We start from the raw sequence: 113,443 nt of genomic DNA, 5'->3' as shown, positions 1-113,443 counted from the left end.
AGGCCTCGATGGCGAAACCTTCGGCCAGCCGTTTCACCGCCTGGTGATGGATGCTGTTCACGCGCCCGCGCAAGACACCGCGATAGAGGTGGGAGAGGCGCGAACCTTGCACGATCTCGACTTCGTGGTAGTTGCGGTCGTAGGTTTCGGCATCGCGGTGCCGCAGCGTTTCCGGATGGCCGTGCTGCTCCTCGATGTCCTGGTACAGCGTGCCGCCGAACGCCACGTTGATGAGTTGCATGCCCCGGCAGACGCCGAAGATCGGCTTGCCCGCCTGCACGAAGGCCTCGACCACCGCCAGGTCGTACAGGTCGCGCACGCGGTCGCCGATCCAGGCGTCCCTCAGCGGCTCCTCGCCGTAGCTGCCTGGCCAGACGTCGGCACCGCCATGCATCACGACGCCATCCAGCCATTCCGCGTAGTGCGAGAGTTTGACGTCGCCGCGTGCCGTCTCGCCGGTCGGGCACGGCACCATCACGACCATGGCACCGGCCGACATCAGCCAGTGGGCGATCGATTGCTCGACGTATTGCAGGGTCTTGTTGGTGAACAGCGGGCGGGTGGGGTCGGCGTGCGAGAAACACGCCGACAGGCCGATCTTGAGGCGGTGAGCCGGCATGCGAGGCGGGAGAACTTCTCCGGGATGGCGGGATCATTCAGTCTATGAGCCGCGACGCATGCCGCGTGTCGGCCGGGAACCCGTTCTCAACTGGTGGAGATCCGTCGAATGCAATGTCCCGTGTGTACCAATGTCCAGCTGGTGATGTCCGAACGCAGCGGCATCGAGATCGATTACTGCCCGCAGTGCCGCGGCGTCTGGCTGGACCGGGGCGAACTGGACAAGATCATCGACCGTGCGGGGCCGGCGGCGGCCGCCATGCCGGCGGCTGCCGCGGTCCCGGCACCGCCGGTTCACCGGGACGAACGCTATCGCGATGACCGGCAGTCCTATCCGCCCCAGTACCCCCCGCAGGGCGGTTACTACCGAAAGAAGAAGCGGGAGGGCTTCCTGGGCGAGCTGTTCGACTTCGACTGAGGCGCCGGCGCCCTCATCGCAGCGAGAGCACCCGCCAGCCGCGCTCGCCCGCGATCGCCGCCAGCCGCGGATCGGGATCCACCGCCACCGGCACATCCACCGCCTGCAGCAGCGGCAGGTCGTTGATCGAGTCGCTGTAGGCCGTGCTGTGCAGGCCCGCCAGTGACAACGAGCGCCCGGCCAGCCAGTCGTGCAGCCGCTGGACCTTGCCCTCGCGCATGTTGAGCGTGCCGTGCGTGCTGCCGGTGAAGCGGCCGCTTTCGATCAGCGGCTCGGTGGCCAGCAGGTGCTCGATGCCCAGGTGCTGCGCCGTCAGCTCGGTGATGAAGCGGTTGGTGGCCGTGGTCATCGCGACCAGCGCACCTGACTCGCGGTGGTCCTGCACCAGCCGGCGCGCCGCGTTCGGGATGCGCGGCAGCACCATCTCGCGCAGGAAGCGCTGGCGCAGGGGTTCCCAATCGGCGGCCGTGCGCCCGGCCAGCGTGCCCACGTAGAAGTCGGCGAACTCCGCCACGCCCACGGTGCCGGCCTTGTAGCGCGCCTCCATGTCGGCGTTGCGCGCGGCGAACGCGGCGCGCTCCAGGACGCCTTCGGCCATCAGGAACTCGCACCACAGCACGTCGCTGTCGCCGTGCAGCAGCGTGTGGTCGAGGTCGAACAGCACGATCGCGTCGCGTGTCGCATCGGTGGAGGATGCGCGCGAAGGCAGGCGATGGACGGACGCGGTCATCCGGTCAGGCGGGCTGGCGCAGGTGCCAGGCCTTGGGCCGGGTGAACGTCTGGATGCCGTACCTGGACAGGGTGAGGCCGACGCCCGAATCGCCGACACCGCTCCACGGCAGGCGCGGGCTCACGCGGTCGCAGCAGTTCCAGTAGACGCTGCCCGCCTTCACCTGCGAGAGCACACGCTTGGCCCGCGCCTCGTCCCGTGTGTAGACACCGGCCGTCAACCCGTAGCGCGTGTCGTTCATCAGACGCACGGCCTCGTCGTCGTCGCGCACTTTCTGGATGCCGATCAAGGGGCCGAAGCTCTCCTCTCGCATCAGCTCCATGCTGTGGTTCACGTCGCTGAACACCGTGGCCTCGAACCAGTTGCCCGGACCCTCGCCCCGGTGGCCGCCCAGCAGCAGTTTGGCGCCCTGGGCCTTGGCGTCGGCGACTTGCGCCGCGAGCACATCGAGCTGCGGCGCGCGGGTGATGGCGCCGATGTAGGTGTCCTCGCTCGCCGGGTCTCCCATGCGGTAGCTCTTGACCGTCTGCACGAAGGCGTCCACGAACGCGTCGTAGCTGCGCTCATGCACGTAGATGCGTTCGACCGAGCAGCAGCTCTGGCCGGTGTTGTACATCGCGCCGTCTGCCAGCGATTCGGCCGCCGCCTTCGGGTCGGCATCGTCGGCGACGTAGGTCGGGTCCTTGCCGCCCAGCTCCAGCTGCAGCTTGACGAAGCGCTGGCCCACCGCCTGCGCGATCCGCTGGCCCGTGGCGTGGGAGCCGGTGAAGAAGACACCGTCCACCTCCTGCTCCAGCAGCGCCTGGCCCACTTCGCCGCCGCCGACCAGGCCCACCAGGATGTCGCGCGGCACGCCGGCCTCGTGCAGCAGGCGGCAGATCTCCAGGCCGGTCAGGGTCGCGTACTCGGAGGGCTTGTAGAGCACCGCGTTGCCGGTCAGCAGCGCCGGCAGGATGACGTTGCAGCCGACGAACCAGGGGTAGTTCCAGGCCGAGATGTTGGCGACCACGCCCAGCGGTTCGTGCTGGATCTGCTCGCGCATGCCGCCTTCATCGAACACGGTCTCGCCCGCGATGCTGCGCTCGGTCTCCTGCAGGAAGAAATCGATGCGCGGCAGCAGGCCGTTCAGCTCGTTGCGCGACATCTTGATCGGCTTGCCGGTTTCGCGCGTCATGGTCGCGGCGAGAAGCTCGAGGTCGCGCACGACACCGGTGCGGAAGCCTTCGATGCAGGCCTTGCGCCTTGCCAGGGGAAAGGCCGCCCAGAGCGGCTGGGCCGCGCGCGCCGCTGCCGCCTTGGCGGCGACCGACGCCGCGTCGTCCGCGGGCAGCGCGATGATCAGTTCCCCGGTGGCCGGGTTGTGGATGGAAAGAGTGGTCATGGTTCGGTGCGGGCCGTGCGCGCGGCCTCGAGAAAGTCGCGCAGCAGCGGCGAGTCGTCCACCACGCCGTGCCTGGGAAAGTGAAATTCGGGATGCCATTGCACGGCCGCGATCCAGGCGCCGCCGGTGTGGCGGATGGCCTCGATGACGCCGTCGTCGGGCGACAGGGCTTCCGCCTGGAAGCCCGGCGCCAGGTCCTTGATGCCCTGGTGGTGCACGCTGTTGATCTTGTGGCGGCGCTCGCCTGGCAGCAGCTGCGCGAGGCGGGTGTCCGGCAGGATGTCGACCTCGTGGAAGTTCAGGTCGTAGGCCGCCGGATCGCGATGCACGCGCGCGCCGGGCTTCTGCGTGGTGATGTCCTGGTACAGCGTGCCGCCGTGCGCGACGTTGATCAGCTGCAAGCCGCGGCAGATGCCGAACACGGGCTTGCCGGCCTGCTCGAACGCCTTCACCAGCGCGATCTCGTATTCGTCGCGGGCGCGGTCGCCGCTCCATTCCGGCTTGAGAGGCTCTTCGCCGTAGCTGCCCGGCCAGACATCGGCGCCGCCGTGCAGCACCAGGCCGTCGAGCGAGGCCGCGTAGTCCGCCAGCGTGACGTCGCCGCGATAGGTCTCGCCGGCAGGTGCCGGCACCATGAAGGGCAGTGCGCCTTGCGACATCACCCAGTGGGCGGTCGACTGCTCGATCCATTGCAGCGTCTTCGACGGCGCGGCTTTGCGACCTTCGTCCGGATGGAAGAAGCAGGCGCTGATGCCGATCTTCAGGCGTTGCTTCACGGGCGCGAGCCCCCCTCCCAGCCTCCCCCCAGAGGGGGGAGGAGCAACTCAAGCTCCCTCCCCCTCTGGGGGAGGAGCAACTCAAACGCCCTCCCCCTCTGGGGGAGGGTTGGGGTGGGGGCACGCGCGTCCCGGTTCACATCGCCCCCAGAAACAGCCGCTCGAAATCACCCGCAGTCACCGGCCTGGGATTCGTCTGGTGGCAGATGTCGGCCACGGCGATCTCCACCAGGCGCGGGATCTGCTCCTTCTTCACCCCATGCGTGGAGAGCGTCCCGGTGATTCCCACCTGCGCCTTGAGGTTCTTCAGGTACGGCACGAAGGCCGCGCCGCCACCCGGAACGCCGCACACATGCGCGAGCTCATCGAATTTTTCCGGCACCTTCTCGCGGTTCCACTCCAGCACGGAATCGATCATCAGTGCATTGGCCAAGCCGTGGTGCAGGTCGCACACGGCGCCCAATGCGTGCGCGCAGGAATGCACGGCGCCCAGGTCCTTCTGGAAAGCGATGGCGCCCATCATCGAAGCCATCATCATGTCGGTGCGGGCCGCCAGGTCGGCCGGGTTCTGCACTGCTTTCAGCAACGACCGGGCGGCGATCCGCGTGCCCTCCAGCGCGATGCCATCGCACAGCGGGTGGTAAGCCGGGGAGAGATAGCTCTCGATGTTGTGCGTGAGCGCGTCCATGCCGGTGGCAGCGGTCACGTGCGGCGGCAGGGCCAGCGTCAGTTCCGGGTCGGCGAAGACCTTGCGCGCCAGGATCTTGGCGCTGAAGATCACGCGCTTCAGGTGCGTGTCGTTCTCGCTCACCACCGAGGAGCGGCCGACTTCCGAGCCGGTGCCCGACGTGGTGGGCAGCGCCACGAAGTAGGGCAAGGGCTGGTCGATGGGACGCACCTTGGGGTGGTCCCAGGCGTATTCGATGATGTCGCCCTCGTGCGTGGCCGCGATGCCGACGACCTTGGCGACGTCGAGCGCGGCGCCGCCGCCGAAGCCGATGACGCAGTCGGCGTTGTGCGCCTTGAACGCCGCACCGCCTTCCATCACCTGGCTGGCGGTCGGGTTCCCGAACACGCCGGAGAAGACGGCGACGTCCAGGCCTGCCAGGTGCGTGCGGAACTCGGCCAGCACGGGGAGTGCGGCCAACGCCTTGTCGGTGACGATCAGCGGCCGCTTCAGGCCCTGCTCGCGCAGGTGCCCGGCGACTTCCTTGCGGGCACCGGGGCCGAACTGGATGGGGGTGGGAAAGGCGAAGTTGGTGAGGCTCATGAGTGGCTCAGGTCCAGGTGCATGTGGTTCTTGGCGTAGGCGGTGCCGCCCACCTTGATGGCGCGGGGCTCGACGCCGAAGGAGCGGAAGCCGGCCTTCTCGTAAAGCGCGCGCGGCTTGTCGTTGCCGTCGGTCACGGTCAGCACGAGCGATTCGATGCCTTCGGCGCGGCATTCGGCGATCAGCGCCGCCAGCAAGCTGGCGCCGATCCCGTGGCCTGCGGCTTCCGGCGCGACGTACATCGCAACCACCGTGGCCTTGTGGCGGTTCTTGGCGCGCGTCTCACGCTCCAGGCCCACCATGCCGCACAGTTCGCTGCGCAGGAACGCGCCCCAAAAGGTGATGCGGCTCGATGCCAGGCGCTCGGCCGAGGTGGAAAGCGGCAGGCGCTCGTCTTCGTCGTGGCTCGACGTGAATGCATCCGGGTGCTCGCGCAGCGCACGCAGCCGCAACGCGCGGTAGGCCGCGGCATCGGGCGGGGCGAGCAAGCGGATCTCCACGCCGGCCATCAGATGATCTCGAAGTAGCGCTTCAATTCCCAGTCGGTGACGGCGTCCTGCCACTGCCGGTATTCCCACTCGCGGGTGGCCGCGAAATGCTCGACGAAGGTGTCGCCCAGCCAGTCGCGCGCGATCTTCGAGTCGCGGAAGATCTTCGTCGTTTCCAGCAGGCTGCGCGGTGCGCGGGGGATGTTCTCCGCGCCCTGGTTGGTTCCCGTGATGGGCGGCGCGGTGAGCTTCAGCCCTTTTTCCACACCGTACATGCCGGCGGCGATGACCGCGGCCATCGCCAGGTAAGGGTTCACGTCGGCGCCGGGGCAGCGTGTTTCCAGTCGCGTGCCCTTTGGAGAACCGGCGATCACGCGGAAGCTGGCCGTGCGGTTGTCGATGCCCCAGGTCGGCTTGACGGGCGCCCAGAAGCCATCGACCAGGCGCTTGTAGCTGTTGATGGTGGGCCAGATCATCGGCCCGAACTCCATCATGCAAGCCACCTGCCCGGCGAGGTAGCTCTCGAACAGCTTGCTCATCTTGCGCGGGCTCTTGGCGTCGTAGAACAGGTTGCTCTTGCCGTCCGACAGGCTCTGGTGGATGTGGCCGCTGCAGCCCGGGTAGCTCTGGCTCCACTTGGCCATGAAGCTGGGCATGATGCCGAAGCGCTTGCCGATTTCGCGCGCGCCGGTCTTGAACAGGATGGCGCGGTCGGCCTGCTCCAGCGCGGAAGAGAAGCCGATCGCGACTTCGTAGACGCCCGGCCCGGTCTCGGTGTGCAGGCCTTCGATCGGCACATTGAAGGCCAGCATCTCGTCCATCAGCGCATTGAAGAAGCCGGGGTTGTCCGCCATGCGCAGCAGCGAGTAGCCGAACATGCCGGGCGTCAGCGGCTCCGGCCCCACGCCCTTTTTCGCGGCCCAGGTGTAGGGCGTCTCTCGGAAGTTGAACCACTCGAACTCCATGCCCGTCATGGGCGCGAAGCCGAGCTTCTCCGCGCGCGCCAGCACCCGCTTGAGCGTCTGGCGCGGGCACACCGGGAAGGGCGAACCGTCGGCGTTGATGAAGTCGCCGAGGAAGAACGGCACCTCGTTGTCCCAGGGCACGCGGCGCGCCGTTCCAAGGTCCACCTGTGCCAGCGCGTCCGGGAAGCCGTGCTGCCAGCCCGTGACCTCGGTGTTGTCGTAGCAGACGTCCTGCGAATCCCAGCCGAACACCACGTCGCAGAAGCCGAAACCGCCGGTGGTGGCGCCCTCGAACTTGTCGATGTGCAGGTACTTGCCGCGCAGCACGCCGTCGATGTCGCTGACGGCGACCTTGACCTTGGTGGCGCCGGCCTTCTTGAGCGCCGCGAGGGCGGGGTGGATCTTGTTCGTCGCCAACTTGGTGTCTCCAGTTCGGGCTCAGGCGTGGGCCACCGCGGAACCGGCTTTGCCGGGCCGCTGGTGGCGCCCCCTTGAGGGGGAGGCGCCGCAGGCGCTTCGGGGGTGGGTCATATTGCCGGTTCGCCTGAGGCGATGCCCATGTCCTGCAACGCGAGTTCGACGGCGTGCACCGCCTGCTCCATTTCGTTGCGGCCGATGGCGCCGATGCAGCCGACGCGGAACGTCTCCATCTGCGTCAGCTTGCCGGGGTAGAGGATGAAGCCGTGCTTCTTGGCGGCTTCGTAGAACGCCCTGAATTCGTAGCACGGGTCGCCGGGCGCATGGAAGGTGACGATGATGGGCGCCTGGATCGCCGGTTCGAGGAAGGGGATGAAGCCCATCCGGCCCATGCCGTCGATCAGCGTACGGTAGTTGTCGGTGTAGCGCGCCAGGCGCGCGGGCTGGCCACCTTCGGCTTCGAACTGATCGATGGCTTCGGCCAGCGCCACCACCACGTGGGTCGGCGGCGTGAAGCGCCACTGGCCCGTCTTCTCCATGTAGACGTGCTGGTCGTGCAGGTCCATCGCCAGCGACTGGCTGCGGCCGGCGCAGCTTTCCACGATGGCCTTGCGCAGGAACACGAAGCCCATGCCGGGCACGCCTTCCAGGCACTTGCCACTGGCAGCGACCAAGGCATCGAACCGGAGCTCGCGCGCATCGATGGGCAACGCGCCGAAGGAGCTCATGGCATCCACGATCAGCCCGACGCCGCGGCGCGCGCAGACTTCCGCCACCTCGGCCAGCGGGTTCAGCACGCCGGCCCCGGTCTCGCAATGGATGAGCACGACGTGGGAGATGCTGGAATCCTCCACCAGCTTGGCTTCGACCGCCTCGGCGGACACCGGCGCGGACTCGTCGAACGGCAGCACCGTGCAGCGGCGCCCCATCAGGTTGGTCAGCCGCGCCGCGCGCTTGCAATAGGCGCCGTTGTCGGCCACCAGCACGTGGCCGTCGCGCGGGACCACCGTGGCCACGGCCGCCTCCACGCTGAAGGTGCCGCTGCCCTGCAAGGGCACGACCACGTGCGAGTCCTCGCCATGGATGACCTTCAGCAGGCTCTGCCGCACCTTGGCCGTGACGGCGATGAAGTCGCTGTCCCACGAACCCCAGTCGCGCAGCATCGCGAGCTTGGTGCGCAGGGTCGTGGTGAGCGGGCCGGGGGTCAGGAGGATGGGGTCGCGGTCCATGCTGTTTCGATCCTATGTCAGTTGGCCGTTCTCGTGGTGTTCCGAACGGGTCTGGTCGAGGGACACCGCGGAACCGGCTTTGCCGGGCCGCTGGTGTCGCCCCCCGGGGGGAGGCGGCCGTAGGCCGCTTCGGGGGGAGTCATGTTCTTCGCCAGGCTTGTGTGCGGCGGTTCACCCACCAGGCCAGTGCCATGAACAAAAGCGTGGCAATCGTGGAAGCGATACCGATGAGCACGGCCATGGCCGCTGCGGCGCCCATTTCGCCGGCTTCGTCCAGGTTCAGGATGGCGATGGATGCCACCTTGGTCTCGGGCGAGTAAAGGAACACCACGGCGGAAATCGTCGTCATCGCGTTGATGAAGAAATAGCGGGCGATGTCCACCAGCGCCGGCGTGCAGATCGGCAGGGTCACCCGCCAGAAGGTCTTGAAGAACGGCACCTTCAGCGAGGCGCTCACCGCCTCGAACTCGCCGTCCAGCGACTTGAGCGCCGTCACCGCCGTCAGGTGACCCGTGGTGTAGAAGTGCACGATGGTGCAAAGCGTGAGCAGCGTGACCGTGTGGTACAGGCCGTTCAGCGGGTTGTCCGGCTCGTTGAAGAAGAAGATGTAGCCCAGGCCCAGCACCAGCCCGGGCACGGCCATCGGCAGCATGGCGAGCAAGCGGACGATGCCACGCAGGCCGTCCATGCCCTTGGTCTTTTCCAGCAGATACGCGCCGCAGAAGACCAGGATGGTCCCGAAGAAGGCCGTGCCCGCCGCCATCTTCAGGCTGTTGACGAAACCGACGCCCACCTCGGCATCCACCAAACCCATGGTGTAGTGACGCAGGCTGGGCTTCAGGTCATAGGGCCAGAAGCTGGCGAAGGAGGCGAACACGGCCATGCCCAGCATCGCCAGCACCAGGAACGCGATGAAGGCGCAGTACAGCGTCATCGCGAGGTCGTAGCCGCGCGAGGGCTTGGGCGCGTAAGGCACGGCGCGCGCAGTCAGCATGGCCGTCTGCCGGCGACTCACGTAGCTGTCGACGCCAAAGGTCAAAACGGCCGGCGCGAGCAGCAGGATGGCGACGACCGCGCCCTTGGCGAAGTCCTGCTGGCCGATCACCAGCTTGAAGACGTCGGTGGCCAGCACGTTGAAGCTGCCGCCGATCACCTTGGGAATGCCGAAGTCGGTGATGACGAGCGTGAAGGTCACCAGTGCCGCGGAGATCAGGCCGTACTTGGCGCCGGGCAACGTGATGGTGAAGAACTTTCGCGCAGCCGTGGTGCCCATCGCGTCGGCGGCTTCATACAAGCGCGCGTCGGCCAGGCTCAACGCGGTCACCAGGATCATCAGCGCATGGGGGAACACCGCGAAGCACTCCGCGATGACGATGCCGGCCGGACCGTAGATCTCCTTGAAGCCCAGCGCCGCCATCCAGCCCTTGAGCACCCCCTGGTTGCCGAACCAGTAGATCAGCGAGATCGCCGACAGCAGCGAAGGCGCCAGCAGCGGCACCAGCGTGATGCCGCGGAACAGCGCCTTGTACGGCATGCAGGAGCGGGTCAGGGCGTAGGCGAAGCCGAAGGCCAGCGGCACGGTGATGGCGGTGACCAGCGCCGAGACCCAGAGGCTGTTCCACAGGCTGTCCAGCAGCGCGGGGGTCTTCGCATACGCGATGAAGTTGTCCAGCCAGACGAACTCTTCGCTCTTGCCCTGCAGCGCCTTCAGCAGGATGGACAGCAGCGGCAGCGCCAGAAAGGCGACGAGCAGCAGCGCGACCACCAGCAACGCGACATGCGCCGTGCGGTCGGTCCAGTGGGAACGCAGGCGGATCGCGGCGCCGGCCTGCTTCAAGACGGCTGCCACGTCAGAACACCTTGATGCGTTCGGGCACGAGCCGCAGCTTGAGCGGCGAGCCGACCGCCAGCGCCTGCTCGGACAGGAAATTCAGCGACAGATACACCGTGAGCTTGTTGGTGTCCAGCGCGGGCGAGGCCACGTGCACGTGGCAATAGGAGCCCAGGAAGTCGATCTTTTCGATGCTGGCATCGAACACATGGGCGTCACCGTCCGCGATGGGGCGCGCCAGCACGTCTTCGGGCCGCAGGTAGATGCGCGCCTGGCGGTCATCGCCCGTGCACGGGATGCGCAGGCTGCCCACATGGATGTGCCCGCCCGCCACCTGCACCGGCAGCACGTTCACCTTGCCGACGAAATCGGCGACGAAGGGCGAGGCGGGCTCGCGGTAGATGTCCATGGGCGTGCCGACCTGCTCGATCACGCCGTGGTTCATGACCACGATGCGGTCAGCCACCGACAGCGCCTCTTCCTGGTCATGCGTCACCATGATGGTGGTCACGCCCAGCGTCTGCTGCAGCGCGCGGATTTCCGAACGCAGGCGCACCCGCTCCAGCGCGTCCAGCGCCGACAGCGGCTCGTCCAGCAGCAGCAGGCCGGGGCGGGTCGCCAGGGCCCGCGCCAGCGCGATGCGTTGCTGCTGCCCGCCGGACAACTGCGACGGGTACTTCGATTCGCTGCCGGGCAGGCCCACCAGCTTCACCAGTTCGGTCACCCGCTGCTTGATCTCCGCCTTCGGCGTCTTGCGGTTGACCAGGCCATAGGCCACGTTGTCCGCGACGCTCAGGTTGGGGAACAGCGCGTAGCTCTGGAAGACGATGCCGTAGTCACGCTGCGCGGGCGGCAACAGCGAGATGTCGCGCCCGCCCTGCCAGATCTCGCCGGCCGTCTGCGTTTCCAGGCCGGCGATGATCCGCAGGAGCGTTGTCTTGCCGCAGCCCGAAGGGCCGAGGAAGCAGACGAACTCGCCCTTGCGGATGCCGAGGTCGATGCCGTGCAGCGCGGTGAAGCTGCCGAACTCCTTGCGAATGCCCCGCAGATCAAGAAACAGCTCCGGATTCACCGCGGTCGGACCTCAGCGCTTTTCAGATTTGCTGTTGTAGCGCTTCGTCCACTCGTCGAGGATGCGCTCGCGGTTGTCGGCGGCCCACTTGAAGTCCATCTTCACCAGGCGCGCTTCATAGTCCTTCGGCACGTTGGCGAGCGGCGGCGCGAGGCCCGGCTGCGCGGTGATCGCGAAGTTCTTGCCGTACAGCATCATCGCGTCCTTGCTCGAAGCCCAGTCGGCGAGCTTCTTCGCGGCGTCCAGCTTCTTGGTGCCCTTGTGGATGGCGAACGCCTCCAGGTCCCAGCCCAGGCCTTCCTTCGGGAACACCAGGTCGATCGGCGCACCCTTGGCCTTGTTGGTGTTGCCGCGGTATTCGAACGAGATGCCCGCCACGAACTCACCGGCCGCCGCCATGTTGCAGGGCTTGGAGCCCGAGTGCGTGTACTGCGCGATGTTCTCGTGCAGCGCGTCCATGTACTTCCAGCCGCCGCCTTTGCCCTTGTCGTCACCGAACAGGGTGAGCCAGGCCGTCACGTCGAAGTAGCCGGTGCCGCTCGATGCCGGGTTGGGCATCACGATCTGGCCCTTGTAGATGGGCTTGGTCAGGTCCTTCCAGGTCTCCGGCTTGGGGATGCCTTTCTTCTGCGCTTCCACCGTGTTGAAGCAGATGGTGGCGCCCCACACGTCCATGCCGAACCAGGCGGGAGGATTCTTCTTGTCCTTGTACTGGCTCATGATGCCGTCGAGATTGAGCGGCGCGTACGGGATCAGCATGCCGTTGCTATCGAGCAGGGCGAGGCTGGAGGCGGCGACGCCCATCACGGCATCGGCCTGCGGGTTGCCCTTCTCCGCCAGCAGCTTGGCCGTGATCACGCCCGTGGAGTCGCGCACCCACTTGATCTCGATGTCCGGGTAGGACTTGTTGAAGCCCTCCTGGTAGGCCTTCAGCTGATCGGTCTCCAACGCGGTGTACACCAGCAGCTGGGTCTTCTGCGCGAAGGCCGTCGCCGCGAACGCGGCCAGGCCGGCCAGCAGCAGGGACCGGAAAATCTTCTTCGGGTGCATGGGGAGCTCCTCAAGGACAAATGGTTTTCGATGCTCGACGCTGCCGGTGACCGCGTGATGACGCCATCCCACGCACCTTGCGATTCATTGGACGACGCGACTGCCGGGCTTGTCAATTGTTTTTTGCAGATTGTTGACAATCCCCTAAAGGGTGCTCTAATCGCGCCCATGAACGCCCTCCTCCACCCCACGATCGCCCTGCTCCAAAGCAGTTCGCTCGCCAATGTGGTGCAGCAGGAGATCGAGCGCGCCATCCTGGCCGGGGAATACGCCCCGGGCAGCAAGCTGATCGAAGCCACGCTGGCGACCAAGATGGGCGTCTCCCGCGGCCCCGTGCGCGAAGCCTTCCGCATGCTGGAGGAAGCCGGCCTGGTGCGCACCGAGAAGAACCGCGGCGTCTTCGTGCGCGACATCCCGATGGACGAGGCGGTGGAGATCTTCGACCTGCGCGCCGCCATGGACGAACTGGTGGGGCGCCAGCTGGCGGCCAACATCAAGCCGGCGGAGCTGAAGGAAATCCGCGGCCTGGTCGATGCGATGGAGAAGGCCGTGAAGGCCGAGGACGCCTACAACTACCACCTGCTGAACCTGAAGTTCCACGACCGGCTGGTGGAAATGGCCGGCAACCGCAAGCTCACCGCCATCTACCGCAAGCTGATCAAGGAACTCTCGCTGTTCCGCCGGCTGAACCTGGCCGACGGCTGGCTGCTGCCCATCTCCGCCAGCGAACACCGCGCCATCCTGAAGGCCATCGCGGCGGGCGACCCCGAAGCGGCGGGCCAGGCGATGTTCCAGCATGTGATGGACAGCAAGGAACGCACCATCGCCAACGATTTGCGGCGGCAGGCGCGCCAGCCCGCCGTATGAGACACAGGACCGCCATGCTCACCGTCAACCAAAGACAGTACAAGCCGCCCCGCCAACCCACCGTGGTGGTCTGCGTGGACGGTTGCGAACCCGACTACCTGGGCCAGGCCGTGGCCGCCGGCCAGATGCCCTGGCTGAAGCGCACGCTCGCCGAAGGCACCGGCCTCATCGCCGATTGCGTGGTGCCCAGTTTCACGAACCCGAACAACCTCTCCATCGTGACCGGCGCCCCACCCAGCGTGCACGGCATCTGCGGCAACTACCTGTACGACACCGCGACCGGCACCGAGGTCATGATGAACGACCCCAAGTGGCTGCGCGCGCCGTCGCTGCTGGCAGCGCTGGCGGACAGCGGGCACTCGGTGGCGGTCGTCACGGCCAAGGACAAACTGCGCCGCCTGCTCGGGCATGGCATGAAGGGCATCTGCTTCTCCTCCGAGAAGTCGAACGAGGTCACGCAGGAGGAGCACGGCATCACCGGTGCGGTCGACATGGTCGGCATGCCGGTGCCCAGCGTCTACAGCGCGGAGCTGTCGGAGTTCGTCTTCGCGGCCGGCGTGCAGCTGATGCGGCGCAAGAAGCCGCAGGTGATGTACCTCTCCACCACCGACTACGTGCAGCACAAGCACGCGCCCGGCACGGCGGGCGCCAACGCCTTCTACTCGATGATGGACCGCTACCTGGCGCAGCTGGACGACCTGGGTTGCATCATCGCGCTGACCGCCGACCACGGCATGAACGCCAAGGTGGGCCTGGACGGCAAGCCGGACGTGATCTACCTGCAGGACTGGTTCGATGCCGCGCTCGGGCCGGCCGTGGCCCGCGTGATCCTGCCCATCACCGATCCCTATGTCGTCCACCATGGCGCGCTGGGTTCCTTTGCCACGGTGTACCTGCCGGCCGGCACGGCGGCGGGCCCGCTGGTGAGCCAGCTGCAGGCGCTGCCCGGCATGGAAGTCGTGCTGGACCGCGAAGCCGCGGCCGCCCGCTTCGAACTGCCAGCCGACCGCATCGGCGACATCGTGGCCGTATCCGAGCGCTTCACCGTGATCGGTACCTCCGCCGAACGCCACGACCTGAGCGGCCTGGACGCGCCCTTGCGCTCGCACGGCGGCATCAGCGAGCAACGGGTGCCGCTGGTCATCAACCGCAAGCTGCCGGGGCTGGACACCAACCGGCGCTTCCGCAACTTCGACGCGTTCGACCTGGCGCTGAATTATGCACAGTAGCGCCGTCATTCCCGCGAAGGCGGGAATCCAGGGCTCCCCGGCGGATTTCATCCGCGCGCACGCGCTCGACCGCATGCGCATCGCAGGCCGGCAAGTGGGCGAAGGCCGCGGCGGCGAACGCACCATCGCGGTCCAAAACCCCTACACCGGCGAGCAGATCGGCACCGTGCCGAAGGCCACGCTGGAAGAAGTACGCGAAGCCTTCGAGATCGCGCACGGCTACCAGGCGAAGCTGACCCGCTCCGAGCGCGCCGGCATCCTGCAAAAGACGGCCGCCCTGGTGCGCGAACGCCTGGACGACATCGCCTCGCTCATCACCGCCGAAGCGGGCCTCTGCCGCAAGGACGCCATTTATGAGGCGGGCCGCGTGAGCGACGTGCTGCTGTTCGGCGCCACCGAGGTGCTGAAGGATGACGGCCAGATCTTCAGCTGCGACCTCACGCCGCACGGCAAGAAGCGGCGCGTCTACACCCAGCGCTCGCCGCTGCTGGGCGTGATCAGCGCCATCACGCCGTTCAACCACCCGATGAACCAGGTGGCGCACAAGGTCGTGCCCAGCGTCGCCACCAACAACCGCATGGTGCTGAAGCCTTCGGAGAAGGTGCCGTTCTCGGCGATCTTCTTCGCCGACCTGCTGTATCAAGCCGGCTTGCCGCCGGAGATGCTGAGCGTGGTCACCGGCGACCCGCGCGAGATCGCCGACGAGCTACTCACCAATCCCCACGTCGACCTGATCACCTTCACTGGCGGCGTCGCCATCGGCAAGTACATCGCGTCCAAAGCCGGCTACCGACGCGTGGTGCTGGAACTGGGCGGCAACGACCCCATCATCGTGATGGAAGACGCCGACCTGGACGAAGCCTCGACGCTCGCGGTCCAGGGCTCGTACAAGAACTCGGGCCAGCGCTGCACCGCGGTCAAGCGGATGCTGGTGCAGGAGTCGGTGGCCGGCAAATTCACCGACCTCGTCGTGGACAAGACGCGCGCCTGGAAGCACGGCGACCCGGCGGATGCCTCGGTCGACATGGGGACGGTCATCGACGAGCCGGCAGCGCAACTGTTCGAATCGCGGGTGAACGAGGCGGTGGCGCAGGGCGCGCGGCTGCTGGTGGGCAACCAGCGGCGCGGCGCGCTCTACGCACCGACCGTGCTCGACAACGTGAGTCCGGCCATGACCGTCGCGCGTGAGGAAACCTTCGGCCCGGTGTCGCCCATCATCCGCTTCCGCGACATCGACGAAGCCATCCGCATTTCCAATGGCACGGCCTACGGCCTGTCGAGCGCCGTCTGCACCAACCGGCTCGACTACATCACCCGCTTCATCAACGAGCTGCACGTCGGCACGGTGAACGTGCGCGAGGTGCCGGGCTACCGTCTGGAGCTCACCCCTTTCGGCGGCATCAAGGATTCAGGACTCGGCTACAAGGAAGGCGTGCAGGAAGCCATGAAAAGCTTCACGAACTTGAAGACTTATTCACTGCCCTGGGTGTGAGAAGGCGAACACAATAGCCGCGGAGGTGCGGACATGGCACTGAGCATCGAAGACATCGCGACCCTGTTCGAGCAAAAAGGCGGGGAACAGTACAGCGGCGAGCCCGTGACGCAACTGGAGCACGCGCTGCAATGCGCCAAGCTGGCGGAAGACTACGGCGGCGACGACGAACTGGTCACGGCCGCCCTGCTGCACGACCTGGGGCACCTGCTGCACGACCTCGGCGGTACGCCATCGCTGCAGGGCGTGGACGACCTGCACCAGTACCGCGCCGTTCCCTTCCTGCGCGGCGTCTTCAGCGACAGCGTGATCGGCGCCATCCAGGGCCATGTGGACGCCAAGCGCTACCTGTGCGCGACGCAGCCGCACTATTACGAATCGCTCTCGGCGGATTCCAAGCGCTCGCTGGTGCTGCAAGGCGGTGTCTTCAACCCTGAGGAGTCGGCGAGATTCATCGCGGCACCGGGCGCCGAGCGCGCCGTGCGGTTGCGGGTGTGGGACGACATGGCCAAAGCCGAAGGCCTGCCGACGCCCAAGCTGGGGCATTACCTCGATCGGGCGAGGCGTTGCACGAACTGACGGCGCGCGGCGCCACGCCGCCATGACCTGGCCCGTCCTCGCGGCCGTCCTCTTCGGCGCCCTGCTGCATGCCAGCTGGAACGCCATGGTCAAGTCCAGCAGCGACAAGGCGATGGATGCGGCGGTGATGCACATGGTCGGCTCGGTGGTGGCGCTGCCGCTGGTCCTCGTCGTCGGGCTGCCACCGATCTCGGCCTGGCCCTACATCGGCGCTTCGCTCGTCATCCACATCGGCTACTACATCGCGCTCACGGGGGCCTACAAGCATGGCGACCTGGGGCTCACCTATCCCTTGATGCGCGGGACCGCGCCGCTGCTGGTCGCGCTGTCGTCCACGCTGGCGTTCGGCGAGGCGCTGTCGCCGCTGGCCTGGGCCGGGGTCATCGGTGTCAGCTGCGGCGTGCTGGCGCTCGGGTTGTCCCGCCACGCCATGGAGTCACCCCGCGCCGTCGGGTTCGCGCTCGCCAACGCCGTGATCATCGCGATGTACACGATCGTCGACGGGCTGGGCGTGCGCGTGTCCGGCAATGCGTTGCAGTACGTGGCCCTGCTGTTCGTGCTGGACGGCTGGCCCTTCGGCCTGATGGTGCTGTGGCGGCGCAAGCCCGCCGTCTTCTGGGCCTACACGCGGGCCCGCGCCCCACTTGCCGTGGTTGGCGCGTCGGCCTCGCTGGGCTCGTACGGCATCGCGCTGTGGGCGATGACGCGGGCGCCTGTCGCTACCGTGGCCGCGCTGCGTGAAACCTCGGTGCTGTTCGCGGCCCTGTTGGGCACGTGGTTCCTCAAGGAAGTCTTCACCATCCGCCGTGCAATGGGCACGGCCGCCATCGTGGCCGGCGTCATGTGCCTGAGGTTGGGGTGATCGAATGACCTTGCCGTCGCATGCCGAAATCGTGATCGTGGGCGGCGGCATCGCCGGCTGCTCCACCGCCTACCACCTGGCGAAGCTGGGCAAGACCGATGTGCTGCTGCTGGAGCAGGGCAAGCTGACCAGCGGCACCACCTGGCACGCGGCGGGGCTGGTCGGACAGATGCGGCCCAACCGGACGATGACGCAGATGTCCAAATTCGGCATCGAGCTGTACGCCACGCTGGAAGCCGAGACGGGTCTCGCGACCGGCTGGAAGCAGTGCGGCAGCGTCAACGTGGCGAAGACGCCGGACCGCATGAAGGTGCTGCGCAAGCAGTTGGCCATGGCGCGCAGCTTCGGCGTCGAATGCCACGAGATCTCGCCGGCCGAAGCGGGCGAAAAATACCCCGTGTTGCGCACCGACGACCTGCAGGGCGCGCTCTGGCTGCCGGGCGACGGCAAGGCCAACCCGGCCGACCTGTGCATGTCGCTCGCCAAGGGCGCGCGCAACCGCGGTGTGAAGATCGTGGAGGACGTCGAAGTGACCGGCGTCACGACGGAACGTGGCCGCGTCACCGGCGTCACCACAGCGCAAGGTGGAGTGCGCTGCGACACCGTCATCAATTGCGGCGGCCAGTGGGCGCGCCAGTTCGGGCGGCTGGCCGGGGTCAACGTGCCGCTCTATCCGGCGGAACATTTCTACGTGGTCACCGGCAGGATCCCCGGCGTGCATCCGATGCTGCCCGTGATGCGCGACCCCGACGGCTTCATCTACTACAAGGAGGAAGTGGGTGGCCTGGTGATGGGCGGTTTCGAGCCCGTGGCGAAACCGTGGCGCGTGGACCCGATCCCATCGACCTTCCAGTTCCAGCTGCTGGACGAGGACTGGGACCAGTTCGAGCTGTTGATGCAGAACGCCATCCATCGCACGCCCTGCCTGGAGACGGCGGAGATCAAGATGCTGCTGAACGGGCCGGAGAGCTTCACGCCCGACGGCAACTTCATCCTGGGCGAGGCGCCCGAGCTGCGCAACTACTTCGTCTGCGCCGGATTCAATTCCGCCGGCATCGCCAACAGCGGCGGCGCTGGCCGGCTGATCGCCGAATGGGTGGTGGGCGGCGAACCCAGCACCGATGTCTGGGACGTCGACATCCGCCGCTTCGGTGCCTTCACGGGCAACCGCAAGGCCCTGGCGGAGCGCACCGGCGAAACGCTGGGCCTGCACTACGCGATGCGCTGGCCGCGGCAGGAGCTGGAGACCGCGCGGCCGCTGCGGACCTCGCCGCTGTACGACTTGCTGGCGGCGAAGGGCGCGGAGTTCGGCAGCAAGAATGGGTGGGAGCGGGCGAACTACTTCCGGCCCCGCATGCCGGAGGGCGCCCCCCTCCCAGCCTCCCCCCAGAGGGGGGAGGAGCAATACCAGGAACGTCCCGAGCACACACTCGGCACGCCCGGCTGGCTGCCCTGGATGATCGAAGAGCAGCGCGCCACGCGCGAAGCCGTCGCGCTGTACGACCAGAGCTCGTTTTCCAAGCTGCTGCTGCAGGGCCGCGACGCATTGCCTTTGCTGCAGCAGCTCTGCGCCAACGACATGGACGTGCCCATCGGCAAGATGGTCTACACGCCCATGCTCAACGCGCGCGGCGGCATCGAAAGCGACCTCACGGTGATGCGGCAGGCGGTGGACCGCTTCCTCATCGTCACCGGTTCGGCGCAGGCGACGCGGGACGCCGACTGGATCCAGCGCCACATCCCGGGCGACGCCCATGCCGTGCTCACCGACGTCTCGGCGATGTTCAGCGTGCTCTCGGTGATGGGCCCGAAGGCGCGCGAACTGCTGGCGCGCGTGGGTCCCGATGACCTCTCACCCGAAGCGCTGAAATTCTCCTGGACCAAGGAAATCGACCTGGGCCATGCCCGCGTGCGCGCCGCCCGCATGAGCTACGTCGGCGGCCCCGGCTTCGAGCTCTACGTGCCGGTCGAGATGACGCGCCATGTCTATCTCGCGCTGACGCAGGCCGGCGTCGACCTCGGGCTGCGCGACGCCGGCTACTACGCGCTCGACGCCTTGCGCATCGAGCAGGGCCGGCGCGCGTGGGGCGCCGAGCTCGGGCCCGACGAGACGCCGTGGGAGGCCGGCCTGGCGTTCAGCGTGAAGCTCGACAAGGCCGGCGGCTTCATCGGGCACGACGCGTTGCTGGCCGCGCGCGGGAAGCCGCTGCGCAAGAAGCTCGTCACGCTGGTGTTGCAAGATGCGGCGGCCTACGCCTGGGGCGGCGAGACCATCCTGCTGGACGGTGAACCAGCCGGCGAACTCAGCTCGGCCGGCTACAGCCCGCTGGCGCAGGCCTGCGTGGCGCTGGGCTACCTGCGTGGCGCGGCGGCCCAGCAGTTGCATGCGGGAACGCCGGCAGAGATCCTGCTCTGGGGCGAGCGCATCGCGGTGACCCTGCACGACCAATGGCCGCCCCGCGCGGCCGCGTGAAGAGCTCGGCGGGGCCCCTGCAACTACCGTCGCGCTGCGCAGCGGCGCGCCGAGATTCCCCCGGTTGCGGCGGACCCCGCACAGGTCTAGGATGGTTTTCCCATTCGGTCGAGGAAGCATCCCATGGCAACCCATCGAGACATCGCCGCCCGGCGCACCCTGGCCCTCGTCGGCCCGAGCGCCGCCGGCAAGACCAGCCTGGCGGAGGCCTTGCTCTGGAAGGCCGGAGCGATCGGCACCCCCGGCAGTGTAGAAAGGGGGAGCACGGTCTCCGACCACGACCCCCTGGAAAAACGAGCGCTGCGGTCCCTGAACGCGGCGCTCGTTCATTTTGAGCACCAGGGAATCCGCACCCACCTGATCGACACGCCCGGCGCCGGCGACTTGCTGGGCCAGTCGCTGCCGGCATTGGAAGCGGTGGAAACGGCCGCCATCGTCATCAACGCCAGCGCCGGGATCGAACCCATGGCGGTGCGCATGATGGAGTGGGCGAAGGAACGCGGGCGCGACCGCATCATCGTGGTCAACCGCATCGACGCGCAGGGCGTGAACCTCGAGGCGCTGGTGGCACAGATCCAGGCGGCCTTCGGCAAGGAATGCCTGCCGGTCAACCTGCCCTCGCAGCGCGGCGAGCGCGTGATCGACTGCTTCTACCACCTGACGGACGACGGGCCGCCACCGGACTTCTCATCGATCGAGGCCGCGCACCGCGCGCTGGTCGAGCAGGTGGTGGAAGTCGATGCCGCATTCACCGAGCGCTACTTGAACGAGGGCGACGTAGCCCCGCAGGAACTGCACGCGCCGCTGGAGCAGGCGATGCGCGAGGGCCACCTGATTCCGATCTGCTTCGTCTCCGCGCGCACCGGCGCCGGCGTGGTCGAACTGCTCGATGTGATCGAGAAGCTGCTGCCCGACCCGACCGAGAGCAACCCGCCCGAGTTCCTGGAGGGTGAGGGCGCAGCGGCGAAACCCATGCAGGCAGTGGTGGACCCGGCGAAGCACGTGCTGGCGCACGTGTTCAAGATCACGCAGGACCCGTACGTGGGCAAGATGGGCGTGATGCGCGTGCACCAGGGCACGATCACGCGCGACAGCCAGCTCTACGTGGGCGACAGCCGCCGGCCGTTCAAGGTGGGCCACCTGTTCATGCTGCAGGGCAAGGAGCTGAAGGAAGTGCCCAAGGCGGTGCCGGGCGACCTCTGCGCCATCGCCAAGGTGGAGGAGCTGCACTTCGATGCCGTGCTGCACGACGCGCCCGAAGACGCGCACATCCACCTGAAGCCGCTCGACTTCCCGGTGCCGGTGCATGGCCTGGCGATCTCGCCGAAGCGGCGGGGCGACGAGCAGCGGCTGCACGACATCCTCCTGAAGCTGGTGAGCGAAGACCCGTGCCTGAAGGTGGAGCACGCGGCCCAGACCAACGAGACCGTGGTCTACGGCCTGGGTGAATTGCACCTGCGCACACTGCTGGAGCGGCTGACCGAGATCCACAACTGCCAGGTCGAGACTCGGCCGCCGCGCATCGCCTACCGCGAGACCATCACCGCGCCGGCCGAGGGCCACCACCGCCACAAGAAGCAGACCGGCGGCGCCGGCCAGTTCGGCGAGGTGTTCCTGCGCATCGAACCGCTGCCGCGCGGCAGCGGCTACGAGTTCGTCGACGAAGTGAAGGGCGGTGCCATTCCGCACAACTTCATGCCGGCCGTGGAGAAGGGCGTGCGGCTGGCCATGGAGCAGGGCGTGGTGGCCGGCTATCCGGTGGTCGACCTCAAAGTGGTGGTCTACGACGGCAAACACCATGCGGTGGACAGCAAGGAGATCGCCTTCGTCTCCGCGGCCAAGAAGGCACTGGCCGCCGCGGTGCAGTCCGCGCGGCCTTGCGTGCTGGAGCCGATCGTGCACGTGGAGATCGCCGCGCCCGAGCACAACATCGGCGACATCACCGGCGACCTCGCGTCACGGCGCGGCCAGGTGAGCGGCACGCAGTCGAGCAACGTCGGCGCGCTGACCGTGCTGGCGCAGGCGCCGCTGTCGGAGCTGGCCAGCTACCAGTCGCGCCTGAACTCGCTCACCGGCGGCCAGGGCCGCTACACCATCGCCTTCAGCCACTACGAGCCGGTGCCGCCGACCGTGCAGTCGCAGCTGGCTTCGCAGTACAAGGTGAAGGACGACGCTTAGGTTTCGCTTAGCGCGTCCCCGTCGCCTCGACTTCGACCCGCCGGTCCGGCTGCAGGCACGCCACCAGGGCCGGCGTCGGCTGGTTGCCCTTGCAGTCGGCGGGCGTGGTGACGGGTTGCGTTTCGCCCGCACCCCGGATGCTGATCGTCGCGGCCGCCACACCGGCCTGCACCAGGTGCGCCTGCACCGCGGCGGCGCGCCGCTCCGACAGGCGGAGGTTGTAGGCCGTGGAGCCGATCCGGTCGGAGTGGCCGGTCACCAGCACGCCGTCCACGCGCACGCCACGCAGGCGCTGCGCAAAGGCATCCAGCTGCCGCTGCCCTTCCGGGCGCAGCGTGGCCTGGTCGAAGTCGAACAGGGCGTCGGCCGAGAACTGCACGCGGGTGGTTGGAGCCGCCGGCGCCGCCGGGGCGGTGGAAGGTGACGGGGCCGTGCCGGCCGCAGCCGGAGACGGCGCCGTGCTTGCTGCCGCGCCCGGGGGCGGGCTCATGGTGCCGGCGGCGCCCGGCACGCCGGTCTGGGCACCGGGGCTCCCAGGAACCGCTCCGGGTGTCGTGGCGACGCGCTGCATCGAACCCGACGCCCCGAACCGGTAGACCAGGCTGATCGACGCCACGTCCACATTGCCCTTGTTGCCCACGGAGTCGCTGATGCGGTAGCGCTCGAGCTCGGCGCGCAGCTGCCAGGCCGGGCTCAGCTGCCAGCCGATGCCCGCGCCGAGCTTGAGGCCCCAGTCGCGTTCGCTGCGGCTGGTGACGCCATACGGGTTGCTCACCGCGCCCGCGGCGCCGAAGCTGCCGCGCGACTGCGCGTAAATCAGGCCGGCGCGTCCCAGCAGCGACAGGCGCTCGGTCAGCGGCCAGCTGCCCACCAGGTCGAGGTTGATCCCGCGCATGCGCACATCGCCCGTCAGCTGCCCCGCCGGGAAGGTGCTGGCGGCAAAGCCGAAGCGCCCCAGGTCGAACCAGCCGGCTTCCACGCCGAAGTGGCGGTTGAACTGGTAGCCGCCAAACAACCGGTATGCCGCTTCGCGCTCGTCTTCGGCCATGCTGACCGGGTCCAGGCCCTGGTTCAGCAAGCCGTTGCGGATCCGCTCGTCGTCGACGGTGGTGGCCGCGCTGCCGATGCCGGCGCCGGCGTACCACCCGGCGTCCTGCGCGAATGCCGCGGGCGTGGCCAGGCCCCCCAGGGCCAGGCAGGCCAGCGCGACGGAAGTTCTTGCGTGGGTCATCATGGTCTTGCTTTCCTGGAGGAGGCCGTTCATGGGGCCGGGACGTTGATGACCGTGTCCACCAGTGTGACGGCTGCACCGGTCGATAGCACCCGCCCGTTCAAGGTGGTGACGGCCGCGGCGCCCGCGCCCGAAAGCGCCGCGCCTGCCTGCGTGATGATGGTGCCGACCATGGTGCCGCCACCGACTGCATTCACCGTGGCGGTCGTGCCGACCTGCCAGTACACGTTCTTGGACTGCGCGCCATTGATCAGGATCACGTTCTGCGGCACGGCGGTGCCCACGGTCAGCGTCGTCGCCATCTGGAACACCCAGGTGGCGTTCGCGTTGCCCTGCGCGTCCAGCGTGAGGTCGCCGCCCTGGATGCGGAACGAACCGCCGGCGGCCGTGTAGGTGCCGGGGGTCAGCGTCAGGTTGGCCAGGTTGCCGGCGCCGGGGTCGGTACCGGCGGGGCGTGCCGCCAGGTTGTTGTACGCCGCCAGTGTGTCGGCCCGGGCCTGGGTCGCGGCGGCCAGCGTCGCCGGCGTCCCGTCGGTCGGGCAACCTGCGGTCGGCGGCGGTGGTGCCGTGTAGATGCGGCCGTTGACGGTGCCCATGTTCGCCCCCGTCTCGGTGTAGGTACAGCCCGCTCCCGCATGATGCAAGCCCGTGACCGTGGTGGAAGCCGCGGTCGTGCCGACGTCGCCGCTGATCACCGTCAGGGTGCCCTGGTTGACCGTGCCCCCCGTGCCGCCGAAGACGCCGAAGGTGGATGCGGTGCCCAGCAGGGAAATCGTGGGCGGCGCGTTGCCGGGGGTCGGGGCGCCTGAGCCGGTGGTGCAGGTGCCGACCACGAAGTTCCAGCTGTAGTCCGCCGCCAGCGTATTCCCAGGGACGGCCAGATCGCGAACGCCGCCGGGGCCGCCGCGGATGCGGGCGCGGTAGGTGGCGCCCTGCGACAGCGGAGCCTGCGGCGTGAAGGTGGCGATGCGGCCGCTGGCGTCCAGCACCACGGAGGCGGCAGGGACGTTCGCCCCGCCGGCCTCGGTCACGATGAAGTTCGATGCGCCGATCGTGGTCGGGTCGATCCGCGACCCCGAGGGAACGCTGAAGGTGGCGCTGATCGCGTTGCCGGTGCACGTGAATGCGCTCGAGTTGGCGGCGGGGTTGGTGCTGGCGACTGCCAGGTCCGATGACGCCGATGCCGCCGTCGCGGTGAAGGTCCAGACGTAGTTGCTGGCCGCGGGCAGCGCAGCCTGATTGCCGGCCAGCGCGTTGCCGGCCAGGTCGGCGGCCGCGGCCGTGATGACGGCCGTGTAGGTCGCGCCCGGCGTGAGCGCTGCGCCGGGCGTGAACACCGCCATGCGGTTGCCGACGACATAGGTCACGGTGCCCGCGGGCGAAACGCAGGGCAGCGCGCAGGTCACGGTGAAACTCGACGGCGAGATGGTGCTGGGCGCCATGTCTTCGCTGAACGTCGCGCTCACCGACGTGTTCGCGGGCACCCCCAGGGTCGGCCCCGGGCTGCTGGTGGCAGGAACGGTCGAAGTGACGCGCGGCCGCGTGCTGTCGGCCGACATCTGCGTCGTGAACCGCCAGCTGTAGGGGGCGACCATGCTGAGGCCGGTCCGGCTGCTGCTGGCCCCGGCGATGGTGGCGGTGTACTCGGTCAGGGGCGCGAGCGCGGAGCCGGGCGCCAGGGTGAAGGTGGCGATCCGCCGCGTGGCATCCAGGCCGACGGTGCCGGTGGGCGACACGCAGGGCGCCGCGCAGCTGACCACGAAGCTCGCGCCGCCGGTGATCGGCGCCATCGGCTCGCTGAAGTCGGCACTGACGACCACGTTGAGGGCGACCCCGGTCGCGCCGGCGACCGGCGACACGGCGGTCACGGTCGGCGGCCGTGGGGTCGAATCGAAGCCCAGGACCGGTTCGCGGCTGCCACCACCGCCGCCGCAGGCAGCGAGGCTGGCAGCCAAGAAAAGCGCCGCCAGCCACGGCCACGCACGCATGCATCTGTTCATGGAAACCTCACTGCTGAGGCCCAGAATGGTAAAGATGCAGTGTTGCAGACTAGCAACGCCCAGGCTGGCGTACGGCCAGCCTGAGTTGCCGGGTGCCCTGAACGCGCTCTAGCGCGTCCCGGTCACTTCGACTTCCACGCGGCGGTCCGGCTGCAGGCACTTCACCAGGGCTGCGGTGGGCTGGTTGCCCTTGCAGTCGCCCGGGATGGTGACGGGTTGCTCTTCCCCGGCACCGCGGCTGCTCATGCCAGCGACGGCCACGCCGGCCTGGCCCAGGTGCGTCTGCACGGCGGCGGCACGCTGCTGCGACAAGCGCAGGTTGTAGGCTTTGGACCCGATGCGGTCGGTGTGTCCGATCACCTGCACGCCATCATGGCGCACGCCGCGCAACTGCTGCGCGAAGGCGTCGAGCTGGCGCTGGCCTTCGGGCCGCAGCGTCGACCGGTCGAAATCGAACAGTGCATCGGCCGAGAATCGCACGCGCGCCGGAGCGGACGGCGGCGCGACCGGGTCCGCCGGCGGCAGCGCGGGCGGCACGCTGACCGGTGCCGGCGCCGGCGCCGGTGACGCGGCGATGACCGGCGCGGGTGCCGGCGCGGCGGCAGCACGCGGCGGAGGCGCCGCCGAAGCCCCGAAGCGGTAGACGACGCTGAGCGACACGACGTCGACGTTGCCCTTGTTGCCCACCGTGTCGTCGATTCGATAGCGCTCCGCTTCGGCGCGCAGCTGCCAGGCCGGGCTCATCTGCCAGGCGAAGCCGGCGCCGAGCTTGAAGCCGACGTCGCGCTCGCTGGTGCTGGTGGCACCGTAGGGATTGCTCACCGCACCGGTCGCGCCGAAGCTGCCGCGGGTTTGCGCATGGACCACGCCCGCGCGGCCCAGCAGCGCGAAGCGCTCCGTGAGGGGGAGCGTGCCCACCAGGTCGAGGTTGAAGCCGCGCATGCGGACATCGCCCGTCAGCCGGCCCGGCGGTGCCGTGTCGGCCGTGAAGCCGAACCGGCCCAGGTCGAACCAGCCCGCCTCCATGCCGAAATGCCGGTTGAACTGGTAACCGCCGAACAGGCGGTATGCCACGTCCCGCTCGTCGTGGGCCATGCCGCTCGTGGCCAGCCCCTGGTTCGCCAGGCCGGCGCGGATGCGTTCGTCATCGATGGAGCTGGTGGCGCGGCCGATGCCGCCGCCGGCGTACCAGCCCGAATCCTGGGCAGACGCGGCCGGGCTGGCCAGGCCCGCGAGGGCCAGGCAGCCCAGGGCCACGGAGTTTCTTGTGGTGTTCATGTCTTGCTTTCTTGTGGGACTGTGCGCGGCGCGGATCAGGGAGGCGGCACGTTGATGACCGTGTTCACCAGGGTCACGGAAGCGCCGAGCGAGAGCAGGCGCCCGTTGATGGTGGTCACACCCAGTGCGCCCGCCGTCGAGACCACGGCGCCCGCTTGCGTGATGACGGTGCCCACCATGGTGCCGCCGCCGCCCGGATTGATCGTCGCGGCCGAGCCCACCTGCCAGAACACGTTCTTGGGCTGCGCTCCGTTGCTCAGGATGATGCTGCGCGGGAAGCCAGGAGCGCCGACCGTGAGCGATGTGGGCATCTGGAACACCCAGACCGCGTTGGGATCTCCTTGCGCGTCCAGTGTCAGGTCGGCGCCGACGATCATGAAGGCCGGGGCCGCGGTGTAGACGCCGGGGGCCAGCGTGAGGCCGCCCAGGTTGCCGGCGCCGGCGTTCGGGCCGGGCGGGCGGGCCGCCAGGTTGTTGTACGCGGCGTTCGCATCGGCGAGCGCCTGCGTGGCCGCCGCGAGGGTGGCGGGTGTGCCCTCCGTCGGGCAGGCCGCGGTCGGGGGCGGCGGTGCCGTGTAGATCAGCCCGTTCACGGTCCCCACGTTCAGCGGCGTCTCCGTGTAGGTGCAGCCCGGGCCCGCGTCGTGGAAGCCCGTGACGGCCGTGGAAACCGCGGTGGTCCCGATGTCGCCGTTGATCACGGTCAGGATGCCTTGGTTGGTGGTTCCGGCCGAGCCGCCGAACGTGCCGAACGTCGAAGCGGTGCCGAGGATCGACGGGTTCGGGACCGGCGCGACGGGGCCCGGGCCGGGCCCGCCGGCGGTGCAGGTGCCCACCACGAAGTTCCAGCTGACATCCGCCGGCATGGTGTTGCCGGGGATGGCCAGGTCCCGCACGCCGCCTGCGCCGCCCCGCATGCGCGCGGTGTAGCTGGATCCCGGTGACAGGAGTCCCTGCGGCGTGAAGGTGGCGATCCGGCCGGTGGCGGTGTCCAGGACCACCGATGAAGCGATCACCCGGGTTCCACCAGGTTCCGTCACGGTGAAGTTGGCCGCGTTGATCGTGGTCGGGTCCATCCGCAGGCCCGAAGGCACATTGAACGTGGCATTGACCGTTCCGTTGGAGCAGAACGCGAAGTTGCTGGAGCTGGCCGAAGGGTTGGTGCTGGCGACCGACAGCGCTGCCGGCGCCAGCGGGGTCGTGGTGGTGAAAGTCCAGATGTAGTTGCTGGCGGCCGGCAGGGCGGCCTGGTTCCCGGCCAGCGCATTGCCGGTCAGGTCCGTGGCGCCGCTCGTGATCACCGCCGTGTACGTCGCGCCGGGTGTCAGCGGCACGGCCGGGGTGAACACCGCGGTGCGGTTGCCGACGACGTAGCTGACGGTGCCGACCGGGGAGATGCAAGGCAGCGCGCAGGTGAGCGTGAAGCTGGCCGAAGAGATGCTCAGGGGCGCCATGTCTTCGGTGAACGCGGCGGTGACCGCCGTGTTGGCGGGCACGCCAGGCGTCGGACCGGGGCTGCTGGTGGCAGGGACCGTCAGCGCGACGCGCGGCCGCGTGATGTCGGGGGTGAGTCCCGTGGTGAATCGCCACACGAACGGGACGGCGAGCGGCAGCCCTGTCGCGGCGCTGCGCGCGCCCGTGACCGTGACCGTGTAGGTGGTCAGGGGCGCGAGCGCGGTACCCGGAGCGAGCGTGAAGGTGCCGATGCGGCGCGTGGCATCGAGGCTGACGGTGCCAGCAGGCGAGGTGCACGGCGCGGCGCAGCTCACCACGAAGCTCGCGGACCCGGTGATCGGCGCCATGGGTTCACTGAAGTCGGCGCTGATGACGGCGTTGTTCACGGCGACACCGGCGGCGCCGTTGACCGGCGCCACCGCGCTCACGGTCGGTGGTCTGGCGGCCCAGTCGAAGCCCAGGATGGGTTCGCTGCCCCCGCCACAGCCTGCGACGGTGGCGGCCCACAAAAGTGCGGCCAGCCACGGCCAGCCGGCACGCGTATTCAAGTATCTGTTCATGGGAATCCTCGTTGACTGAGCCGCAGCATGGGCGCACGCCGCGGCGGCGTCTGTGCGGCATCGCACACAGCCGCGCGGCGCTGCCGAGCCGCTCCCAGCTCATGTGTGGGAGACGGTGGCAACGCGGGTGCCGACGGGTGCGCGCGGTCGAGGAGGAACAACCGGCGCGTGCCGGCCGGGGTTGGCCTAGTGGCCGGCTGGTCCGGGCGGATCAGCTGTCGGTTGGCTGGGCTCCGCCGCCGCCATGTCACCGCCAGCGCGGGGCGTCACGGCCTCCAGCGGCCGCAGCGGCAGGCCGGACCTCGCCACCTCGTGCGACTGCCAGGGGCTGAGCGGGTCCGCCGCGTGGCGGCGCCGGCCCAGCCAGCCAAAGGCGTGGCTGCTCAACCGCCGCGCCCCCGGCCACGGCCATCGTCATCGCCGCGGTGGCCGCCCCGGTCACCCCGGCCGCCGCCGTCACCACCGCGGCCGCGGTCATGGTCGGCGCGTTGCGGATGGTGGCGCTCGACGCGATCGGCGCGGCCGCTGTGGATCGGCATCGCCGGCTGCGGCGGCGCGGCGCGCATCTGCGGCGCCCCGAAAACGGCACCGCCCTGCGGCATCGGCGGCGCCGCGCGCGCCTCGACGGCCCGCACCGAGCGCTCGTCACCGCGCTGGCGCTGCCAGCCTTCGCGCTGTTCGCGCACTGGTTCGCGCTGCTGGCGCTCCTGCCATGGGCGGCCCGCCTGCTCTTGCTGCTGGCGCTGCATGAGCTGCTGGCGCATCTGGTCCCGCGCGGCGCGCTCTGCATCGCCTTGCAGGCGCTGTTGCTCGCGCAGGGCCCGATGTTGCTCGCGCAGCGCGTTGTCGCGGTCGCGGTCGCCATCGCGGCCGGCCCAGGGCTGCTGCGGGCTCACCGGCTGCGCCGCGCGCAACTGCACTTGCGGCTGCTGGGGCTGCTGCGCCTGCTGTGGCCAACCGCCGCGCCGGCCGTCGAAGCGGTCATTGCGGTCGCCGCGGTCGTTGCCGTCATGGCGGTCATCGCGCTGGCGTGCCTGCCCGCGGCCCCCGCCATCGCGGAAGCCCCATTGCCGGCTGGGCATGGCCGGCACGGCGGCAGGCGGCGGGGCCGTGTTCAGGCGCGGCATCGTGTGGGCGTAGCGCTCGCCGCGTTCGCGGCGGTCCGGCCGCACCGGCATGGCACCGAAATGCGCCTGGCCGATGGCGGACGGGTTCACCGGGCGCCAGTGGCTGCGCACCGGCCGGCCATGGCGGAAATCGTCCTCGCGCACCGCCGTCACCGCATGGTGCCGCTGCCGGTGCATGTGGCCGTGGAAGTTGCGGTGGTAGCGATGCAGGTCGATGTGGGCGTTGGCGTAGGTGATGTAGCGCGAGCTGTGGCGATAGCTGGGCCACCACGCTTCGCCGGGACCCAGCGGGTACCAGCCGACGCCGGGGCCGGAGGAGATCGTCAGGCCGCCGCCCGCACCGCCGAAGAATGCCACGAGCGCGGGCGAATAGACGGGGCGCGGCGCGAGGCGGCCGGGCACCCAGGCCCAGCGCGGGCCGATCTGCGCCCAGCGGCCGTAGTGGAACGGCGCGAACCCCCAGGGCGCGTCGTCGATCCAGGTCCAGCCCCAGGGCTGGATGTGTTCCCAGCGGCCATAGCGGTAGGGCGCCCAGTCCTGCACGGTCACCTGCGGGTACCAGACTTCGCCGTACGTCGCGTCCTGCGACCACGTGCCGTGCTGGTCGAGCTGCTGGTAGCCGACCACGCCGCGGGGCACGTGGCGCGCGGCGACCGAAAGGTCTTCCGCGCGCTTGCGCTCCGCGGCCCATTGGCCGAAGGCGTCCTGCTGCACCGCGGCTTGCTGCTGCACGGGCGCGAGGAAGCGGCCGGCAAAAGTGGCCTGCTGGCCCGCGCCGAGGTTGACGGACTGGCCGCCCTCGCCGAACACCACGGCCGTCCCGCTGTGCACGGTCACGCGCGTTTCGCGGCCGCCGGCATCCACGTCGATGCGGAAGTCGCCCGGCTGCTGCGCACGGAACGCCAGGTTGGGCGTGTCGATCTCGAAGTTCTCGCCGGCCGCCAGTTCACGCACGCGGGCGTTGACCGAACCCTGCATCAGGATGAACTGCGCCGCGTTGTCGTCGAGCGTGCTCAAGCCGAGATGGCTTTCGCCGTCGACGTGCACCGTCGCCGAACCCAGGTGCAGCTCGGCGCGGGCCGCCTTGTCGCTCCACAGACGGTCGCCCTGGGTGAGCGGCCGGTTGACCGGCAGGTCGACCCACTCTTCCTCGCCTTCCGGCGCGAAGACCACGCCACCTTGCCGATAGCTCAGGCTGGCGACCCGCCCCGGCGGGTCCGCCTCCTGCTGGGCCTGCGCCAACACCGCGGAGGCCGACCAGAGGAACAGCGCCGCCAGCCATGGCACATGGCGCCGCACCAGCGAAGTGAAATGGGTACTCATGGCATGCAAGTGTGGGACGTGGATGTATCCACAACGTGCCAGACTCGGGCCTCGCCGTAAAGAGGACGTAAATTGCGCAACGCCGCGCCCACCCGCGACCCCGTGTCCCGTGACTTATTCACGGCCCGCGCGGCCGATGCCGAAGTGTGGCAGCTCGCCGCTGAAGAACTCCAGCGCGCCTACCGCTCCGGACAGCTCACGCCACTCACCGCCGCGCACGCCTGCCTGCAGCGGCTGGATGCGGTGAACCCCCGCATCAACGCCGTCGTCGCGCGGCGCGACGAGGCCTTCCTGCGCGAGGCCGCGGCCTCGGCGCGGCGGCACGCGGCCGGCCGCCCGCTGTCCCCGCTGGACGGCGTGCCGTTCACGGCCAAGGACAACCTGCCCACACACGACCTGCCCACGACCTGGGGCACCCCCGCGCTGCATGACTTCCGCCCGGAGCACGACGAGACGGCGGTCGCGCGGCTGCGCGCGGCCGGCGCGCTGCTGCTCGGCAAGACCAACGTGCCGGAGTTCACGCTCGAGGGCACCACCAGCAACGCGCTGTTCGGCACGACGCGCAACCCCTGGGACCTGCGGCTCACGCCGGGCGGCTCCAGCGGCGGCGCGGTGGCCGCGGTGGCAGCGGGCATCGCCCCGCTCGCCCTGGGCACCGACGGCGGCGGCTCCACGCGGCGCCCGGCGGCGCACACGGGTCTGGTCGGCTTCAAGCCATCGATCGGGGTCATCGCCCGCGCGCACGGGCTGCCGCCGCTGCTGCTGGATTTCGAAGTCGTCGGCCTGATCGCGCGAACGGTCGCGGACACGGCGATGCTGCTGAACGTGCTGCGCGCGGCGCCGGGGACGGACGCCCGCGATGCGCGCCGCCTGCGCATCCTGCACGTCGGGCGCATGGGCAGCTTGCCCATCGCCCCGGAGATCGCCGATGCCGTGCACGCCGCCACTCGGCTTCTGGCCGGCGCGGGTCACGTCGTCGAAAGCGGTCCGCTGCCGCTCGACCTCTCCGGCTTCGACCGCGCCTGGCCGCAGGTGGCGCAGCTCGGGCTGGCCCGGTTGTTCGAAGCACGGCCCGCGTGGGGCGCGGGCGCGTCCGCGAAGTACCGCGAGATGGCGGCGCAGGGCGCCGCGCTGCCGGCCGCACGGCCAGCGGAGATCGACTCGCACGTGCAGGCCTTGCGCCGTGAGGCCGCGTTGCTGTTCGAACGCATCGACGTCATCGTCACGCCGGCCACCGCGGCGCTGCCGTGGCCGGTGGAGGACGCGTATCCCGCGCGGATCGGCGGCGAGCCTGCCGGCCCGCGTGACCATGCGGCATTCACCTGGTGGGCCAACGCGGCCGGCCTGCCCGCGATTGCGCTGCCGTGCCGGCCCTCGCGCGCGGGCCTGCCGATCGGCCTGCAACTGGTGGGCGCCGCGGGCAGCGACGACCTGCTGCTGGCGCTGGCCGCACAATTGGAGCAACTGCAACCCTGGAGCGGCCGCTGGCCGGACATCGCATGAACGGAACCGAACAAGTCACCGCCGCTTTGCTGCGGGCCCGGCGCGAGCGGCAACCGGTGTCGGCAGCTTCGCTGGGCGATCTCCTGCCGGACGCGAGGGCGGCCTATGCGGTGCAGTCGGCCGTCGCGGCGCAAGGCCGGCTGGACGCGCATCGCCACTGGAAAAGCGGTGGCCCGACGCTCGCCACCGTGACCCACGCCGCCCTGCCCGCGGCCGGGGTGCGCATCAGCCCCGCCGACCTGCGCGACCTGCACTTCAACTGGCGCGGCATCGAGGCGGAGATCGCGCTGCGGCTCGCGCGCGACATCGGTCACGCGGAGGCCGAGATGCTGGGAGACGACGCCGCGGCGTCACTGATCGATGCCATGGCCGTCTCCATCGAGGTCGTCGATTCGCGCTGGGCCGAAGGGCGGCAGGCGCCGGCGCTGTTCAAGCTCGCCGACCTGCAGTCGCACGGCGCGCTGGTGCTCGGCGCCTGGGTGCCGTATGCGGGGCGCGATTGGGCGCGGCAGACATGCGTGGTCCGCATCGGTGCCGCGCCGGCGCAAAGCTTCCAGGGCTCGCACGCGCTGGTCGACCCCGGCTCGCACCTGGCGTCGTGGTTGCGCCATGCGACGCGCGACGGGACGGTCGTGCCGGCCGGCACGGTCGTGACCACGGGCACCTGGTGCGGCCTGCTGATGGCGCAGCCCGGCGACCTGGTGCACGCCGTGTTCGAGGGGATCGGCGAAGCGTCCGCCCAGTTCTAGCCTGCACTCAGGCGGCCAGCAGCATCGCGCGCAGCTGCCGGGTGCGCGGCCGCAGCGCCAGGCGCTCGATGTGCAGCCCGGCCGCCAGCTTGTCCATGCCGCCACGGCGTGCGGCCTCGTGCAGCGTCAGATCGAGCACGTCACGCTGGGCATGACTGCCGCCGAACCGATGCGCGTTGCTGCGGATCGCGCGCAGCGCCTGCACGCTGCGCGAGAAATCCCCCGCGCCGAAGGCCTGCACCGCGCGCGTCGCCGAATAGCCGACCGCCTGCGTGAAGAAGGCATTGTCGTCATCGCGTTCCATCGCCTGGCGCTGCGCTTCCAGCACGCCCAGCTGGGCGTCCTGGCGGCCGCTGCCGACGAACGCCATCATCATGTGCAGGTCGTTGAAGGCCATCTGGCCCGGCACCCCGGCGGCCTGCCAGCGGTCCGCCACGGCCTCCCAGCGCTCGCCGATGTCGACGCCGCGCAGCTGCAGCCGCCAGAGCATGGCGGAAGCATCGACGAGGTCCAGCATCATGCTGGAGCCGGGTCCGCCGATCGACTCGTCATAGAGCCGCAGCACTTCGTCGTGGCGCCCGAGTTCCAGCTGGAACAGCGCCAGGTGCCACCAGTTGTGCACGGCGAGGAAGCTGCCTTCGGACCAGGTGTCCGTGTTCCGGCCCAGCCACTCGGCGCCCGCCACCGGGTCGTTGCGCATCTCCAGCACGTGCGCCACCGCATGCCAGCCCCAGCCGTCACGCGGCTCCAGCTCGACCGCGAGCCGGCCCTGCTTTTCCGCGTTGCCGTAGTCGCCCGTCTCTTCGAGGCCGAAGGCATGCATGGACAACACGGCGTGGTAGCCCGACAGGCCGCGGCGCCAGGCCGGCAGGGCCCGCGCGATGCGGTCGCGCAGCATGCGCGCGTCGCCCGTGAAGAAGTCCACTTGCTGGCCGGCCTGCAGCGCCAGCAGGTCGAGCGGCCACGCGAGCGACAGGTCCTCGAGCACGCGCCCGGCCTCCACCCAGTGGCCGTGCGCCAGCAGCGTGGCGGCCTGCAGGTGCATCTGCTCGCGCCCGTTGGCCGGGAGTGCCGCGGCGGCGGCGCAGGCGGCGCGTGCAACGGCCACGCCGCCGGGCTCCGTGCCCAGCAGGTGCAGCCAGGCCTGGAGCACGTGCGCCATCGTCATCGTGGGGCTCGCGGTGATGGCTTCTTGCGCCAAGGCCGCCGGGTCGCCGGTGAAGCACTTGAATTGGTCGAGCGCGGCTTGGTAAGCGCGCAGGCTGGCGTCGTTGGCGCCGGACAGGGCGAGGCCCAGGGAATCGTTCATGGGGAAACCTTTCGTCATTGTTGGATGCGATGAAACGGCGCCCTCTTGGTGACGCCGGGGGAGCTACGACCCCGGCCGCCGGATCGGATGCATGCCAACGCACGCGGACCGCGCCGGCGTGACATGCTGCACACTCGACGCCGAACCGTTTCGCGATGCAGTCCGTCCTCTCCTCCCCCCGCTCCCCCTGGCTGATGCTGCTGGTGCTGACCACCGGCTTCGCCCTCAGCCAGGCGTTCCGCACCGTGGCCGCGCTGATGGCGCCACCGCTGCAGCAGGCCTTCGGCCTGTCGCCGCAGCAGCTGGGCCTGTTCGCCGGCGTCTTCCATTTCGCCTTCGGCGCGCTGCAGCTGTTCATGGGCATGGGCATCGACGTGTTCGGCGTGCGCCGCACGGTGCTGGCGGTGTTCCCGCTGGCGATCGTCGGTGCCCTGCTGACCGCCAGCGCGACCAGCTACGGCTGGCTGCTGGTGGGGCAGGCGCTCACCGGCATCGGGTGTGCGCCCGCCTTCCTGGTCTGCACCGTCTTCATCGCGCGGCAGTTCCCGCCCGACCGCTTCGCCTCCGTGTCTGGCGCGACGCTGGGCATCGGCTCCGCCGGCCTGCTGCTGACGGGCACGCCGCTCGCGTGGATCATCGAAGGCTGGTCATGGCGCGCCGGCTTCCTGGCGCTCGCGGCCTGCGCCACCGTGGCGTGGCTGGCCATCTGGCTGCTGGTGCGTGAGCAGGCGCCCGATGCGGTGGCCGAGCGGCCCGGTGTCTGGGCGGCCTTGCGCGGCTACGGCGAGCTGTTCCGGCTGCCGCACACGCTGGGCATCATCGGACTGGCGGTTTTCACCTATGCCTCGTTCCTCTCGCTGCGCGGCCTCTGGCTGGGGCCGCTGCTGATCGACCGCTACGGCTTCAGCCTGGTGCAGACCGGCAACGCAGCGTTGGCTGTGTCGCTGGTGGGCATGCTGGGGCCGCCGCTGTTCGGCCGGCTCGACCCCGGTGACGCGCGGCGGCGCCGCTGGATCATCGGCTTCACGCTGCTCGTGGCGGGCATCTTCGCGCTGATGGCCCTGCGGCTGGGCGCGGCTGTCGAGGTGGGCCTGGCCGTTGCCATCGGCCTGATCAGCGGCTACATGGTGATGCAGTACGCCGACGTGAAAGCCGCCTACCCGGCGCGCATGACCGGGCGCGCGATGGCGGTCTTCACCATGGCGATGTTCCTGGGGGTCGCGCTGATGCAGTGGCTGACGGGCTTGGTCGCGTCCGCGGCGGGCGCGATGAACGTCGAGCCCTATGCGGCGGTGCTGGCGAGCATCGCGGGCTTCCTGGTGCTGGGAGCCGCCGCGTTCCGCTGGCTGCCGGCGCCTGCGAAGCCGCTGGAACGCTAGATCGTCGCGGCCGCCGGTTTGGCGGTCTCGACCGCCCGCCGCACGTCCGCGGGCTGCATGCCGTACATGTCGGCGAATTCCTCGACGCTGCGGCCGCTGGCCTGGAACGCGCGCACCAGCGCCTCGCGCCGCGCCGAGCGCTCGGCAACGGCGGCGAACGCCTCGTCGAGCGCGGCCACCGCCGCCGGGTCGTGTGCGCGGACCTGCGCTTCGTAAGCCGCCCGGTCGAGACCGGCCGCCTCGATGGCAGCCACGAGGCGCTCTTGCAGCCAGGCCGCCGTGCCCGCGTGGCCGCGGGTCTGGCGGCGGCGGTGGATCTCCATGATGGCCTGGTAGACGTGCTCGGGCGCAACGTCTTCCACGGGCGCACCCTGCAGGTCATGCCGCTGGCGGATGTCCGCCACGGCTTCCAGGTAGCGCGTCGACCGGGTGTGCTGCGACAGCGCCAGCTTCAGCTCTTCCGCCGCGAAGTCCGGGTGCAAGCCCGCCAGGTCGTGGTAGATGCCGCGCTTGAGCGGCAGGAAGCGCGCCCCGAACAGCTTGGGATAGTGCTGGAACAGGCGTTCCAGCAGTGGATGCGGGGTGCGTGGTTGCGGCCGCTTGCGGGGCGCGGCAGGCGCCGGCGGGGCGATCACGGAAGAGTTGTCGGTTTCGGTCGCGGTCATGGCTTCAGGGGAATCGTCAGACCGGACTGTACCGGCTGCGGCGCCACGGCAGAATCGGGGCATGAAAATCTCCAAAGACACCGTCGTCACCCTGCGCTACAAGGTGAGCGAACCCACCGGCCGGCTGATCGAGGAAAGCAAGACCCCCATGGTCTACCTGCATGGCGGCTACCAGAACACGCTGCCGAAGATCGAGGAGGCGCTGGAAGGCCAGGAGGCGGGCCACCAGGTCACGCTGAACCTGGCGCCGGAAGACGCCTTCGGCCAGCGTGACGAGTCGCTGGTCCGCGTGATCCCCAAGAGCGAATTCCCGCCCGGCGTGAAGGTCGGCGGCCAGCTCGAAGGCCGCACCGAGGCGGGCGAGCCGCACGTGTTCCACGTCATGAAGATCAAGGGCGCGGAGGTGCACCTGGACGGGAATCACCCGCTGGCGGGCAAGGCGCTGAAGTTCCACCTGACCGTGACCGGGGTCCGCACCGCGAGTGCGGAAGAAGTCCAACACGGCCACGTCCACGGCGAGCACGGCCACCACCATTGAAAGCGCGGCGGTTCGCCCGCATCTGGGAAGCATGTCCACTTCACCCATCCTCGCCGTCAAGCCCCTCGGCTTCCCCTGGGAAACCGCTGACCCGTTCCTGTTCTGTGCCTACCACGACGACGCCTACCCGCGCGGCAACGGCGCGATGGCGCCGGCGGCTTCGCTGGCTGGCCGGGCCATCGGCCAGGACTTCAGCCGCAAGGACGGCTGGAGCATGTACCACGGCGAGACGGTGCCGGGCTTCCCCGCGCACCCGCACCGCGGCTTCGAGACGGTGACGATCGTGCGCAAGGGCCTGATCGACCACAGCGACTCGCTGGGCGCGACCGCGCGCTTCGGGGGCGGCGACGTGCAATGGGTGACGGCCGGCAAGGGCATTGTGCATTCGGAGATGTTCCCGCTGCTGAAGGCCGACGCGGACAACCCGCTGGAGCTGTTCCAGATCTGGCTGAACCTGCCCGCGAAGAACAAGATGGCGGAGCCGAACTTCACCATGCTGTGGTCGGAGCAGATCCCGCGCCGGGTCGAGGCAGACGGCGGCGGCCGCAAGACGGAAGTGGCGGTCGTCGCTGGCAGCTACCGGGAACTCGGCGCACTGGCGCCACCGCCCGACTCCTGGGCGGCGCAGCCGGAGGCCGACGTGGCCATCTGGACGCTGCGGCAGGAAGCTGGCGCGCGCTGGACCCTGCCGGCCGCGGCTGGCGGAGGGACGACGCGCACCCTGTACTTTTTCAAGGGCGCCCAGGCGACGGTCGGCGGCCAGGAAGTGCAGGGCCCCGTGCTGATCCAGCTGCGGGCCGACGTGGCGGTGGAGATCGCCGCCGGCGACAGCGTGTGCGAGTTCCTGCTGCTGCAGGGCAAGCCGATCGCCGAGCCGGTGGCGCAGTACGGCCCCTTCGTGATGAACACGCAGGCCGAGATCATGCAGGCGATGCAGGATTACCGGCGTACGCAATTCGGCGGCTGGCCGTTCGGCGACAGCGCGCCGGTGCACGGCGCCGACCCGAAGCGCTTCGCGAAGCACCCCGACGGGCGGCACGAGCTGCCCCAGCCGTAACGGCCCCACGTGTCGGACTCGTCCGAGGCAGGCCTGCCTGCCCTCGGACAGACGGCGGCCGCGAAGCGGCGCATGCTGGGGGCGTCGCCCTTGGGGAGTGCCCCTGATGAAACGCTTCGCTCTTTGTGCGCTGGCCAGCGCATTCGCCCTGCCGCTGCCGGCCGCGGACTCGAACCCCATGTTCCGCAAGATGGACGCCAACCAGGACGGGCGCGTCAGCGCGCGCGAGCATGCGCGCGGGGCGGGTGCCATGTTCAGGGCCATGGATGCCGACCGCAACGGCCGCGTCACGGCCGCCGAGATGACGGCCGCGCAGGCCAAGGTCGGCAACCAGCGGGCCGACGGCATGGATTCCGCCGGGAAGATCCGCGCCGTGGACCGCAACGGCGACGGCGTGCTCACCCCGCGCGAACATGCGGCCGGCTCACGCGCCATGTTCACGCGCATGGACCGCGACGGGAACGGCGCGCTGGACGAGCGGGAGTTTGCGGCTGGCCACGCGGTGCTCGCGGCGCGCAGCCCGATGGGGCTGCGCTAGCGCCTCCTAGCGCCCGTCAATGTAGACGCGCCGGACGGGGTCGTCCGGCTTCTCCCCGCCGATCAGGAAATAGCCTTCATCGCTCTTCACGACGTGGTGGCACCAGTTTTCCGGCTCGCGGGCCAGCCAGTCCATCGAAAAGCAGTAGCGCCCTGCGTCATCGATGCGCCAGCGACCCGTCTCGATCAGGGGCAGGCCCTGGCGGGTGAAGGCGCCGGCCTCGACGATTCCGTCCTTGCGCTGCCGCCAGCGCTGGCGGCCGCCGGCAGGGAGCGCCAGCTCGATGGTCACTTCCGTCAACAGCACCTGCATGAGTGCCGGTGACAGCTTGAGCGGCAGCGACAGATCGCCGTACTGGGCGTCGGTGTCCGAGATGGCGCGGCGCGGGCGCGGCGGCGGCGGAGCAGGCGTGGGTGCGGGCGGCAGGGCCACCGGGGCTGAAGCGGGAGCCGGCGCCGCCTCCACGGGTGCGGTTGCCGGAGCAGGCGCCACTTCCACCGGCGCAGCGGCCGGAACAGGCGCCACTTCCACCGCGGCCGGGGCCACTTCCACCTCGGCCGGCGCTGGGGCGGGCACGGGTGCCGCCTCCTGCGGCCAAGCTCCCGTGTGGACGCCGAGCATCAGGGCAACGGCCAGCCGCGCATGGCGGGTGCGTGCCTGCTTGCCACCGGATTCGATCCCCATCCCGCGACTCTACGACAGACCACGGACGGTTCAAAAGGGCGAAGTCAACCGCCTGATCACCTTGCACGGGTTGCCCACGGCCAGGACGTCGTCCGGCACGTCACGCGTGACGACGCTGCCCGCGCCGATCACGGCGCGGTCGCCGATGCGCACGCCGGGCAGGATGATCGCGCCGCCGCCGATCCAGGCGTCGCAGCCGATCTCGACCGGCTTGCCGTACTCCTGCGTCCGGCGCAGCACGGCATCCATGGGATGCAGGGGCGTGTAGATCTGCACGGCGGGGCCGACCAGCGTGCGCGCGCCGATCCGGATGCGGCACACGTCGAGCAGGACGCAGTTGAAGTTGAAGAAAACGTTCTCGCCGAGTTCGATCTGGCTGCCGTAGTCGCAGAAGAAGGGCGGTGTGATCGTGGCGCTGTCACCGCCCGAGCCCAGCAATCGCATCAGCACCGCGCGTTGCTCGGCTTCGCTGCATCCGGGCGCATTGATCCGTGCACAAAGGGCGCGTGCCGCAGCCCTGGCCGCGACCAGCTCCGCGTCCAAGGCGTTGTAGAGCTCGCCGTCGAGCATCTTCTGCCGTTCGCTCTTCATGCTGTCATGTTGACAGCATTCCACTATGCTGGGCGCACAGCAGGAGCAGCGCATGCACAGTTTCGACACCACCGCCCGCGGCGTCTACCTCATCACCGTCACGCCCTTCACGGATGCCGGCGCGCTGGACCTGGCCAGCACCGACCGCATGGTGGATTTCTGCCTCGAGCGCGGGGTCACCGGCCTCACCATCCTCGGCATCCTGGGCGAGGCGACGAAACTGACCGCGGAGGAAGCCAAGGCGTACACGCGGCAAGTCGTGCGACGCGTGGGCGGCCGGGTGCCGGTGATCGTGGGCGTCTCCTCGCCCGGCTTCGCCGCCATGGGCGAACTCACGCGGGCCGTGATGGACCTGGGCGCCGCCGGCGTGATGGTGGCGCCGCCCGGCAGCGTGCGCACCGACGACCAGATCGCCGGCTACTTCGACATGGTCAACGAGACGCTGGGCGCGGTGCCCTGGTGCCTGCAGGACCACCCCGTGTCGACCGGCGTGCAGATGGCGCCCGGCGTGATCCTGCGCATCCTGAAGAATGCGCCGCACTGCGTGATGCTCAAGCATGAGGATTGGCCCGGGCTGGCCAAGCTCTCGGCCATTCGAGCCGCCAGCGACAAGGGTGACGTTCGCCGCGTCTCCGTCCTCACCGGCAACGGCGGCGGCCTGTTCCTGCCCGAGGAACTGTCGCGCGGCGCCGATGGCGCCATGACCGGCTTCGCCTGGCCGGAGATGATGGTCGATGTGGTGGCGGCGCACGGTCGCGGCGACGTCGAACGCGCCCACGACCTGTTCGATGCCTACCTGCCGCTGGCGCGCTACGAGCAGCAGGCCGGCATCGGGCTGGCGGTACGCAAGCACTTGTTGCAGCAGCGCGGCGCCATCGCCTCGTCGTTCGTGCGCAAGCCCGGACCGAAGCTGTCCGCGCAGGACCTGGCGGACATCGACCGGCTGGTGCGCCGGCAGCAACAGCGGTTGCAGCAGCTCGGCTGAACCGGCGGGTCGCGGCTGCTCGGCCGTTCGTCCGGTCCAAAAGCCGCATCGCGGGCCTTGACTGAGCCCGCGTGCGCCCTCATCTCCCTTCGCATCCATCATTTCTTGGAGGTCACACATGCACCGCTCCTGGATGCTGGCGGCGATTGCCGCCTCCCTGTCGATGGCCGGCTGCGGCAAGAAGGATGAGCCCGCGCCCGCCCCCACGCCGGCCACGAGCGCGACAGCGCCGGCGCCGACTGCCGCTGCGCCGGCGCCCGCGCCCGCCGGCGCCGAAGTCGTCCGGATCGGCCACGTCGCGCCGATGTCGGGGCCGCAGGCGCACTACGGCAAGGACAACGAGAACGGCGTGCGCATGGCCATCGAAGAGCTCAACACGCAGAACATCAGCATCGGCGGCAAGCCGGTGCGCTTCGAGATCCAGGCCGAGGACGATGCGGCCGATCCGAAGCAGGGCACCGCCGCGGCCCAGAAGCTCTGCGATGCGAAGGTCGCCGGCGTGGTGGGCCACCTCAACTCGGGCACCACCATCCCTGCCGCCAAGGTCTACAACGACTGCGGCATCCCCCACATCACCGGCGCGGCCACCAACCCGGAGCTGACCAAGCCGGGCTACAAGACGACCTACCGCCTGATCGCCAACGACAACGCGCTCGGCGCCGCGCTCGCGCTGCATGCGGCGGACCAGCTGAAGCTGAAGAAGGTCGCGGTGATCGACGACCGCACCGCCTACGGCCAGGGCGTGGCGGACATCTTCTCCAAGACCGCGGAAGGCAAGGGCGTGCAGGTGGTCGACCGCCAGTTCACCAACGACAAGGCCACCGACTTCATGGCCATCCTCACCGCGATCAAGGCCAAGAAGCCCGACGCCATCTTCTACGGCGGCATGGACGCGCAGGGTGGCCCGATGCTGCGGCAGCTCGAGCAGCTGGGCCTGACGGACGTGAAGTTCTTCGGCGGGGACGGCATCTGCACCGCCGAGATCGCCAAGCTGGCGGCCGGCGCCAAAACGCTGAACAACGTGGTCTGCGCCGAAGGCGGCGCTTCCATCGCCAAGATGCCCGGCGGCGCCGCCTGGAAGCAGAGGTACGACCAGAAGTTCCCGGGGCAGTTCCAGATCTACAGCCCCTACACCTACGACGCCACCTTCGTGCTGGTGGACGCGATGAAGCGGGCCAACTCGACCGACCCGAAAGCCTACCTGCCCAAGCTGGCCGAGACCGATTACCAGGGCGTCACCGCGCGCATCCAGTTCGAACCCGGCGGTGAGCTGAAGAACGCGGCCACCACCTTGTACACCTACAAGGACGGCAAGAAGCAAGCGATCGAGTGACGGCGGGGCTGCCACTTTTCAAACAGGAGATTCGACCATGGACTTGCGACTCAGCCTGCTGGACTCCTTCCAGGCGACCGGTTCGGACGGCGCCAGCTACAAGGTGCGTGCCTACGACCGGCTGGCACCCGACCCCTCGCTTGGCGGCGAGCATTGGGAATCGACCGGAGAGATCGAGTACCGCCTCGACGACGGGCGGCGCCTGGAAGTCGAGCGCGGGGGCAAGGCGCGGATCGTCGGCGGCAACGTGGAGCTGACGCTGCCGCGAGCCGCGGCGGTGTAGACCTGCTTTCCAGACTTTCAGGATCGCGGCAAAGCTGGCTGACGCGGGCCCGGCTTCCCGCCGCTGCGCGCGGCTTGCGCAGGGTGATCTCCAAGTGGGCATGGAGGCACAAGAACGGCCGTCTTTGGGTTTGAGGCAATATGCGCCGAATGCGACGAGCCTGCTGGCACGCGCCCCCGGCCTTGCACCCGGTACCCGGTTCCTGCATCCTCTCAGCCTCGGCCGTTCGGCCATGACCCCACATCCTCGGAGACTTGCGCATGATCGAGACCCGCCCGCTGTTCGAAATCCGGCTGCAGGTGCCGCAGATCGTCGACCTCGGCGACACGCCGCTGGGCCGGCGGCGCATCGCGACCGTCACCGGCGGCGAATTCGAGGGAGAGCGGCTGCGGGGCAGCGTGGCCGGCACGCCTGCCGGCGACTGGCTGCTCCAGCGCAACGACGGCGTCACCGTGCTGGACGTACGCCTGCTGCTGCGCACCGATGACGGGGAACACATCTACATGTCGTACCGTGGTGTCCGGCACGGGCCGGCGGAAGTCATGGCGCGGCTGGCCGCGGGGGAACTCGTGGACCCGAAGGACTACTACTTCCGCATCGTCCCGATCTTCGAGACGGCGGCGAAGAAGTACGAATGGCTGAACAAGATGGTGGCCGTCGGCACCGGCCGGCGCGAGCCGACGGGTCCGATCTACACCATCGAAGAAGTCCTGTAGCGCCGGAGCACAGAAGCAAATGCAGTTCCACCTGGATGGCTTCCGGCCCGGCGACCCGCACCTCGCCGACGCGTCGCCGCACGCGCTGCCGCACGCGGAGGCCGTGCCCGCCCAGGTCGATGTGCTGATCGTCGGCTGCGGCCCGGCCGGCCTGACACTGGCGGCGCAGCTCGCCTCTTTCCCCGACATCCGCACCTGCATCGTTGAACAGAAGGAAGGCCCGCTCCAGCTGGGCCAGGCCGACGGCATCGCCTGCCGCACGATGGAGATGTTCGAGGCCTTCAACTTCAGCGAGAAAGTGCTGAAGGAGGCCTGCTGGATCAACGAAGTGACGTTCTGGAAGCCCGACGCCCAGGCGCCGGGCCGCATCGTGCGGCATGGCCGCGTGCAGGACACCGAAGATGGCCTCTCGGAGTTCCCGCACGTGGTGCTGAACCAGGCGCGGGTGCACGACTTCTACCTGGAGGCCATGCGCAACAGCCCCAGCCGCCTGGAGCCGCACTATGCGCGGCGGCTGGTGGACGTGCAAGTGGACGGCGCCGCCGCCGACGCCCCGGTGACCGTGCGGCTGGAGCGCACCGATGCCGCCCACGCCGGCCAGCAGGAAACCGTGCAAGCCCGCTATGTGGTCGGCTGCGACGGCGCCCGCAGCGCCGTGCGCAAGGCGATCGGCAGGCAGCTGGTGGGCGACTCCGCCAACCACGCCTGGGGCGTGATGGACCTGCTGATGGTCACCGACTTCCCGGACATCCGCTACAAGGTGGCTGTGCAATCCGCCGCCGGCAACCTGCTGGTGATCCCGCGTGAAGGCGGCTACCTGGTGCGCCTCTACGTGGAGATGGACAAGCTCGCGGACGAGGAGCGCGTGGCCAGCCGCGGCATCACGGTGGACCACCTCATCGCGCGGGCGCGCAGCATCCTGCACCCGTACACGCTGGACGTGAAGGAGGTGCCGTGGTGGTCGGTGTACGAGATCGGCCAGCGCATCTGCGACCAGTACGACGATGTCCCTGCCAGTCCACGCGTCTTCATCGCCGGCGATGCCTGCCACACGCACAGCCCCAAGGCCGGGCAGGGCATGAACTTCTCCATGCAGGACACCTTCAACCTGGGCTGGAAGCTCGCCGCCGTGCTGCGCCGGCAATGTGCGCCCGCGTTGCTGCGCACCTACTCGGAGGAGCGCCAGCCGGCGGCGCAGGAGCTGATCGACTTCGACCGCGAGTGGGCGAAGATGTTCAGCGACCGCGCGGCCGGAGGACAAGGCGGCGATGCGCAGGGCGTGGATCCGAAGGAATTCCAGAAGTATTTCGAGCGGCATGCGCGCTTCACCGCCGGTGTCGGAACGCACTACCGGCCGTCGATCATTTGCGGTGAAGCGAAGCACCAGCACCTGGCCACCGGCTTGGTGATCGGCACCCGCTTCCACTCCGCGCCGGTGGTGCGGGTCACCGATGCGCGGCCGTTCCATCTGGGACATGCGGGGCGGGCGGACGGACGATGGCGGCTGTATGCGTTCGCCGGGAAGAACGATGGGATCCCCGCGCTCTGCGATTTCCTGCAGGACTCGCCGGATTCGCCGGTGCGCAGGCACACGCCTGCAGGCCAGGACATCGATGCGGTGTTCGACGTGCGCGCCGTCTACCAGCAGAACCATCGCGACCTGGCCATCGAATCACTGCCGGCCCTGTTGTTGCCGCTGAAAGGCCGGCACGGCCTGCGCGATTACGAGAAGGTGTTCTGCGCCGATCCCAAGGCGGACATCTTCGAACTGCGGGGCATCGATCGTGCGGCGGGTGCGTTGGTCATCGTGCGTCCCGACCAGTACGTCGCGCATGTGCTGCCGCTGGACGCGCACCAGGCCCTGGCGGATTTCTTTGCCGGCTTCATGTTGGCGGGCTAGCCGGCCCACCAGGAGAACGACGATGCAACTGCGCGAAAAGTTCGGCCGGCCGCTGCGCCTGGCCGTCATCGGTGGCGGGCCCGACTCCTGGATCGGCCGCATGCACCGCGGGGCGGCGGAAATGGACGGCTGGTTCCGCGTCACGGCGGGTGTGTTGTCGAGCGACCCGGGGCGCTCGCGCGCGGCCGGCGTGGCGATGGGCCTGGATCCGCAGCGCTGCTACGGCACCGTGCCTGAGTTGCTGGCCGGGGAGCGCCTCCGCCAGGACGGCGTGGACGCGGTGGCGATCATGACGCCCAACGACACGCACTACGCGTATGCGGCGGCCGCATTGGACGCCGGGCTCGACGTCGTCGGCGACAAGCCGGTGGCCCATGACTTCGCGCAGGCGCAAGACCTGGTGCGGCGCACGCGCGCGCAGCAAAGGCTGTTCGCCATCGCCCATGGCTATTCGGCGTATCCGATGATTCGGCACGCGCGGCAACTGGTGCGCGACGGCGCCATCGGGCCCGTGCGGCTGGTCCAGGTGGAGTACATCCAGTCGGGGTTGGCCACGCGGGTCGAGGACGGTCCGCTCACGAGCCGGCTGCGCTGGATCTTCGACCCCGCGCGCAGCGGGCTGGCGCTGGTCATGAGCGCGATCGGCTGCCACACGCAGCACCTGGCGTGCTTTGCGGCCGGCGCAAACGTCACGCGTGTCATGGCGGATGTCGGCACGCTGCGGCCAGGACGCCAGGTGATCGACCATGTCTCCGCGCTGCTCGAATTCGAGGGCGGCGCGCGCGGCACCTTCACCGTGACCCAGGCGGCGGCCGGCGGCGAGAACGACATCCGCCTGCGCGTGTACGGCGAGGCCGGCATGATGGACTGGTCGCATCGCGAAGCGAGTTACCTGAAGCTGGCGATGCAAGGCGAGCCGGTCCGCACGATCGGCCGCGGCGACCCCGACCTGCCGACCGGAATCCTCGCGCTGGGCCGCACGCCCCGCGGTCATCCGGAAGGGCTGCGGGAAGCTTTCGCCAACATCTACGCCGAGATGGCCCAGGAGCGCATGGCGCGCCAACTGGGCGAGCCGGTGCCGGACTTTCCTTATCCGCGCATCGAGGACGGCGCGCACACGATGGCGTTCATCGAGGCCTGCCTGGCGTCGCAGGCGTGCGGTGGGTGGGTCGATGTCGAACGTTGAGGCCAGCGGGCAAGCAGGCAATCGGGACGCTTGTTGAACGTCACTTTGCTCAAGCTCCGAAAGAGTATGCCGCGACTCCGTGAGCCACCGGGCGCCCTTTCGCAAACGCGGCCGCGAGCGTATCGTCCTGCGCTGAAGGAGAGTCCATGACCCGCCACATCATTCACACGCCAAACGCGGCCAGGCCGCCGCCCACGTACAGCCAGGCCGTGAAAGCGGCCGGGCTCGTCTTCGTCTCGGGCACGGCGCCGGCGGACCCGGAGACGGGCGCCATCCGGGGCGTCACCATCCAGGAGCAGACCAGGCAATGCCTGACCAACATCCAGGCCATCCTCGAATCCGCGGGGAGCTCGCTCGACAAGATCGTCAGCGTGACCATCGTCCTCGCGGACGAAGACGATTTTGCCGGCATGAACGAGGAATGGCTCCGGTGGTTCCCTGCCGACCCACCCGCGCGCCAGGGAGCCAAATTGCCTGCACGCATCCCCGGTTTGAAAGTCTCCATTGCTGCGATCGCCGAAGCCTAGGAGCCTGGGCGGCACTGGGCCGCGCCCGAAAGCCACCCCGCCCCGGCGCCATCAGCTGCCGACAAGGTTGCCTCGTTGACGCGTGAGGCATGACACGGAACCCGATGCCGATCCGGCTCTTGCTCGCCCTCACCCTCACCGTCGGCGCGGCCCCCGCGCTGAGGGCGCAGCCCGCCGTCGTCCCCTTGTCGACGCCGGTCGAAACGCTGGCGCGCGACGCACTGGGTTCGCAGCCCGGCGTGGCCGCCGCGGCCGCGTGGCGGGAGGGGCGCGCGTCTTATGCCGTCGCCGCCAGCGGCACGGTGACCGGGCCGCCCGTGGCGACCGGCCCACAAGCCACGCTGTTCGAGATCGGTTCCATCAGCAAGGTGTTCACCGGGCTGTTGCTGGCGCAGGCGGTCGAGGCCGGTGAGCTGTCACTGGACGACACCGTCGGCCGCGTGCTGCAAGGCAAGGTCGATTTCTCGCAGGAAGGCACCGCGCAGATCACGCTGCGCCAGCTCGTGACGCACACCTCTTGCCTGCCGCGCCTGCCCCCTGACTTCCGGCAGCAGGGCTATGTGCGCCAGGACCCCTACCGCGCCTATGACCGCGCCCGCCTCTGGAAGATGCTGGGCCAGCTGAAGCTGGCGGACCGTGCGCCTTGCGACGCGTCGTACAGCAACCTCGGGTTCGCGGTGCTCGGCGAGGCCCTTTCGGAACGCTACGGCAAGCCCTGGGCGGAGCTGGTGCGCGAGCGGATCACCGCGCCCCTGGGCATGCGCAACACGCTTCAGTCGCTGGGCCCGCACGCGCACCGGCTCGCCCAGGGCTTCGACGGCGAATTCGTGGCGTTGCCCTGGGACATGCTGGCTTTCGCCGGCGCCGGCGCGCTGCGCTCGACGGCGGAGGACCTGCTGATCTTCGGCCGTGCGATCCTCGCGGGCCGCGACGGCCCCCTGGGCGCCGCAGGGGCGCGGCTGGTGACGCCGCTCGCCCGCTTCGACGGACAGGTCGCTTACGGGCTCTTCGTCAACGGCCCGCCCTCCCGGCTGACCTATGGGCACACCGGCGGCACCGGCGCGTTCCGCTCGGTGCTGACGATCGCGCCGGACACCCAGGAGGTGGTGGTGCTCATGGCCAGCAACGCGCAATCGGCCGTGTGGCGGATCGCGAACGACATGCTGGTGGGGCGCTATCCGGTGGACAACGCCAGCTTCGATTTGCCCGCCGAGCGGATCACCGATTACCAGGGCGTGTTCCGCGAGACGCGCCACAACGCGTTCACGCTGGTCGCGCAGGACGGGCGGCTCTATCTGCGCAGCACGGGAGCCCCGTACGTGGCCCTGACCCCGTCGGGGCCCGACAGCTTCAACTACGGGACGCGCGCGAAGGCGATCTTCGAACGCAAGGATGGCCGGGTGGCTTCGCTGCGCTGGCAGGTGCGGGGCGACGACCGCGTGGCGAGCCGCAGCGACGAGGCGCTCCCCGCCGCCGCGCTGCTGCCACAGCAGGCCCTGGACGCCTACGTGGGCCGCTATCGCGCGCCACGCTTCGACTTCCACGTGCGGGCCAGTGGCGGCCAGCTCTCGGTGCAGCTCACCGACCAGGACCGGATGCTCGTCTATCCGGTCGCGGGCAGGCCCGATCGTTTCGCCTGGGATCTCATCCGGGCCGAGATCCAGTTCGAGCGTTGGCCGAACGGCGCAGTGCGCGGCCTGGTGCTGCACCAGAACGGCATGACCCGCGCGGAACGGCTGGACTGAGACCCTTCAGGGCGGCACGACCTTCAGGATGGCGCCGCCGGAGCGCAGAACAAGGCTGCGGTTCGGGCCGGCCTGCAGCGCGTCGGGGAACGCGATCGTCCCCGGCAGCGGCCCGGGACTGTTCCAGAAAGCGTCGGGGCGCCCCACCACGGTCCCCACGTGGCCGTCTTCGCTCACGGTCCGCAAGGTGTTGCGATCGGCGAACCAGAACTGGCCCGCGCTGTCGAACGCCAGCGACGTCATGCGGGAAATGCGCGCGGCCGTGGCCGGGCCATCCGTCACTTCGTCGGTCTGGAAGCCTTGGCCCGTCCAGAGCCGCAGGATGCCGTCAGCGTCCAGGCGGTGCAGCCGCAAGGCTTGCCGGTCCCAGAGCGCGACGCGGCCGGAGGGCGCCACGGCCATGAGGGCCGGATTGTTGACCTGGGTGAAGAGGCCCGGCCCGATCCGCTCGGAGCTCCCGTCCGCACGCAGCCAGCGCACCGTGTTGGTCACCGCGTCGCCGACGATCATGCGGCCCTGCGCGTCGATGCCGAAACCCACGACCGAAACGAAGTCCGCCTCGTTCGCGTCGCGGCGATACAGACGGCTGATCGCGCCGTTGGGCGCGACCCGGTAGATCTCGGTGTTCAGCGGCGCGCCCCGCGCGACGATCGGCAAGCCGGTGCTGACCGGCACGAAGCGCGCGAACACCAGGACCAGGTTGCCTTCGTTGTCCATGGCCGTGGACGTCGGCCGCTCCGAGATCACCAGGCCCTGCCCGTCCGCACCGAAGGGCACGCGGTGGCCGGCCGCATCGAGCTTGCGCAGGCGCGGCTGCGGCTGGGCCGGATTGTCGGAGGACAGGTAGGGGGCGAGGTCGGACAGCGTCCAGGTGACGCCGGAGGCATCCGTGCCCACCGGCGTCTCGGCCAGTGGCGCGTGAGGGCCGGCCAAGCCGTGCCCGGCGACGGCGGTGTGCGTTCCGTCGGACGCCAGCCGGCCGACGCCTTGCCCGCTGGTATAGAGGATGTTGCCCTGCCGGTCCACCGCGACGTCGACGCTGGTGCCCCAGCGGAAGAGGTTGTCGGCACCCGCGACGGGGCTGACCTGTCCGGCCGGGGTGATCCGCCGCAGGACGGGCGGGCGGCTCGTCCCGGGGGTCGTGTTTTCCGCCACCGCGATGAGGTTGCCGGCCGGCTCGACCGTCATCCGGTGCATGAACTCGGTGGGCGTACGCTGCACCAGCAGGCGCCGCTCGCCGCGCGCGTTGACCGCGTGGACGCCGCCGTAGTCGGCCACGTAGATGGTTCCCGCCGCGTCGACCGCGATCGACACGATGGGCTGGAAGCCGCCCGCGATGACCTCGGGTCCCTGGGCCCCAAGGCGATAGAGGCTCCCGGTGCCGTTGGCCACGTAGACCTCGCCGGCGGGCCCCGTGGCGACCGCGGCTGGCCAGTCGGGCACCTGTGCCGTGAGCGACGCGGTGCCATCGGGACTTCGCTTGCACAAGCCGGCCTGCGCAAGGAAGTAGAGCGAACCGTCCGCGGCCACCGCGAGATCGTCGGCGCCGCCGCTGCAGGCGCTGGGCCCGTTCACCGGCGGGGTGCTGACCACGCCCGCGGGGCTCACGCGCCGCAGCGGGCCACCGAGAAAAGTGCCACCGCCAACCCACGCGTGGCCGTCGGCATCGAGCGCGATCGCACGCGCGACCAGCCCCGCGGCCCGGCCCGTACCGTCGGTGGTGGTGGCGTTGCCGGGCGGGCCTTCCTCGCCGGCGATCACCGACAAGCCGACCTGGCGCACGGGCACGGGTGCAGGAGCGGGTGCTGGGACAGGCACAGGTGCGGGTACGGGCGCGGGAGCGGGAGCGGGGACCGGTGCTGGAGACGGTGCCCCGCCATCACTCCCACCGCCGCACGAGGCCAGCAACAGCGTGGCCGCGGTCCACCAGATCCAGCTTCGGTTGCGCATCATGGTTTTCTCTCCCGGTCGCGGCATTCTGGGCGAACCGGGTGAACGGCCGGTGAACCTCTTGTCTGGAAAGTTGAAGCTCGACAAGCCCGGATCAGGCGATCACTTCGTAGAAGGATCTCAGCAACGCCGGCGGCTCGAACGCTTTCCATGCCGCCTCCTGCTGCGCCAGCCGGTCTGCCAGCAGGTACAGCGTCGCCGGGTGACACACCATCCCCATGTGGCTGGAGACGATCCCGACGTTCTCCTGCTGGCGGCCCGCCGGCTGGACACACGGCCGCCAGCTGGAAAAACCTTCCACGCGGCTGAACACCGAGGTACTCGGCACCGGCATCGGCGACGGCACGTGCATCGTGCGCTCAGGCTGGCCCGTGAGCGCCTCGTACCAGGGCCAGACGTGGTTGGAGCGATGCGGCGGGTGCGCGGCACTGCCCAGGGTCACGATGCATCGCACGAGTTCGGGGCGCTGGCGCGCAAGGGCTCGCGCGTACAGCCCACCCATGCTGGCCCCCACCAGGCTCACCTTGCGGCCCGCCTGGTTCGCCAACGCTTCGGTGCGGGCGATGACGAGGTCCAATGCGTCCCACCGGCCCCAGTTCACGCCCGCATGCCAGCCGTGCGGGGCGAAGCCCTGCCGGCGCAGGAAGCGGCGCGCCAGGCTCGTGAGTTCGTCGCCGGCCAGGAAACCCGGCAGCAGCAAGACGGGATGGCCGTCGCCCCTGCGCGCCGTGGCCCGCAGCCAGGGCCAGGCCAGCAGGCTCAGGCCGGCCTCGGCGGCGGCACGCGGCCCGTCGAGCAGCAGGAGCGCAGGCGATGGAGGAAAACCGGCTTCGGCACGGCTCCGGTCGGGCGGTGGGGCAGTGGACGGCGAACGCATTTCCGGCCATGTTCTGCGGCATCCTGGATTCAGGCTGTAGGACGCCTCCCCCGGTACGTGGCGGCCGGCCCATCCGCCGCGCCTCGACCGCGATGCCTCACTTGCGGCGGTAGAGCCTCAGCGTCACGGGCGCGAGCAGCAGCGTGAGCACGGCAGGCGCCACGAGTGCCAGCAGGACCTGCTGCGCCGTCGCGCTGCCGGCCATCAGCCCGCGCGCGGCCGTCGTCATCAGCGAGACGGGGTTCACCTGAACCACCGCCTGCAGCCAGCCAGGCATGGTGGACGGGTCGACCATGATGTTCGATGCGAAGACCAGCGGGAACATGAAGCTGAAGCCGAGCGTCATCACCGTCATCGGCGTGCGCACCGTGAGGCCGATCACGATGAAGATCCAGCCCATGCCGAAGCCGATGGCAATCAGCAGCGCGAAGCCCGCGAGCACGCCCGGCACGCCGGCGCCGGGCCGGTAGCCCAGGATCAGCCCGATCGTGAGGATGATGCTGCCGGCGATGAGGTGGCGCAGGACGTCGCCCACCATCAGCCCGGCGAATGGTGCCAGGGGCCAGATCGGCAGGGAACGGAAGCGGTCGAACAGGCCCTTGTCCATGTCGGTCGCCAGGCCCATGCCCGAGTACACCGAATTGAACACCACGGTCTGCACCAGGATGCCGGGCAGGAAGACCTGCAGGTACTCGCGCGGGGAACCGGCGAGCGCCCCGCCGAACACGAACGTGAACAGCAGCGTGAACATGATCGGCGTCATGACCAGGTCGAACATCTGCTCGGGCAGGTGCTTGAACTTGAGCATGGCGCGCCAGCCGAACACCAGTGCGTTCGATGCGGCCGAGGGCCGCGCGGGTGCGGCAACCTGCCTGAGCCGCGGCACGGGCGTGCCCGCGTTGTCTGTCATGTGGGGTCTCCCTTGGCGGGGGCGCCGCCGGCCCGCCCCGTGAGCGCGAAGAAGACTTCGTCGAGACTGGGGCTGCCCAGCGCGAAGTCCACGGGCTCGATCCCGGCCGCGAGCAGCGCCGACAGCGCATCGTTCGCGTCCTGCGCGGTCCGTGCGGCCACCGAGAGGCGGGCCCCTTCGGCACCGCGCTGCACGTTCGCGCCGCAGCGCTCCTGCAGCAGGCGCGCCGCTTCTTCGAGACGCGACGCGTCGGCCAGCGTGACGTGGACGAAGCCGGAACCGGTGGCCCGCTTCAGCTCGGTGCTGGTGCCTTCAGCGATCTTGCGGCCGTGGTCGATCACGGCGATGCGTTCGGCCAGCTGGTCGGCTTCGTCCATGTACTGTGTCGTGAGCAGCACGGTGACGCCGGACTTCGCGAGCGATCGGACGATCGCCCACACGCCCTGCCGCGCCTTCGGGTCCAGGCCCGTCGTCGGCTCGTCGAGGAACAGCACGCCGGGCGTGACCACCAGGGAAGCCGCGATGTCGAGCCGGCGGCGCATGCCGCCCGAGTAGGCCTTGACCTGCCGGGTCGCGGCATCGGCAAGGTCGAAAGCGGCGAGCAATTCGTCGGCCCGCTCCTTGGCGGCGCCACCACGGAAACCCCAGAGGCGCGCCAGCATCACCAGGTTTTCGCGCGCGGTCAGGTCCTCGTCGAGCGAGGCGAACTGCCCCGTCATCGAGATCACGGCACGGACTTCATGCGGCACCGATGCGAGGTCGTGGCCCATGACGCGCGCCGTGCCGGCGTCGGGCCTGGCCAGGGTCGCGAGCATGCGCATCAGGGTCGTTTTGCCCGCGCCATTGGGCCCGAGGATGGCGAAAATCATGCCGCGCGGCACGTCGAGGTCGATGCCGTCGACCGCGCGCACCTCGCCGAAATGCTTGGCGAGGCCGCGGGCCTGGATGGCCAGACTGGTCGGTTCGTTCATTGCGCGGGTGAAGTCGAAGTCCGCGATTGTGCATCGGCACGATGGAGCGAACGTGACAGGAGGAACGCAACCGCCTGCCTATGATCCCGCCCGGTGGATTGAACAAGGAGCACCATGCAGTTCGACGACGTCATCCTCGGACGCCGCAGCATCCGCGGCTACAAGCCGGACCCGGTGCCGCGGGCGCTGATCGAGGAGATCCTGGCGCTGGCCATGCGGGCACCGTCCTCCATGAACACGCAGCCGTGGAATTTCTACGTCGTCACGGGCGAGCCGCTCAACCGCATCCGCGCGGGCAACACGGAGCGGATGGCCGCCGGCGTGCCGCAGTCGCGCGAGTTCCGTACCGGCCAGGCCTTCGCGGGCCAGCACCGCGACCGGCAGGTCGGCGTGGCCAAGCAGCTGTTCGCCGCGATGGGCATCGCGCGCGACGACAAGGAGATGCGCCACGACTGGGTGATGCGCGGCTTTCGCCAGTTCGACGCGCCCGTCTGCATCATCGTCACCTACGACCGCGTGCTCGACGGCAGCGACGACACGCCGTTCGACTGCGGCGCGGTCACCACGGCGCTGGTCAACGCCGCGTGGTCGCGCGGCCTGGGCTGCGTGATCAACAGCCAGGGCATCATGCAGTCGCCGGTGGTGCGCGAGCACGCCGGCATCGCCGCCGACCAGGTGATCATGAAGAGCGTGGCGCTCGGGTGGCCCGACGAGACCTTTTCCGCCAATGCGGTGGTCTCGGAGCGCAAGAGCGTGGCGGAGGCCACCACGTTCGTTGGCTTTGGCGGGTAGCCGGCCGCCGACCGCCTAGCGGAAGAGCACCCCACGAAGACGGGCCCGCTCCGCCGACGCCTTCACCAGTCCGGAGCTCCGTGCTTCGTCCAGGAACTTTGCCAGGTAAGCGCCTCCAGCTTCCCGCCCCTTGGGGATCGCCAGGGTCTGGTTCTCGATGGCATAGCTGCCTTCCAGGATCCGCGAGGCCGGCACGCGATCGGAAAGGTCGAACAGGATTCCCTTGTTCGTCGCGAAGGCGCCGAGTTGGCCCGCCGCGAACATTTGCGGAACGTTCTGCAAGTTGGGCAAGGGCACGAGCGTCGCCGACTTCAAGGTGCGAGCCAGGAGGCCTTGCGAACTGCTGTTCTGCTGGACGCCTACGCGCACGCCGGGCTTGTCCACGTCCGCGATGGCCATGATGCTCGACGTTCCGGGCACGAGATAGCTCGCTTCCTGCGACAGCAACGTTGGAGCCAGCCAGACTTCGGAGGCGCGCGGGGAACTCGCGTTGAACATGCCGATGTCGGCCTGGCCGGACGCCAGGGCTGCCGCCACGTCGGCAAACGTCCCGAATTCAACCAGCTGGTGCGGAACGCCCAGCCGCGCGGCGAGCGCCGTCCCCAGCTCGTACGCCACGCCCAGCGTGCGGCCGCTTGCGGCATCGCGCACCATCGACATCGGAGACCCGGTGAAGACCGCGATGCGCAAGGTTCCCGTCGGCGCCAGTGAGCGGCGAACTTCCTCGTTTGCCTGCAAGACCGGGGGCGCGGTGGCGCAGCCGAGCAACAGGGCAGTGAGCACGAAGGTTCCCAGGGCAGCACGACGGCGCATGGCGACTACTTTGAAGTTGTTTGCGCCCCAGTCTGAACGCGCGCGGCGCCTGAGTCATCGCGCATTGCGACGATTGACAGAAGTGCACGAACCTGCAGGCGCTACTGGAAGAACTCCAGCAGGATCGGCGCGAGGACTTTCGCGTCGACGTCATGGGCCTGGCCCTCCACGACCTGCCGTTGCGCCCCGGGAATGGCCTTGGCGAGCGTGTCTGCCGTCGCACGCATGAACGGCATGGGTCCGGCGCTGGCGCTGCCGTCCATCACCAGCGTGGCGGCCTGGACCCTGGCTGCGATCGCAACTGGAACGGAGCGATCCTTCCCCAGGACGGCATTGTCATAGGCCAGGGTCGGCGCCATGGCCACCATCCCCGGCCAGGCGGGCGACGCCTTCATCTTCGCCAGGACTTCGTCCGGCGCGCCCACGAATCGCATGAACTGCGAGACCGCATCGTCATGGCGTTCGCCGGCCAGCAATGCGTCCAGCTTCGCGGTGAAGTCCGCCCACTCCTTGGCGGCACCGGGCGCGTCGTTGTAGGGCGCCTCGTAAAGGGCCAGCTTCTTCACCTTGTCCCCGAGTGCCGATGCCGCCTGCAAGGCAAGCGCCGCCCCGGACGACTTGCCGTACACGAAGGCCGTGCCGCCGGCATGATCGACGAGCGCTTGAAGATCCTCGATCTCACGCGCGACGGTGGATGGCCTGGTGTCGCCGCTGTCGCCGCGGCCGCGGCGGTCATAGGTGCAGACGGTCAGGTGCGGCGCGAGCAAGGCAGCCAGCTCCGCGCCGCCTGTGCGGTCCGACAGGGCGCCGCCCACCAGGATGACCGCCGGGCCGGTCCCTTGCTGGTCGAAGGCGATGCGGGTGCCGTCGCGTGAAGTGACTTGCATGGGTTTTCCATTCATTGCCGCGCCGGCGATTGTGCAATGCACGCTTCGGGACGCGTGTATCAGGAAGAACGGTCGAGCTTCGTGCTGATGAGGTGCTGCCCCTCGCCTGGTTGCTTGGTTAGACTGTCTCCGAGCCGGTATCCAATTGCCCACCGCCCCCTCCAATCGCTATCGAGGCGACTTCGTCGCCTGGGCCGGCGTGTGCGGCTTTCTGGGGGAGGGCGGCAGCGGAGCGCCCATCGCTGCGCATTCGCACTACGCGATCCAGCTGGCACTCGGTTTGCCGCGTGGCCTGCGCGTCCAGTTCGGCGTCCGTGGCGAGTGGCAGCCTTGCGCCGCGGCGCTGGTTCCCTCCAAGGCGACGCACACGATCGACATCAGCGGCTGCGACATCAGCATCGTTCTTTTCATCGAACCCGAGACGCCCGCAGGCAAGGCGTTGACCTCCCGGTTGCAGGGTCGCCTCGAGCTGCTCGACGCGGACCTGGTCGAAGCGGCCGCCGCCCGCCTGGACCGGGCCTGGCGTGTCGAACAAGACCATGAAGCCGTGCGGGAAGCGTGCATGCAGCTCGTGCAACAGGTTTCCCAGACGGCGCACCGGGAACCTTCCGACCCGCGGGTGCTGGCCGTCGTCGAATACCTCAGGCATAGCGTCGATCAGCCAGTTTCCCTGCCTGAGTTGGCGAAGCGCGTCCACCTGTCGCCCGAACGGTTCCGCCATCTTTTCGTCGAGGAAACCGGGATGCCGCTGCGCACCTATGTGCTGTGGCGCAGGCTCCTGCACGTGTTCACCCTCCTGATGCAGGGCGACACGCTGTCGGCGGCGGCGCATGCGGCGGGCTTCGCGGATTCCGCGCATCTGTCGCGGACGGCGCGGACGATGTTCGGATTGCCGCCCTCCGCCTTCCAGATGAGCGGCCCGCTCAGCGCGCGCATGCAGGAACAGCATCGTCACTTTGCTTGAATGACAGGCCCCGTGAGGGTTCCGAGGAAGGCGGCCACGTCCCGGATCTCCGAGGCCGACAAGCGAATGGCCTGCCGCTCGGCGTGGCGTTCTCCAGCCTGCGCCAACTCGCTGTGGCCGAGCACCGCGCGGGGAGAGGCCGCGTAGTGCTGCAGCACCTGTTCCAGCGTCGCGAACTGGCCCGCGTGCATATAGGGCGCGCGTGCTTCGACGTTGCGCAGGCTCGGCGTGCGAAAGGCGGCCAGCTGGGCCGGATCGTTCCCGGCCACGAACTGCAGTTCTCCGCATTGCTCGGGCCTGGCATCGCTGTAACGCCCGAGGCAGTTGAACTCGTCCTGCAGCAGCTTCTTCACGCCTTCGGCGCGGCCACGGTCCGGGCGCGTCCGGTCCAGGGGTGGCACGCCGGTGTTGTGGAATGCGTGGTCGGAGAGCAAGGGTCCGTTGTGGCAGGTCACGCATTGCCCCTTGGTAAGGAACAGCCGCAAGCCGCGGACTTCCTGCGACGAAAGGACCTCCTGCCCCCGGCCGTCGGCTTCGACCGTGGCCTGCGCATACCGGTCAAAGCGCGACTCGCCATAGGAAAGGGTTCGCTCGAAGGCGGCAATCGCCTTGCCCATGTTCGCGAACACACGGTTCACGCCATCGCGGCTGGCTGGCGCCATCGCGGCCCAGACTGCGCGCTCGGCCTCCGATCCGGCGGGCGAAGCGTCGTCCGGGAGCTTGCCCAGGGGAGGCAGCGGCCCGAAAACCACCTGGTACTGCGTCGAGTAGTGAGACTGCAGCAGCTTGACGAAGCGCACCCGGTTGCCCCCGTGTTCCTGCGCGTCCTCGAGCGGGCCGAGCGCCTGAGACCAGAGGCTGTCCTTGCGGCCGTCCCAGAACAGGAAAGGTGAATGCGCGGCGCCCATGACGGGCATGGTCCGCCGCTGCCCCGTGCCGATGCCCTGGCCCCGCGGCCTGCCATCCTGGAACTGTTGGTCGGCCGCGTGGCAACTGGCGCACGCGACCTGGCCGTCGCGGCTCAGGCGGGTGTCGTTGAAGAGCGCCCGGCCGAGCGCCACCGCTTCGGTCTTCTGCTCGTAGGCATTGGACGGGTCTGCGGGTTGCGAGCCCGCCTCCTTCAGCCGCATTGACGCGAGCACCGCAACTTGCTGCGGCGACCACGCGTCGCGCGGCGGCAACTTGTCGAGTGCGAGCGCGGCGAGCGTCGTCAGCAGGCTTGCCGCGAGGACGGCCACGAATTTGAGGGGGCCAGGGGTCCGGACCCGCAAGGCGGTGCGTTTCACGGCCGGCTCTTCGGCGTGTCGACCACCGTATTGAACGTGACCTGGTCGACGCCCGCCGGTCCCTGGATGTCCAGCTTCACTTCCCACCATCCGGTCATGCTGAACTTCATGCCTTCGAGCAAGTAGGTGCCTGGCGCGAGCTCACGCGTGACGCGAGGCTGCGTGGGAAGCCCGTGTCCATGCTGCGGCATGCCGCCGTCGACCTTGAAATGCGCGGCGCGGACCGGACTCCCGTCGGGCGCGGCCAGCTTGACCTGCCAGGCATGCATCTGGTTGATGGCGGGAGCCTGCGCGGGCGGTTGCAGCGCGACGCGGTAGATCCCGGCGGCGGTTCGCTTGTCCAGCGACAGGTCCAGGTTGGCGGGTGGTGTGCTGCAACCGGCGGCCAGGAGAGCGAGGCCGAAGACGGCAAGTGCGCGGTGGATCATCTGGTCCTCCCTTCAGGCGCGGGCCGCTTCGAGGAAGGCCGTGTAGAACTCGCCGCGGCGCTCGGCCTCGTGAGCCGCGTGGAGTTCGGCATCAACGTGGGGACGAATCTGAATCGAGAAGTTGGACATGTGCATCGCTCCGTGTGGTGACAGAACGAATTCTTCCCCTCGAAGGCCGGCGGGGCTTGAACAAAGCGGCTGCCCTCGCAGCCTTTTCGTTCAAGCCGCAAGCCCCATCGCGTTGCTACTCTGCGCACCCGAACTTCACCACCAGCACAAATGCTCCACTTCAACGTCAAGAGGGTCTTCGCCGCCGCTCTGGCCGCAATGGCGGTGGCGGCTCACGCAAGGGTCGGAATGGTCGAACTGCCGGCCAACGCGGTTTCAGGCCCCGTCACCGTCTTCTATCCAACGCGATCGGCCCCTGCAACCGCGCAGAGGGGCAGCTTCCAACTCGACGTCGCGATCGATGCGGTCCCGACGGCGGCCAGCGCACGCCTCGTCGTGATTTCGCATGGCTCGCCTGGGTCGCCCTGGGCCCACTACGACCTTGTACGTTCGCTGGTGGACGCCGGCTTCACCGTCGTTCTGCCGGAGCACCATGCCGACAACCACAAGGACGCGAGCGATCCCGGGCCCCCCGCCTGGCGCCGCCGTCCCCTGGAGGTTTCCCGCTCCATCGACAGACTGGCGCGGGAACGGGCGTTCGCTTCGCGCCTGGATTTCGACCGTGTCGGCATGTTCGGCATGTCCGCTGGTGGACACACGGCGCTCACTTTGGCCGGCGGACGCTGGTCGCCTTCCCGGCTGCGCGAACACTGTAGACTGAACATCGCCGAGGATTTCCACGCCTGCGCTGGCCCGTCGGTGGCATTGACCGGAGGCATGCTGGATGGCCTCAAGAAGACGATCGTCAACGCCATCAACGACCGGAAGTTCGATGATCCCGCCTGGTACGAGCACGTGGATCGCCGAATCGTCGCTGTGGCGGCAGGTGTGCCATTCGCTGCTGACTTCGATCCCGATTCGCTGCGGCAACCCAAAGTCGCTCTCGCACTGATCAGCGCACAAAATGATCGCTGGCTGGTCCCCCGGTTCCACAGCGACGTCGTTGTCGCCGCGTGCCGTTCCTGCGAGCATCTTCTGAATGTCGAGTCTGGCGGGCACGGCGCGCTGCTCGGTCCGCTCCCGGAAGTAGGCGGGTTTCCGGACCTCATCCAGGATCCGCCTGAATTCGACCGCAGTACGCAAGTGCCGCGGATCAACAAGGCCATCACGGGATTCTTTCAAAGGGCATTGGCAGAAACGGCCAGGTGAGCGCCAAGAAAAAGCGCGCCGGTGGCGCGCTTCCTGGGAGCTCTGGATTCCCGCCTCCGCGGGAATGACGAGGCTGGCTACTTCGCCACCACCCGCACCATCTCCAGGCACTTGTTCGAGTAGCCCCACTCGTTGTCATACCAGGACACGAGCTTGACGAAAGTGCCGTCCAACGCGATGCCGGCATCCGCATCGAAGATCGACGTGCGCGCATCGCCGCGGAAATCGGTGGCCACCACCTTGTGGTCGGTGTAGCCCAGGATGCCCTTCAGCGCGCCTTCGCTCTGCGCCTTCATCTCCGCGCAGATTTCCTTGTAGCTGGCTTCCTTGTTCAGTTCGACCGTGAGGTCGACCACGGAAACGTCGGACGTCGGCACGCGGAACGACATGCCGGTGAGCTTCTTGTTCAGCTCGGGGATCACCACGCCGACGGCCTTGGCCGCGCCCGTGGAAGACGGGATGATGTTTTCCAGGATGCCGCGGCCGCCGCGCCAGTCCTTGTTGCTGGGGCCGTCCACGGTCTTCTGCGTCGCGGTGGCGGCGTGCACAGTGGTCATCAGGCCGCGCTTGATGCCCCACTTGTCGTTGACCACCTTGGCCAGCGGGGCCAGGCAGTTGGTGGTGCACGAGGCGTTGGAGATGATGGCCTCGCCCTTGTACGTCTTGTCGTTCACGCCGAACACGAACATGGGCGTGTCGTCCTTGGACGGGGCGGAGATGATGACCTTCTTCGCGCCAGCGGCCAGGTGCTTGCCCGCGCCGTCCTTGTCGAGGAACAGGCCCGTCGATTCGATCACGACATCCGCGCCGACGTCGGCCCACTTCAGGTTGGCCGGGTCACGCTCCTGGGTCAGGCGGATCTTCTTGCCGTTGACGATCAGCGTGCCGCCCTCGACCGAGACGTCGCCCTTGAAGCGGCCGTGCACGCTGTCGTACTGCAGCATGTAGGCCAGGTAGTCCGGCTCCAGCAGGTCGTTGATGCCGACGATTTCGATGTCGGAGAAGTTCGCCACCGCGCTGCGCAGCACGTTGCGGCCGATGCGGCCGAAGCCGTTGATGCCTACCTTGATCGCCATGTCATTGCTCCTGAAAAACGAAACCCTTACCCGGCTGTCATTGCGGGCTTGACCCGCAATCCATGGCGGTGTGGTGCAGCGCCACGATGGATCCCGGATCAAGTCCGGGATGACAAGTCATTTTTTCAACACGGCGCGAACCGTGTCCGCGACATTCTCCGGCGTGAAACCGAAATACTTGAACAGCGCACTGGCCGGCGCCGACTCACCATAGGTGTCGAGGCCGACCACGGCCGCGCAGCCGTACTTCCACCAGCCATCGGTGACGCCGGCTTCCACCGCGATGCGCGGGACGCCCGCGGGCAGCACGGCGCTTTTGTACGCCACATCCTGCCGATCGAAGGTGCTGGTACTGGGCACAGACACGACACGCACGGCGACGCCGCCTTGCGCCAGCAGCTCCTGCGCCTTCAGCGCCAGCTGCACTTCGGAACCGGTGGCGATGATCACCGCCTGCGCCTTCTTGGCGAGGCCGACTTCCGCCGGCTCCGCCAGCACGTAGCCGCCACGGCTGATCTCGTCCAGCCCCGCTTTGGGCGCATAGGGGAGGTTCTGGCGCGACAGCAGCAGCGCCGTCGGCCGGTCGGTGTTCTGCAGCGCCACCGCCCAGGCCACCGCGGTCTCGGCCGTGTCACCGGGACGCCAGACGTCCAGGTTCGGGATCAGGCGCAGGCTGGCCGCGTGCTCCACCGACTGGTGCGTCGGGCCGTCTTCGCCCAGGCCGATGGAGTCGTGCGTGAACACGTGGATCACGCGCTGCTTCATCAGCGCCGCCATGCGGATGGCATTGCGGCTGTAGTCGCTGAAGGTGAGGAAGGTGCCGCCGTAGGGGATGTACCCGCCATGCAGCGCGATGCCGTTCATGATGGCGGCCATGCCGAACTCACGCACGCCGTAATTGATGTGGCGGCCGATCTTTCCGTCTTCGGTGCGCTTCACTTCACCGGCCTGGTCGAAACGCAGCGGCGGCGTGCTCTTGGTGTTGGTGAGGTTGGAGCCGGTGAGGTCGGCCGAGCCGCCCAGCATCTCGGGCAGGGCGGCCGTGAAGGCTTCCAGCGCGATCTGCGAGGCCTTGCGCGAAGCGACGGTCTCGGCCTTGGCGTGCGCCGCCACCGCGGCATCGACGGCGACTTGCGAGAAGTTCTTCGGCAACTCGCCGTTCATGCGGCGCAGGTACTCGGCGGCCAGCTCGGGGTGCGCGGCGCGGTAGGCGGCGAAGCGCTGGTCCCACTCTTCTTCGGCCACCTGGCCCTTGGCCTTGCCATCCCATTCGTCGTACACGGCCTGCGGCAGTTCGAACGGCGTGTGCGCCCAGCCGATGGCGGTGCGGGTCAGCGCAATCTCTTCCGCGCCCAACGGCTCGCCATGGGCTTTGGCGGTGTTGGCGCGGTTCGGCGAGCCCTTGCCGATGTGCGTCTTGGCGACGATGAGCGTCGGCTTCTCGGCGCTGCGGCGGGCGTCGGCGATGGCACGGCTCACGGCTTCCACGTCGTGGCCATCGACCGGGCCGATCACGTTCCAGCCGTACGCCTTGAAGCGTGCCGGCGTGTCGTCGATGAACCAGGGCGTGACCTGGCCGTCGATGGAGATGCCGTTGTCGTCATACACCGCGACCAGCTTGTTCAGCTTCCAGGCGCCGGCCAGCGCGCAGGCCTCGTGGCTGATGCCTTCCATGAGGCAACCGTCGCCCAGGAACACATAGGTCTGGTGGTCGACGACGGTGTGGCCGTCGCGGTTGAACTCGGCGGCCAGCAGCTTTTCGGCCAGCGCCATGCCCACGGCATTGGTGATGCCCTGTCCGAGCGGGCCAGTGGTGGTCTCGATGCCGGGCGTGACGCCCACTTCGGGGTGGCCGGGGGTCTTGCTGTGCAGCTGGCGGAAGCCCTTCAGCTCGCCGATGGGCAGGTCGTAGCCCGTCAGGTGCAACAGCGCATAGAGCAGCATCGATCCGTGGCCGTTGGACAGCACGAAACGGTCACGGTCGGGCCACTTCGGGTTCTTCGGGCTGTGCTTCAGGTGACGGTGCCACAGGGCCACGGCGATGTCCGCCATGCCCATGGGCGCGCCCGGATGGCCCGAGTTCGCTTGTTGCACGGCGTCCATGGCGAGCGCGCGAATCGCGTTCGCCATCAGGGAATCGTTGGCCATTTCGGGGGCAGCTCCGGGGTGGGGATCAGGGAAACCCCTGATTTTACTTGCTGGGCGCAGCCCGGCTTTGGACACCGGCCGGCCATCCTCCATCGCATACAGTGGAGGCATGAAAGGCCTGCACCTCACCGCCGACCTCTACCAATGCCGCTGCGAAGCCGCCTGGCTGACCGACGCGCAGAAGCTGGGCGCGTGGGTCGCGGCAGCGGTCGAGGCGACGGGACTGCAGGTCGTGAACCGACTGTTCCACACCTTTCCCGGCACGGACAAGGGCCCGGGCGGGGTGACGGCCACGGTGCTGCTGGCCGAATCCCATGTGTGCCTGCACACCTGGCCCGAACAGAAGGCCGTGACCTGCGACGTCTACGTGTGCAATTTCGGCGGCGACCACACCGTGAAGGCACGCAACCTGATGCTGGCCCTGGTGGAGCGCTTCCAGCCCGAGTGGACGGAGCAGCGCTCGCTGGACCGCGGGGAAGAAGACTAGTGGCCGGGCAGGCCATGATCCTGGCGGCGGGACGTGGGGAGCGGATGCGGCCCCTGACGGACAGCTGCCCCAAGCCACTGCTCGAAGTCCGTGGCAAGCCGCTGCTGCAATACCACCTCGAAGCGCTCGCGCGGGGCGGCGTCACCGAGGCCGTCGTCAACACCGCCTGGTTGGGCGAGCAGATCGAAGACCGGTTCGGCGCGGCGTCTGGCGGCGTGCGCATCGCCTATTCACATGAAGGCCGCGATTTCGGCGGCGCGCTCGAGACGGCAGGCGGCATCGTGCGCGCGTTGCCGCTGCTGGACGAAGTCTTCTGGCTGGTGGCGGGCGACGTCTACATGCCGGACTTCGAGTTCGCCCCCGCTGCGCTGGAGCGGTTCGCGCGCGGCGACAAGCTGGCCCACCTGTTCCTGGTGCCGAACCCGGAACACAACGCCAAGGGTGACTTCGGCCTGCGCGCCGATGGCATCGCACTGAGCCAGGCAGAGGAGCGCTTCACCTATTCGACGGCGGCGTTGCTCCGCCACGGGCTGTTCGCCCACTTGGCGGCCGGCAATCCGTCGGGCTTGAAGCTGCCCCTCGCGCCCATCCTGCGCCAGGCGATGGGCCGCGAGCAAGTGACGGCGGAGGTTTACACCGGCGAATGGGTCGACGTGGGAACCCCCGACCGGCTGGCGCTGCTCAATGCGGGCGCTTGAGCCACCGGGGCGCCGCCTCAGACCAGCACGAGTTCGACTTCCGGCGCCCGCTGCAGCTCGGCCCGCGGCTCCCGCACCGGCTTGATCGCCCGCAGCTCGACGACCATCTCGCGCACCTGGTTGCGCAGCGTCAGGATCTTCTGCATCACCGCCTGCGGCGAGAGGCCTACGTTTTCGTTCTGCGGCACCATCAGGTGGATCTTCTCCGGCTGCCAATCGCCCCGGAACCCATAGTCCGCGCGCCAGTAGAAAGGCTGCGAGAAATAGCCGAAGCTGCCGTGGAAATACTGGCGCACGTGCGTGGGGTCCTCGAACGCCTCGTCAGTCGAGCCGTAGGGCACTCGCACGATGGCCAACGCGTTCGGCTGCGCGATTCGGTGCAGCTCCTGCATCAACGGCAGCGGGTGACGCAGGTGCTCCAGCACATGCGACAGCAGGAATTCCTCGACCTCGTTGTCGCCCAAGGGGAGTGGCTTCTGCGCGCACTGGTCGAGGTCCGCGACGACATCCACGCCCGGCAGCGCCGCGGCGTCGAGATTGATCCAGCCCGCCTGGATGTTGCGGCCGCAGCCGACGTTCAGCTTCTTGCCCAATTGGTGCCTTCGTTGGTTCGCGCAGCATTTTAGGGTTCGGGGCTGCGGCGAACTCGGCCTCGGGCACCGGCCGGCCGGCCGGGTCAATACCCGATGGGCCCCTGGGGCGTGCCGGTCTGCGGGGTCCGGCACTCCGAGCCCGCCGGCAGCGAACCGAACGGGAACCGCTGCACCGGAATCGGTGCCATCCCGGGGAAGCCCAGCTGGCCGCTGCAGGCAGCACTGAACGAGAGGGCGAACCTGCCGCCCATGCTCGAGGTCGGCTTCTTGTAGGAGCCTGTCAAGGTCTGCCCGCCGGTGTAGCCGAACAGGTCGCCCGAGGCACCCACCGCCGAGCCCCCCGAGAGCTGCATCGCGGTGAGATTCCAGGTCGGCCGGCCGTCATCGGCGTAGTGGAAGATGGCGACCGTCGCGACGTTGCTGTTCACCTCGATGGTGAAGCCGCGTCCGCCTTCGGCCGGGTTCCAGTAGATGCCGGTCTCCGGTTGCTGCGCCGTGGGCGCCGTGCCCTGGCCGGTCCTGAAGAAGCGCTCGGCGGTGTAGGAGCGCCCGGCAAGCTGGACCTGGGCCTGGTCGCCTTCGAACACCACGGTGACGGTGCCGGCAGGCATGCTCGTGGGGGTCTTCGGCACGGTCGACGTGGCCGTCTGGCCGCCGCTGTTGCGCTGCAGGTTGCCACTGAAGTGGAACTTGGCCCCGCCGCCATCGGAGAAGAAGCCGTTGCCGGCCACCCAGTCGGGCCGGCCGTCGTCGGCGAAGGTGTAGAAGGTGATGACCCCGGTCGAGCCCTGGGCCTCGAAGAAGAACCCTGTCCCAGGCTCCGCCGGCACCCAGTAGGTGCCGGTGCCCTGGAAGGTGGAAACGGCCGCCTTCTGCGCGCTGCCCGCCGCTGACGGGGCTTCGCCCCCACCGCAGGCGGCCAACAGGAACGCCAGGAGTACTGCAAGAAAACGGGGTGCCATGGAGATGCTCCTCGGTTTGATTGCCGAGCAACATTCTGCGCTTCGCGTGCCGAAAAAACCCATTGGGCCGACAATCGGAGCCATGAACACCACCGTGCCCACCTCTGTCTACGCCCAGCGCCGCGCCCGCATGGCGGCCCAGCTTGGGGCCAACGGCATTGCTCTCATCCCGACCGCGCCGGAGCGTCCGCGCAACCGCGATTCCGATTTCCTGTTCCGCCACGACAGCTACTTCTATTACCTGACGGGCTTCACCGAGCCGAACGCCTGGCTGGTGGTCACCGGCGACGGCACCAGCACCCTGTTCTGCCAGCCCAAGGACCTGGAGCGCGAGATCTGGGACGGCTACCGGCTGGGCCCGGACGCCGCCGTTGGCGCGCTGGCGGTGAACGCCGCGCATTCCATCGCCGATCTCGACACGCAGCTGCCCAAGCTGCTGGAGAACAAGGCCACCGTCTGGTACCCGTTCGCCATCCACACCGGGCTGGAGCAGCGCGTGGCCGGCTGGCTGAACCAGGTGCGCGCGCGCGTGCGCTACGGCGCCCTGTGCCCTGAGAACCAGCGCGACCTGTGCTCGGTGCTCGACGAGATGCGCCTCGTGAAGGACGAACGCGAGCAGGACATCATGCGGCGCGCCTCGGCCATCAGCGCCCGCGCCCATGTGCGCACCATGCAGGCTTGCGCGCGGATGCTGCGCGAAGGCAAGGACGTGCGCGAATTCCACCTCGACGCCGAGCTGCTGCACGAGTTCCGCGCCGGCGGCTCCCAATACCCCGCCTACAGCTCGATCGTCGCCGCCGGCGCCAATGCCTGCGTGCTGCACTACCGTGCCGACGTCGCGCCCGTGCGCGCCGGCGAGCTGGTGCTGATCGATGCCGGCTGCGAGCTCGACGGCTACGCCAGCGACATCACGCGCACCTTCCCGGCCAACGGCAAGTTCACCGGCCCGCAACGCACGCTGTACGACATCGTGCTCGCCTCGCAGGAGGCGTCGGTCGCCGCCACCAAGGTCGGCGCCCGCTTCACCGATCCGCACGAGGCTGCGGTGAAGGTGCTGGCGCAAGGCATGCTGGACGTCGGCCTGCTGGACAGGAACAAGGTGGGCTCGCTCGAAGACGTGATCGAGCAGCGCGCCTACTTCCAGTTCTACATGCACCGCACCGGCCACTGGCTGGGCATGGACGTGCACGATTGCGGCAGCTACGTCGAGCCCGCGGAACTGGGCAGCGTGAGCGAACGCAAGGACCCGCTGTCCGGCGAGATCATCAAGAACCGGCCCAGCCGCATCCTGCAGGCGGGCATGGTGCTCACCATCGAGCCGGGCATCTACGTGCGCCCCGGCGAGGGCGTCCCGGAACAGTTCCACCACATCGGCATCCGCATCGAGGACGACGCGATCGTCAACGCGCAGGGCTGCGAGCTGATCACGCGCGGCGTGCCGGTGAAGGCCGACGAGATCGAAGCGCTGATGCGCGGGTGAGCGCCGCGATGCTGCTGCGCGACGGGCCGCACGCGGGCGTGCTGACCCTGCGGCTGAACCGGCCGGAACGGCTGAACGCGCTGACACTGGGCTTGGCCCGCGAGTTGCTGGCCGCGGTGCCCGCCGCCAGCCAGGACCCGGCCGTCCGGGTGATCGTGCTGCGTGGCGAGGGCCGCGCCTTTTGCGCCGGCAAGGACCGTGACGATCCCGCCACCGGCGAATTCGTCGAAGCACTGCAGAACCTGGCCGCTGCCTTGATGGCGTGTCCCAAGCCTGTCGTCGCGGCGGTGCACGGGTGGGCCGTTGGCGCCGGGCTCGAACTGCTGCTCAATTGCGACGTGGTGGTGGCGTCCGCCGACGCGCAGTTCATGCTGCCCGAAGTGACCGTGGGGCTGTTCGCGACCGGCGGCGCCCTGGCCTTGCTGCCCCGCAAGATCGGGCTGGCCAAGGCCAAGGGCGCCCTCCTGCTCGGGCAGCCGTTCGGTGCCGCCGAGGCCGACAACTGGGGCCTGCTCTGGGCGGTGGAACCGACCGCCGGCGCGCTCGAAGCGCGGGTGAGCGCGATCGCCGGCCAGCTCGCCGCGGCGGACTCGCGCATCCTGGCGGAGGCGAAGCGCGGGCTGCACCAGGAGGCCGTGGGCGACTTCGCCGCGGTCCTCGCGCGCGAGGCGCAGATCCACCGGCGGCTCAGCCCGTTGAGCGCGCCTCCGGCCAATCCCTCCAGGCTTGACGAGGTGCTTTGATGCATACCGGAAGCTGCCTTTGCGGCAACATCACCTTCCAGATCAGCGCGCCACTGTCGCCCATCGAGGTCTGCCATTGCACCCAGTGCCGCAAGGCCCAAGGCAGCGCCTTCGCGGCCATCACGCCGGTTGCTGTCTCCGCGTTCCGGCTGACCGATTCGCAAGGTCTGATGAAGACTTACGAGTCGTCGCCGGGCAAGGAGCGGGCGTTCTGCGGGCGCTGCGGCTCGCCGGTGTTCAGCCGGCGGGCAGCGCTGCCCGGTGTCTTGCGGGTCCGCGCAGGCTTGATCGACGAGCCGGCGCAGGTCGGTGTGGCCTGGCATGCCTATACGGCGTCCGGCAGCAGCTGGTGGACCGTCACGGATGGACTCCCGCAACATGCTGGCGCTTATGTGCCGCCCGGGGCCTGCGAGCTCTGAAGCCCGATCACGCACCGTCGGACTTGACCTCGCAAGTCATGGGCATCCGCGCCACAATCCGATACAAGGGCCGATGCGCCACCTGCCCGCCATCGCCCTTTTTCTCGTCGGCCTGATCCACCTGCTGCCGCTCGCCGGCGTGCTGGGCGCCGCCCGGCTTGCGTCGCTCTACGGCGTGGATGCGACCGAGCCCAACCTGCAGATCCTGTTGCGGCATCGCGCGGTGCTGTTCGGCCTGCTCGGCCTGTTCCTGTGCACGAGCGCTTTCCGGCCGGCGCTGCAGCCGCTGGCCTGGATCGGCGGCTTCATCAGCGTGGTTTCATTCATTGTCATCGCGTGGGCCGTCGGCGGCGCCAATGCTCAGGTCGGCCGCGTGTTCGCCATGGACTTGGCCGCGCTGGCGCTGTTGCTCGTGGCGGCCGCCGCGGCATGGCCCGCATGGTGGCCCAGCGTGAACGCCTCCTCGAAGATCGAATAGCCGGCCCAGTCGCTGTGCGCATAAGACATGCGTGGGCCGCGCGGCGCGGCCGGCAACTGCGCGAGTGCGCCCGGCACCGGAATCGCCATCGCGTGGCCGTAGCGCGCGACCTCCACGTGCGTCAGCTGTCCCGGCAAGTCCGGATGCACCTGCGCGAGTTCCGCCACCACCCGGTCGCGCCAGTGCGTCCACGGCTGGCGCAGGACCTCGGCGCGCGCCGCCTCGCCGGGTGCGCAATACCAGCTGAGCACCGTGGGGCCGGGTGCCGGGTTCAGGCTCTGGTGCGTCGCGACCACGTAGCCCAGGCCCTGCGGCGAGCCGTACACCACGTTGTCCCAGGCCAATGCGGCGCCAGGCGCGGATCTCATCGGTCCGCGCAGGTGCAGGTTGGCGACGATCCAGGGCGCGTAGCGCGTGCGGCCCGCCAGCGCCCGCAGCGGCGGCGGCGCGTTCACCACCACGCGCGCCGCCACGAAGGCCGGAAGTGCGACGATGCAATGCGCGGCCTGCCAGCGTTCGTGCCGGCGCGCCACGGCGTCGAACACATCGACCTCCACGCCATGGCGCTGTTCGGCGATGCGCGTGACCACGCGCGCCGTGCGCACGCGCTCGCCCAGCGGCTCCGTGAGCCGCCGCGTCAGCCAGCCATTGCCCTCGGGCCAGGTCAGGAGCGGCTCGTGCTCACCGTCATCGTCCTCGCCTCCCGGAACATGGAAGCCGTGCCGCGCGGCGAAGTAGTGCAGGCCGGCCCAGGCCGACACCGCGGCCGTGCCGGAGCCGTAGTCGTCGCGGCAGCAGTAGTCGAGGTGCCAGCGCAGCTGCGGGTCGGTCAAGGCGTGCCGGTCCAGCCAATCGGAAAAGCGCTCGCCGTCCAGCGCATGCAGCACGCGCTGGTTGCGCACCGGGATCGTGAAGTGGCCGCTCTCGCGCAGCCGTTCGACCTCCTGCGAGAACCGCGTGTACTGCGCGAGCGTGGTGGCACCGACGCCCAGCACCGGCAGCAGGCCGGGCTGCCATTGCCCCTGGAAGAACAAGCGCTCCTGCGGCGCATGGCACTGCATGCGCTCGTCGTAGGTCCAGCGGCCGGCGACCCGCCGGCGCACGCCCAGGTCTTCCAGCAGGTCCTGCACTTCGCGTGCGGGGTCGCCAGGGACCGGCAGGTAGTGCGCGCCCAGGGGACAGGCGACGCCCTGGACCTGCCCAGGACGGCTGTTGCCGCCGGCGGCGTCCTCCAGGTCCAGCACGACGAAGTCTTCGATGCCGCGCTGGCGCAAGGCGCGGGCGGCGGCGAGGCCGGCGATGCCTGCGCCGGCGATGACGACGCGCGTGCGGCGCTCGATGCGCGCGCCCTGGGGCGGCGGCGGGTTGCGCAGCAGGTGGCCGCGTTCCGCGCTGGCGCCGGCGAAGGCGCCGGTGATTTCGGTCTTGGCGGTACAGGCGGCGAGCGCGGCTGGCGCCAGCAGGAAGGCTCGGCGCGCGAGCCCCCCTCCCAACCTCCCCCCGGAGGGGGGAGGAGTTTCCTGCTCACTCACGGATGCACCTTGCCCCATTCGCGCTCGTAAGTCGTCACGAGCACCTGGTTGGCCAGCCGATTCACCTCGGCGGGCACACGCGCCATGTCGTTCGGGAACTGGAACAGCGGCGGCACGCCGGCGGGCGTGAGGAAGCGCAGGCCGCCCGGCAGAGCCGCGGGCGGCTGCCAGGGCCGCCGGCTGGCGATGATGAAACCCCACTCGCCGAAGCTGGGCACGTTGGCATGGTACGGATAGGTGCGCAAGCCCACGGACTCGATCGTCGTTGCCACGGTCCAGAAGCTCTGGCGCGCCACGAGCGGCGAGGTGGTCTGCACCACGGCGTAGCCGCTCGCGGCCAGGCGCTGCTCCAGCAGCGCATAGAAGGCGTTCGTGTACAGCTTGCCGATGGAGAAGTTGGTCGGGTCCGGGAAGTCCACGACGATCACGTCGTAGATTTCGGCCGTCTCCAGCAGCCACTTGAAGGCGTCCGCATGCACGATGCGCAGCTTCGGTGACTTCAATGCGCCCGCATTCAAGGCGGCCAGCGCCGGGTCCGCTGCGAAGATGCGCGTCATGTTCGGATCGAGTTCGACCAGCGTGACGCTCTCCACGTCCGGGTAGCGAAGGATTTCGCGCACGGCCAGTCCGTCGCCGCCGCCCAGCACCGCGACCTTGCGCGGGGCGCCGTGTCCCGCCATCGCCGGGTGCACCAGCGCCTCGTGGTAGCGGTACTCGTCGGACTGCGCGAACTGCAGGTTGCCGTTCAGGAACAACCGCAGCCCGCCACGGCCTTGCGTCAACACGATGCGCTGCCAGGGCGAGCTTTCCGCCAGCACGATGCGGTCCTGGTAGAACTTGTCCTCGGCCAGCGAGGTGATCTGCTGCGAGCCGGCGAAGGCGGCGCCCAGAACGCCCACCGTGAGGAAGCAGGCGACCGCATGGGCGCCGAAGCGCCGCAGTTCGTGCCGGAACAGCCAGAGCGCCCACACGGCGATCAGCGCATTCATCAGCCCGAACAGCAGGCCGGTGCGGATCAGGCCCAGCTGCGGCACCAGCAGCAGCGGGAAGGCCACCGACACCGCCAGCGCACCGAGATAGTCGAAGGTCAGCACCTGCGACACCAGCTCCTTCAGGGCCACGTCGCGCTTGAGGATGCGCATGACCAGCGGGATCTCCAGGCCCACCAGCATGCCGACCAGCAGCACCATGCCGTACAGCAGCACGCGGAACGCGCCCGGCTGCCAGGCGTGCGCCAGGAACAGCAGCGCCGGCAATCCGCCCCCGATGAGTGCCACCAGCAGCTCGATGCGCAGGAAGTGCGCCGGCAACTGGCGCTCGAAGAAGCGCGAAAGCCAGGAGCCCACGCCCATGGCGAACAGGTAGGTGCCGATGACGGTGGAGAACTGCAGCACCGAGTCGCCGAGCACGTACGAAGCGAGCGCGCCCGCCGCGAGTTCGTAGACCAGCCCGCAGGCGGCCACCACGAAAACCGAGGCCAGGAGCGCGACTTCCAGGGGGCGCGGGGAAGTCGCCGCGGCCGGCGGCGCCTCCCCGGGGACGGCAGCCACGTGCCTAGCCGTGCACTGCGGCGGCCACGATGATGGAGACGCCCAGCGCCAGCGACCCGACGACGATGCTCAGCGCGACGTTCTGCTTCTCCACGATCTCCTCCCACAGGTTGTAGGGGGTGATCTTGTCGATGACGATGAACGTCAGCAGGAACACGACGACGCCGACCAGCGCGTACAGGATGGAGCCGAAAAAGGCACTGGCTTTCAGCCACTCAAGATTCATGATGACCTCCGGAGAAATTCATTTGTGGGAACCGCCGCTGGACCAGCTGCCGCCGGAGCGGATGCCACTGCCCGTGCCCCGGTTCTCGTCGTCGCAGGCCTTGACCATCATCACCAGGACCAGGATGACGAACACGATGATGAACAGGGTGGCGCAGCCGCACCCCAGGCCGGCCTTGCCGCTGACCGGGCCGGCATCGCCGCGCTGCAGCAGGTCCTTCTTGGCTTCCAGGCCGAACGCCTTGGCGACGGCGTCGCTTTCGATCTTGTTGCCGACCGACCAGGTGCGCTCCTTCGGCGTCTCCTCCATCGAGAGCAGGCTCTTGCCCTTGGCGTAGTCGCGGTTGAAGGAGGTGTGGCCGCGCGCCACCGGCCAGTAGAACTCGCCGGCCACGTAGGTGGTCTCGGCCTTGTACGCATACTGCTGCTGGTACGTGGTGCCCAGGTAGCTGGCGGTCTGCTGGTTCTGCGACAGCGTGGGTGCGCCGGTGGCGGGCTTCACCAGGCTCCAGCCCTCGGTGGTGTCCACCAGGAAGACGAAGCCGCGCTTGCGGTTGTAGAGCAGGTACTCGTCCCAGCCGAAATGCTCGTCGGGGTCGTCCGGCTCGGTCCCCAGCCGGTGCTGGTATCCCACCACCTGCCAGTGCACGCCTTGCAACTGCCCCGCGGTGCCCAGGGGGATGACGGGCTGCACCGGTTCGTCCTGGATCGCGTGGGACAGCTGGCCGCCGATGCCTTGCTGCAGGTCGATCAGGCTGTTGCAGGCGCGGCAAGTGATGCTCTTGCTGTCGGCCAGCATCACTTCGACCGGCGCCCCGCAATTCGGGCAATTGAACTGGCGGGCCGCCGTCTCCTTGGTGCTCTCCTCGCGCAGCCCCGAGAGCTTCAGCTCCTCCAGCTCCACCGGCCGGCCTTTGGAAAGCGCCGGCGGCTCGGCCCCGTAGTCGATGGAGAGCACCTCGTTGTCGGCGCTGCGCAGCTCCACCATCGGGAAGGTCTTGCCCAGCGGCGGGAGCTTGGGCAGTTCGCCCTGGGCCGAGACCAGCGCCACTTCCTCGTTCAGCGCGACGCTGTAAGCCTTGCCGCCCACCGCCGTGGTGGCGCCCAGGCGCAGTTGTTGCGCCTGCGGCAATTCGCGTTCCAGCCTGGCCGGCAACGCCATCACGTAGGCGCCGTTGTCTTCGGCCAGCAAGGCCTGGCTGCCGTCGTCGAACAGCGCGATCCATTCCGCCCAGTTGCCGCTGCCGCTCCTGTATTGCAGGCGCCCAACGAGCGTGAACGCCTTGCCCTGGAAGCGCCCCTGGGCCATCAGCTGCAGCGGGCTGTGGTCGTCGAACAGCTCGGCCATCTTGCCGATGCGCGACAGCGTGTCGCCGTCGCGCACCACGGTGCTCTGGCAGAAGCTGCAGACGGCGTGGGTGGACTGCGCGCTGCGGAAGGCCACAGGCGCGCCGCAGCCCGGGCAGGGCGCGGTGTAGGTGCGTTGCGTGGAAGAGGTGGCCATCTTGGTTGTCATCCCGGGCTCGACCCGGGATCCATGGCGGCATGTCAGGACGCCACGATGGATTGCGGGTCAAGCCCGCAATGACAAGCCTCTCTACACCAGCTTCTTCAGAAGCTCGGCCTTCTTGGCGTCGAACTCTTCCTGCGTGAGGATGCCCTTGGTCTTCAGCTCGCCGAGTTTTTCCAGCGTGGCCATCACGTCTTCCGGCTTCACGGCGGAGGCCGCCGCGCCTTGCGCAGCGGCGGCAGCTGCCGCCGCCTGGTTCTGCGCACCCTGCAGACCCTGCTGCATGTTCTGCGCGAGCACCTGGCCCATCGCCATCCCGGCGCCCAGGCCCATGGCGTCGCCGGCGATGCTGCCGCCGCCCGAGCCGGCGGCTTTCGCCATCTCGGGGATCGCCTGGCCCGTCTGGTACTGCATGAACTTGCCCATGTCGTTGCCGATCATGCCCATGCCGATCTTCTGGTCCATGATCTTCTGGAGCTCTTCCGGCAGCGAGACGCTCTGCACCGTCATGCCTTCCAGCCGCAGGCCGATGGCCTCGAACGCCGGCGCCATCTCCTTGTGCAGGGCCGCGGCGAATTCCATCTGGTTGGCCGCGAGATCCAGGAAGGGGATGCCGCTCTGCGCGATGGCGTCCGAGATGTGCTGCAGGATCATCCCGCGCAGCTGGCCGTCGAGCTCGCCCACCGTGTACAGCTCGCGCGTGCCGGAGATCTTGGTGTGGAAGGCCCGCGGCTCGGCCAGGCTGTAGCTGTAGTTGCCGAAGGCCCGCAGGCGCACGGCGCCGAAGTCCTTGTCGCGGATGGTGATGGGCTGGGGCGTGCCCCAGCGCTGGTCGACCTGCTGGCGCGTGCTGAAGAAGTAGACGTCGCTCTTGAACGGGGACTCGAACAGCTTGTCCCAGTTCTTCAGGTAGGTGAGGACCGGGATGGTCTGGGTCGTCAGCTTGTACATGCCGGGCCCGAACACGTCGGCGATCTTGCCTTCGTTGACGAACACCGCCATCTGCGACTCGCGCACCGTGAGCGACGCGCCGTACTGGATTTCCATGTCGCGCATCGGGAAGCGCCAGGCGAGCGTGCCCTCGCCGTCCTCCGTCCACTGGATGATGTCGATGAACTGTTTCTTGATGAAATCCATCAGCGCCATGGTCCGCTCCTCCAGGTTGAGCGGGCCATGATAGCGGCTGGGGGCTGTGTTGCAAATGCGACGCCGGCCGCCCCTCGGACCGCGGCTCGCTTGACGTCACGGTAAAGACTATTTACAGTCCGTCCATCGAATCCCATTCGCCTTCGGAAACCATCGTGAAAACCGCTTTCGCCATTGCCAGCCACCTGACCCGCCACGCGGGCCAGGCCGGGTATGGGCGGCCGCTTTGCGGCAGCGAGGATCCGATCGGCAGTCCGGAAGCGGGAGACGCGTAGCAGCGCCTCCAGCACCCTCTCTTCACAGAGGCCCGGACTCCGCAAGGATCCGGGCCTTTTTGCTTTTTCCTTTCGCCCTTCGGGGCCGCGGCAGCCGCATCGCCGGCCGCAGCGCGCGCTCATTGACAACTTGCCGCGGGGCATGACGGCCGAACCTGGTCGGCCGCCAACCCCGCAGGAGAAACCACTCCGGGTGTGCCCACGCACCACCGTCCGCGCGCAGCCGCGGGAACGGCAGGACGGGATGTGCAAGGGGTCGCGCCCCTTGTGCAGCGAGAGCACCGGGCCAGCTTGCTGGCCACTCGCGCCTGGGCACAGCCGAAGTGGCTTCATCCACTCACCAATGAAACAGGAAAGGAAAACCGCGATGACGCTGATCAAGACCCTCCAGGCCTGGTGCCGCGCGGCTTTCCTGCTGCTGCGTCATCGGCCCGGCATGGCCCATGGCGCCGACGAAGCCGATCTCGCGCAACGCGTGCGGCTGTCCGGCGAGTGGTAGCCAACACCGACGAACGACAAGGAGAAACGACATGCACCGCACCGTCCTGCAACTCGACATCCAGGGCACGCCGCAAGCCTGGATCGGGCTGGAAGAGGCGGCGCTGCACTACGCCGGTGGCTCCGTGGCGTGGCAGGAAGGCGCCGGCCCCCTGGCGGTGCTGCGCGGCGGCTACAACGTGGCCGCCGGCCGCCAGTCGCTGCTGGAAATCCATCCCATCATCGCCCTGCGCGGCCATGCGAAGCTGAACCTGTTCGAGGTGACGCCCGGCCTCACCAGGTTGAAGCTGTTCCGCCGCGACCGGCACACGTGCGCCTACTGCGGCGAAGTGTTCGCCGAGCGCGACCTGCAGTGCGAGCACATCGTGCCCGCATCGCGCGGCGGTGCCGCGAGCTGGATGAACCTGGTCGCGGCGTGCGCGCCATGCAACGGCCGGAAGGCCGACCGCACGCCCGAGGAGGCGCGCATGCCGCTGCTGTTCCTGCCGTACGTACCCAGCCGCTTCGAGAGCTTCCTGCTCGAGGGCCGGCCGATCCGCGCGGACGTGCATGAATGGCTGGCGGCGCGCCTGCCGAAAGGATCGCGGCTGAGCTGAAGCCGCAGCGTGAGAAAAAGCACCATGTGGTGCGAGTTGGGCGGGGGCGCATTGGCGCTCCCGCCTGCGCCCGGAACCCTTGCGTCCGCGGGCAATCAAGAACAAGGACAACATCATGGAACAGACCCACTACATCCAGGAACACATTGCCGGGGGCGTCCCCGTCAAGATGTGGACGCGCGGCGTGCCTGTGGAAGACGAAGCGAAGCGCCAGCTGGCGAACGCCGCTCGCCTGCCCATCGTCTTCAAGCACATCGCTGCCATGCCCGACGTGCACTTCGGCATCGGCGCCACCGTCGGCTCGGTGATCCCCACCTTCAAGGCCATCATCCCGGCCGCCGTGGGCGTGGACATCGGCTGCGGCATGATCGCCTGCAAGACCACGCTGCGCGCGGAGGACCTGCCGGACAACCTGGCCCCGCTGCGCGCGGCCATCGAGCGCGCCGTGCCGCACGGGCGCCAGCCCGGCGCGCGCGATCCCGGCGCCTGGCAGAAGACGCCAGGCGCGGTGGACACTGCGTGGGCGCAGCTCGAACCGGAATTCGAAGCGCTGTGCCGCGACTATCCCAAGCTGGCCAAGACCAACAGCCACAAGCACCTGGGCACGCTGGGCGGCGGCAACCATTTCGTCGAGGTCTGCCTGGACGAGGAAGGCGCCGTCTGGTTCATGCTGCACTCCGGCTCGCGCGGCGTCGGCAATGCCATCGGCACGATGTTCATCGAGCTGGCCAAGCAGGACGCGATGCGCAACAACGTGAACCTGCCCGACCGCGACCTGGCCTATTTCGAGGAAGGCTCGCGCTACTTCGGGGACTACGTGCGCGCCGTGGGCTGGGCCCAGAAGTTCGCCAAGCTGAACCGCGAGGTGATGATGCGCCGCGTGATCGAAGCCGCGAAGACGGTGATCCGCAAGAGCTTCCAGGCGCACATCGAGGCGGTGAACTGCCACCACAACTACGTGCAGAAGGAAACCCACTTCGGCCAGGATGTGTTCGTCACCCGCAAGGGCGCGGTGAGCGCCAAGGCGGGCGAGCTGGGCATCATCCCCGGCAGCATGGGCGCGCGCAGCTACATCGTGCGCGGCAAGGGCAACCCGGAGAGCTTCTCCTCGTGCTCGCACGGTGCCGGCCGCACCATGAGCCGTGGCGAGGCCAAGCGCCGATTCACCCTGGCCGACCACCGTGCCGCCACGGAAGGCGTCGAATGCCGCAAGGACAAGGACGTGATCGACGAGACGCCCGCGGCCTACAAGGACATAGCTGCTGTCATGGAGGCGCAGAGCGACCTGGTGGAGGTGGTGCACACGCTGAAGCAGGTGGTGTGCGTGAAGGGCTAAGCGCCCAGCCGTTGCCAGAGCTGCTCGAACTCCCCCTGGAACTGCCGCACCAGCCCGGGGTCATTGCTCGCCACCAGGTTCTCTTCGTTGTAATCGCACGCACTGCGCGTCCAGTTGTAGCTGCCGTTCAGCAGCCACACACCATCGAAGATGGCGAACTTGTGGTGCATGTGGGCCTCGGTGCGGTCCACCACGACCGGCACGCCGGCCCGGCGCAACTGCGCCACGTCGCTGCCGGCATCGAATTCCTTGGTGTTGTCCGTGACGAAGCGCAAGGCAACGCCGCGCTGGTGGGCGGCCAGCACCTCGCGCGTGATGCGGTCGTCCGACAGGGTGAACACGCACAGGTCGACGCTACGCCTGGCTTCCCGGAAGTGCCGCAGGATGGTGTTCAGGCAGTCCATGCCGGGGCTGAAGCAGGCGGTGGTGCGGCCCACCACCGGCGGCGCCCGCACGCTGTCGACCGCGCGCAGCACCCCCTCCAGCCAGCGCAGCAGCACCTGCGCATCGCCACCGCCGGCGAGACGCTCGCGCGCCAGGCCGAACGCCTCGTTGCGCAACTGGCTCATGCCCTCGGGCGGCAGCGCGGTCTCGCGCAGCGCCTGGGCGAACGCGCGCTTTTCGTCATCGGCCAGGCGGTCGTCCGCCAGCGACTGCACGAGCAGCGCGAACGGCGTGCCGGCCGAAGCGCTCATTCCCCGAGCCCCTTCCTCAATGCGGCTGCGATGAGGGATTGTTCGGGGTACGGCGCATTCTTGTCGACGCCCGCCCTGCGCCACATCTCGTTGTAGAGGTGCAGGAAGGAGCAATCCGGCAAATTCCCGGGAGCGAGCAGGCTGTGAGGCGCCGTCCACCAGTCGCTCGAATTCGCGAAGTCGGGCGCCATGACTGCGTATCCGTGCCGCGGGTGCATGTTGACGAACCCGGTCAGCAAGGTCGGGCCAAGGTCGCCCCAGGTGAGCTGTTCTTTCGGGAACACACTGGCATACGCAAAGGCCAGGTCCATCAGGTCGCCGCTCTTCGGAGCGGGGCTGTGGATGACGTTGTTGTTGATCTTCAGCTTCCCGTCGCTGGTGCGTTCGGTGACGAGGAACGGGATGGCCGGCAGCAGTCCGGCGGGCTTGATGGCGATCACATCGGAATCTGCCCACATGCCCCCCAGTTTCCTGAGAACCCCATAGCGGAAGACATTGCTGAAGCCGGCATACGAGCCACCCTGGTTGACGAAGATGGCGGACTCCGGAAGGATGTCCCGGGCATCGCGCATGTCGGCGGCCGCGGGTGCGTTGTCAACGCCGGAATAGGTCCATAGCGCAAGCCGGTATCCCTGCTGGATGAAGCTGTCCATGCAGACTGTTTCCAGCCGGCTGAGCCGTCCCGTGACCCACAGCATGTGAACCAGCGGCGGTCGCGGGCTCACTCCCCGCCTTCCTTCTTCTTGGCCGGTGTCGGTTTCACGCGCGGGTCCATCTGCATCACCATCAGCTTGGAGATGCGGTCGCGCATGTCCTTGTCGAGGTCCAGCCGTTTCTCGGTGGCGGCGATCAGCGGCATGATGATCGTGCGGTAAGTCACCGCGAGTTGCAGCACCGCGTCGGCCATCAGCCGGCCTTCGCTTTGCACATCGCTTGGCGGCTTCAAGGCGTCGACCGCGCGGCTCACGTCCAGCAAGGCATTGGTGATGCGCGTGCTGCCGTCGGCGTCAGCGCCGCCGGCCTTGCGCTGCCGCACGAAATCGGCGCAGATGGTTTGCCAGCGCGCCTGCTCGTCCGGGGTCGGCGAGCCGATCAGGTGCGCCAGCTTCAGCAGGTTTTCCTCGGCCCCGGTCGTCAGCGTCTGGGCCTCGCCGCGGTAGTGGTCGCGCAGCAGCGCATCCAGCTCGGAATCGCTCATCTGCGCGGTGATGCGGCCGGCCAGCTTGGTCATGTTGCGGTAGCTGCCCTGCAGCTTGAACGGCGGCTCGGTGCGGTACAGATCGCGCTGCGCGGCCGAGGCGATGTAGCTCGCGTTCACCTTCAGCAGCAGGTCGCGCGCGCGGAACAGGCGCCGCATCAGCTGCGTCAGCTCGTCCAGTTCCGCGCCGCCATAGGCATGCGCGAATTCGCTCGCCGGCACGCTTTCGCCCTGCGCCAGGCGCACCAGCCGGTGCACGTCCTGCGGGTCACGCGAGGCCAGCGGTTGCAGCGCCGTGTTGCTGGTGAGGCAGTTCTCCAGGTACGACAGCGCGAACAGCGCCTCGCGCCCCGACAGCACGTCGCCCAGGTTGTAGATGTCCGAGCGGTTCGCCAGCATGTCCGGAATCTTGAAGACGTCGCCCGACTCGGTGTACGGGTTGCCTGCCATCGCGATGGCGAAGCGCTTGCCCCGCAGGTCCCAGGTCCGGGCCTGGCCGTTCCACACGCCTTCGATGCGCCGCGTGCCGTCCGCCAGGCCGATGAATTTCTGCAGGAATTCCGGGCTGGTGTGCTGGATGTCGTCCAGGCACATCAGCACGTTGCTGCCCATCGCCAGGCCCAGGGTCAGCTTCTCCAGCTCCTGCCGCGCCGCGCTGTTCGGCGCGGTGGCCGGGTCCAGCGACGTCACCTCGTGCCCGAGCGCCGGGCAGTTGATGCGCACAAAGATCAAGCCCAGGCGGTCCGCCACGTACTCCAGCAAGGTCGTCTTGCCATAACCGGGCGGCGAGATGAGCAGCAGCAGGCCCATGCGGTCGGTGCGCGTGGCGTCGCCGGCCGCGCCCAGCTGCTTGGCCAGGTTGTCGCCCAGGATCGGCAGGTAGACGTCGTTGATCAGCCGGTTGCGCACGAAGGTCGGCAGCGGCTTGGCCTGGAACTGGCCGAGGCCGAGGCGCGCCTTCTCCGCCGCCAGGATTTCGTGGCGCACGCGCTGCAGCTCGGCGAAGCCGGGCTCGGCGTGCAATTTGTGCGCGGCGAAGCGCCTGCGGAAGTCGTTGAGGTTGACGGCCAATTTGCCATCGACGATGCGCGCGTGTTCGCTGCGCAGGCCAGCCACCTCCGCGTCGAGCGTCGCGTTGATGCGGTGCCGGCGCACCGGCACGGCCAACAGGCTGGCCGCATCGTCGGCCCAGACCAGGGACTGCGGCTGCGCCGATTGCGCGAAACCGCGCACCCAGCTGCGCGCCAGCAGCCAGCGTTCGGCCGGCTCGCCCGCCTCGAGGTCACGCCGCCAATCGCCCAGGCGGGCCACGCGTTCAAGTTCGCGCAGCAGGGCCTGCGCCAGGTCTTCACCGGCCCCGCTGATGCACCACACCTCCGCACCGCTTTCGTTGGCGACTTCACGCACCAGGTAGGCGGCGGCCTGGCGGCAGAGCGTGGCATCGTCGCTTTCGTCTCCGGCGCCCTGGAAATCGATCGCATCGGCAAAGGTTTCCAACGCTTGCGCGCATTCGCCTTCCAGCTGCCCCAGGGCGCTCGCGTCGCCGAACAACTGCTGGACCTGCAAGGCGGCACGGGCGCGGCGCTGCAGCGATTCGCGCTCGCCACCGAATCGGCCGTCCTGCCAGTACAGCAGCGCCAGCGCGCGCTCCGCGGGCCCCCAGGCCAGCAGCCCGGCTTCGTCCCGCATGCGCAGCAGCTCGCGCAGGATGCGCGCGGCGTCTTCGTCGTGCACGCCCTTGTCGTAGCCGTGCTGGTAGTGGCGCGCGGCGAACTGGCGCACGGCCTCAAGCAGCGTGGCGTCGTCGGCCTGGGCCGTCAGCCCGCCGGCTTCCAGCAGGTTGCCGGCCAGGTATTCCGCGCGCGACAACTGTGCCGTCTCCGACGGCAGCGCCTGGTCCCAGTAAGCCTTCAGCGTCAGCAGGCGATCGTCGCGCACCGGCGCGCTGTAGTCGGTGCCGGTGAGGTGGAACGCCAGGCCTTCGCCGGCGGGCACCAAGGTCAGGTCCAGCGGCTGGCGCTGCACGGTGAATGCATGCTTGCCGAGCTGGATGGTGTCGCCGCCACCGGACATCAGCTCGCGCTGGTCGCGCACGGACCGCAGCGCCTGGTCGCGGCTGGTCTTCAGGCGCGTTTCCAGTTCGTCGGCCGCGACGCCGGCGCCGAGCGTGCGCGCGTCGGCGATCAGCTTGCGCAGCTTGGCGATGAGGATGTCGGCCGCGAAGTAGCTGTGCACCTGCTCGGCCGACTCGAACTGCGTCGCGCGCTTGGCCGCGCCATCGAGAATTCGCCCGGCGGCTTCCACCAGGCCGCGCACGCGCTGCTGCCGCGCCTGCGCCAGCGCCTGCTTGCGCGCCGACAGCGCCTCGTACACGGCTTCGCGCTTGGCCGCGATGTCGGCGACGAAAGCCTCCTGCTCGGCGAAGCGGCCTTCCAACTCCTCCAGTTGCGCCAGCAGGCGCGTCAGCGATTCGTCGCACTTCTCCGGCGAGTCCGCGAATTCGAGTGCGTTCTCCACCGCCTGGCCGAACAGCTTGAACTGCGCGCCGAATTCGGCCGCCGCTTCCGTCGCACCCAGCGACTTGCGCTTGTTGCGCGCATCGGCGCGCAGCTTGTTGATGTCGGTGTACAGCGTCGAGATGCGGTCCAGGATCTGCGTGCGCAGCACCGCGTCGCTGCCCGGCAGGCAGGCCAACTGCTCCGTCAGCAGGTCCAGGCCCGCCGCGGTTTCGTCGAGCTGGTCCAGGATCACCTGCAGGCCGCTGGTGGTGGCGGCATGAGGCACGTCGGCGTGCAGCTTGGCCAGCGCCTGCCGGTGCGTGTCGAAAGCCGTTTCCTGCGCCAGGAACTGCAGGGCGCGTTCGCCGACGCGCTGCTGCTCGGTGACCAGTTGCTCGTCGAGCTCGGCGATGCGCTTCAGGTCGGCGAAGCGCAGCTCCTTCAGCATCTCCAGCGCGCCGCGCCGCTCGCGCAACCGGCCGATGGCTTCGATGAAATGCTCAGGCTTGCGCCACAACGCTGCGGCCACTTCGCCGATCAGCGCCTTCTGCAGCGTCTCGGCCTCGGCCAGCGCCCGCCCGGTCTCACGGCGGATCTGGTCGACCTTCTCGAACTCGGCCAGGGTCGAACGTGCGCCGTCGGCGATGGCTTTCAGATCGTCCAGCGCCGCGCCGGCTTCCGGCTCGGCCAGCCAGAAGCACGCATCGGACAAGCGGACACATTGCCGGATCAGGTCTTCATAGGCCACGCGCGTGGGCGCCTGCTCGCGCACCGCGCGCGCCACGCCCATCAGCTCGGAGATGCCGCGCACCAGTTCGGCATTGCCGATGCGGCCGAAGAAACCGGTGGCGGCCGGCGTCGCCGACGCATGGTCGATGCTCGCGAAGGGCGTGCGCCACAACTGCATCGGATGCACGCGGGTCGGCTCGCCCTTGCCCGCCAGGAACACCAGCACCCGGCCGTCGGGGTACAGCGCATAGCCGTTGGCGACGATCGGCGTCGCCAGCGTCTTGTCGATCAGGTTGTAGGTGAAGAGGGCGTAGTGGCCGCCGACCGGCTGGTAGAAGACGTAGAGCACGTCCTCGCCATTGGGTGAACGCAGCATGCGCTTGAAGCGCAGGTCATCGAGCACCTCGGCCGGCAGGTCGAAATGCTTGAACTCGCCCGACTGCAGGTAGTAGCCGCCGGGAAAAATGATCCCGTGGTCCTCGGGCAGCTGCACGCACGAGACGCCGATGCCGTCAATCCGCTCGACCTTCTGCGTGCGCGCGTTGAACACCAGGTAGCGCGTCGCGTGCTCGCGGTACGGCCGCACCCGCAGCAGCACCAGCTGGCCGGCGCGGGCATAGGCGACTTCGGCGTCGGCCAGCGACTGGGTCTTGTCCTCCACCGGCTCGCTGTAGATGCCCAGGCCGGTTTCGGTGTTGTTCTCGATCTTGACGGTGAGGTCGCCGCCGACCGTCTCGACGAACACCGTGTCGAGGATGTTGATGTGCGGATGCTTGCCGCCGACGTGGTCCTCGCGGGTGGTCGGCGTCCACTCGAAGTCATGGCTGGGCGGCAGCGCGATGTCGCGCTCACCGCGGTTGTCGACGTAGTGCAGCCCACCGTCGGGTTGCAGGGCCCAGCGGAACACACGCAGGTCGTGCGCCTGCTGGCCGATGCGGAAGGAGGCCAGCAGCTTGTCGTGCGTGACGCGCAGCTGCACCAGTTGCGCCTGCTTGTAGTAGGCGTACAGCTCCTTGAAGTCGGCGGCGAAGCGCGCCTCCTCCAGGAAGCTGCCGGCCAGCGGCACCGCTTCCAGCTCCTCGGCGCCATCGTGCGCGGCCAGCCGGTACAGCCCGAACACGTCGCCGATGGCGGTTTCCTTGCGCAGGCCGATGAAGACGTTGTAGCCGAACAGCAGCAGGTCGCCGATGCGCACGATGTCGCGGGCGACGCAGTTGTTTTCGGTGCGGGCGCGGGTGCGCAGCAGCAGCGACTGCTCGGAGCGGCCGAAGGCGGCCAGCCGCGCTTCGTTCAGCGCCTGCGCCTTGCCCCGCAGCGTCTCGCCCTGTGCAGCCAGCCGCTGCTTCAGGACGTCGTAGCTTCCGCTTTCCGCAACCAGGGATTCGGTGGCGCCGTCGGGCGCGCCCGCTGCGTCCGCCATCGCCTACCAGCCCGCGCGCAGCAGCGCCAGCAGCTCGTCGCGGTGCGGCTGCGTGTCCAGCCACTCGCGCATGCGGGCCAGTTCCTCCATGCACTCCGCGCCGTGCTTCTCACGCAACTGCGCGATGCGGCGCGTGCGGACCTCTTGCGCCTGCAGGTCGCGCTGCCAGCGTTCGCTGAGGATCTCCTCCAGGCTGGTCGCCAGCCCGGCCGAGCGCAGCGCGTCCCATTCGCCGCGGTCCAGCCACAGCAGGGCGCAGGCCGCGCAACGGTCCAGGCGGAAGTCCGGCGTGGCGCCGACGCGCACGCGCTGCATCAGCCGGGCGCAGGAGGGACAGGGCCGCGCCGCCGGATGGTCTTCGACCACCAGCAGGCCAATGGCGGCCTGGGCTGCGGCCCCGGCCTGGTCGCGCCAATGCCGGTAGTCGCCCATCGCCAGCGCCGAACCGCCGCAGGCGTCGCACGCGCGAACCGGCAGGCCACCGGGCAGTTCCTGGGGCACGAGGACATTGCGCGCCTCGCAGGCGCAGCGCAAAACGGCTTGGGTCACGGAGGTCCTCATTCGGCCGCCTTGCGGCCTTCCTTGTCCTTGCCGTCCTTGCCCACCTTGCTGAGCAGGGAGGCCAGCGTCAGGTCCTTCAGTTCGCCGGCGGAGCCGCCGAGCGCGCCGACCATGCGCTGCAGGTCTTCCACGGCGTTGCGTTCGCCGTTCAGGTGGTCCTTCAGCGCGATCTTCAGCGTGTCGCTCTTGGCGATGGCGCCGTCGATGCCCTTGCCGACCGCCAGCGCGTTGACGAAGCGCTCGAAGTAGGCGCCGTCGCCGCCGACCATCTCGATCTTGGCGTTGCCCAGCGCGGCGCCCAGCACCTGCGCCTGCTCGCGCGCGATCTCCATCTGCGCGTCGATGCCCTTGAGCGTCTCGATGTGCAGCTTCTCGAGCCGCATGCGGAATTCCTCGTGGTCGCGCGTTTCCACGCTCATCGCCTTCATGGCCTCGAACTTCTCCTGCAGCCCCTTCGCTTCCGCGCTGAACCGTGCCTGCACCGTCTGCGCCTCCGCCTCGCCCGTCTTGGCCGTCGCGTCGGCCTGGGCCGTGCGCACCGCCACGTCGGCCAGGCCCAGCTTCTCCTTGCCCTGGGCTTCGGCTTCGAGTTTGGCCTGCAAGCCGGTGGCCTCCGCCTGCGCCTTGGCGCCGATCACCTGCGCTTCGGCCAGGCCCTGCTTCTGCGTCGCTTCCGCGGTGACCAGCATGACCCGTGCGGCGGCCAGGCCCGGCGCTGCGGTCGTGGCCTCGGTGCCTTCGGCCTCACGCTTCTTCGCCTCGGCCGTCTTCTCGGCCACCTTCAGGCGCGCATCGGCCAGGGTGGTTTCTTCCGTCGCCTTGTGGCGCGCGCGGCGCTCTTGCGCCTCGGCTTCCTTCACGGCGGTGACCAGCTTCTCTTCGGCATGGCCCTCGGCGCGGATGATGGTGGATTTCTTGGTGCGGTCGGCCTCGGCCACCAGGCGCAGTTCCTTGATGGCCTCTTCCTGCTCGGCCACCGTGCGCTCGACCACGATGCGCTCGCGGATCACGTCGGCGATCGCCTTTTTCTGCACTTCGATCGCGCGTTCCTTGTCGATGCGCTGCAGCGCGACCTCTTTCTCGCGGTCCACGATCTCCAGCTCGCGGGCGCGGGTCACCTTCTCTTCCTCGATGGCCACGGCCCGCTTGCGGTTGTTCTCCGCCACTTCCTTCTCGCGCTGCGAGTTCTCCTGCTGCACGGCCAGCGTCTGCTCGGTCTGCAGCTTGGCCATCTCGGACTTGGTGCGCTCCTCGGTCTGGATCTTGGCGGTCTCGGCCTCCTCGCGGGCGCGCACGGTCGCGACCTCGCGGTGTTGCCGCGCCGTGGCGTCGGCCTGCTGGCGCTCCAGCTCCAGCAGCGCTTCCTGGGTTTCCACGTTCTTCTTCTTGATTTGCATTTCCTCGTTGCGGCGCAACTCGTTGGTGCGGACGCTCTCCACCGCCGTCAGTTCGGTGATCTTCTTGATGCCCTGCGCGTCCAGGATGTTGTGCGCGTCCAGCTTGGAGAGCGGCGTCTGCTCCAGGAAATCGATGGCCGCGTCTTCCAGCACGTAGCCCGAGAGGTCGTCGCCGATCTGGCGGATGATCTCGTCGCGGAAGTTGTCGCGGGCCTGGTAGAGGTCGACGAAGTCCATGGACTTGCCCACCGTCTTCAGCGCCTCGGAGAACTTGGCCGAGAACAGGTCTTCCAGCGCCTCGTGGTGGGAGGCGCGCACGCAGCCGACGTTCTGCGCCACCTTCAGGACGTCTTCCGCCGTCTTGTTGACGCGCACGAAGAACTTCACCTTGATGTCGGCGCGGATGTTGTCGCGGCAGATCAGGCCTTCGTTGCCCGAACGGTCGATCTCGATGGTCTTCAACGAGATCTCCATCAGCTCCGCCTTGTGGATGATCGGGTAGACCATGCAGCCGGTGAAGGTGACCGTGGGCTCGGAACGCATGGTGTTCACGATGAGCGCGTGGCCCTGTTCGATCTTTCGATAGAACTTCGCGAACATCGCCAGCAGGACGAAGGCGAGAACGACGAGGACGCCGGCGGAAATGAGGATGGGCTGCATGCAGGCTCCGTGGGAGAAAGGTTCAGGCGAAAAAGAAAGGGACGGCCGATCAGGAGTCGGCCTCGATCCGGTAGCGGGCGGTGGCGTCTTCGTAGGCGACGATGCGGGCCGAGGCGCCGCGGGTCAGGCGGTTGGGCGAGGGCGCCCACACGCGGATGTTCAGGTTGGCGCCGCGCTGCGCCACCTCGGCGCGGCCCATCTTCTCGTCCACCGTCTGGGTCAGCACCTTGCAGGTCTGGCCCACCAGGGCGACGTTGTGGATGGCGGCGTGCGTGAAGAACAGCGGGCGCAGCGGGCGCACCGCGCGGCCGGCGGCGGCCACCGCGGCCGACAGGCTCGCCAGGCCAAGGATGCCGCCGCCCACCAGCCGCAGGCTGTCCGCAGGCACCAGGGGCAGCAGCCACATCGCGCCCAGGCAGCTCAGGGTCCAGGCGAACAGCACGACCAGCGTGGCCGCGATGGAGAGGGGCACGCCGTTCAGGCCCAGGGCCGTGGCGACGCCGGCCAGCGTGCCGAGATCGGGCGCGTCGGCGGCGCCATCGACGTGCAGGTGCAGGTGGCCGTGGTCCGCGTCGACGACGCCCAGCAGGGCCAGCAGCCAGTACGCCAGCACGGCCACCAGCAACACGCTGAAGATGGCCGTGGGAAATGCGGAGGCCGCATCGACGAAGCTGCTCAAACGCCCTCCTGACTAACAGTGCTTTGGTACTGCTCGCTCGGATATTAGCCGAGCAGCCACGAAACGTTATCACTGTTACGAGGTAGGTCGCCGGCGCCGCCGCGCTGCCCATCCGTGGCGCGTGGAAGGCGGGAAAATTCCCGCCGTTCAGACCAGGTTGCGCAGCTCCCGCAAGGCCACCGACAGCATCGCAAGGTCGCCACCGGGCGAGTCGCGCAGTTCGGCCAGCAACCGTTGCGCGCGCTCCAGCGCCTGCCGGTTGTCGTGTTCCCACTGGTCCAGCACCTGCGCCGCCGGCCCGTCGTGGTGCCCCACCGCTTCCAGTGCGATCGAGCGTTGCAGGTCCGTCAGGTCGTCGCCCAGCGCCAGCTTGGCCAGGTTGGCCCAGAAGCTTTCGGCCGGCAGCAGTTCGATCTGCTGGCGCATGCGGTCCAGCCCCAGGCGGTCGCCCACACCCGTGTGAACTTCGGCGGTGTGTTCCAGTGGCCGCTTGGCGCTTTCGGAGATGTCCGCGATGTCCAGCGCATTGAACAGGCCCTCGGCCGCATCCACTTGCGCCGCCAGGGCCTCAGGCACCCCGGCCTGCACCCAGCTCGCCGTGCGTGGCGACTGCGCCGACTGGGCTTCCAGCCGCGGGCGCAAGGCCTCGACCGCCGGGGCGAAGCGCTTCACCTGCAGCTCGGTCGATTCGAACAGCCGGCGCGAGCGCAGGAACCAGGTGGTGGCCCGCGACACCAGGCCGCGCAGCGCGATCACCATCTCGGCCTGGGTCGCGTCGGGCACCTGGCTGTCCAGCGCCTCGATCTTCTGCCACAGGCCGACCAGCCCGAACACCTCGCGTGCCGCCAGATAAGCACGCACGATCTGCGACGGCGTCGTGCCGGTGATCTCCATCAGCCGGTGCGTGAAGGTGGGCCCCACGCGGTTGACCATGCTGTTGAGCACGTGCGTGGCGATGATCTCGCGCTTGAGCGGGTGGCGCGGGATGTAGGCCGCGAACTTCTCCTTCAGCTTGGAAGGAAAGTAGCGTTCCAGCGCCGTCGCCACCCATGGATCTTCCGGCAGGTCGGAGTCGATCAGCTCGTCGTTCAGCCACATCTTGCTGTACGCCAGGAGCACCGCGCGCTCGGGATTCGTCAGGCCCAGGCCCTTGGCCTTGCGCTCGGCGATGGTCTCCTCCGACGGCAGGTACTCGATCTCGCGATTGAGCTGCCCCTGCTTTTCCAGGTAGCGCATGAAGCGCGCCTGCTCGTCCAGCTGGCGCACGGCCAGCCGGCCGCCGATCGACAGCGCCTGCGTCTGGAAGTAGTTGTCACGCAGCACCAGCGCGGCCACGTCGTCGGTCATCTGCGGCAGCAGCGTGTTGCGCTGTTTCTGCGTCATCTCGCCGTCGGAGACCGCGATGTTCAGCAGGATCTTGATGTTGACCTCGTGGTCCGAAGTGTCGACACCGGCGGAGTTGTCGATGGCGTCGGTGTTCACCTTGACCCCGGCGAGCGCCGCCTCGATGCGGCCGCGCTGCGTGAAGCCCAGGTTGCCGCCCTCGGCGATCACTTTGCAGCGCAGCTCGCTGCCGTTGACCCGCAGCGCGTCGTTGGCGCGGTCGCCGACGTCGGCATGCGTTTCGGTGGAAGCCTTGACGTAAGTGCCGATGCCGCCGTTGTAGAGCAGGTCCACCGGCGCCTTCAGGATGGCGGAGACCAGCTCGGTGGGCGTCAGCTGCTCGGCCTCGATGCCCAGCGCGGCGCGCGCCTGCGCCGACAGCGGCACCGACTTCTCGGAGCGCGCCCAGATGCCGCCGCCTTCGGAGATGAGCCTGGCCTCGTAGTCGGCCCAGGAGGAACGCGGCAGCTTGAACAGGCGCTCGCGCTCGTCGTACGAGGCGGCAGGGTCCGGTGAGGGGTCGATGAAGATGTGCCGATGGTCGAACGCGGCCAGCAGCTTGATGTGCGGCGACAGCAGCATGCCGTTGCCGAAGACGTCGCCCGACATGTCGCCGATGCCGACGACCGTGAAGTCGGTCGTCTGCGTGTCGTGGCCCATCTCGCGGAAGTGCCGCTTCACGCTTTCCCAGGCGCCGCGGGCCGTGATGCCCATGACCTTGTGGTCGTAGCCGAGGCCGCCGCCGGAGGCGAAGGCATCGCCCAGCCAGTGGCCGTATTCCGCGCTGACCGCGTTCGCGAAATCGGAGAAGGTCGCGGTGCCCTTGTCGGCGGCGACGACGAGGTAAGTGTCGTCGCCGTCGTGGCGCACCACCTGCGGCGGCGGAACCGTCTTGCCCGCCACCAGGTTGTCCGTCAGGTCCAGCAGGCCGCGCAGGTAATCCTGGTAGCAGGCGATGCCTTCCTTCATGAACGCCTCGCGGTCGCTCGCGGGGGGCGCCTTCTTCAGCACGAAGCCGCCCTTGGAACCGACCGGCACGATGACGGTGTTCTTCACCATCTGCGCCTTCACCAGTCCCAGCACCTCGGTGCGGAAATCATCCGGCCGGTCCGACCAGCGCAGGCCGCCGCGCGCCACCCGCCCACCCCGCAGGTGGATGCCTTCGAAGCGCGGCGAATACACGAAGATCTCGTAGAGCGGCACCGGCTTGGGCAGGCCGGGCACCTTGGCCGAATCGAACTTCATGCTGAGGAAGCTGCGGCGCGGGCCCGCCGCGCCCGAGTGGCCGGTGCCGGTGCGCCAGAAGTTGGTGCGCAGCGTCGCCTGCACCAGCGCCAGCAACTGGCGCAGCACGCGGTCTTCCGTCAGGTTGCTGACTTTTTCCAGCGCCTTTTCCAGTGCGTTCACCTGGGCGAAAGCGCCGGCGTCGTCACGCTTCTCGGGGTCGAAGCGCAGGCGGAACAGTCCCACCAGCATGCGCGCCAGGCGCGGATGCGTCGCCAGCGTCGTGGTGATGGTCGCCTGCGTCTGCGGGAAGCCGATCTGCCGCAGGTACTTGGCATACGCGCGCAGCACCACGATCTCTTCGGCCGACAAGCCGGCGAGCAGGACCAGGCGGTTGAAGTTGTCGTTCTCCACCTCGCCCCGGAACACGCGCGCGAAGGCGTCCTCGAACAGGCGCGCCAGGGTCTGCTGCTCGATCTCGGCGGCGGGCTGCGCCTGCAGCTCGAAATCGTGGACGTAGACCGCGGCCGCCTCATCGTCGCTGGCGGCAATGCGGTAGTTGGCCTCGCCCAGCACGCGCACGCCCATGTGCTCCAGCATCGGCAGGCTGTCCGACAGCACCACGGGCGCGCCCAGGCGGTAGACCTTCAGGCCGAGCGTGCCCGGCGCGGCACCCAGTGGCCAATAAAGCGCCAGCGCCAAGGAATCCTCGGGCGTCAGGCCGTTGAATTTGCGGATGTCGTAGACGGCGGCGCGGGCCGGCACCTTCTCCCGGAAGGACAAGGGGAAGGCGGTGCTCCAGCGGCGGTCCAGCGCCAGCCCGGCGGCCTCGCCTTCGCTGTCCACCAGGGCTTCGCGCAGGTCGTCTTCCCAGCGGCGGGCGGCGGTGGCCAGCTTGCGCTCGATGTCCTTGCGGTCGAAGGCGGGCATCTTGCCCGGCGCCACCCGCACCGTGAAGTGGACGCGGGCCAGCTTGGTCCCCGACAGCAGCACGTCGAACTCGACGCTGGACCCTTCCAGCGTCTGCATCAGGATGCGCTGGAACTTGAGCCGCAGGTCGGTCGAATACGACTCGCGCGGCATGAAGATCAGGCAGGAAACGAAGCGTTCGAACGGGTCGCGCCAGGTGAACAGGCGCAGCCGGTGCCGCTCGCCCAGCGCCAGCACGCCCATGGCCGTCTCGTACAGATCGTCCTCGGGGATCTGGAACAGGTCGTCGCGCGGATAGGTCTCCAGCGTGTGCTGCAGTGCCTTGGACAGGTGGCCGCCCGGGGCCAGGCCGGCGCGCTGCGCCACCGCGGCCACTTTCACGCGCAGCAGCGGTGTTTCATCCACGCGCGCGGCATAGGCGGTGGAGGTGAAGAGGCCGATGAAGCGATGCTCGCCGATGACCGCGCCGTTGTCGTCATAGCGCTTCACGCCGACATAGTCGGTGTAGCCGTCGCGGTGGACGGTGGAGCGCGTGTTGGCCTTGGTCACCACCAGCAGCGGCAGCGGCGCGCGCGCCTGGGCCCGCGCGGCGATGGGCAGGGCTGCGAAGCTGGCGGACACGGTCTCCGGCTTCTCGGCCTTCAGCACGCCCAGGCCGGTGCCCGGCACGGGCCGCAACGACGTGTCGCCGCCCTCGGCCACCAGGTCGTGCCGGCGGTAGCCGAGCAGCGTGAAGTGTTCATCCGAGAGCCATTGCAGGAAGGCGCAGCTTTCGGCGACTTCGGCGGACGGCACGCTGGTGGGCGTGCGCGCCAGCTCGTCGATGGCTTCGTGCATGCGCGTCAACATCGGTTGCCAGTCCGCCACCGCGGCGCGCACGTCGGCCAGCACGCGTTCGATGCCCGCGGCCAGCGCGGCGCGCTTCGCCGGGTCGACGATGCGGTCGACCTCGATGTACATCCACGATTCGCGCGGCAGGTCCGGCGCTTCCCCGCGCGGGCGGATCGCCTTCAGCATGCCCTTGTCGTCGCGCTCCACCGCGTAGATCGGGTGGATGATCAGGTGCAGGCTCAGGCCGTGCCGGCTGATCTCCATGGTGACCGAGTCCACCAGGAAAGGCATGTCGTCGTTGACGATCTCCACCACGCTGTGGCGCGAACCCCAGCCGTCCTCGCCGGTCGAGGGGCTCAGCACGCGGACCTTGGGCACGCCCGGCGAGCGCTGCGAGCCGAACTGCCAGTGCGACAGCAGCGCCCCCAGCAGGTCGTCGGCGGTGCGCTCCGTCAGGTCTTCGATGTCGACCTGGCGGAAATACTCGTGGGCGAAACTGGCGATCGGCTTCTTGTCGGCCGCGGCCTGGCGGTTGGCCGCCAGCGCCAGGACGGCTTCGACGCGCTCGCCGCGCTGGCTTTCGGTGTTGTGCATGTTGTCGTCTCTCCTCCGGAACGAGCCGCGCACTGTAGGCGGGCGGGGCGGCGCGGGCCAATGCCGTTTGCTTATGCGCATCCGGCATGACCCACCCCCGTCCCGCGTGCGAAGCTTGGCGGTTCGACGGTGCGCCGCTACGCAGATTCCCGTACTAGGGTTTTCCCGGCACGCGCCCTACAATCGCAACCCTTCAAGAACAAGCGGCCAGCTGCCGACACGGTAAGCTGGCGACCAGGAGACTGCATCCATGCCCCCCAGCGAAGAGGTCACCGCGGCCGACAAGCGCGCCGAACTGCGCCAGGCCGCCCTCGAATATCACGAGTTCCCCGTCCCCGGCAAGATCGCGATCGCCGCGACCAAGCAGCTGGTCAACCAGCACGACCTGGCGCTCGCCTATTCGCCTGGCGTGGCCGCGCCTTGCGAGGAGATCGTCAAGGACCCGGTCAACGCCTTCAAGTACACGGCCCGCGGCAACCTGGTGGCCGTGATCACCAACGGCACCGCCGTGCTGGGCCTCGGCGACATCGGCCCACTGGCCTCCAAGCCGGTGATGGAAGGCAAGGGCGTCCTCTTCAAGAAGTTCGCCGGCATCGACGTGTTCGACATCGAGATCGCCGAAAAGCACGACCTCGACAAGCTGGTCGACATCATCGCGTCGCTCGAGCCCACCTTCGGCGGGATCAACCTGGAGGACATCAAGGCACCGGACTGCTTCTACGTGGAGCGCAAGCTGCGCGAGCGCATGAAGATCCCGGTCTTCCATGACGACCAGCACGGCACCGCCATCTGCGTGGGCGCGGCCATCCTGAACGGCCTGAAGGTCGTGGGCAAGGACATCCGCAAGGTCAAGCTGGTGACCTCCGGCGCCGGCGCCGCCGCGCTGGCCTGCCTGGGCCTGCTGCTCAAGCTCGGCCTGCCGCGCGAGAACATCTTCGTCACCGACCTGGCCGGGGTGGTCTACCAGGGCCGCAAGGAGCTGATGGACGAGGACAAGATCCAGTTCGCCCAGAACACGGATGCGCGCACGCTGACGGAGGTGATCGAGGACGCCGACGTGTTCCTTGGCCTGTCGGCCAGCGGCGTGCTGAAGCCCGAGATGGTCAAGAAGATGGCGGCGCACCCGCTGATCCTGGCGCTGGCCAATCCGAATCCGGAAATCATGCCGGAAGAGGCCAAGGCGGCTCGGCCCGACTGCATCATCGCCACCGGCCGCACCGACTACCCGAACCAGGTCAACAACGTCCTGTGCTTCCCGTACATCTTCCGTGGCGCCCTGGATTCCGGCGCGACCACCATCACGGTGGAAATGGAGATCGCGGCGGTGCACGCCATCGCCGACCTGGCGCAGGCCGAACAGAGTGAAGTGGTCGCCGCGGCCTATGCCGGCGAGCAGCTGGCTTTCGGCCCCGAGTACCTGATCCCCAAGCCCTTCGATCCGCGGCTGATGATGAAGATCGCACCGGCGGTGGCGCAGGCGGCGGCCGACAGCGGCGTCGCGCTGCGTCCGGTGAAGGACATGGACGCCTACCGCGAGAAGCTGCAGAGTTTCGTCTACGCCTCCGGCACCACCATGAAGCCGATCTTCACCGCGGCCAAGGCGGCGGCGAAGAAGCGCGTGGTGTATTGCGAAGGCGAAGAGGAGCGCATCCTGCGCGCGGCCCAGATCGTGGTGGACGAAAGCCTGGCGCGGCCCACGCTGATCGGCCGGCCACCGGTGATCGCCGAGCGCTGCGAGAAGTTCGGCCTCCGGCTGAAGGAAGGCCGCGACTATGACGTCGTGAACACCGAGCACGACGAGCGCTACCGGGATTTCTGGCAGACCTATCACCGCATGACGGACCGCAAGGGCATCACGGCGCAGATGGCCAAGATCGAGATGCGCCGGCGCCTGACGCTGATCGGCGCGATGCTGCTGCACAAGGAGCAGGTCGACGGGATGATCTGCGGCACCTGGGGCACGGCCCCGATGCACCTGCACTACATCGACCAGGTGATCGGCAAGCGCGCCGGCGTCGCCACCTACGCCTGCATGAACGGGCTGATGCTGCCGGGCCGGCAGGTGTTCCTGGTGGACACCCACGTCAACTACGACCCGACCGCGGAGCAGCTGGCGGAGATCACGGTGATGGCGGCCGAGGAAATGATGCGCTTCGGCCTGCGGCCCAAGGCGGCGCTCCTCAGCCATTCCAACTTCGGCAGCAGCTCGCAGCCCAGCGCCGTGAAGATGCGGCAGACGCTGGAACTCCTGCGGATCCAGGCGCCCTGGCTGGACGTGGACGGCGAAATGCACGGCGACGTGGCCCTGGACGGCGACGCCCGCAACCGCATCATGCCGCGCAGCACCCTGGCCGGCGACGCGAACTTGCTGGTGCTGCCGAACATCGATGCAGCCAATATTTCTTACAATTTGCTCAAGACGGCGGCCGGCGGCAACATCGCGATCGGCCCGGTGCTGCTGGGCGCGGCCAAACCGCTGCATATCCTGACTGCGAGCACCACGGTGCGCCGCATCGTGAACATGACAGCATTGACCGTGGCGGATGCCAACGCGGCCCGTTAAGGCTTTTTTAGACAGCTGGCACTAACTTTTTTGCCCCCTGGGGGCGCCGGAATGGCCTTGTTCGCTGCCCAAAAATTGGGCACGCGCTTGCCTTTTGCGCACACATGCGTCACACTACCGGCCTAGATTTTTGCGGGTTTACCCGGGGCTGAAAGGCCCTCGCGAGACCCGCGATTGCATTCCAGAAGGTCTCCCCAGAAGGTCCGGTTCATGGCCCGTTTGATGGCTGGTTTTGTGGCTGTCAAGTTTGCGCTCACTAGCTGCTTGCTGGCAGTCGCGGTTGCCACGGTTCCGGTGCAAGCCAAGGGGCCGCCGGCCACGGCGACGATCGCAGTGGCCGAACTGCCGCGACAAGGCCGGGAGACTTACGAGCTGATCCGCCAGGGCGGACCGTTCCAGTACGACAAGGACGGCACGGTGTTCGGCAACCGGGAGCGTTTGCTTCCTGCCGAGAGGCGCGGCTTCTACCGCGAATACACCGTGCGGACACCAGGATCGCGTGACCGGGGCGCCCGGCGCATCGTGTGCGGAGGGCCGGCGAGGGCCCCGCACGCCTGTTATTACACCGCTGACCACTACGCCAGTTTTCGAAAGATCGTCGAGTGAAACCCAGATGAAGCGGGACCTTTTTTTGACTACCGAGAAAGATACGGAGATGGAAACACCACTTCGTTCCACTGAACGACCGGATGCCCTGAAAGGCGTCCGGACCAACATCGTGCAGAGCATCCGGGCGTTCCGCGTCTCGGACCTGCAGGAGGCCGCGACCGCGCTCGGCCAGCATTTCCTGTATGCCAACCTGGCCACGGCCCAGAGCAAGCAGGACGTGCTGGACATGATCGCCCAGCAATTCACCTTCCCGTCGCACTTCGGCAAGAACTTCGACGCGCTGTACGACTGCATGACCGACCCGTTGCACAAATCGGGCCCGCAGCCCGGTTTCATCGTGGTGCTGGAGCACATCCCCGCGAACGGCAAGTTCGACAAGGAAGCACGCGAGCAGCTGCTCGACATCTTCCGCGACACCGCGGATTACTGGGCAGACAGGAAGGTCCCCTTCCGATGCTTCTATTCTTTTCCGTAGCCCGTTCCGCGCAACAAGGCCAAGCGGAACGGGCGGTAGAGGCCCAAGGCGATTCGGCACCCGTGCCCCTCGCCTCCACGACGACGGACGGGGGCGAGAAGATGCCCACGGACAAGCTGCTGGATGTTTCTCCGCTCGCGTTGCGGATGAGCAGCCCATTCAACGCCGGCTACTGGCTGGCGGCGGCGTAACCCACGCGTGTCATTCCTGCGCAGGCAGGAATCCAGGAGAAGCCCCGCGATGCGGGGCTTTTTTCATGGCGGCAGCGACGGCCAGGTACTCCTCCACCGGCACTTCCTCGGCCCGCCGCTGCACATCGAACGCCCCTTCGAAGCCCTTCTCCTCCAGCCACCTCCCCAGCGTATGCCGCAGGATCTTGCGGCGCTGGCTGAACGCCACGCGCACCAGCTCCGACAACAGTGCAGGATCGACGCTCGCCGGCGCCGCGCGCGGCACCATCCGCACCACCGCACTGTCCACCCGCGGCGGGGGATCGAACGACTCGGGCGGCACGAACAGCACGCTCTCCATCACGTAGCGCCACTGCAGCATCACCGACAGCCGCCCGTAGTCGCTGCTCGCGGGCAGGGCCACCATGCGGTCCACCACTTCCTTTTGCAGCATGAAGTGCTGGTCCTCGATGTGGTCCACATGATCGAGCAGGTGGAACAGGATCGGGCTCGAGATGTTGTACGGCAGGTTGCCGGCCACCCGCAGCGTGGGCGCACCCAGCCGCCCGGCCAGTGCGCCGAAGTCCACCTTCAGCACGTCCGCCTCGACCACGTCCAGCAAGGGGTGCTGGCGCAGCCGTGCCGCGAGATCGCGGTCGAGCTCCACCACCGTGAGCCGGCCGAGCCGCTCGACCAGGGGCTGCGTCAATGCCGCCAGCCCGGGACCGATCTCCACCATGGCCTGGCCCGGCCGCGGGTCGATCGCCCGCACGATCGCGTCGACGATGCCCGCATCGGCCAGGAAGTGCTGGCCGAACCGCTTGCGCGCGATGTGCTTCATGCGGGGCCGCTCACCGCGGCGGTCATTGCGGCGGTTCGCGGAACTCCACGTAGGCCCGCCCGCGCACCTCGCGCGCCCAGGTCGCATAGGCCTCGTCGAGCTTGCGTTCCCGCACCAGGTTGCGCACCACGTCGCGCTGCTCCTTCTGGCTCAGCGTGGACTGCCGGCGCTCCTGCAGCTGGATCAGGTGCACGCCGAAGCGGCTGACGATCGGGTCGGCGATCTGGCCGGGCGTGAGCGAGTTCATCACCTCTTCGAACTCCGGCACGAACATGCCGGGGCTGGTCCAGCCGAGGTCGCCGCCGTTGCGCGCGCTCGCGTCCTGCGAGTTCTCGCGTGCCAGCTGCGCGAAGTCGGCCTGGCCGGCCTGCACGCGGCGCTTGAAATCGGCCAGCTTGGCGCGCGCCTGCGCCTCGGTGGTGCGGCCGTCCGGCCGGATCAGGATGTGCCGCGCGCGGCTCTGCGTGACGCTGACGCCCGGAGTGCCGCCCTGGCGCCGCTCGATCACCTTGACGATGTGAAAGCCGGCAGCGGAGCGGAAGATGTCGCTGATGCCGCCTTCGCGCACGTCGCGCGTGGCGTCCACGAACAGCGGCGGGTAACGGTCGGCGGTCCGCAACCCGATCACGCCGTTCGAGGCCGCGGCGCCGGCGGCTTCGGAGTTCTCGCGTGCGAGCCGCGCGAAGTCCTCGCCGGCGCGCGCGCGCTCCAGCAGGCGCTGGGCCTTCGCCTGCAGCGGGGCCAGCTGGGCCGGCGTTGCGTTCTCCGGCACCGCCACCAGGATGTGGGCCAGGTTGATCTCGGTCAGCGCCGGATCCCCCGCGCCCTGCTGCTGCTCGCGCAGGAACGCGTCAATGTCGAGGTCGGTCACCTTGACCCGCGCCTCCAGCTCGCGGTCCCGCAGGCGCTGCAGCAGGATCTGGTTGCGCAGGTCTTCCCGGAACTGGGCGACGTTGATCCCGTCGGCCGCCAGGCGCCGGCGCAGCTCGGCCACCTCGACCTGGTTCTGCCGTGCCACGTTCAGTTCCGCCTGGTCGACGTGGGCGTCTTCCGCCTTGATGCCGGTCTCGCGCGCCAGCTGGAGCTGGGCCTTCTCGATGATCAGCCGCTCCAGCACCTCGCGCGTCAGCTGCGCGCGCGGCGGCATCGGCGAGCCCTGCTGCGCGAGCTGCTGCTCGTAGCGCAGCAGGCGCAGCCGGACTTCGTTGTTGGTGATCGGCTCGGAGTTGACCACGGCCACGATGTAATCCGCGGGCCGGGGGCCGGCGGGCGCGGATCCGAAGCCCGGGGGCTGGCTGCCGCCGAACAGCGGCGTCGGGCGCAGGCCCTGGGCGGCCGCGGGCCCGCACAGCGCGGCCAGCTGGGCGGCGCAAGCGAGGCCCAATGCCAGGGAGCGGAAGGTCGGTTTAGTCATAGTTGCTGAAGCGGCTGGGCGTGCGGACCTGCTCGCGCAGGAACTGGTAGCGGGGGATATTGTCCTTGAGCGACTGCAAGGCATTGGACCCCAGGCGGGTGAAGCCCAGGAACTCGAGCTGGAACAGCACGCGCTTGTTGGATTGCTGGGTGCCCGCCTGCAGGCGCTCGAACACGATGCGGCCCAGCCAGCAACCCGCATCGTATTCCAGGCCCACCACGGCATCCACCACGCGCCGGTCCTTCATGCTGTAGTTCAGCCGGCCCACGCTGTACCAGCGGCCTTCGCCCTCGCCCATGCCAGGGCCGAGGTTCTGGCCGCGGTCGCCCCACAGGTCGTTCAGCGGCCACTGCCAGCCCAGGTCGAGCTGCTCGCTGGAGCCGCGCTGCAGGCGGTAGGCCGCACTCACCACCCGATAGTTGCCGGGGCTGTAGCGCCCGCCGATGGTCGAGCGGATCGAGCGGCCTTCCTTCGGGTTGTACTGGATGGTCGAGTCGACCGTCCATTGCGGCACCCAGTTGACCGAGGCGCCGAACAGGATGTCCGACAGGCGCTCGCTCACCGGCGCCCCGCCGGGCAGCGTCACCCGCTGGTCCTTGAAGCGGACGCGCTGGGCGACGCCGAAGCGTGCCGCTTCCGCGCCGGTGTCGGGGTCCAGCAGGCGCGTGGTGAGCCCGAGGGTCAGCAGGTTGTTGTCGGCGATGCGGTCATGGCCGCCGAACGCGTTCTCGGTCCAGATGGTTGCGAAGTTGAAATCGTGCGCGGCGGAGTCGTAGTTGGGCAGCGCATTCTGGTCGCGGAACGGCGTGTACACGTAGAACGCGCGCGGCTCCAGCGTCTGGCGGAAGGCGCGGCCGAAGAAGCTGGCGTCGCGCTCGAAGACGAGGCCGCTGTCCAGGCTGGCGGTGGGCACGGTCACACTGGCGCTGCCGGCGCCGGTCGCGATCGGCGTATCGAAGTCGTAGTGCCTCGCGTGCAACTGCACCTTGGGCGTGACGAACCAGCCCGGCGCCTGCCACGGCCGGCTGACCTGCGCATAGGTGAAGGTGCGCCGCGCATTCGGTTGGCCGTTGAGCGTGCCGTCCACGCTGAAGCGCGTGTGGTCCGTTTCGATGCTGGTTTCCAGGCCGCCCCAGAGATTGGACTTGCTGTAGCGGCCGATCAGCTGGGGCGCCCGGTCGTACGGCGGCACGATCGGCGCCGACAGGTCCTGCAGCGTCTGCCACTTGGTCGCGCGCGCCACGAACGAGAAATCGCCGCGGCCCCACGACACCGAACCCTCCCCGGCGAGCAGGCGCTGGGTCAGGCTGACACCGCTGCGCGAGAAGTCGCGCCAATAGTTGTCGTCCGAGACCCGGTTGACGTTCAGGTTGAGGCCGACGCCGCCGATGCCCGCGGGCAACTGCAGGTACTGGTCGTGCCGCACGCTGTAGCCCCAGCGGTCGCGGTCGCGCAACCGGTCGTTGGGCAGGACGTTGGCCCGCCAGGTGCCGCTGTAGAGAGGCTCCAGGTAGCGCGCTTCGCCGGCCAGGTCGACGCCGCGCTTCGACATCAGCGTCGGGTAGAACGTGGCATCGCGGTTGGGCGCGATGTTCCAGTAATAGGGCACCGTCAGCTCGACGCCGCTCACGTTGTCGAGGCCGAAGGTGGGCGGCAGCACGCCCGACTTGCGCGCGTCGCTGAGCGGGAAGCTCATGGCAGGCACGGGCAGGATCGGCAAGCCCATGAAGCTGAGCACCGCGCCCTCCGCGTGGCCGACCTCGGTTTCCTGGTCGATGCGGATGCTGGACGCGCGCAGGATCCAGTCCGGCAACCAGCTCGGCCCCGGCTTGCGCTGGCAGGTGGTGTAGGTGGCGTTGCGGATGATCGCGCGCTTGTCGTCGATGAAATCGATGCGGTCCGCCTCGCCATAGGCGTTGTTCTGCAGGAACCGGTAGCGCGGCTCGTTGAAGAAGCCCTCGAAGGCATCGATCTTCAGGTCCAGCAGCGGCCCCTCGAAGACGGTGCCCGCCTTGTTGATGCGCACGTCGCCGCTGGCGCGCGCCCGGTCGGTCGCCTGGTCGTACTGCAGCTTGTTGGCGCGCAGGATCGTGTCGCCGCGCCGCAGTTCGGCGTTGCCTTCGATCTCGGTTTCCAGGTCGGTCCGGCCGCGGATGCTGTCGCCGCGCACGAAGGTGGGCAGCTGGTCGCGGGTGGGGGCCGGGATGTCCTCGCGCAGCGCCGGGCTGGGCTTGAGGCTGGGCGAGGGTTCGGCGGCGGGTTGCGGGCGAGCCTGCGCCACATCGGCAGCCGGCTGCGCCTGCACCAGGTTCGGCTGCAGCAGGCCGGCCACCACCAGCGCCACCGGGCTCAGGGCAAAGCGGGCGCGGGACGCCTTGGATCGCAAGTCGTGCATCGGGGCAGGGGTTCACGACCCGCCGGCAAGCCGGGCGGGCCAGGTTGGATTTGTAGAATCGATTATCCATGAGCGATTCCACGCCGCCGCGCGCCCCGTCCATCTCCGTCCCCTGGGCCGACCCGCAGCGCGAAGCCGCCTTCCATGCCTGGCTGGCCGGGATTGCGCCGACGCATGGCCTGGTGCCCGCCAGCCTGCGCCCCGCCTCGGCCGACGCCAGCTTCCGGCGCTACCTGCGCCTGGATGGGCAGGGCGGCAGCTTCATCGTGATGGATGCGCCGCCGGCCCTGGAGGACTGCCGGCCGTTCGTGCAGGTGGCCGAGCGGATGGCGGCCGCCGGCCTGCTGGTCCCCCGTGTGCTGGCCTGGGACGAACCGCTGGGTTTCATGCTGCTGGACGACCTGGGCGACCGCACCATGATCGAGGTGGTGGATGCCGGCCGGCCGGCCGCCAACCTGCCGCTCTACCAGCGTGCGATCGACGCGCTGATCGGGTGGCAAGCGGCTTCGCGGCCCGGCACCCTGCCCGCGTACGACGCGCCGCTGCTGCTGCGCGAGCTGTCCCTGTTTCCCGACTGGTACCTGCAGCGCCATCGCGGCATCGCGGTGGAAGGGGCCGTGCGCGAGACGCTGGACCAGCAGTTCCGCCTGATCGTGGAGCGCAACCTCGCCGCGCCCGCCGTTCACGTGCACCGCGACTTCATGCCGCGCAACCTGATGATCCCGCGCGATCCGGCGGAGAAGCGCCTGGGCGTGCTCGACTTCCAGGATGCCGTGCACGGCCCCATCACCTACGACATCGCCTGCCTGATGCGCGATGCCTTCCTGAGCTGGGACGAGGAGTTCGTGCTCGACGTCACCGTGCGCTACTGGGAGCAGGCGCAGAAAGCCGGCCTGCCGGTGGACCGCGATTTCGGCGAGTTCTACCGCGCGGTGGAGTGGATGGGCCTGCAACGCCACCTGAAAGTAGCCGGCATCTTCGCGCGGCTCACGCTGCGCGACGGCAAGCCGAAATACCTGGCGGACGCGCCGCGCTTCATCGGCTACATCCGCGCCACGGCCAGCCGCTATCGCGAACTGGGACCCTTGGCGAAGCTGATCGACGAGGTCGAGGGCACGGACGCGGTCAGCGGTTACGCCTTCGGCCGGGTCTAGCCCATGCCGCGCTTCCACTGCCCCACGCCGCTGGCTGCGGGGCTGGTGATCGACCTGCCCGCCGGCGCCGCCCGCCACGTCCAGGTGCTGCGCATGCAGCCCGGGATGGCGCTCACGCTGTTCGACGGCCGCGGCGGCGAATACCAGGCGGTGGTGGAGCAGATGGGCCGCAGCGACGTGCGCGTGCAGGTCGGCGCGCATGACCCGGTCGAGCGCGAGCCGGTCCGCGCCGTGCACCTGGCCGTGGGCATGCCCGCGAACGAGCGCATGGACTGGCTGGTGGAGAAGGCGGCTGAACTCGGCGCGGCCAGCATCCAGCCGCTGCAGGCGCAACACAGCGTGCTGCGGCTGCAGGGCGAGCGCGCGCAGAAGAAGCAGGCGCACTGGCAGGGCGTGGCGGTCGCGGCTTGCGAGCAGAGCGGGCGCAACCGGGTGCCCACTGTGCATCCGGTGCGCGCCTTCAACGAATGGCTGGCGTCGCAACCGGCGCCGGGCTGGATGCTCTCGTTGCGCGATGGCGCCGTGCCGCTGGCGCAAGTCAAAGCCTCTGGCGAGGTCACCCTCCTGAGCGGTCCGGAAGGCGGGCTCGCCCCGGCGGAGGAAGACGCCGCCATCGCGGCCGGCTGGCGGCCCGCGCGGCTGGGCCCAGCGGTGCTGCGCGCGGAGACGGCGCCACTGGCTGCGCTCGTTCTCCTTACACTGGCCCCATGAACCGCAACCTCTGGCTGCTCGCCGGCCTGCAGGGCCTCTTCCTCACCAACAACGTCACCTTCATCGCCATCAACGGCCTGGTGGGGCTCGCGCTGGCGCCTTACGCATGGATGGCCACGCTGCCGGTGATGGGTTATGTGGTGGGCGGCGCCGTCTTCACGGGGGTGGTCGCACGCACGCAGGCGCGGCTCGGGCGCAAGCGCTCCTTCCAGATGGGGCTGGCGGTCGCCATCGCATCGGCGCTGCTGTGCGCCTTCGCCGCGGTCACGCGCAATTTCTGGCTGCTCTGCTTCGGCACCGTGGTCTCCGGTTTCTATGCCGCCAATGCGAGCCTGTACCGCTTCGCCTCGGCCGAACTCGCGGCGCCGGCCGCGCGCGAGAAGGCCGTGTCCCTGGTGATGGCCGGTGGCCTGCTGGGCGCCATCGTCGGGCCCAACCTGGCGGCCATGACGCGCAATGTCAGCGCCGTGCCCTTTGCCGGCGCCTATGTCGCGCTCGCGGGTGTGGCGCTGCTCGCGTTCGCCGTGCTCGCCTTCATCGAGTTTCCGCCGGTGCCGGTCAAGCAGGCCGGCGACCCCGGCGGGCGGCCGCTGACGGAGATCATGCGCCAGCCGATCTTCGTGGTCGCCGCGATGTCGGGCGCGCTCGGCTTCGGTGTGATGAACCTGCTGATGGCGGCGACGCCGCTGGCCATGCAGCAATGCGGCCTGCCGTTTTCGGACGCCGCGCTGGTGCTGGAGTGGCACGTGATCGGCATGTTCGCACCCGGCTTCTTCACCGGTCATTTGATCAAGCGGTTCGGCGCGCTGCCCATCATGGGCGTGGGCGTCGCGCTCAACTTCGCCTGCATCGCGATCGCGCTCTCCGGCGTGGACCTGCACCAGTTCCTGGCGGCGCTGTTCCTGCTGGGAGTGGGCTGGAACTTCCTGTTCACCGGCAGCACCACGCTGTCGCTCTCGGCCTATGCGCCCGAGGAGCGCGACCGCGCCCAGGGTGCGCTCAACTTCTTCGTGTTCGCGACGCTCGCGGTGTCGTCATTGGCCTCGGGCGTGCTGGTCACCACGCAGGGCTGGACGCTGTTGAACTACGGCTCGCTGGTCCCGGTGGTGGTGACGGCGGCGGCGCTGGTGTGGCTGGCGCTGCGCGCTAGAAACGCGCGTCCAGCCACTGCCTGAGCGCGGCGTAGACGGGCGCGGCCATGTCGGGCGGCTCGTTGAGGATCTCGTGGTACAGACCCTCGAAGCAGTGGGACGTGACCACCTGCCCCGGCGCCGCCGCCGCAAAGGCGCGGCTGCCGGCCGGGTCCACCAGCTGGTCGGCGCCCGCGTACAGCAGCAGGGTCGGCACTTTCCAGTGGGGTGCCTGCGCGATCACCTTGGCGCCGCCGTCGGCGATGAACAGGCCCAGCCGGCCCGAGACGCGGTCGTGCACCAATGGATCCGCCTGGTACGCGGCCACCACCTGTGGGTCATGCGAGATCAACTGGGGGTCGAGTCCGTTGCCGACGGTGAAATTGGGTGCGATCTTGGGCACGATGGCCAGCAGCAGTTTCTGCAACGCGGTGGTGCGGGTGCCGAGCGCGGGTGACGACAGCACCAGCGCATCGACCTGCATGATGCCGCGCGCCACGAAGCGGCTGGCCACCAGGCCGCCCATGCTGTGCCCCAGCAGCACGACCGGGATGCCGGGCATGCGCTTGCGCGTGCTTTCCACGATGTCGGCCAGGTCGTCGAGGAAGCGGTGCTTGCGGGGCAACGCGCCCCGCACGCCGCCGGATTCGCCGTGGCCGTACTGGTCGTAGCTGCGGACGGCGTAACCCCATTCGTTGAGCCGGCGCGCGACATGGTCGTAGCGGCCGGCGTGTTCGCCCAGCCCGTGCACGATGATGACGAGGGCGCGCGGGCGCACGTCCTCGGGCAACGGCCAGTCCTGCACGGCGAGGTTGTCGCCGTCGCTGGCGGTGTAGGTCGTCAGGGTGGAATCCGGGGGGTCCTCGCTCATCAAGGCGCGATCATGACCCGCCCGCGTGGACTGTCAATCCCCGCGACTGGGGTTGACAGTCCGCTGTGCGCTAAGTCACACGAATAAAAATCAGGGCAGCTGCGCCATCACCTCGGCGACCGCCGCGGTCAGCCGCTTGGCATAAGGCACGTGCAGGAACTCGTTGGGGCCGTGCGCGTTGCTGCGCGGGCCGAGCACGCCGCACACCATCATCTGCGCCTTCGGAAAGCCCTGGCTCAGCATGTTCATCAGCGGGATCGTGCCGCCCTGGCCGATGTAGCCCACCGGCGCGCCGAAGTGCGCCTGCGATGCCGAGTTCAGCGCGCGTTCGAACCAGTCGGTGGTGGCCGGTGCGTTCCAGCCGGTGGCCGCGCCGTTCGCCGTGAAGGTCACCTTGGCCTGGTAGGGGGCGTTGTCCTCCAGCAGCGTCTTCAGCTCATCCACGGCTTGCGCAGCATCCACCAGGGGCGGCAGGCGCAGGGAGAGTTTGAATGCGGTGTAGGGGCGCAGCACGTTGCCGGCGTCCTGCAGGGCCGGGAAGCCTTCGGCGCCCGTCACCGACAGCGTCGGCGTCCAGGTGCGGTTGACCAGGGCCTGCACGGGGTCGGTCGTGGTGGGCAACGCGAATGCGGTGGAACCGCCGCAGTCGGCGTGGGCCCAGGGGAAGCGCTTGTAAACCTCGTCGCCCAGGATCTTCGCGGTGGCCTGCGCCTGGGCCAACCGGTCCGCCGGCATGTCGCAATGGAAGCTGGCCGGCAGCAGCCGGCCCGTCTTGCTGTCTTCCAGCCGGTCCAGCACTTGCCGCATGATCCGGAAGCTCGATGGCACCAGGCCGGACGCGTCGCCGGAATGCACGCCTTCGGTGAGGATTTCCACCTTCAGCGTGCCGCCCGCCAGCCCGCGCAGCGACGTCGTCAGCCACAGCTGGTCGTAGTTGCCGGCACCCGAGTCCAGGCAGATCACCAGTGCGACGTCTCCCAGGCGGTCGCGCAGGGCGTCCACGTAGGGCAGCAGGTCGTAGGAGCCCGATTCCTCGCAAGTCTCGATCAGGCCCACGATGCGCGGATGCGGCGTCTTCTGCGCCTTCAGCGCCTGCACGGCCGCAACGCTCGCGTAAACCGCGTAACCGTCGTCGGCGCCGCCGCGGCCGTACAGCTTGCCGTCCTCGTACTTGGGCGTCCAGGGGCCGAGGTCGTTGCGCCAGCCGGTGAATTCGGGCTGCTTGTCCAGGTGGCCATACATCAGGATCGTTTGCGTCGACCCGGCCTTGGTGGCCGGCACCTCGAAGAAGATCACCGGCGTGCGGCCGGGCAGGCGCACGACCTCCAGCACCAGGCCTTCGACCTTCTGCGCCTCGACCCAGGCGGCGGCATTGCGCAGCACGGTGTCGATGTGGCCGTGCTGGGCCCAGTCCTTGTCGAAACCGGGCGACTTGGCCGGGATCGCGATGTAGTCGGTGAGCTGGCGGACGATGTCACGGTCCCATTGGTCGGTGACCTGGGCCAGGGCGGCGGCGCTGTCGAGCAGCGTGGGGGGCATTTCGCGGTGCAGGGGGGCGTTCATGCCCCGCACTCTACGCCGCGCGACGGCGCTCGGCTAGGATGCAGCGGCTTTCCCAATGCCGTTTCATGGTCAAGTTTCTCGTCCTCGCACTTTTCTATGGCGATCACCCCGAGCTGGCCCAGCGCTGCGGCCAGACCTTGCGCGCGCTGCGGAACACCGGCCAGGTGGACTTGGCGGTCGGGCTGAACGAGGTGTCGCCCCGGTCCCGCGCGGTGCTGGACGAACTCCTGCCGGACGTGGAGACGGAATCCGCCGATCCGCAGATCTACAAGTGCCCCATGATGCGCCGCCTGCTGGCTGGCTACCGCGGGGATGCCACGCACCTGATGTGGTTCGATGACGATTCCTGCCTGCAGCCCGGGGTGCAGGCGGCGCCTTGGCTGCGTGCCGTGACGGCCCGGGCCGAACACGCCCCCGCGTTGGGCGCGCTGTACACGCAGCACCTGACGCCGGCCCAGCGCGACTGGGTGCGGCAGCAACCCTGGTTCACGGGCCGGGAGGTGCCGGAGACGATCCTGTTCCCAACCGGCGGCTGGACCGTCGTCCCGCTGGATCTGATTCGCCGCTTCGACTGGCCCGGCGAGGCGCTGGGCCACAACGGCAGCGACCTCGTGCTGGGCGCCCTGCTGCACCAGCAGGGCCTGGAGCCGCAGGCCTTCCGCATGGGCCTGGCCATCAACGCCGACGCGCAGCTGCGCGAGTCGGAAGCGCCGCGCCGCGGCTATGTCGAAACCCCCGACCAGCACACCTGGGGCACCTGGAGACCGGAACCATGAACCCGCAACTTCGCGTCGGCATCGGCGGCTGGACCTTCGAGCCCTGGCGCAACAACTTCTACCCGCCCGGCCTGGCGCACGCCAAGGAGCTGACCTATGCCAGCCGCCAGCTCACGGCCATCGAGGTGAACGGCACCTTCTACAGCACCTTCAAGCCGACGACCTTCGCCAAGTGGCGCGACGAGACGCCCGAAGACTTCGTCTTCTCGTTGAAGGCGCACCGCTTCACCACGCACCGCAAGGTGCTGGCGACGGCCGGCGAGGGCATCAACAATTTCATCGGCAGCGGACTGGCCGAACTCGGCGGCAAGCTGGGCCCCATCGTCTGGCAGTTCATGCCGACCAAGGCCTTCGACGCCGAGGACACGGCGGCTTTCCTGAAGCTGCTGCCGCGCGAGGTGCAGGGACGCGAGTTGCGCCACGTGCTCGACGTGCGGCACCCGAGCTTCGCCACGGAGCAGTATCTCGACCTGTTGCGCGCGCATGGCTGCACCACCGTGTACACCGACTCCGACAAGTTTCCCGGCATCGCGCACGCACTGAGCGAGCTGGCCTACCTGCGCCTGATGCGCAGCCGCGCGGAGCTGCCCACCGGGTACCCGGAAAGCGAGCTCGCGACCTGGGTCCAGGGCGCGCAGGAATGGGTGGGGCAAAGCGGGCGCCACCAGGCGTTCGTGTTCTTCATCAACGGGGCCAAGGAGAGGGCGCCGGCGGCGGCGCAGGCGTTCCTGAAGATGCTTCAGGCATAGGCCCACGCCGACAGCCGGGGTCGGCCGTCTCCGACGCCCCGTAGCCCAGCCGTGTGATGCACTGCATCGCATGTTCGACCTGGAAATCCCCGTCTGGGAACTGATGGTTCGCGCAGCGGCGGTCTACCTGGCCGTGCTGGCGATGGTCCGCATCACCGGCAAGCGCACCGTGGGCCAGTTCACCCCGTTCGACCTGCTGGTGGTGATGCTGATGTCCGAGGCCGTCGGCGACTCGCTGCGTGGCGGCGACAAGTCACTGGTGGGCGGGCTGATCGCCTGCGCGGTCCTGGTGGCGCTCGACATGGGGATCGCCGTCTTCACCACGCGCAGCCGCAAGGCCGACGCGGTGCTGCAGGGCACGGCCGTTCTCATCGGACGTGATGGCGTCATCTACAAGGACGTGCTGAAGAAGGAGCGCGTGCCCGAGTCGGACGTGGAGAAGGCGCTGCGTGGCGCCGACTGCCAGGTGGAGGAGATGCGCATGGCCGTGCTGGAGGTGGACGGCACCATCAGCATCCTGAAGCAGCAGGGCTAGAACCCGCGCGCCTAGTCATTTTCGCGGCTCTGCCAGCGGCGCAGCCAATCCAGGCCCTGGCTGGTCCCGCCCGCGGCGGCGCCGCGCGCGGGCCGGTACTCGCAGCCGACCCAGCCCTGCCAGCCGCTCTCCCTGGCGACTTCGTCGATCACCGAGAACAGGTAGGGGTAGTTGACCTCGCCCAGGTCGGGCTCGTGCCGCGCCGGCACGCCCGCGATCTGGAAGTGCCCGACGCGCCCGGTGGGCAGGTACTGCCGGATCTTGCTGGCCACGTCGCCTTCGACGACCTGGCAGTGGTACAGGTCCATCTGCACCTGCAGGTTCAGCGCGCCGACCTCGGAGAGCAGCTCGTGCGCATGGTCCTGCCGGTTCAGGAAATAGCCCGGAATGTCGCGCGTGTTGATCGGCTCGATCAGGAGGGCCACGCCCTGCCGCGCCGCCAGGCCGGCGGCCCAGCGCAGGTTGGCGAGGTAGGTCGCACGCATCGTCGCGCGATCCATCCCTTCCGGCACCAGCCCGGCCATGACGTGCAGGCGGGGGCAGGCGAGCGCTTCCGCGTACTCCAGCGCCTTCTCGACACCGGCCCGGAACTCGGCCTCGCGGCCCGGCAGCGCGGCCAGCCCGCGTTCCCCGGCCTGGAAGTCGCCCGGCACCGTGTTGAACAGGACTTGCTGCAGCCCGTTCGCCTTCAGCCGGGCCGCGAGCTCGGCGGCCGGGTGCTCGTACGGGAACAGGAATTCCACGCCACGGAAGCCATCGCGCGCGGCGGCCTCGAAGCGGTCCAGGAAAGCATGCTCCGGATAGAGCATCGACAGGTTGGCGGCGAAACGGGGCATGGCGAAAGCATACGCCGACATGGCCGCTTGACGCTTACGACCAACCGCTCACCCGCAACACCATCCCGACCACCGCGCAGCCCGCGATCACCGGGATCACGCCGATCTTGTAGCGCAGCAAGGCCACAGCCGCGGCCGCGGCGATCCCCAGTGCCACCCAGTCCACCGGCCAGCCGGCCGGCCGCGCATCGCGTGCCACGTGCACGAGGAAGAACAGCGCCAGGGTGGCGATCACGCCGACCACCGCCGCCGTGATGGCGGTCAGCGGCGCCGTGAACCCGAGCTTGCCGTGCGTCGCCTCCACCAGCGGGCCGCCGGCCAGGATGAACAGGAACGACGGCAGGAAGGTGAACCACGTGACCACGGTGGCGGCCAGCGCGGCGCCCAGGAACAGCGCGTCGGGGCCCAGCACCTGGCGCGTCCAGCCGCCGACAAAACCCACGAAGGCCACCACCATGATCAGCGGCCCGGGCGTGGTTTCGCCCAGCGCCAGGCCGTCCATCATCTGCGCGCCGGTCAGCCATTGCTGGTGTTCGACGGCGCCCTGGTAGACGTAGGGCAAGACCGCATAGGCGCCGCCGAAGGTGAGCAGCGCCGCCTTGCTGAAGAACCAGCCCATCTGGGCCAGCGTACCGTCCCAGCCGCCGTGCGCGACGAGCGCGCCCATCGGCAGCAGCCACAGCACGGCTCCCGCCAGCACGATGGCCAGCAGGCGGACGCGGCTGAAGCGCGCGTGGTCCGGCGAGGGCGTGTGGTCGTCGATCACGGCCGGGCCCCAGTCCTTGGCCGCCCCGCCGTGGTTGCCACCGGGCGCGAACTGCGCCGGCGCGAAGCGTGCGCCCAGCACGCCGGTCAGCGCCGCGGCCGCCACCACCCAGGGGAAGGGTACTTCGAGCACGGCGATCGCGACGAAGCTCGCCACGGCGATCGCCCACAGCAGCGGCACCTTGCGCGGATGCTTCAGCGTGCGGCTGCCGATGCGCCAGACCGCCTGCAGCACGATGGCCGCCACGGCGGGCTTGATGCCGTAGAACAGGCCAGCCACCCAGGTCACGGAGCCGAAGGCGACGTAGACCCAGCTCAGCCCGATGAGGATGACGAGCGACGGCAACACGAACAACCCGCCGGCCACGATGCCACCCCAGGTGCGGTGCATCAGCCAGCCGATGTAGGTGGCCAGTTGCTGCGCCTCGGGTCCGGGCAGCAGCATGCAGTAGTTGAGGGCGTGCAGGAAGCGCCGCTCGGAGATCCAGCGCTTTTGCTCGACCAGCTCGCGGTGCATGATCGCGATCTGGCCGGCCGGTCCGCCGAAGCTGATGAAGCCCAGGCGCAGCCAGAACTTCAGCGCTTCCGTGAAAGTGATGGGGCTCAGGACTGCGCTCATGCCGTAACCACCAGCTGGTGGGCCTGCCAGCGGTGCGTTTCGCCGCTTGCATCACGGCACCAGGCGTAGAGCGCGTCGTAGATCGGCATTGCCGCTTCGAGCATCGCGTGATCGTCCCCGGCATTCAGGTGCGACAGGCCGAGTGAGATCGCCAGCAGCCCGGCCGCCTGCGGCGCCAGCTTCATCCGGTCGGTGTCGGCTGCGCGCACGATGGTGGCCAGCGCATGCAGCGCCGGGTCTTCCAGCTCGAAGGCCGCGAGCAAGGCGTCGAAGCTGCCCTTCTCCCAGGCATGCGTGATCGGCGCATCGGGCACGTCGTAGGGCACGGCTTCCAATACGCGCGCCTGCGCGAAGACCTGTTCGGCGGGTACGTAGTGGAATTCGGCGCGTGCGTCGATGAAGCGGCGGATCAGCCACGGGCAAGCCACGCGCTCGACCTTCGGTCGCGCACGGGTGACCCAGCGCGAAGCCGCCTCGCCCGCCACGCCCAGGTCGGGGCGCTTGCGGATGCGCGGCAACGGGACGGCGCGCCAGGCTTCGACATCAGCCGCGGCATCGACGCCGGGTTCGCCGCCCTCGAAGCCACCGGCCAGCAGCCGCGCGTCCCAGCCGGCGGCGCGCAGGGTGCGCACCGCGTCCTCGCTCACGTTGTGGCCGTACACGCAATAGGCGATGGCTTCACCGGGCGGCTGGCTGGCGGCGAGCGCCGCCACTTCTTCGGGCGCGCAGTAGCGGGCGCCGGCGAGCAGGTGGCCGCTGGCGGCGAAACGCTCACGCCGGCGCACGTCGAGCAACAGCGGCGCGCCAGGGCGGCCCAGGCGGGAAGCAAGTTCGGAACGGGAAATGGATGGCAATGCGGTGTCCACGGGGAAAACTCCAACTGGGGAAGTTGCCAGCGCTTGGATGGGACACCATCTGCCTTGAAGGACCGGGAGGCTGTTGTTCCCGATGCCGCGATTCTAGGGCCTGTCGCTCAACCGCGTTCGAACTTGAACACCGCGGTGCTCGCCGTGAGGTTCGGCAGGAAGCGCCGTTCCCGCCCGTCCTGCAGGCCGAAGGCATCGAGGATCGCCAGCCGGTTCTTGGTGGCCAGCACCTCGAAGTCCTTGAACGTGCCGACGCGGATGTTGGGCGTGTCGTACCACTGGTAGGGCAGTCGCTTGGTCACCGGCATGCGGCCGCGCAGGATGGAGAAGCGGTTCGGCCAGTGCGCGAAATTGGGGAAGGTGACGATGCCCAGCTTGCCCACCCGCGCCGTCTCGCGCAACATGGTCTCCGCATTGCGCAGGTGCTGCAGGGTGTCGACCTGCAGCACCACGTCGAACGAACCGTCATCGAACAGCGACAGGCCTTCGTCGAGATTCAGCTGGATGACGTTGACACCGCGCTTCACGCAGGCAAGCAGGTTGTCGTCGGCGATCTCGATGCCGTAGCCGCTGCAGCCGCGCTCGCGCTGCAGGTGGTCCAGCAGCGCGCCGTCGCCGCAGCCGAGGTCGAGCACGCGCGAGCCCGGCGGCACCAGGCGGGCGATGGACTGGAGCGTCGCCGGATCGCTCATGGCTTGGCACCTTCGGCGGTGATCCGCTCGAAATACGAACGCACCAGCGCCAGGTAGCGCGCGTCTTCCAGCAGGAAGGCGTCATGCCCGTGCGGCGCATCGATCTCGGCGTAGCTGACGTCGCGGTTGTTGTCGAGCAGGGCCTTGACGATCTCGCGGCTGCGCCGCGGCGAGAAGCGCCAGTCGGTCGTGAAACTCACCAGCAGGAATTTCGCGGTGGCCGCCGCCAGCGCCTTGGCCAGGTTGCCGTTGGTGGCCCGCGCCGGGTCGAAGTAGTCGAGCGCGCGCGTGATCAGCAGGTAGGTGTTGGCGTCGAAGTACTCGCTGAACTTGTCGCCCTGGTGGCGCAGGTAGCTTTCGATCTGGAACTCGATGTCCTGCGTGGAGTACTTGAGATCGATGCCTTCTCGGAGTTGGCGGCCGAACTTCTCGTTCATCACGTCGTCCGACAGGTACGTGATGTGGCCGATCATCCGGGCGATGCGCAGGCCGCGCTTGGGGATCACGCCGTGCTCGTAGAAGTGGCCGCCGTGGAAGTCGGGGTCGGTGACGATGGCGCGGCGCGCGACCTCGTTGAAGGCGATGTTCTCGGCGTTCAGGTTGGGCGCGCTGGCGACCACCACGGCATGGCGCACCCGCTCGGGATACTGCAGCGTCCACGACAGCGCCTGCATGCCGCCCAGGCTGCCGCCCATCACGGCGGCCAGGCGCTGGATGCCAAGGCCGTCCAGCAAGCGGGCTTGCGCGTCGACCCAGTCCTCCACCGTCACCACCGGGAAATCGGCGCCGTAGACCTTGCCCGTGTCCGGGTTCACATGCATCGGACCGGTCGAGCCGAAGCAGGAGCCCAGGTTGTTGACGCCGATGACGAAGAAGCGGTCGGTGTCCACCGGCTTGCCGGGGCCGATCATCGTGTCCCACCACCCTTCGGATTTTTCCTGACCCGCGTAGACGCCCGCCACGTGGTGCGAGGCATTCAGGGCGTGGCAGATCAGCACGGCGTTGTCGCGCGCGGCGTTCAGCGTGCCGTAGGTCTCGTAGGCCAGTTCGTATTGGCGCAGGGACGCGCCGCTCTTCAGCGGGAGCGGCGCTTCGAACGGCATGGAACGCGGTGTGGCGACGAGGGACATGGAACCCAGATAAAAGAAAACCCGGCTTTGCTAAAGCAATGCCGGGCGGTTCCAGGCTGTCTTTAGCTGAATTTATTGAGCGCCCGCAAGCGAAGGCAAATCGGCGCTGGCACGAAGTATAGCGGGAGGTTTGGGCTTCGTAGGCTGGGTTGGGGGGGCGCCCCCCCCCCCCCCCCCCCCCCCCCCCGGGGGGGGGGGGGGGGGCCCCCCCCAAGACAGCAACGCCCCCCCCCCCCCCCCCCCCAA

The 113,443-nt window shown here is 68.9% G+C and carries 98 protein-coding genes (1 of these 98 cut by a window edge); 44 read left to right on the top strand and 54 right to left on the bottom strand.

Annotation, left to right across the window (positions count from 1 at the left end):
• Positions 1-619: the 5' portion of a gamma-glutamyl-gamma-aminobutyrate hydrolase family protein gene (locus tag FN976_RS13210; protein ID WP_145893499.1), read on the bottom strand. Its footprint begins 251 nt before the window's first position; only the first 619 of its 870 coding nucleotides appear in the window; it begins with the start codon at positions 617-619; the stop codon falls past the left edge of the window.
• A 108-nt stretch (positions 620-727) separates the two neighbouring features.
• On the opposite strand from FN976_RS13210, the gene FN976_RS13205 reads away from it, so the two are divergent.
• A complete protein-coding gene (locus FN976_RS13205) occupies positions 728-1,036 on the top strand; it encodes a TFIIB-type zinc ribbon-containing protein (RefSeq protein ID WP_145893498.1) in 309 nt (102 codons plus the stop codon).
• A 13-nt stretch (positions 1,037-1,049) separates the two neighbouring features.
• Here FN976_RS13205 and FN976_RS13200 read toward each other — a convergent pair whose 3' ends face one another.
• From FN976_RS13200 to FN976_RS13155, 10 genes are all read right to left on the bottom strand, one after another.
• Positions 1,050-1,766: an HAD family hydrolase gene (locus tag FN976_RS13200; RefSeq protein WP_145893497.1), complete on the bottom strand. Its 717-nt coding sequence runs from the start codon at positions 1,764-1,766 to the stop codon at positions 1,050-1,052.
• 4 nt (positions 1,767-1,770) lie between these two features.
• Positions 1,771-3,147 (bottom strand): aldehyde dehydrogenase family protein, encoded by a 1,377-nt coding sequence (locus tag FN976_RS13195; RefSeq protein WP_145893496.1) that lies wholly within the window; start codon positions 3,145-3,147, stop codon positions 1,771-1,773.
• A complete protein-coding gene (locus FN976_RS13190) occupies positions 3,144-3,923 on the bottom strand; it encodes a gamma-glutamyl-gamma-aminobutyrate hydrolase family protein (RefSeq protein WP_255440407.1) in 780 nt (259 codons plus the stop codon). Before FN976_RS13190 ends, FN976_RS13195 begins: the two co-directional genes overlap by 4 nt.
• 136 nt (positions 3,924-4,059) lie before the next feature.
• Positions 4,060-5,193 (bottom strand): iron-containing alcohol dehydrogenase, encoded by a 1,134-nt coding sequence (locus FN976_RS13185; protein ID WP_145893494.1) that lies wholly within the window; start codon positions 5,191-5,193, stop codon positions 4,060-4,062.
• On the bottom strand, positions 5,190-5,702 hold the full coding sequence (locus tag FN976_RS13180) for a GNAT family N-acetyltransferase (RefSeq protein ID WP_145893493.1): 513 nt from the start codon (positions 5,700-5,702) through the stop codon (positions 5,190-5,192). Before FN976_RS13180 ends, FN976_RS13185 begins: the two co-directional genes overlap by 4 nt.
• Complete coding sequence (locus FN976_RS13175) at positions 5,702-7,063, bottom strand: glutamine synthetase family protein (protein WP_145893492.1); 1,362 nt, start codon at positions 7,061-7,063, stop codon at positions 5,702-5,704. The genes FN976_RS13180 and FN976_RS13175 overlap by 1 nt, the downstream gene beginning before the upstream one ends.
• Positions 7,064-7,173: 110 nt before the next feature.
• Positions 7,174-8,292, bottom strand: a complete 1,119-nt coding sequence (locus FN976_RS13170) for a 2-aminoethylphosphonate--pyruvate transaminase (RefSeq protein ID WP_145893491.1) — start codon at positions 8,290-8,292, stop codon at positions 7,174-7,176.
• 139 nt (positions 8,293-8,431) lie between these two features.
• A complete protein-coding gene (locus tag FN976_RS13165) occupies positions 8,432-10,141 on the bottom strand; it encodes a putative 2-aminoethylphosphonate ABC transporter permease subunit (protein WP_255440406.1) in 1,710 nt (569 codons plus the stop codon).
• A gap of 1 nt (position 10,142) precedes the next feature.
• Positions 10,143-11,195 (bottom strand): putative 2-aminoethylphosphonate ABC transporter ATP-binding protein, encoded by a 1,053-nt coding sequence (locus FN976_RS13160; RefSeq protein ID WP_145893490.1) that lies wholly within the window; start codon positions 11,193-11,195, stop codon positions 10,143-10,145.
• 12 nt (positions 11,196-11,207) lie between these two features.
• On the bottom strand, positions 11,208-12,245 hold the full coding sequence (locus FN976_RS13155) for a putative 2-aminoethylphosphonate ABC transporter substrate-binding protein (protein ID WP_145893489.1): 1,038 nt from the start codon (positions 12,243-12,245) through the stop codon (positions 11,208-11,210).
• Positions 12,246-12,413: 168 nt separating this feature from the next.
• On the opposite strand from FN976_RS13155, the gene FN976_RS13150 reads away from it, so the two are divergent.
• From FN976_RS13150 to fusA, 7 genes are all read left to right on the top strand, one after another.
• Positions 12,414-13,112 carry a phosphonate utilization associated transcriptional regulator gene (locus FN976_RS13150; RefSeq protein ID WP_145893488.1) on the top strand — a complete coding sequence of 233 codons (699 nt, stop codon included), beginning with the start codon at positions 12,414-12,416 and terminating at the stop codon, positions 13,110-13,112.
• Positions 13,113-13,126: 14 nt separating this feature from the next.
• Positions 13,127-14,341 carry a phosphonoacetate hydrolase gene (gene phnA, locus FN976_RS13145; RefSeq protein WP_255440405.1) on the top strand — a complete coding sequence of 405 codons (1,215 nt, stop codon included), beginning with the start codon at positions 13,127-13,129 and terminating at the stop codon, positions 14,339-14,341.
• Between the two features lie 73 nt (positions 14,342-14,414).
• Positions 14,415-15,833, top strand: a complete 1,419-nt coding sequence (phnY, locus tag FN976_RS13140) for a phosphonoacetaldehyde dehydrogenase (RefSeq protein ID WP_145893530.1) — start codon at positions 14,415-14,417, stop codon at positions 15,831-15,833.
• A gap of 33 nt (positions 15,834-15,866) precedes the next feature.
• Positions 15,867-16,412 carry a phosphonate degradation HD-domain oxygenase gene (locus FN976_RS13135; protein ID WP_145893486.1) on the top strand — a complete coding sequence of 182 codons (546 nt, stop codon included), beginning with the start codon at positions 15,867-15,869 and terminating at the stop codon, positions 16,410-16,412.
• Positions 16,413-16,434: 22 nt separating this feature from the next.
• Positions 16,435-17,274 carry an EamA family transporter gene (locus tag FN976_RS13130; protein WP_145893485.1) on the top strand — a complete coding sequence of 280 codons (840 nt, stop codon included), beginning with the start codon at positions 16,435-16,437 and terminating at the stop codon, positions 17,272-17,274.
• A gap of 4 nt (positions 17,275-17,278) precedes the next feature.
• Positions 17,279-19,747, top strand: a complete 2,469-nt coding sequence (locus FN976_RS13125; RefSeq protein ID WP_145893484.1) for a GcvT family protein — start codon at positions 17,279-17,281, stop codon at positions 19,745-19,747.
• Between the two features lie 123 nt (positions 19,748-19,870).
• Positions 19,871-21,925, top strand: a complete 2,055-nt coding sequence (gene fusA / locus FN976_RS13120; protein WP_145893483.1) for an elongation factor G — start codon at positions 19,871-19,873, stop codon at positions 21,923-21,925.
• 7 nt (positions 21,926-21,932) lie between these two features.
• On the opposite strand, the gene FN976_RS13115 is transcribed toward fusA, so the two are convergent.
• The 5 genes from FN976_RS13115 to FN976_RS13095 all read right to left on the bottom strand — a co-directional run bounded on the left by FN976_RS13115 (position 21,933) and on the right by FN976_RS13095 (position 30,899).
• On the bottom strand, positions 21,933-23,189 hold the full coding sequence (locus FN976_RS13115) for an outer membrane beta-barrel protein (RefSeq protein ID WP_255440404.1): 1,257 nt from the start codon (positions 23,187-23,189) through the stop codon (positions 21,933-21,935).
• On the bottom strand, positions 23,186-25,144 hold the full coding sequence (locus tag FN976_RS13110; RefSeq protein ID WP_255440403.1) for an Ig-like domain-containing protein: 1,959 nt from the start codon (positions 25,142-25,144) through the stop codon (positions 23,186-23,188). Before FN976_RS13110 ends, FN976_RS13115 begins: the two co-directional genes overlap by 4 nt.
• Before the next feature lie 120 nt (positions 25,145-25,264).
• Positions 25,265-26,434: an outer membrane beta-barrel protein gene (locus FN976_RS13105; protein WP_145893481.1), complete on the bottom strand. Its 1,170-nt coding sequence runs from the start codon at positions 26,432-26,434 to the stop codon at positions 25,265-25,267.
• Positions 26,435-26,469: 35 nt separating this feature from the next.
• Positions 26,470-28,449, bottom strand: coding sequence for an ice-binding family protein (locus tag FN976_RS13100; RefSeq protein ID WP_145893480.1), 1,980 nt, complete (start codon positions 28,447-28,449; stop codon positions 26,470-26,472).
• A 383-nt stretch (positions 28,450-28,832) separates the two neighbouring features.
• On the bottom strand, positions 28,833-30,899 hold the full coding sequence (locus tag FN976_RS13095) for a DUF6600 domain-containing protein (protein WP_145893479.1): 2,067 nt from the start codon (positions 30,897-30,899) through the stop codon (positions 28,833-28,835).
• A gap of 102 nt (positions 30,900-31,001) precedes the next feature.
• Between FN976_RS13095 and FN976_RS13090 the strand changes: the two genes are divergently transcribed.
• Positions 31,002-32,402: an amidase gene (locus tag FN976_RS13090; RefSeq protein ID WP_186510875.1), complete on the top strand. Its 1,401-nt coding sequence runs from the start codon at positions 31,002-31,004 to the stop codon at positions 32,400-32,402.
• A complete protein-coding gene (locus FN976_RS13085) occupies positions 32,399-33,151 on the top strand; it encodes a fumarylacetoacetate hydrolase family protein (protein ID WP_145893478.1) in 753 nt (250 codons plus the stop codon). The genes FN976_RS13090 and FN976_RS13085 overlap by 4 nt, the downstream gene beginning before the upstream one ends.
• A gap of 7 nt (positions 33,152-33,158) precedes the next feature.
• On the opposite strand, the gene FN976_RS13080 is transcribed toward FN976_RS13085, so the two are convergent.
• On the bottom strand, positions 33,159-34,460 hold the full coding sequence (locus FN976_RS13080) for a tetratricopeptide repeat protein (RefSeq protein WP_145893477.1): 1,302 nt from the start codon (positions 34,458-34,460) through the stop codon (positions 33,159-33,161).
• 155 nt (positions 34,461-34,615) lie between these two features.
• Between FN976_RS13080 and FN976_RS13075 the strand changes: the two genes are divergently transcribed.
• Positions 34,616-35,839: an MFS transporter gene (locus FN976_RS13075; protein WP_145893476.1), complete on the top strand. Its 1,224-nt coding sequence runs from the start codon at positions 34,616-34,618 to the stop codon at positions 35,837-35,839.
• Here FN976_RS13075 and FN976_RS13070 read toward each other — a convergent pair.
• Positions 35,836-36,504: a ProQ/FINO family protein gene (locus tag FN976_RS13070; RefSeq protein WP_145893475.1), complete on the bottom strand. Its 669-nt coding sequence runs from the start codon at positions 36,502-36,504 to the stop codon at positions 35,836-35,838. The genes FN976_RS13075 and FN976_RS13070 overlap by 4 nt on opposite strands.
• 61 nt (positions 36,505-36,565) lie before the next feature.
• On the opposite strand from FN976_RS13070, the gene FN976_RS13065 reads away from it, so the two are divergent.
• From FN976_RS13065 to FN976_RS13055, 3 genes are all read left to right on the top strand, one after another.
• Positions 36,566-37,042 carry an FKBP-type peptidyl-prolyl cis-trans isomerase gene (locus FN976_RS13065; protein WP_145893474.1) on the top strand — a complete coding sequence of 159 codons (477 nt, stop codon included), beginning with the start codon at positions 36,566-36,568 and terminating at the stop codon, positions 37,040-37,042.
• 31 nt (positions 37,043-37,073) lie between these two features.
• Complete coding sequence (locus FN976_RS13060) at positions 37,074-38,099, top strand: pirin family protein (protein WP_186510874.1); 1,026 nt, start codon at positions 37,074-37,076, stop codon at positions 38,097-38,099.
• Positions 38,100-38,205: 106 nt separating this feature from the next.
• On the top strand, positions 38,206-38,637 hold the full coding sequence (locus FN976_RS13055; protein WP_145893473.1) for a CREC-EF hand family protein: 432 nt from the start codon (positions 38,206-38,208) through the stop codon (positions 38,635-38,637).
• 6 nt (positions 38,638-38,643) lie between these two features.
• On the opposite strand, the gene FN976_RS28875 is transcribed toward FN976_RS13055, so the two are convergent.
• Together FN976_RS28875 and FN976_RS13050 are read right to left on the bottom strand one after the other, a co-directional pair.
• Positions 38,644-39,321, bottom strand: a complete 678-nt coding sequence (locus FN976_RS28875) for a hypothetical protein (RefSeq protein WP_186510873.1) — start codon at positions 39,319-39,321, stop codon at positions 38,644-38,646.
• Positions 39,322-39,351: 30 nt separating this feature from the next.
• Positions 39,352-39,912, bottom strand: a complete 561-nt coding sequence (locus FN976_RS13050; RefSeq protein WP_145893472.1) for a sugar O-acetyltransferase — start codon at positions 39,910-39,912, stop codon at positions 39,352-39,354.
• Positions 39,913-39,964: 52 nt separating this feature from the next.
• On the opposite strand from FN976_RS13050, the gene FN976_RS13045 reads away from it, so the two are divergent.
• From FN976_RS13045 to FN976_RS13010, 8 genes are all read left to right on the top strand, one after another.
• Complete coding sequence (locus FN976_RS13045; RefSeq protein ID WP_145893471.1) at positions 39,965-40,897, top strand: dihydrodipicolinate synthase family protein; 933 nt, start codon at positions 39,965-39,967, stop codon at positions 40,895-40,897.
• A 163-nt stretch (positions 40,898-41,060) separates the two neighbouring features.
• Complete coding sequence (locus tag FN976_RS13040) at positions 41,061-42,230, top strand: branched-chain amino acid ABC transporter substrate-binding protein (protein WP_145893526.1); 1,170 nt, start codon at positions 41,061-41,063, stop codon at positions 42,228-42,230.
• 37 nt (positions 42,231-42,267) lie between these two features.
• Complete coding sequence (locus FN976_RS13035; protein WP_145893470.1) at positions 42,268-42,513, top strand: hypothetical protein; 246 nt, start codon at positions 42,268-42,270, stop codon at positions 42,511-42,513.
• A 260-nt stretch (positions 42,514-42,773) separates the two neighbouring features.
• Complete coding sequence (locus FN976_RS13030) at positions 42,774-43,229, top strand: DUF3237 domain-containing protein (protein ID WP_186510871.1); 456 nt, start codon at positions 42,774-42,776, stop codon at positions 43,227-43,229.
• Between the two features lie 19 nt (positions 43,230-43,248).
• Entirely contained in the window at positions 43,249-45,129 is a 1,881-nt protein-coding gene (locus tag FN976_RS13025; RefSeq protein ID WP_145893468.1) for an FAD-binding monooxygenase, read from the top strand.
• A 22-nt stretch (positions 45,130-45,151) separates the two neighbouring features.
• Entirely contained in the window at positions 45,152-46,315 is a 1,164-nt protein-coding gene (locus tag FN976_RS13020; RefSeq protein ID WP_186510870.1) for a Gfo/Idh/MocA family protein, read from the top strand.
• A 146-nt stretch (positions 46,316-46,461) separates the two neighbouring features.
• Positions 46,462-46,842, top strand: a complete 381-nt coding sequence (locus tag FN976_RS13015; protein WP_145893466.1) for a RidA family protein — start codon at positions 46,462-46,464, stop codon at positions 46,840-46,842.
• Between the two features lie 89 nt (positions 46,843-46,931).
• On the top strand, positions 46,932-48,587 hold the full coding sequence (locus FN976_RS13010) for a serine hydrolase (protein ID WP_145893465.1): 1,656 nt from the start codon (positions 46,932-46,934) through the stop codon (positions 48,585-48,587).
• Positions 48,588-48,593: 6 nt separating this feature from the next.
• Here FN976_RS13010 and FN976_RS13005 read toward each other — a convergent pair whose 3' ends face one another.
• From FN976_RS13005 to FN976_RS12990, 4 genes are all read right to left on the bottom strand, one after another.
• Positions 48,594-50,375: an NHL repeat-containing protein gene (locus FN976_RS13005; RefSeq protein WP_145893464.1), complete on the bottom strand. Its 1,782-nt coding sequence runs from the start codon at positions 50,373-50,375 to the stop codon at positions 48,594-48,596.
• A gap of 256 nt (positions 50,376-50,631) precedes the next feature.
• Entirely contained in the window at positions 50,632-51,414 is a 783-nt protein-coding gene (locus FN976_RS13000) for an esterase/lipase family protein (RefSeq protein WP_145893463.1), read from the bottom strand.
• 97 nt (positions 51,415-51,511) lie between these two features.
• Positions 51,512-52,324 (bottom strand): ABC transporter permease, encoded by an 813-nt coding sequence (locus FN976_RS12995; protein ID WP_145893462.1) that lies wholly within the window; start codon positions 52,322-52,324, stop codon positions 51,512-51,514.
• Positions 52,321-53,295, bottom strand: coding sequence for an ATP-binding cassette domain-containing protein (locus tag FN976_RS12990; protein WP_145893461.1), 975 nt, complete (start codon positions 53,293-53,295; stop codon positions 52,321-52,323). Before FN976_RS12990 ends, FN976_RS12995 begins: the two co-directional genes overlap by 4 nt.
• Before the next feature lie 114 nt (positions 53,296-53,409).
• Here FN976_RS12990 and FN976_RS12985 point away from each other — a divergent pair, with 114 nt between their 5' ends.
• Positions 53,410-54,087: a nitroreductase gene (locus tag FN976_RS12985; protein ID WP_145893460.1), complete on the top strand. Its 678-nt coding sequence runs from the start codon at positions 53,410-53,412 to the stop codon at positions 54,085-54,087.
• A 15-nt stretch (positions 54,088-54,102) separates the two neighbouring features.
• Here the strand turns inward: FN976_RS12985 and FN976_RS12980 are convergent, their stop codons facing one another.
• Together FN976_RS12980 and FN976_RS12975 are read right to left on the bottom strand one after the other, a co-directional pair.
• Complete coding sequence (locus tag FN976_RS12980) at positions 54,103-54,900, bottom strand: transporter substrate-binding domain-containing protein (protein ID WP_145893459.1); 798 nt, start codon at positions 54,898-54,900, stop codon at positions 54,103-54,105.
• A gap of 101 nt (positions 54,901-55,001) precedes the next feature.
• Positions 55,002-55,787, bottom strand: a complete 786-nt coding sequence (locus tag FN976_RS12975) for an alpha/beta fold hydrolase (protein WP_145893458.1) — start codon at positions 55,785-55,787, stop codon at positions 55,002-55,004.
• Between the two features lie 145 nt (positions 55,788-55,932).
• Between FN976_RS12975 and FN976_RS12970 the strand changes: the two genes are divergently transcribed.
• A complete protein-coding gene (locus FN976_RS12970) occupies positions 55,933-56,751 on the top strand; it encodes a helix-turn-helix domain-containing protein (protein WP_145893457.1) in 819 nt (272 codons plus the stop codon).
• Here the strand turns inward: FN976_RS12970 and FN976_RS12965 are convergent.
• A complete protein-coding gene (locus tag FN976_RS12965; protein ID WP_255440398.1) occupies positions 56,739-57,989 on the bottom strand; it encodes a cytochrome-c peroxidase in 1,251 nt (416 codons plus the stop codon). The two genes, FN976_RS12970 and FN976_RS12965, sit on opposite strands and share 13 nt — an antisense overlap.
• A 44-nt stretch (positions 57,990-58,033) precedes the next feature.
• A complete protein-coding gene (locus tag FN976_RS12960; protein WP_145893455.1) occupies positions 58,034-58,465 on the bottom strand; it encodes a FixH family protein in 432 nt (143 codons plus the stop codon).
• 279 nt (positions 58,466-58,744) lie between these two features.
• Here FN976_RS12960 and FN976_RS12955 point away from each other — a divergent pair, with 279 nt between their 5' ends.
• On the top strand, positions 58,745-59,782 hold the full coding sequence (locus FN976_RS12955) for an alpha/beta hydrolase family protein (RefSeq protein ID WP_186510867.1): 1,038 nt from the start codon (positions 58,745-58,747) through the stop codon (positions 59,780-59,782).
• Between the two features lie 77 nt (positions 59,783-59,859).
• Here the strand turns inward: FN976_RS12955 and gap are convergent, their stop codons facing one another.
• Together gap and tkt are read right to left on the bottom strand one after the other, a co-directional pair.
• The gene (gap, locus tag FN976_RS12950; RefSeq protein ID WP_145893454.1) at positions 59,860-60,858 is read right to left on the bottom strand and encodes a type I glyceraldehyde-3-phosphate dehydrogenase; all 999 of its coding nucleotides are present in this window, start codon (positions 60,856-60,858) and stop codon (positions 59,860-59,862) included.
• Between the two features lie 117 nt (positions 60,859-60,975).
• Positions 60,976-63,006, bottom strand: coding sequence for a transketolase (gene tkt / locus FN976_RS12945; RefSeq protein WP_145893453.1), 2,031 nt, complete (start codon positions 63,004-63,006; stop codon positions 60,976-60,978).
• A 109-nt stretch (positions 63,007-63,115) separates the two neighbouring features.
• Here tkt and speD point away from each other — a divergent pair, with 109 nt between their 5' ends.
• Positions 63,116-63,493, top strand: coding sequence for an adenosylmethionine decarboxylase (speD, locus tag FN976_RS12940; protein ID WP_145893452.1), 378 nt, complete (start codon positions 63,116-63,118; stop codon positions 63,491-63,493).
• Between the two features lie 14 nt (positions 63,494-63,507).
• Positions 63,508-64,191: an N-acetylmuramate alpha-1-phosphate uridylyltransferase MurU gene (gene murU / locus FN976_RS12935; protein WP_145893524.1), complete on the top strand. Its 684-nt coding sequence runs from the start codon at positions 63,508-63,510 to the stop codon at positions 64,189-64,191.
• A 17-nt stretch (positions 64,192-64,208) separates the two neighbouring features.
• On the opposite strand, the gene FN976_RS12930 is transcribed toward murU, so the two are convergent.
• Complete coding sequence (locus FN976_RS12930; protein ID WP_145893451.1) at positions 64,209-64,784, bottom strand: class I SAM-dependent methyltransferase; 576 nt, start codon at positions 64,782-64,784, stop codon at positions 64,209-64,211.
• Between the two features lie 83 nt (positions 64,785-64,867).
• A complete protein-coding gene (locus FN976_RS12925; RefSeq protein ID WP_145893450.1) occupies positions 64,868-65,746 on the bottom strand; it encodes a hypothetical protein in 879 nt (292 codons plus the stop codon).
• Between the two features lie 82 nt (positions 65,747-65,828).
• On the opposite strand from FN976_RS12925, the gene FN976_RS12920 reads away from it, so the two are divergent.
• The 4 genes from FN976_RS12920 (at position 65,829) to FN976_RS12905 (ending at position 68,866) form a co-directional block, all read left to right on the top strand.
• On the top strand, positions 65,829-67,226 hold the full coding sequence (locus FN976_RS12920) for an aminopeptidase P N-terminal domain-containing protein (RefSeq protein WP_145893449.1): 1,398 nt from the start codon (positions 65,829-65,831) through the stop codon (positions 67,224-67,226).
• Positions 67,223-67,969 carry an enoyl-CoA hydratase/isomerase family protein gene (locus tag FN976_RS12915; protein ID WP_145893448.1) on the top strand — a complete coding sequence of 249 codons (747 nt, stop codon included), beginning with the start codon at positions 67,223-67,225 and terminating at the stop codon, positions 67,967-67,969. The genes FN976_RS12920 and FN976_RS12915 overlap by 4 nt, the downstream gene beginning before the upstream one ends.
• Positions 67,969-68,388, top strand: a complete 420-nt coding sequence (locus tag FN976_RS12910; protein ID WP_145893447.1) for a GFA family protein — start codon at positions 67,969-67,971, stop codon at positions 68,386-68,388. Before FN976_RS12915 ends, FN976_RS12910 begins: the two co-directional genes overlap by 1 nt.
• Positions 68,389-68,461: 73 nt before the next feature.
• On the top strand, positions 68,462-68,866 hold the full coding sequence (locus FN976_RS12905) for a phosphopantetheine adenylyltransferase (RefSeq protein ID WP_145893446.1): 405 nt from the start codon (positions 68,462-68,464) through the stop codon (positions 68,864-68,866).
• On the opposite strand, the gene FN976_RS12900 is transcribed toward FN976_RS12905, so the two are convergent.
• The 5 genes from FN976_RS12900 to FN976_RS12880 all read right to left on the bottom strand — a co-directional run bounded on the left by FN976_RS12900 (position 68,749) and on the right by FN976_RS12880 (position 74,829).
• Positions 68,749-70,416 (bottom strand): FAD-dependent oxidoreductase, encoded by a 1,668-nt coding sequence (locus FN976_RS12900; RefSeq protein ID WP_145893445.1) that lies wholly within the window; start codon positions 70,414-70,416, stop codon positions 68,749-68,751. The two genes, FN976_RS12905 and FN976_RS12900, sit on opposite strands and share 118 nt — an antisense overlap.
• The gene (locus FN976_RS12895; RefSeq protein WP_145893444.1) at positions 70,395-71,948 is read right to left on the bottom strand and encodes a polyamine aminopropyltransferase; all 1,554 of its coding nucleotides are present in this window, start codon (positions 71,946-71,948) and stop codon (positions 70,395-70,397) included. Before FN976_RS12895 ends, FN976_RS12900 begins: the two co-directional genes overlap by 22 nt.
• Before the next feature lie 4 nt (positions 71,949-71,952).
• Positions 71,953-72,174 (bottom strand): DUF350 domain-containing protein, encoded by a 222-nt coding sequence (locus FN976_RS12890; RefSeq protein WP_145893443.1) that lies wholly within the window; start codon positions 72,172-72,174, stop codon positions 71,953-71,955.
• 18 nt (positions 72,175-72,192) lie between these two features.
• Positions 72,193-73,677, bottom strand: coding sequence for a DUF4178 domain-containing protein (locus FN976_RS12885; RefSeq protein ID WP_145893442.1), 1,485 nt, complete (start codon positions 73,675-73,677; stop codon positions 72,193-72,195).
• Positions 73,678-73,770: 93 nt separating this feature from the next.
• The gene (locus tag FN976_RS12880) at positions 73,771-74,829 is read right to left on the bottom strand and encodes an SPFH domain-containing protein (protein WP_145893441.1); all 1,059 of its coding nucleotides are present in this window, start codon (positions 74,827-74,829) and stop codon (positions 73,771-73,773) included.
• 642 nt (positions 74,830-75,471) lie between these two features.
• Between FN976_RS12880 and FN976_RS29475 the strand changes: the two genes are divergently transcribed.
• The 3 genes from FN976_RS29475 to FN976_RS12870 all read left to right on the top strand — a co-directional run bounded on the left by FN976_RS29475 (position 75,472) and on the right by FN976_RS12870 (position 77,534).
• Positions 75,472-75,603, top strand: a complete 132-nt coding sequence (locus FN976_RS29475; RefSeq protein ID WP_255440392.1) for a hypothetical protein — start codon at positions 75,472-75,474, stop codon at positions 75,601-75,603.
• A gap of 31 nt (positions 75,604-75,634) precedes the next feature.
• Complete coding sequence (locus FN976_RS12875) at positions 75,635-76,198, top strand: HNH endonuclease (protein WP_145893440.1); 564 nt, start codon at positions 75,635-75,637, stop codon at positions 76,196-76,198.
• Positions 76,199-76,313: 115 nt separating this feature from the next.
• Positions 76,314-77,534: an RtcB family protein gene (locus FN976_RS12870; RefSeq protein WP_145893439.1), complete on the top strand. Its 1,221-nt coding sequence runs from the start codon at positions 76,314-76,316 to the stop codon at positions 77,532-77,534.
• On the opposite strand, the gene FN976_RS12865 is transcribed toward FN976_RS12870, so the two are convergent.
• The 7 genes from FN976_RS12865 to FN976_RS12835 form a co-directional block, all read right to left on the bottom strand.
• Entirely contained in the window at positions 77,531-78,229 is a 699-nt protein-coding gene (locus FN976_RS12865) for a phospholipase D-like domain-containing protein (protein WP_145893438.1), read from the bottom strand. The genes FN976_RS12870 and FN976_RS12865 overlap by 4 nt on opposite strands.
• Entirely contained in the window at positions 78,226-78,954 is a 729-nt protein-coding gene (locus FN976_RS12860) for a glycosyltransferase family 32 protein (protein ID WP_222432811.1), read from the bottom strand. Before FN976_RS12860 ends, FN976_RS12865 begins: the two co-directional genes overlap by 4 nt.
• Positions 78,951-84,074 carry a DNA repair ATPase gene (locus FN976_RS12855; protein WP_145893437.1) on the bottom strand — a complete coding sequence of 1,708 codons (5,124 nt, stop codon included), beginning with the start codon at positions 84,072-84,074 and terminating at the stop codon, positions 78,951-78,953. The genes FN976_RS12860 and FN976_RS12855 overlap by 4 nt, the downstream gene beginning before the upstream one ends.
• Before the next feature lie 3 nt (positions 84,075-84,077).
• Positions 84,078-84,623 (bottom strand): TFIIB-type zinc ribbon-containing protein, encoded by a 546-nt coding sequence (locus FN976_RS12850; RefSeq protein ID WP_255440387.1) that lies wholly within the window; start codon positions 84,621-84,623, stop codon positions 84,078-84,080.
• A gap of 8 nt (positions 84,624-84,631) precedes the next feature.
• Positions 84,632-86,692 (bottom strand): flotillin family protein, encoded by a 2,061-nt coding sequence (locus FN976_RS12845; protein ID WP_145893436.1) that lies wholly within the window; start codon positions 86,690-86,692, stop codon positions 84,632-84,634.
• A 49-nt stretch (positions 86,693-86,741) separates the two neighbouring features.
• The gene (locus tag FN976_RS12840) at positions 86,742-87,371 is read right to left on the bottom strand and encodes a ubiquinone biosynthesis protein (protein WP_145893435.1); all 630 of its coding nucleotides are present in this window, start codon (positions 87,369-87,371) and stop codon (positions 86,742-86,744) included.
• A gap of 147 nt (positions 87,372-87,518) precedes the next feature.
• A complete protein-coding gene (locus tag FN976_RS12835) occupies positions 87,519-92,333 on the bottom strand; it encodes an NAD-glutamate dehydrogenase (RefSeq protein ID WP_145893434.1) in 4,815 nt (1,604 codons plus the stop codon).
• A 250-nt stretch (positions 92,334-92,583) separates the two neighbouring features.
• Here FN976_RS12835 and FN976_RS12830 point away from each other — a divergent pair, with 250 nt between their 5' ends.
• The 4 genes from FN976_RS12830 (at position 92,584) to FN976_RS29470 (ending at position 96,171) form a co-directional block, all read left to right on the top strand.
• Positions 92,584-94,896 carry an NADP-dependent malic enzyme gene (locus FN976_RS12830; RefSeq protein ID WP_145893433.1) on the top strand — a complete coding sequence of 771 codons (2,313 nt, stop codon included), beginning with the start codon at positions 92,584-92,586 and terminating at the stop codon, positions 94,894-94,896.
• A 210-nt stretch (positions 94,897-95,106) separates the two neighbouring features.
• A complete protein-coding gene (locus FN976_RS12825; RefSeq protein WP_432417864.1) occupies positions 95,107-95,502 on the top strand; it encodes a guanyl-specific ribonuclease in 396 nt (131 codons plus the stop codon).
• Between the two features lie 49 nt (positions 95,503-95,551).
• Complete coding sequence (locus FN976_RS12820) at positions 95,552-95,980, top strand: barstar family protein (RefSeq protein ID WP_145893432.1); 429 nt, start codon at positions 95,552-95,554, stop codon at positions 95,978-95,980.
• A 62-nt stretch (positions 95,981-96,042) separates the two neighbouring features.
• Positions 96,043-96,171, top strand: coding sequence for a hypothetical protein (locus tag FN976_RS29470; protein WP_255440385.1), 129 nt, complete (start codon positions 96,043-96,045; stop codon positions 96,169-96,171).
• Positions 96,172-96,181: 10 nt separating this feature from the next.
• Here the strand turns inward: FN976_RS29470 and rsmA are convergent, their stop codons facing one another.
• Genes rsmA through FN976_RS12805 form a run of 3 tightly spaced genes read right to left on the bottom strand, consistent with a single transcriptional unit; the run spans position 96,182 to position 100,800 of the window.
• On the bottom strand, positions 96,182-96,991 hold the full coding sequence (rsmA, locus tag FN976_RS12815; RefSeq protein ID WP_145893431.1) for a 16S rRNA (adenine(1518)-N(6)/adenine(1519)-N(6))-dimethyltransferase RsmA: 810 nt from the start codon (positions 96,989-96,991) through the stop codon (positions 96,182-96,184).
• 22 nt (positions 96,992-97,013) lie between these two features.
• Positions 97,014-98,405 carry a peptidylprolyl isomerase gene (locus FN976_RS12810; protein WP_145893430.1) on the bottom strand — a complete coding sequence of 464 codons (1,392 nt, stop codon included), beginning with the start codon at positions 98,403-98,405 and terminating at the stop codon, positions 97,014-97,016.
• The gene (locus tag FN976_RS12805) at positions 98,398-100,800 is read right to left on the bottom strand and encodes an LPS-assembly protein LptD (RefSeq protein WP_145893429.1); all 2,403 of its coding nucleotides are present in this window, start codon (positions 100,798-100,800) and stop codon (positions 98,398-98,400) included. The genes FN976_RS12810 and FN976_RS12805 overlap by 8 nt, the downstream gene beginning before the upstream one ends.
• Positions 100,801-100,868: 68 nt before the next feature.
• On the opposite strand from FN976_RS12805, the gene FN976_RS12800 reads away from it, so the two are divergent.
• From FN976_RS12800 to FN976_RS12790, 3 genes are read left to right on the top strand one after another with little or no spacing between them, the layout of a single operon-like run.
• Positions 100,869-101,954, top strand: a complete 1,086-nt coding sequence (locus tag FN976_RS12800; protein WP_145893428.1) for an aminoglycoside phosphotransferase family protein — start codon at positions 100,869-100,871, stop codon at positions 101,952-101,954.
• Between the two features lie 3 nt (positions 101,955-101,957).
• Entirely contained in the window at positions 101,958-102,665 is a 708-nt protein-coding gene (locus FN976_RS12795) for a 16S rRNA (uracil(1498)-N(3))-methyltransferase (RefSeq protein WP_145893427.1), read from the top strand.
• Positions 102,662-103,840, top strand: a complete 1,179-nt coding sequence (locus tag FN976_RS12790) for an MFS transporter (protein ID WP_145893426.1) — start codon at positions 102,662-102,664, stop codon at positions 103,838-103,840. Before FN976_RS12795 ends, FN976_RS12790 begins: the two co-directional genes overlap by 4 nt.
• On the opposite strand, the gene FN976_RS12785 is transcribed toward FN976_RS12790, so the two are convergent.
• Both FN976_RS12785 and FN976_RS12780 read right to left on the bottom strand, forming a co-directional pair.
• Positions 103,812-104,666, bottom strand: coding sequence for an alpha/beta hydrolase (locus FN976_RS12785; protein WP_145893425.1), 855 nt, complete (start codon positions 104,664-104,666; stop codon positions 103,812-103,814). The genes FN976_RS12790 and FN976_RS12785 overlap by 29 nt on opposite strands.
• A gap of 90 nt (positions 104,667-104,756) precedes the next feature.
• Positions 104,757-106,229 carry a M20 family metallopeptidase gene (locus FN976_RS12780; protein WP_145893424.1) on the bottom strand — a complete coding sequence of 491 codons (1,473 nt, stop codon included), beginning with the start codon at positions 106,227-106,229 and terminating at the stop codon, positions 104,757-104,759.
• 65 nt (positions 106,230-106,294) lie between these two features.
• Here FN976_RS12780 and FN976_RS12775 point away from each other — a divergent pair, with 65 nt between their 5' ends.
• From FN976_RS12775 to FN976_RS12765, 3 genes are all read left to right on the top strand, one after another.
• Positions 106,295-107,005, top strand: coding sequence for a hypothetical protein (locus tag FN976_RS12775; protein WP_145893423.1), 711 nt, complete (start codon positions 106,295-106,297; stop codon positions 107,003-107,005).
• Positions 107,002-107,754 carry a DUF72 domain-containing protein gene (locus tag FN976_RS12770; RefSeq protein WP_145893422.1) on the top strand — a complete coding sequence of 251 codons (753 nt, stop codon included), beginning with the start codon at positions 107,002-107,004 and terminating at the stop codon, positions 107,752-107,754. Before FN976_RS12775 ends, FN976_RS12770 begins: the two co-directional genes overlap by 4 nt.
• A gap of 70 nt (positions 107,755-107,824) precedes the next feature.
• On the top strand, positions 107,825-108,289 hold the full coding sequence (locus tag FN976_RS12765) for a DUF421 domain-containing protein (protein ID WP_145893421.1): 465 nt from the start codon (positions 107,825-107,827) through the stop codon (positions 108,287-108,289).
• An 11-nt stretch (positions 108,290-108,300) separates the two neighbouring features.
• On the opposite strand, the gene otnI is transcribed toward FN976_RS12765, so the two are convergent.
• The 5 genes from otnI to metX form a co-directional block, all read right to left on the bottom strand.
• Positions 108,301-109,125 carry a 2-oxo-tetronate isomerase gene (otnI, locus tag FN976_RS12760; RefSeq protein ID WP_145893420.1) on the bottom strand — a complete coding sequence of 275 codons (825 nt, stop codon included), beginning with the start codon at positions 109,123-109,125 and terminating at the stop codon, positions 108,301-108,303.
• Between the two features lie 34 nt (positions 109,126-109,159).
• The gene (chrA, locus tag FN976_RS12755; protein WP_145893419.1) at positions 109,160-110,509 is read right to left on the bottom strand and encodes a chromate efflux transporter; all 1,350 of its coding nucleotides are present in this window, start codon (positions 110,507-110,509) and stop codon (positions 109,160-109,162) included.
• The gene (locus tag FN976_RS12750) at positions 110,506-111,375 is read right to left on the bottom strand and encodes a chromate resistance protein ChrB domain-containing protein (protein WP_145893418.1); all 870 of its coding nucleotides are present in this window, start codon (positions 111,373-111,375) and stop codon (positions 110,506-110,508) included. Before FN976_RS12750 ends, chrA begins: the two co-directional genes overlap by 4 nt.
• Positions 111,376-111,482: 107 nt before the next feature.
• A complete protein-coding gene (gene metW / locus FN976_RS12745) occupies positions 111,483-112,067 on the bottom strand; it encodes a methionine biosynthesis protein MetW (protein ID WP_145893417.1) in 585 nt (194 codons plus the stop codon).
• On the bottom strand, positions 112,064-113,197 hold the full coding sequence (gene metX, locus FN976_RS12740; protein WP_145893416.1) for a homoserine O-succinyltransferase MetX: 1,134 nt from the start codon (positions 113,195-113,197) through the stop codon (positions 112,064-112,066). The genes metW and metX overlap by 4 nt, the downstream gene beginning before the upstream one ends.
• Between the last annotated feature and the right edge of the window lie 246 nt (positions 113,198-113,443).

Source organism: Caenimonas sedimenti, assembly GCF_007833165.1.
GTDB classification, from domain to species: domain Bacteria; phylum Pseudomonadota; class Gammaproteobacteria; order Burkholderiales; family Burkholderiaceae_C; genus Ramlibacter; species Ramlibacter sedimenti.
This window is presented reverse-complemented; position numbering and strand designations above follow the sequence as displayed.

Coding starts and splice junctions, on each gene's coding strand:
- FN976_RS13070 (WP_145893475.1), bottom strand. CDS start 36,504: ATGACCGCGACCGAAACCGACAACTCTTCCGTGATCGCCCCGCCGGCG.
- FN976_RS12790 (WP_145893426.1), top strand. CDS start 102,662: ATGAACCGCAACCTCTGGCTGCTCGCCGGCCTGCAGGGCCTCTTCCTC.
- FN976_RS12810 (WP_145893430.1), bottom strand. CDS start 98,405: ATGACTAAACCGACCTTCCGCTCCCTGGCATTGGGCCTCGCTTGCGCC.
- FN976_RS12975 (WP_145893458.1), bottom strand. CDS start 55,787: ATGCAAGTCACTTCACGCGACGGCACCCGCATCGCCTTCGACCAGCAA.
- FN976_RS13065 (WP_145893474.1), top strand. CDS start 36,566: ATGAAAATCTCCAAAGACACCGTCGTCACCCTGCGCTACAAGGTGAGC.
- FN976_RS12890 (WP_145893443.1), bottom strand. CDS start 72,174: ATGAATCTTGAGTGGCTGAAAGCCAGTGCCTTTTTCGGCTCCATCCTG.
- FN976_RS13105 (WP_145893481.1), bottom strand. CDS start 26,434: ATGAACACCACAAGAAACTCCGTGGCCCTGGGCTGCCTGGCCCTCGCG.
- FN976_RS13075 (WP_145893476.1), top strand. CDS start 34,616: ATGCAGTCCGTCCTCTCCTCCCCCCGCTCCCCCTGGCTGATGCTGCTG.
- FN976_RS12955 (WP_186510867.1), top strand. CDS start 58,745: ATGCTCCACTTCAACGTCAAGAGGGTCTTCGCCGCCGCTCTGGCCGCA.
- FN976_RS28875 (WP_186510873.1), bottom strand. CDS start 39,321: ATGGGGATCGAATCCGGTGGCAAGCAGGCACGCACCCGCCATGCGCGG.
- phnA (WP_255440405.1), top strand. CDS start 13,127: ATGCTCACCGTCAACCAAAGACAGTACAAGCCGCCCCGCCAACCCACC.
- FN976_RS12825 (WP_432417864.1), top strand. CDS start 95,107: ATGGCCCGTTTGATGGCTGGTTTTGTGGCTGTCAAGTTTGCGCTCACT.
- FN976_RS12870 (WP_145893439.1), top strand. CDS start 76,314: ATGGAACAGACCCACTACATCCAGGAACACATTGCCGGGGGCGTCCCC.
- phnY (WP_145893530.1), top strand. CDS start 14,415: ATGCGCATCGCAGGCCGGCAAGTGGGCGAAGGCCGCGGCGGCGAACGC.
- FN976_RS12995 (WP_145893462.1), bottom strand. CDS start 52,324: ATGACAGACAACGCGGGCACGCCCGTGCCGCGGCTCAGGCAGGTTGCC.
- FN976_RS13035 (WP_145893470.1), top strand. CDS start 42,268: ATGGACTTGCGACTCAGCCTGCTGGACTCCTTCCAGGCGACCGGTTCG.
- FN976_RS13010 (WP_145893465.1), top strand. CDS start 46,932: ATGACACGGAACCCGATGCCGATCCGGCTCTTGCTCGCCCTCACCCTC.
- FN976_RS13085 (WP_145893478.1), top strand. CDS start 32,399: ATGAACGGAACCGAACAAGTCACCGCCGCTTTGCTGCGGGCCCGGCGC.
- FN976_RS12900 (WP_145893445.1), bottom strand. CDS start 70,416: ATGGGGCAAGGTGCATCCGTGAGTGAGCAGGAAACTCCTCCCCCCTCC.
- FN976_RS13055 (WP_145893473.1), top strand. CDS start 38,206: ATGAAACGCTTCGCTCTTTGTGCGCTGGCCAGCGCATTCGCCCTGCCG.
- FN976_RS12770 (WP_145893422.1), top strand. CDS start 107,002: ATGAACCCGCAACTTCGCGTCGGCATCGGCGGCTGGACCTTCGAGCCC.
- FN976_RS12845 (WP_145893436.1), bottom strand. CDS start 86,692: ATGCAGCCCATCCTCATTTCCGCCGGCGTCCTCGTCGTTCTCGCCTTC.
- FN976_RS29475 (WP_255440392.1), top strand. CDS start 75,472: ATGACGCTGATCAAGACCCTCCAGGCCTGGTGCCGCGCGGCTTTCCTG.
- FN976_RS12960 (WP_145893455.1), bottom strand. CDS start 58,465: ATGATCCACCGCGCACTTGCCGTCTTCGGCCTCGCTCTCCTGGCCGCC.
- FN976_RS13195 (WP_145893496.1), bottom strand. CDS start 3,147: ATGACCACTCTTTCCATCCACAACCCGGCCACCGGGGAACTGATCATC.
- tkt (WP_145893453.1), bottom strand. CDS start 63,006: ATGGCCAACGATTCCCTGATGGCGAACGCGATTCGCGCGCTCGCCATG.
- otnI (WP_145893420.1), bottom strand. CDS start 109,125: ATGCCCCGTTTCGCCGCCAACCTGTCGATGCTCTATCCGGAGCATGCT.
- FN976_RS13000 (WP_145893463.1), bottom strand. CDS start 51,414: ATGCGTTCGCCGTCCACTGCCCCACCGCCCGACCGGAGCCGTGCCGAA.
- FN976_RS13125 (WP_145893484.1), top strand. CDS start 17,279: ATGACCTTGCCGTCGCATGCCGAAATCGTGATCGTGGGCGGCGGCATC.
- FN976_RS13150 (WP_145893488.1), top strand. CDS start 12,414: ATGAACGCCCTCCTCCACCCCACGATCGCCCTGCTCCAAAGCAGTTCG.
- FN976_RS12885 (WP_145893442.1), bottom strand. CDS start 73,677: ATGGCCACCTCTTCCACGCAACGCACCTACACCGCGCCCTGCCCGGGC.
- FN976_RS13155 (WP_145893489.1), bottom strand. CDS start 12,245: ATGCACCCGAAGAAGATTTTCCGGTCCCTGCTGCTGGCCGGCCTGGCC.
- FN976_RS12785 (WP_145893425.1), bottom strand. CDS start 104,666: ATGAGCGAGGACCCCCCGGATTCCACCCTGACGACCTACACCGCCAGC.
- rsmA (WP_145893431.1), bottom strand. CDS start 96,991: ATGAAGCACATCGCGCGCAAGCGGTTCGGCCAGCACTTCCTGGCCGAT.
- FN976_RS13045 (WP_145893471.1), top strand. CDS start 39,965: ATGCACAGTTTCGACACCACCGCCCGCGGCGTCTACCTCATCACCGTC.
- FN976_RS13135 (WP_145893486.1), top strand. CDS start 15,867: ATGGCACTGAGCATCGAAGACATCGCGACCCTGTTCGAGCAAAAAGGC.
- FN976_RS13095 (WP_145893479.1), bottom strand. CDS start 30,899: ATGAGTACCCATTTCACTTCGCTGGTGCGGCGCCATGTGCCATGGCTG.
- FN976_RS12765 (WP_145893421.1), top strand. CDS start 107,825: ATGTTCGACCTGGAAATCCCCGTCTGGGAACTGATGGTTCGCGCAGCG.
- FN976_RS13110 (WP_255440403.1), bottom strand. CDS start 25,144: ATGCGTGCGTGGCCGTGGCTGGCGGCGCTTTTCTTGGCTGCCAGCCTC.
- FN976_RS12875 (WP_145893440.1), top strand. CDS start 75,635: ATGCACCGCACCGTCCTGCAACTCGACATCCAGGGCACGCCGCAAGCC.
- FN976_RS13115 (WP_255440404.1), bottom strand. CDS start 23,189: ATGAACGGCCTCCTCCAGGAAAGCAAGACCATGATGACCCACGCAAGA.
- FN976_RS13060 (WP_186510874.1), top strand. CDS start 37,074: ATGTCCACTTCACCCATCCTCGCCGTCAAGCCCCTCGGCTTCCCCTGG.
- FN976_RS13180 (WP_145893493.1), bottom strand. CDS start 5,702: ATGGCCGGCGTGGAGATCCGCTTGCTCGCCCCGCCCGATGCCGCGGCC.
- FN976_RS12830 (WP_145893433.1), top strand. CDS start 92,584: ATGCCCCCCAGCGAAGAGGTCACCGCGGCCGACAAGCGCGCCGAACTG.
- metW (WP_145893417.1), bottom strand. CDS start 112,067: ATGAGCGATCCGGCGACGCTCCAGTCCATCGCCCGCCTGGTGCCGCCG.
- gap (WP_145893454.1), bottom strand. CDS start 60,858: ATGGCGATCAAGGTAGGCATCAACGGCTTCGGCCGCATCGGCCGCAAC.
- murU (WP_145893524.1), top strand. CDS start 63,508: ATGATCCTGGCGGCGGGACGTGGGGAGCGGATGCGGCCCCTGACGGAC.
- FN976_RS13025 (WP_145893468.1), top strand. CDS start 43,249: ATGCAGTTCCACCTGGATGGCTTCCGGCCCGGCGACCCGCACCTCGCC.
- FN976_RS13030 (WP_186510871.1), top strand. CDS start 42,774: ATGATCGAGACCCGCCCGCTGTTCGAAATCCGGCTGCAGGTGCCGCAG.
- speD (WP_145893452.1), top strand. CDS start 63,116: ATGAAAGGCCTGCACCTCACCGCCGACCTCTACCAATGCCGCTGCGAA.
- FN976_RS12795 (WP_145893427.1), top strand. CDS start 101,958: ATGCCGCGCTTCCACTGCCCCACGCCGCTGGCTGCGGGGCTGGTGATC.
- FN976_RS12980 (WP_145893459.1), bottom strand. CDS start 54,900: ATGCGCCGTCGTGCTGCCCTGGGAACCTTCGTGCTCACTGCCCTGTTG.
- FN976_RS13020 (WP_186510870.1), top strand. CDS start 45,152: ATGCAACTGCGCGAAAAGTTCGGCCGGCCGCTGCGCCTGGCCGTCATC.
- FN976_RS13050 (WP_145893472.1), bottom strand. CDS start 39,912: ATGAAGAGCGAACGGCAGAAGATGCTCGACGGCGAGCTCTACAACGCC.
- FN976_RS13205 (WP_145893498.1), top strand. CDS start 728: ATGCAATGTCCCGTGTGTACCAATGTCCAGCTGGTGATGTCCGAACGC.
- FN976_RS13015 (WP_145893466.1), top strand. CDS start 46,462: ATGACCCGCCACATCATTCACACGCCAAACGCGGCCAGGCCGCCGCCC.
- FN976_RS13130 (WP_145893485.1), top strand. CDS start 16,435: ATGACCTGGCCCGTCCTCGCGGCCGTCCTCTTCGGCGCCCTGCTGCAT.
- FN976_RS12925 (WP_145893450.1), bottom strand. CDS start 65,746: ATGGCACCCCGTTTTCTTGCAGTACTCCTGGCGTTCCTGTTGGCCGCC.
- metX (WP_145893416.1), bottom strand. CDS start 113,197: ATGTCCCTCGTCGCCACACCGCGTTCCATGCCGTTCGAAGCGCCGCTC.
- FN976_RS13185 (WP_145893494.1), bottom strand. CDS start 5,193: ATGAGCCTCACCAACTTCGCCTTTCCCACCCCCATCCAGTTCGGCCCC.
- FN976_RS13040 (WP_145893526.1), top strand. CDS start 41,061: ATGGCCGGCTGCGGCAAGAAGGATGAGCCCGCGCCCGCCCCCACGCCG.
- FN976_RS12985 (WP_145893460.1), top strand. CDS start 53,410: ATGCAGTTCGACGACGTCATCCTCGGACGCCGCAGCATCCGCGGCTAC.
- FN976_RS12805 (WP_145893429.1), bottom strand. CDS start 100,800: ATGCACGACTTGCGATCCAAGGCGTCCCGCGCCCGCTTTGCCCTGAGC.
- FN976_RS12820 (WP_145893432.1), top strand. CDS start 95,552: ATGGAAACACCACTTCGTTCCACTGAACGACCGGATGCCCTGAAAGGC.
- FN976_RS12920 (WP_145893449.1), top strand. CDS start 65,829: ATGAACACCACCGTGCCCACCTCTGTCTACGCCCAGCGCCGCGCCCGC.
- FN976_RS13200 (WP_145893497.1), bottom strand. CDS start 1,766: ATGACCGCGTCCGTCCATCGCCTGCCTTCGCGCGCATCCTCCACCGAT.
- fusA (WP_145893483.1), top strand. CDS start 19,871: ATGGCAACCCATCGAGACATCGCCGCCCGGCGCACCCTGGCCCTCGTC.
- FN976_RS12800 (WP_145893428.1), top strand. CDS start 100,869: ATGAGCGATTCCACGCCGCCGCGCGCCCCGTCCATCTCCGTCCCCTGG.
- FN976_RS12865 (WP_145893438.1), bottom strand. CDS start 78,229: ATGAGCGCTTCGGCCGGCACGCCGTTCGCGCTGCTCGTGCAGTCGCTG.
- chrA (WP_145893419.1), bottom strand. CDS start 110,509: ATGAGCGCAGTCCTGAGCCCCATCACTTTCACGGAAGCGCTGAAGTTC.
- FN976_RS13100 (WP_145893480.1), bottom strand. CDS start 28,449: ATGAACAGATACTTGAATACGCGTGCCGGCTGGCCGTGGCTGGCCGCA.
- FN976_RS12775 (WP_145893423.1), top strand. CDS start 106,295: ATGGTCAAGTTTCTCGTCCTCGCACTTTTCTATGGCGATCACCCCGAG.
- FN976_RS13080 (WP_145893477.1), bottom strand. CDS start 34,460: ATGAACGATTCCCTGGGCCTCGCCCTGTCCGGCGCCAACGACGCCAGC.
- FN976_RS12905 (WP_145893446.1), top strand. CDS start 68,462: ATGCGCCACCTGCCCGCCATCGCCCTTTTTCTCGTCGGCCTGATCCAC.
- FN976_RS12780 (WP_145893424.1), bottom strand. CDS start 106,229: ATGAACGCCCCCCTGCACCGCGAAATGCCCCCCACGCTGCTCGACAGC.
- FN976_RS12855 (WP_145893437.1), bottom strand. CDS start 84,074: ATGGCGGACGCAGCGGGCGCGCCCGACGGCGCCACCGAATCCCTGGTT.
- FN976_RS12990 (WP_145893461.1), bottom strand. CDS start 53,295: ATGAACGAACCGACCAGTCTGGCCATCCAGGCCCGCGGCCTCGCCAAG.
- FN976_RS12910 (WP_145893447.1), top strand. CDS start 67,969: ATGCATACCGGAAGCTGCCTTTGCGGCAACATCACCTTCCAGATCAGC.
- FN976_RS13170 (WP_145893491.1), bottom strand. CDS start 8,292: ATGGACCGCGACCCCATCCTCCTGACCCCCGGCCCGCTCACCACGACC.
- FN976_RS12880 (WP_145893441.1), bottom strand. CDS start 74,829: ATGGCGCTGATGGATTTCATCAAGAAACAGTTCATCGACATCATCCAG.
- FN976_RS12835 (WP_145893434.1), bottom strand. CDS start 92,333: ATGCACAACACCGAAAGCCAGCGCGGCGAGCGCGTCGAAGCCGTCCTG.